Origin of the sequence: Klenkia terrae, assembly GCF_037083865.1 — a bacterium.
In the GTDB taxonomy this organism is placed as follows: domain Bacteria; phylum Actinomycetota; class Actinomycetes; order Mycobacteriales; family Geodermatophilaceae; genus Klenkia; species Klenkia terrae.
Map to the genome: position 1 here is coordinate 1 of NZ_JBAPLV010000013.1, position 112,696 is coordinate 112,696.

The window sequence follows — 112,696 nt, forward strand, 5'->3', positions numbered from 1 at the left end:
CACAAGATCACTGATCGCCTACGACCACTGATCCAATCGGACTTACTCATCTAGGCCGCCGTCCGCACCGGGGCCCAGGTCGCCCCGCTAGCGTCCTGCGGGTGACCAGCGCACCCACACCGCAGCGTTCCGGGCTCGCCGTCGTCGGCGGCGGCAAGATCGGGGAGGCGCTGGTCTCCGGGCTGGTCCGCCGACCCGGCGCCGCCGAGGGCATCGTCGTGGTGGAGCGGAGCCCCGAGCGGGCCGCCCAGCTGGTCCAGCGGTACGGCGTCCGGTCCCTGGACCTGGCGGGCGCCGCGGCGGCTTGCCGGGTCCTGCTGGTGGCGGTCAAGCCGCAGGACGTCGACGCGCTGCTGGCGCTGCTGGCCCCGCACGTCGACCCGGGTCACCTGGTCGTGTCGGTCGCCGCGGGCGTGCCCACCGCCCGCATCGAGGCCGCGCTGCCCACCGGGACGGCCGTCGTCCGGGTCATGCCCAACACCCCGGCGTTGGTCGACGAGGGGATGAGCGTGCTGTCCGCGGGCGCACACGCCACCCCCGAGCACCTGGACGAGGCCGAGGCCCTGCTGTCGGCCGTGGGGCAGGTGCGGCGGGTGCCGGAGTCCCAGCAGGACGCCGTCACCGCGCTGTCGGGCAGCGGGCCGGCCTACTTCTTCTTCCTGGTCGAGGCCATGATCGACGCGGGGATCCTGCTCGGCCTGCCGCGCACGCTGGCCGCCGACCTGATCGTGCAGACCGCCTTGGGCGCGGCCACGATGCTGCGGGACTCCGGGGAGCACCCCGTGCAGCTGCGCGAGGCGGTCACCAGCCCCGGGGGGACGACGATCGCCGCCATCCGCGAGCTCGAGCGGCACGGCGTCCGGGCCGCCCTGATCGCCGCGATCGAGGCCGCGCACGACCGTTCGGTGGAGCTCGGCCGCTGATCGGCGGAAATTTCTTCCGGTGCTCACGCTGCGTGAGTGCACAACGCCGAACGGTTCGTGTTGGGAACATGTGCCGGGGCTGAGGGGCCGTGTCGCCGTGTCGACATGTCATAGACGCCCCGTGAACAACCGAGCACTGTCAGTCGTGTCGACAAGTGACCAGGACGGACCGGTCCGCCTGTTCGATTCACCCATCGCTTCTGCCCCACCAGGCCCCTAACGTTTCTCCCAGCACGTACGTGACCCGACCGCCGGTGGGGAAGCCGACGGACCGATACGTGCAGTAGCGGAGGAGAAACACCATGACCATGCCCCAGCGCGCCTACCAGGTCCGCCCCTCGCAGCCCGGCCCCCGTCCGGTCGGCCGCCCGGTCTCGGCCGCCTCGGTCGCCCGCCCGGTGCCCGCCGCCCATCCGGCCGCCGCCCCGGTGAACCGTCAGCTGCCGGCCCAGCCGCAGCGCTCGGCCGTCACCTTCCTGACCGTCGCCGAGGTCGCCGCGATGATGCGGGTCTCCAAGATGACCGTCTACCGCCTCGTGCACGGCGGTGAGCTCTCCGCCGTCCGCGTCGGCCGCTCCTTCCGGGTGCCCGAGCGCGCCGTGCAGGACTACCTGCGCGACGCGTACACCGACATCGCCTAAGAGGGCTGCTCCACCGCGTCACCTGTACCACCAGCGTCGCCTCCGTACGGGGTCGCCGTCGTCGGGATCCGACGGCGGCTCCCCGCGGGCGGTCGCGCCCGCTCCACCCGCACGGCAGCACGGCAGCACCGCTCCACCGCGGCCCGGAGGGACCTCGACGTCCCCGGCCGCTCCCGGCGCCCGCCGCCCGCAGTGACCCGGCCGCGGCCCGGCCACGCGACGGGGCCGCCCCGCCGGGGCACCAGGTAGTCTCGACCGTCGAGCGTCGTCCACCTCGCCGCAGGTGGCCGCCGCACACGAGCTGAACACCCTCGCGCGGTGCCCGGCATGACCTCCGGTCATCGCTCCGGGCCCCGCGCGACCTCGACGTCGGGAGCATCACCATGGGTTCGGTCATCAAGAAGCGCCGCAAGCGGATGGCGAAGAAGAAGCACCGCAAGCTCCTCAAGAAGACGCGCATCCAGCGTCGCAACAAGAAGTGAGCTGAGGCTCGTGCCGCCCGCGGTCGTCCTCGTCACCGGTGTGAGCCGGTGGCTGGGCGGGGCGCTGGCGGCCGAGCTCGCCGCAGACCCCTCCGTGGAGCGGGTCCTCGGGGTGGACACCGTGACCCCCGGCCCCGAGGCGCTGCGCCGCCTCGGTCGCACCGAGTTCGTGCGGGCCGACATCCGGAACCCGCTGATCGGCAAGGTCATCGCCGCCGCCGGCGTCGACACCGTCGTGCACATGAACATCAGCTCCACCCCCGGGGGGAGCGGCGGCCGCACGTCGATGAAGGAGCTCAACGTCATCGGCACGATGCAGCTGCTGGCCGCCTGCCAGCGGGTGCCCTCGGTCCGCCGCCTGGTCCTCAAGTCGACCAGCGCCGTCTACGGGGCCAGCCCCCGCGACCCCGCCGTCTTCACCGAGACGATGCAGGCCCGTCGGGTGCCCGGCGGCGGCTTCGCCAAGGACAGCCTGGACATCGAGGGCTACGTCCGGTCCTTCGCCCGCCGGCGCCCCGAGGTCGGGGTGGCCGTGCTGCGGTTCACCAACTTCATCGGCCCGCGGATCGACTCGCTGCTGACCGGCTTCCTGCGGATGCCCGTCGTCCCCACCGCGCTGGGCTTTGACGCCCGGGTCCAGCTGCTGCACGAGGACGACGCCGTCGCGGTCCTGGTGAAGGCGACCACCGGCGACTTCGCCGGCACCGTCAACGTCGGCGCCGGGGGCACCGTGCTGCTGTCCCAGGCGATCCGTCGGCTGGGCCGGGTGCCGCTGCCCCTGCCCGAGCAGGCCATGGCGCCGCTGGGTCGGCTGACCCGGCAGGCGCGGATCACCGACTACTCGCCCGAGCAGCTCCGGTTCCTCAACTTCGGCCGGGTGGTCGACACCCGCGTGCTGCGCGAGGAGTTCGGCTACACCCCGCGGTACACCACGGCGCAGGCGCTGGCCGACTACGGCCGCACCGTCGTCCCGGTGGTCGACCGGGACGTGGTGGGCTCCGTGGTGCAGACCGCGGAGGCCACCGTGGGCCGCCTGGCCTCGGTGTGGAGCTCGCTGAGCCAGCGGTCGGCGCCGACCCCGGTCGGCGGCCTCCGGGCGGTGCGCGATGCCTGAGGCCCGCGTCATCCGGCTGCACCCCGACGGCCCCGACGATCCGGTCGAGCCCCCCGCCGCCGAGCCCGGCTGGGACGACCAGGTCGCCGGCGGGCTGGAGTTCCTCCGCCGCCGCCTGACCGGGGAGTACGAGACCGACGAGTTCGGCTTCGACCCCGACCTGGCCGACCACCTGCTCATGCCGGTGCTCCGCCCGCTGTTCCAGAAGTGGTTCCGGGTCGAGACCCAGGGCCTGTCCAACATCCCCGACGTCGGCGGCGCCCTCGTGGTGGCCAACCACTCCGGCACGATCCCGCTCGACGCGCTGATGACCACCGTCGCGCTGCACGACGAGCACCCGGCGTCCCGGCGGTTCCGGCTGCTCGGCGCGGACCTGGTGTTCCAGTTCCCGTTCATCGGCGCGATGGCCCGCAAGCTCGGCGCCACCCTGGCCTGCAACGAGGACGCCGAGCGCCTGCTCACCGACGGCGAGCTGGTCGGCGTCTTCCCGGAGGGCTTCAAGGGCATCGGCAAGTCCTTCAGTGAGCGGTACACGCTGCAGCGGTTCGGCCGGGGCGGGTTCGTGACCGCGGCGCTGCGCACCGGGGCGCCGATCGTGCCGTGCGCCATCGTCGGGGCCGAGGAGATCTACCCGATGATCGGCAACGCCAAGACCGCGGCGCGGATCCTGGGGCTGCCCTACCTGCCGGTGACCCCGACGTTCCCGCTGCTCGGGCCGCTGGGCCTGGTGCCGCTGCCGTCCAAGTGGTTCATCGCCTTCGGCACGCCCATCGAGACCGCCCACTACGGCCCCGGTGCCGCCGACGACCCGATGCTGGTGTTCAACCTGACCGACCAGGTCCGCGAGACCATCCAGCAGTCGCTCTACCAGCTGCTGCTGCAGCGCCGCTCCGTCTTCAGCTGAGCGGGTCACCACCAGCGCGCCGGGTCACCGCCCCACGGGGCACCGAGCCGGGCGTAGTCGTGCGGCGCCCCCTCGTGCGCGAGCACCGGGGCGGCGCACCGCACCCGCCCGGCGCCGACCACGGGGAGCTCGGCCGGCGTGCCCGCCGACCGCGGCCCCGTCCCCGGCTGCTGCAGGGCCAGCGCGGTCCGGGCCAGCGCGACCGACACCGCGTGCGACCCACCCCCGCGGGCCCGGTCCCGCAGGGCGGCGGCGACCCCGGCGGCCAGCAGGTGGCCCGAGGCGTGGTCCAGCGCCTGCACCGGGAGCGCACCCGGCACGACGCCGTCCGGGCTCTCGACGACGGCGATCCCGGTGGTGGCCTGCACCAAGCTGTCGAAGCCGCGGCGGTGCGTCCACGGCCCGGAGGTGCCCCAGGCGCTGACGCTGCCCACCACGACGCCGGGGTGCCGCTCCGCCAGGGCCGCCGGGGTCAACCCGAACCGGTCCAGCGACCCGGGCCGGTACCCGGTGAGGACGACGTCGGCGCCGCGCAGCAGCTCGTCGAGCACCTCGGGCTCGCGGGCCAGGTCGAGCAGCGCCGAGTGCTTGTCCTGCCCGGTGTCCAGGTGCTGCCACTCGATCTCGCGCGGCTCGGGCGGGTCGACCCGCAGCACCCGGGCGCCCAGCAGGGCCAGGTCCCGGCCGGCCACCGGCCCGGCGATCACCCGGGTGAGGTCCAGCACCCGGACGCCGTCCAGCGGCGCCGTGCCCACGCCGGCCCAGGGCCGGGGTGCGGCCGGCCCCAGGAGCTCGCGCAGCACCAGCGGCCGCCGGGCGACGGCGTGCTGCTGGGGGTGCGCAGACCACTCCTCGGGCCTCCGGACGGCGACCACCAGCGCACCGGCCCCGGCGGCCGCGTCCTCCAGCTCCTGCGCCGGACGGCGGGCCAGCGCGGCGCGGACCTGGTCGGGTCCGGCCGCGTCGTCCAGGCCCAGCAGCGACCGCAACCGGGCCGCGTGGTGCGGGTAGTTGCCGTGGGTGCGGACCCACCCGTCGGCAGCGGGCCAGAACCCAGACAGCGGCGCGAACGCCGTCGGGGCGGCGCCGTCCAGCCGGAACAGGCGGTCGCTGCCGAACGAGGCGGCCACCGCGAGCCCGTCGACCTGCAGCGGCCGGGCATCCCGGCCCACCCGGTCGGCGGCGCACAGCTGCCCGGCCAGCGAGACGACGCCGACGGCGTCCACGGCCAGGGCGCCGGCCTGCAGGCGGGAGGGCAGCGGGGCCGGCGTGGCCCGCACCAGGTCCAGCTCCGCGGCGTCCCCGCCGAGGTCCGCCCAGGCCTGCGCGGCCACCGCCCCCAGCGGGCCGACCGGTCCGGTCACCGGGTCAGAACGGCCACTGGTTGCGGCGTCGGAGGGCCAGCACACCGGAGACCGCACCGCCGCCGAGCGCGGCCGCGCCCAGGGTGGGGACGCCGATCCGGGCGGCCTTGCGGCCGGTGCGGAAGTCCTTGACCGCCCAGCCGCGGGACCGGGCGACCGCCTTGAGCTCGGTGTCCGGGTTGACCGCGACCGCGGTGCCGACCAGGGAGAGCATCGGCAGGTCGTTGGACGAGTCGCTGTAGGCCGTGCACCGGGTGAGGTCCAGCCCCTCCCGCTCCGCCAGCGCCCGGACCGCCTGCGCCTTGGCCTCGTGGTGCATCAGCTCGCCGACCAGCCGACCGGTGTACTTGCCGTCGACGATCTCCGAGACGGTGCCCAGCGCGCCGGTCAGCCCGAGGCGGCGGGCGATGACCGAGGCCAGCTCGATCGGGGTGGCGGTCACCAGCCAGACGCGCTGCCCGGCGTCCAGGTGGGCCTGGGCCAGCACCCGGGTGCCGGCCCAGATCCGGTCGGCCATCAGCTCGTCGTAGATCTCCTCGCCGGCCGCGGAGATCTCCTCGACCGACCGGCCGGCGATGAAGGCCAGCGCGTTGTCCCGGACGGTGTGCATGTCCACGGCGGACTCGGACCCGGCGACCCGGAACTTGGCCTGCTGCCAGATGAAGGAGGCCACGTCGCGGCCGGTGAAGTACTTGCGGGCGGCCAGCCCGCGGGCGAACCAGAACAGCGAGGCGCCCATCATCATCGTGTTGTCGCAGTCGAAGAACGCGGCACCGGTGCGGTCGGGCTCGACCACGGGTGCGGCCTCGACCTGGGCGGCTGCGGCGGCCGCGGCGCCGGCGACGAGGGCGCGGGTCTCCTCGTCGGCCAGGTCACCCGGCAGGCGGGCGCGTCGACCGCGGAACGGCACTCGGACCACGCGTCCGCCCCCCTCCTCGAGACCGCGGGGCACGACCCCGCACGCTGGTCCCGACCCTAGCCGCCCCCGCCGACACCCCGGCCCCGGCGGTGGGGGTGGCCGATGTGGTCGAGGGGCGGTCAGTCGCCGATGCAGATGAGGCCGCCGACGCAGATCGTCGTCGAGGGCAGCAGGGGCACGTCGATCAGCGGCGGGACGGTGGTGGTCACCGCGGGCGTGGGCAGGGCGGGGACGGTGGTGCCCGCCGGGGCCGGCGCCGGCGCCGGGGCCTGGGTCGACGTCCGGGCCGGTGTCGAGGCCCCCGCACCGCCGCCGGACTGGCCGGGCACCGTGGTCGTCGGCTGCGCCGGAGCGCCGGGGGCCGGGGCCTGGGCGGTCGGCGCACCCGGCGCGACGGTGGTGCCCGCGCCCGTCGACGGCGTCGCCGAGGACGTCGGCACCGGGACGTCGGCCAGGCACGGCCCGGGGACGACGCCCAGCCGGTCGCTGCCGGCGTCCGCCGCGCCGGCGGGGCAGGCCAGCACGGCCTGCAGCGCCGCGCCGCGGGCGGCCACCTCGTCGACCAGGCCCACCGATGCGGCCACCGCCTCCTCGGCGCCGACGGGGACGTCGAGTGCGTCCAGCCCCGCCCGCTGACCGGTCGTCCACTCCGCCAGCGTGTCCAGCGCAGCCTCGTCGCCGGCCTGGACCGCGGTGGTGGTCAGCGCGGCGGTGCCCTCGATGGTCTGGTCGTCCATCGTGGTCAGCACGTCGACCACGGTCCCGGCGTCCGCCCCGGAGGCGGCCACGCCGGTGCCCGGCAGGTCACCGCCCACCGAGGCCGGTGCGGCGCCGGCCTCGGAGCCGGTGAGGTCGGCCAGCTCGGCCAGCCGGGTGCTGGCGAAGGTCAGCAGGGTGAGCCCGCGGTCCTCGTCGGAGGCCAGCGCGAGCTGGGTCTCCTCGCCGCCGCGCTTGAGGCCGTAGAGCAGGTCGCCGGGTTCGGCGTCCTGGGCCAGCGCCAGCAGACCGGACAGCGCGCCCACCGACATCGCGGCCCCGACCAGCCCGGCCGTCAGCCGGGTGCGCCAGCGGCTGACCGGCGCGTCGTCGGCCCGCCCGGCGAGCAGCCGCTGCCAGCGGCTGGCCCCGGCGTCCGGGGTCCGGACGGCGGTCGCCCCCACCGATCGCACGGCGGCCATCGCCACCAGCCGCGCACGCTGCGCGGCCCGCACGTCGGCGGTGAGGTCGGGTTCGTCCCGGGACAGCGACCGCAGGCGCGCGGCCAGGGCCGTCTGCAGCTCCGCGTCGTTCACCGTGCTCCCCGATCCCCGCGCACACCCGTCGACCCGGTGGACCGGGTCAGTGCGCTCAACGACCGGGTGCGCCACCCGGTACGGGGTACCCGAGGGTAACTTGCGACCACACCCGCCCGGGTCATCGCAGTCCCTCCGGCAGCAGGCCGGCCAGCCGCTTCACGGCCCGGTGCTGCAGGGCCTTGATCGCGCCGTCCTTCTTGCCCATCGCGGCCGCCGTCTCGGCCACCGACAGCCCCTGCAGGAAACGCAGCGCGATGCACTCGCGCTGCTCGTCGCCGAGCTGCGCGACGCAGGCCAGCAGCTCCGCGTTAGTCAGCCCCTGCAGGACCGCGTCCTCCGGGCCGGCGGTCACCCGGTCGGCGTCGCGCATGTCGGCGGTGGTGACCTCCAGGCGGAACCGACTGCTCTTCACGTGGTCGCGGACGATGTTGCGGGCGATGGTGACCAGCCAGGCACCGACGTCGCGGCCCTGGAAGGACAGCGAGTCGATCCGGCGCAGCGCCCGCACGAAGGTCTCGCTGGTGAAGTCCTCGGCGGTCTGCCGGTCGGACACCCGGTGGTAGAGGTACCGGAACACCATGTCGGCGTACCGGTCGTAGAGCTGGCCGAACGCCTCGGCCTCCCCGGCCTGGGCCCGCTCCACCAGCGCCCAGACGGCGACCTGCTCCTCGCCCTCCGGCTCGGCCGGGACCTCCTCCTCGACCTCGATGACCTCGTCGACCTCGAGGACCTCCGGCACCTCGGGCTCGACCGGCGCCGGGGGACGGACCACCGGCGGGGGAGCGGGCGCCCGGTGGGCGCCGGTCGGCTGCTCGTCCACCGGGCGGCGGGGGACCGGTGTCGTCGTGCGGGGGCGCGGGGTCGGCCGGGGACGCGCGGGGTCGCGGCCCGACACGTCGGCGGCCGCACCGCCGGCTCGACCCTGGAGGGGCAATGCGGTCCCTCCGTCGTGGTCGGCGGCGCAGGACCCGGCGGCCGCACCCGGGCCCTGACCTGCGCAGGTCGGCCCCATGGTGACAACATCGGGCGTCCGCGTCCACGCGAGAAGGAGACCGGCCAGCGGCCACCCGGCCGCCCCGGTGGAGGAGGGTGTGCCCCGGTGGCCCCAGCAGCCCGCACGTTCCACGGTCTGGTCCGCGCCGCGGCGCAGGCCCACGGGTCGGCACCGGCCCTCGTGGAGGGGGACCGCCGGCTGACCTGGGCGGAGCTCTCGGCGCAGGTCGACCGCACCGCCGCGGGGTGGGCCGGGCTCGGGATGGCCGCCGGCGACCGGGTCGCCGTCCAGCTGCCCAACGGCATCGACTGGGTGCTCGCCGTGGTGGGCGCGCTGCGCGCCGGCCTGGTCGTCGTCCCGGTCAACACCGCCTACACCGACCCCGAGCTGACGCACCTGCTCACCGACTCCGGCGCACGGGCGCTGGTCACCGCGCAGCCCCGCGAGGAGCTGGCCGGGGCGGCCGTCGTGGTCGGCCCGCCGGCCGCCGACGGGGAACCGCCGGTCGACCCCGACGACCCGCAGGCACTCGCGCTGCTGGGCTACACCAGCGGCACCACCGGCAGCCCGCGCGGGGCGATGCTCACGCACGCCGCGCTGCTGGCCAACCAGCAGCAGGTGCTCGCGGTGCAGCCGGCCCCGGTCCGCCCCGGCGACGTCGTGCTGCTGGCCCTGCCGCTGTTCCACGTCTACGGCCTCAACGGCGGCCTCGGCCTGGTCGCGGCCACCGGTTCCTGCGGGGTGGTCGTGCCCGCCTTCGACCCCACCGGCACGCTCGCGCTGATGGCCGCCGAGGGCGTCACCGCGGTGCCCGCCGCCCCGCCGATGTACCAGGCCTGGCTGGCCGCGGCCGACGCCGCCGGGTCCGACACCGCCCTGCGCCGGGCGTTCGCCGCCGTCCACACGGCGAGCTCGGGGTCCGCGCCGTTGGCCCCCCGGGTCTGGACGGCGATGCGGGACCGGGCCGCGGTCACGGTGTGGGAGGGCTACGGGCTCACCGAGGCCGCGCCCGTGCTGGCCACGACCCTGGTCACCGGCCGGGCGAAGCCGGCCTGCATCGGGGCGCCGGTCCCCGGGGTGGAGCTTGTGCTGCGGGACAGCGCCGGTGGCCCCGGTGCCGGCCCGGACCCAGGCAGCAAGGTCCGCGAGGACGTCTTCGGCGACCCGTTCGGCGACGACCCGCCCGACAGCGCCGGCGAGGTGTGCGTGCGCGGGGCGAACCTGTTCGCCGGCTACTGGCCCGACGGCGCCGACGGTCCCGACGACGAGGGCTGGCTGCTCACCGGGGACATCGCCTACCGCGACGCCCAGGGCGACCTGCACCTGGTCGACCGCCGCCGCGACCTGGTGCTGGTCAGCGGGTTCAACGTGTACCCGCTGGAGGTCGAGCGGGTGCTGGAGACCCACCCCGAGGTCGCCGAGGCCGCGGTCATCGGGCTGCCCGACGAGCGCACCGGGGAGTCGGTGCGCGCGGTCGTCGTCCGGACCGAGGGGTCCGCGCTGGACGCCGCGGACCTACGCACGTTCGCCGCGCGCTCGCTGGCCCGGTTCAAGATCCCCAGCAGCATCCACTTCGTGGACCAGCTGCCGCACTCGCTGACCGGCAAGGTCAGCCGGGCCCGGCTGCGCGAGCTCGGGCTGCACCTGGTCGCCGAGGAGACCCAGCACGCGGAGGGCGTCGATGGCTGAGCTGCAGCTGCTCACCCGGGCCGGGTGCCACCTGTGCGAGGTCGCCGCGGAGACCCTGGACCGGGTGGCGGCCGAGCACGGGCTGACCGTGACCCCCGTCGACGTCGACGCCGACCCCGAGCTGCAGGCCGAGTACGGGGACCGCGTGCCCGTCGTCCTGCTCGACGGACGGGAGCACAGCTACTTCACCGTCGACGTCGACCGGCTGCGCCGGGACCTCGCGGCGGGCTGAGCTGGCCGCCGCACGGGTGGCGTCGGACACACCGGACGGCGGTGACCTGCAGGGATGCGCCCGCGAACTTTGTTCCGACGTTCACAAGCGGTTACCGTGGGCAGCGCCGGAGCCAGCAGAGGGCCGGTAGACACCCCCCGATGTCCGCGACACCGCCCCGTGTGCGCGGCTCGCCGTGGAGACGCCCGGACCCTGCCCGTCCGCCGTCCCCGGGGGTGCCCCGAGCGGGCCGATCGAGGAGAGCGCATGAGCGAGCCGCGGGCCCGGGTCATCCCCGAGGCCACCGTCGCCCGCCTCGCGGTGTACCTGCGGGTGCTCACCGGGCTGGCCGAGGGTGGCCGCAGCTCGGTCTCCAGCGGCGAGCTGGCCTCGGCCGCCGGGGTCAACCCGGCCGGGTTGCGCAAGGACCTGTCCTACCTCGGCCCGTGCGGGGTGCGCGGCGTGGGCTACGCCGTCCCGGCGCTGCGCGAGCGGCTGGCCCGCGCCCTGGGCGTCGAGGAGGCCCGGTCCTGCGTGCTGGTCGGCATGGGCAACCTGGGCTCGGCGCTGGCCGGCTACGCCGGCTTCGGCAGCCGCGGCTTCTCCTTCGTGGGGCTGCTGGACGCCGACCCGGCGCGGGTCGGCGAGGTCGTCGGCGGCACCGCGGTGCGCCCGGTCGACGACCTCGAGGACGTCGTCGCCGAGCACGGCGTGACCATCGCGGTGGTGACCACCCCCGCCGTGGTGGCCCAGCAGGTGTGCGACCGCCTGGTCGCCGCCGGCGTCCGCAGCATCGTGAACTTCGCGCCGGTGGCGCTGGTCGTCCCCGCCGGGGTCGACGTCCGGCAGGTGGACCTGTCGGTGGAGCTGCAGGTGCTGGCGTTCCTGGACCAGCAGAAGGGTGTGCACCTCGTGGCGGACCGGGAGACCGAGCAGGTGGCTCTCCCGTGAGCCTCCTCGCCGTGGGCATCAGCCACCAGACCGCGCCGGTGACCCTGCTCGAGCAGGTCGCCATGAACGGCGACGACACCGTGAAGACCCTGCACGAGCTGCTGGACTGCGAGCACGTGTCAGAGGCGCTGGTGCTGGCCACCTGCAACCGGGTCGAGATCTTCGCCGAGGTCGACCGGTTCCACGGCGGCGTCACCGACGTCAGCCGGGTGCTGGCCCGGCACGCCGGCGCCGGGGTCGAGGACCTCTCGCCCTACGTGACCGTGCACTACGAGGACCAGGCCATCGGCCACCTGTGCACCGTGGCCGCCGGGCTGGACTCCATGGTGGTCGGGGAGACCCAGGTGCTGGGCCAGCTGCGCGCGGCCTACGCCCTGGCCCAGGCCGAGGGCACCATCGGCCGCGAGCTGCACCCGATCGCCCAGCGGGCGCTGCGGGTCGGCAAGCGGGTGCACAGCGAGACCGGCATCGACCGGGCCGGCGCATCGCTGGTCTCGGTGGCCCTGGACCGGGTCACCGACCGGATCGGCGACCTGGCCGGTCGGCCGGTGCTCGTCGTCGGCGCCGGGTCGATGGGCGCGCTGGCGGCCACCACCCTGGCCCGGCGCGGCGCCGCCGTGACGATCACGAGCCGGACGCCGGGCACGGCGCTGCGGCTGGCCGACTCCCTGGGCGGCCGCGCCGTCGACCTCGAGGACCTCGGCTCCGAGCTCGCCGACGCCGACGTCCTGGTCACCTGCACCGGCGCGACCGGCACGGTCATCGGCACCGACCTGGTGACCTCGGCCATGGTCGGCCGCGACCGGCCGCTGGTCGTGGTCGACCTGGCCCTGCCCCGCGACGTCGACGCCGCCGTGGGCACCCTGCCCGGCGTGCACGTCGTGGACCTGGCGATGCTGCAGGGCGAGCGGGCCGCGCGCCCCGGCGAGCCGGTGGCCGGCTCGGTGGCCGCCGACGACATCGCCGCCGCGCACGCCCTGGTCGAGCTGGAGACCTCCCTGCTGCGGGCCGAGCGGCTGGCCGCCGCGGTGGCCCCGACCGTGTCGGCCCTGCGCAGCCAGGCCGCCGTGGTCGTCGACGCCGAGCTGCTCCGGTTGTCCACCCGGCTGCCCGACCTCGACGCCCGGTCCCGGGCCGAGGTCGCCCGCACCGTGCGCCGGGTGGTCGACAAGCTGCTGCACGAGCCCACCGTCCGGGTGAAGGAGCTGGCCAGCTCGCCGGGCGGCACCGACTACGCCGACGCCCTCCGGGCGCTGTTCGGCCTGGGGCTGGACGCCGACACCACGGTGCTGGCCGACGCGGTGACCGTCGACCCGGCCGGGACCGGCGCGCGCGACCAGCTCGCGGCCGACCGGGACCTGCCGTGAGCGCGCCGATCCGGCTGGGCACCCGGCGCAGCGAGCTGGCCCTCACCCAGTCCGGGCACGTGGCCGACGCGATCACCGCGGCCAGCGGGCGCCCGGTCGAGCTGGTGCACATCACGACCGCCGGTGACCGGTCGGCCGCGGCGATCAGCCAGCTGGGCGGCACCGGGGTGTTCGTCAGCGCGCTGCGCGACGCGCTGCACGCCGGCACCGTGGACGTGGCCGTGCACAGCTACAAGGACCTGCCCACCGCCGAGGACCCCGGCCTGGTCATCGCCGCGATCCCGCCGCGCCAGGACCCCCGCGACGCCCTGGTGGCCCGGGACGGCCTGACCCTCGGCGAGCTGCCCGCCGGCGCCACCGTCGGCACCGGCGCCCCCCGCCGGGTCGCCCAGCTGCGCGCGCTGGGCCTGGGCCTGGAGGTGGTGCCGATCCGGGGGAACGTGGACACCCGGATGGGCAAGGTGACCTCCGGCGAATTGGACGCCGTGGTCCTCGCCCGGGCAGGATTGGCCCGTCTCGGCCGGCTGGACGCGGTCACCGAGGTGCTCGACCCGCTCCAGGTTCTCCCCGCCCCCGCGCAGGGAGCCCTGGCCGTGGAGTGCCGGAGCGACGACGAGGTCACCCGGGCGCTGCTCGCGGGCCTCGACGACCTCGGGACCCGGGCCTGCGTCGTCGCCGAGCGCTCCGTCCTGGCCACCCTGGAGGCCGGGTGCAGTGCTCCGGTCGCGGCCCACGCCGAGATCGGCGAGGCCGAGGACGGCGGCGACGAGATCTACCTGCGGGCCTCGGTCACCGCGATCGACGGCAGCGACGCCGTCCGCGGCTCGACGTCCGGGCCGGCGACCGACGCGGCCCGGCTGGGCCGCGAGCTCGCCGCCGAGCTGCTCGACCGCGGTGCGGCCGCCCTCGTGGCGGCCAGCCGGTGAACCACCGCACGCCCCGCACCCCAGCCACACCCCATTCCCCCTGTTCGACCGCAAGCGACCCCACCCCGGGGTCGGAGATGGAGAGCACGCGATGACGCGCTCACGCAAGCAGACCGGCCGAGTCGTCTTCGTCGGCGGTGGCCCCGGCGACCCCGGGTTGCTCACGACCCGCGCCGCCGACGCGCTGGCCGCCGCCGACCTGGTGCTGGCCGACGCCGACGTCCCGACGCCGCTGACCGACGCGATCCGCGAGGTGCACCCCGACCTCGAGCTGACCGTCGCCACCGGCGAGCCGGCCGAGGTGGCCAAGGCCGCCGTCGCGGCCGCCAAGAACGGCTCGGTCGTCGTCCGGCTGGTCGCCGGTGACCCGTTCACCACCGACGCCGTGGTCAAGGAGACCCTCGCGGTCACCCGGACGAGCGTGCCCTTCGACGTCGTCCCGGGCGTGGCCGTGGGCACCGCGGTGCCGGCCTACGCCGGGGTCGCCATCGGCGCCGGGTCGGTCCAGGCCGACCTGCGCGGCGAGGAGCCGGTCGACCTGGGCGCCCTGGCCGCGGCCAGCGCCGGCACCGGCAGCCCGCTGGTGCTGCAGGTGCACGCCGAGTCGCTGCCCGGGATCGCCGCCGGCCTGGTCGAGGGCGGCCTGCCCGGCTCGACCCCGGTCGTGGTCACCGCCGACGGCACCGGCACCTCGCAGAAGAGCGTCGTGGCCAAGCTGGCCGCGATCGCCGAGAAGGACGCCGGGACCGAGTCGATGACCGGTTCGGTCGTGGTCACCGTCGGCTCGGTCGTGGACAAGCGCGGCAAGCTCGGCTGGTGGGAGTCCCGCCCGCTGTTCGGCTGGCGCGTGCTGGTGCCCCGCACCAAGGAGCAGGCCGGCGACATGAGCGAGCGGCTGCGGGCCTACGGCGCCGTGCCGGTCGAGGTGCCCACCATCGCCGTGGAGCCCCCGCGCAGCCCGGCCCAGATGGACCGTGCCGTCAAGGGCCTGGTCACCGGCCGCTACGGCTGGATCATCTTCACCTCGACCAACGCCGTCCGCGCGGTCCGGGAGAAGTTCACCGAGCTCGGCCTGGACGCCCGCGCGTTCGCCGGGGTCAAGGTGGCCTGCGTCGGCGAGCAGACCGCCCAGGCGGTCCGCGAGTTCGGCATCGTGCCCGAGCTGGTCCCCTCCGGCGACCAGTCCTCCGAGGGCCTGCTGGTGGACTTCCCGCCCTACGACGACGTGTTCGACCCGATCGACCGGGTGCTGCTGCCCCGCGCCGACATCGCCACCGAGACCCTGACCGCGGGCCTGAAGGACCGCGGCTGGGAGGTCGACGACGTCACCGCCTACCGGACCGTGCGGGCCGCCCCGCCGGCGGCCGCGGTGCGCGAGGCGATCAAGGGCGGCGGCTTCGACGCCGTCTGCTTCACCTCGTCCTCGACCGTGCGCAACCTGGTCGGCATCGCGGGCAAGCCGCACGCCCGCACCGTCGTCGCGGTGATCGGCCCGGCCACCGCGGCCAGCGCCACGGAGTTCGGCCTGCGGGTCGACGTCCAGCCCGAGACCGCCGCGGTCGGCCCGCTGGTGGACGCGCTCGCCGCGCACGCCGAGGCCCGCCGGGCCGAGGCCGAGGGCGGGGCAGCGGAGTGACCGGCGGGGGTTCGCCGGGCTTCGCGCGGGGACGGCGGCTGCGCTCGACGCCGGCGCTGCGCCGGATGACCGCGCAGACCCGGCGGGCCCCCGCCGACTTCGCCCTGCCGGTGTTCGTCAAGCAGGACATCACCGAGCCGGTGCCGATCTCCTCGATGCCCGGCGTCGTCCAGCACACGCTGGACTCGGTGCGGCGGGCCGCGCAGGAGGCGGCCGAGGTCGGGATCAGCGGGCTCATGCTCTTCGGCATCCCGTCGGAGAAGGACCCGGTCGGCTCCCAGGCCGACGCCGCCGACGGCATCGTCAACGTGGCGCTGCAGCAGCTGCGGGCCGACCTGGGCGACGAGCTCGTGCTCATGGCCGACCTGTGCCTGTGCGAGTACACCGACCACGGGCACTGCGGCGTGGTCACCCCCGCCGGGGTCGTGGACAACGACCCCACCCTCGACCGGTACGCCGCGATCGCGATCGCCCAGGCCCAGGCCGGGGCGCACCTGGTGGCCCCCAGCGGGATGATGGACGGCCAGGTCGCCGCGATCCGGGCCGGCCTGGACTCCGCGGCCTTCACCGAGGTGCCGATCCTGGCCTACGCGGCCAAGTACGCCTCGGGCTTCTACGGCCCGTTCCGCGAGGCCGCCGAGGGCGCCCCCCAGTTCGGGGACCGGTCGACCTACCAGATGGACCCGCCGAACGCGGCCGAGGCGCTGCGCGAGGTGGCCCAGGACCTCGCCGAGGGCGCCGACGCCGTCATGGTGAAGCCCGCGCTGCCCTACCTGGACATCGTCCGGCAGGTCGCCGATGCGGTGGACGTCCCGGTCAGCGCCTACCAGGTGAGCGGGGAGTACGCGATGGTCGAGGCGGCCGCCGCGCACGGCATGATCGACCGCCGCCGCGCAGTCCTGGAGACCCTCACCTCGATCCGCCGTGCCGGTGCGGGCACCGTGCTGACCTACTGGGCGGTCGAGGCAGCGCGCTGGCTCCGATGAGCACCGAGCCGGCCTACACCGAGCCCGGCGGCTCCTGGCGCACGTTCGCCGGTCTAGCCGCGATCTTCGTGGTGCTGGCCGTGGCCGACGTCGTGCTGCCCGGCGGCGACGTCCCGCTGCTGCTGTGGGTGCTCGCCGTCGTGGTGGTGCTCGGCATCGTGGCGACCGGCGCGGTGTCGGCCAACCGGGTGTGGACGGTCACCGTCGTCGACCGCGGGCCCGAGGCCGGGCTCACCGTCGGCCGGGAGCGGCTGCCGCTGACCGAGCTCGACCCGGCGTCCGTGGACGGCGTGGCGGGCGTGGACGTCGGCGCCCCGGTGCTGGGCGGCGGGGCCGACGTGCCCAAGGGCCGGGTCGGCCTGCCGCTGCGCCGCACCGACGGGACGACGGTGCTGGTGCCCACCCGGCGCCCCGCACAGCTGACCGCTGCCCTGCGCACAGCTCTGACGGGGGCCGCCGGCCCGGATGCGCAGCCTGGGACAGTGGAGCCGTGACCTACCCGTACGACGCCCCCGCCTCGGCCGACCTGTTCGAGCGCGCCGCCGCGGTGACCCCCGGCGGGGTCAACTCCCCGGTGCGCGCGTTCCGCGCCGTCGGCGGCACCCCGCGCTTCATGGCCTCGGGCTCCGGTCCCTGGATCACCGACGTCGACGGGCGCCGCTACGTCGACCTGGTGAGCTCCTGGGGCCCGATGATCCTGGGCCACGCGCACCCCGAGGTGGTCGCCGCGGTCACCGACGCGGCGTCCCGCGGGTTCTCCTTCGGCACCCCGACCGCCGGCGAGGTCGAGCTGGCGACCGAGATCGTGCAGCGGGCCGGCGTCGAGCAGGTCCGGCTGGTCAACTCCGGCACCGAGGCCGTGCTGTCGGCGATCCGGCTGGCCCGCGGCGCCACCGGCCGGGCCGTCGTGGTCAAGTTCGCCGGCTGCTACCACGGCCACGTCGACGCGCTGCTCGCCTCGGCCGGCTCCGGCGTCGCCACCCTCGGTCTGCCGGACACCCCGGGCGTGACCACCGGCGCCGCCGCCGACACCGTCGTGCTGCCCTACAACGACGTCGCCGCGGTCGAGGCCGTGTTCGCCGAGCGGGGCGCCGAGATCGCCTGCGTCATCACCGAGGCCGCCGCCGGCAACATGGGCGTCGTCCCCCCGGCGGACGGCTTCAACGCCGCGCTCCGCCGGATCACCGCCGCGCACGGGGCCCTGCTGGTCGTCGACGAGGTGATGACCGGCTTCCGGGTCAGCCGCTCGGGCTGGCGCGGCGCCGAGCACTACGACGCCGACCTCGTCACCTTCGGCAAGGTCATGGGCGGCGGGCTGCCCGCCGCGGCCTTCGGCGGCCGGCGCGAGCTCATGCAGCAGCTGGCCCCGGTCGGGCCGGTCTACCAGGCGGGCACCCTGGCCGGGAACCCCGTCGCGGTCGCCGCCGGGCTCACCACGCTCCGGCTGTGCACCGACGAGGTCTACGCCCGCTGCGACGCCGTCGCCGGCACCCTGCGCGAGGCCGTGGCCGCCGAGCTGACCGCGGCCGGGGTGGCGCACCGCATGCAGTCCGCGGGCTCCATGTTCTCCGTCTTCTTCGTGCCCGACGGCCGCGAGGTGCGCGACTACGACGACGCCCGCACGCAGGAGACCGCCCGGCACACCGCGTTCTTCCACTCGATGCTGGCTGCCGGGGTCTACCTGCCGCCGTCGGCGTTCGAGTCCTGGTTCGTCAACGCCGCGATGGACGACGAGGCCGTGCAGCACGTGCTGGACGCGCTGCCGGCCGCCGCCCGGGCCGCCGCGGCCGCCGCCCCCGGGACCGCCCCGGCGGTCTCGCACGACGCCCAGGCGCTGCAGCCGTGACCGCCGAGCTGACCACCGTGCACGTGATGCGGCACGGCGAGGTGTTCAACCCCACCGGCGTGCTCTACGGCCGGCTGCCCGGGTTCCACCTCTCCGTGGCCGGGCACGGCATGGCCCGCACCGCCGCGGAGTGGTTCGGCGGGCACCGGCCGATCACCCACCTGGTGGCCTCCCCGCTGCAGCGCGCGCAGGAGACCGCCGCGCCGATCGGCGAGCTGCTGGACCTGCCGATCGCCACCGACGACCGGCTGATCGAGGCCGGCAACGACTTCGAGGGCCAGACCTTCGGCGTCGGCGACGGCGCGCTCAAGCACCCGGGCAACTGGTGGCGGCTGCGCAACCCGTCCACGCCGTCCTGGGGCGAGCCGTACCGCGAGATCGCCGCGCGCATGCTCGGTGCGGTGCACACCGCCCGGGACGCCGCCCGCGGCTCGGCCGCGGTGTGCGTCAGCCACCAGCTGCCGATCTGGACCCTCCGGCTCACCGTCGAGGGCCGCAGCTACCTGCACGACCCCCGCAAGCGGCAGTGCGGGCTGGCCAGCGTCACCTCGCTGACCTACGCCGGCGACGAGCTGGTCCGCGTCGACTACGCCGAGCCCGCGGGGCCCGCCGGCACGGGCACGGTGGGTGGGGCATGAGGAAGCTGCTCGTCGCCCTGGCCGCCGTCCTGGCCGTCGCGGGCTGCTCGACCGGGGCCGACCAGGTGGACGTGAACAACGGCGGGGAGTTCCGGTTCGTCGCCGGCACCCCGGCCGGCGAGGTGATCGCCGAGGGCGAGCGGGCCTCGGCGCCGCAGTTCTCCGGCACCCTGCTCGACGGCGGGGACTGGGACTCCGCAGAGCTGGACGGTGACGTCGCGGTGCTCAACTTCTGGGGTTCCTGGTGCGCCCCCTGCCGGGTCGAGACCCCGCAGTTCCAGGAGGTCTACGACGACGTCGCCGACCAGGGCGTGCAGTTCCTGGGGCTCAACGTGAAGGACCAGCAGCAGCTCGCGGAGGCGTTCGTGGACAACCAGGGCATCACCTTCCCCTCGCTCTTCGACCCCGCCGGGGAGGTCGCGCTGGCCTTCCGGGACTACCCGGCCTCGGCTATCCCGTCGACGATCGTGCTGGACCGCTACGGGCGGGTGGCCGCGGTCTACACCGGCGAGGTCAGCCAGGACGACCTGCGGACCACCCTCGACGCGCTCGTCGCGGAGGGCTGACCGGTGGGGGAGACCTTCCAGCAGGTCGTGCTCGACGGGCCGTTCCTCGTGGCTGCCGCGGTCGCCGCGCTGGTCGGGCTGATCAGCTTCGCCTCGCCGTGCGTGCTGCCGCTGGTGCCCGGCTACCTCTCCTACGTGACCGGCCTGGTCGGCACCGGCGCCCACGCGCCGCAGCCGGCCGGCGAGGGCGCCGTGGCGACCGCCGTCCGGACCGACGAGCGGCCCCCGCGCGGTCGGATGGTCGCCGGGGCGCTGCTGTTCGTGCTGGGGTTCACCGCCGTCTTCGTGGCCTTCGGTGCCCTGTTCGGTGGGCTCGGGCGCTGGTTGCTGGTCTACAACGACGAGATCACCCGGGTGATGGGCGGCGTGACGGTCCTCGTCGGGTTGGGCTTCCTGGGGTGGCTGCCGTTCCTGCAGCGCACCAAGAAGCTGTCGATCCGGCCCGCCACCGGGCTGGCCGGAGCGCCGCTCCTGGGCGTCGTCTTCGGGCTGGGCTGGACGCCGTGCCTGGGCCCCACGCTGTCGGCGGTCAACTCGTTGGCCTTCGCCGAGGCGACCGCCGGGCGCGGGGCGCTGCTGGGCGTCGCCTACTGCCTCGGCCTCGGGCTGCCCTTCGTCGTGGTCGCACTGGGGGCTCGGTGGGCCGTCGGGGCCACCGGGTTCCTCCGCCGGCACGCCGCCGCGGTCAGCCGGTTCGGCGGTGCCGTGCTGGTGGTCGTCGGTCTCCTCCTCCTCAGCGGGCTCTGGACCGAGGGCATGATCTGGTTCCGCTCCTGGCTCGCCGCGACCGGTCTGGGAGGGTTCTTCCTGTGACGACGACGATCGAGAAGGCCGCGGCGGCCCCCGTGCCGCCGTCCGCCCCGTCCCGGTGGGGCGCTGTGCGGTCGACCCTGCTGCGCTGGTGGCGGTCGCTCACGGCCATGCGGACGGCGTTGATCTTGCTGTTCCTGCTCGCCGTCGCGGCCATACCCGGGTCGTTGCTGCCGCAGCGGTCGCTGTCCCAGAGCCAGGTCACCGGCTACTTCGCCGAGCACCCCGACCTCGCGCCGGTGCTGGACAAGCTGTTCCTCTTCGACGTCTTCGGCTCGCCGTGGTTCGCCGCCATCTACCTGCTGCTGTTCATCTCCCTCATCGGCTGCGTGGTCCCGCGGGCGATCGAGCACGCGCGGGCCGTCGTTGCCGCGCCCCCGCCGGCCCCGCGGCACCTGCACCGGCTCCCCGACCACCGCACGATCGACTCCGAGCTGGACGCCGCGGCGGCCCTGGACGTCGTGGAGGAGGAGCTGCGCGTCCGCCGGTTCCGGGTGGTCCGCCGGGACGGCAAGAACGGCCCCGAGCTCTCGGCGGAGAAGGGGTTCCTCAAGGAGACCGGCAACGTCGTGTTCCACTTCGCCCTGCTGGCCCTCCTGCTGGGCCTGGCCGGCGGCAAGCTGTGGGGCTACGAGGGCAGCATCCTGGTCACCGAGGGTGACCGGTTCTGCAACACGTTCCAGCAGTACGACAACTACCGGGAGGGAGCCCTGGTGGACGCGGCGGACATGACGCCGCTGTGCGTGACCCTCCAGGACTTCCGGGCCGTCTACGAGGAGAACCTCACCGCGGCCTCCTTCACCGCCGACATCGACTACGGCCTGGCTGGTTCTGCCTCGCGGAACACGACGATCGGGGTCAACAGCCCGCTGCGTGCCGACGGCGGCCGGGTGTACGTCACCGGGCACGGGTTCTCCCCGGTGTTCAGCGTGACGTTCCCGGACGGTGAGTCCTTCACCGACATCTCGGCCCCGTTCCTGCCCTCGGACCTGCAGACCCTGGGCAGCCAGGGTGCGCTCAAGCTGCCCGACGTGCCCGGCACCGACACCCAACTGGCCCTCGAGGGCTTCTTCGCCCCGACCGGTTCCGTGCAGGGCGGCGTGCTGACCTCGATCGACCCGCGCCCGCTGGACCCGCAGGTCGCCCTGATCATCTACGAGGGCTACCTGGGCCTGGACTCCGGCCTGCCGCAGAGCGTCTACTCCATCGACCAGACCCAGATCGACCGCGGCACCCTCGAGCGCGTCGGGCAGGCCAACCTCAAGGTCGGGGAGTCCACCACGCTGGCCGACGGCACGGTGGTCACGTTCTCCGGGGTGAAGGAGTTCGCCGCCATGCAGCTGTCCCACGACCCGGGCCAGGTCTGGGTGCTCGGCGCGGCCGTCGCCATCCTGGTCGGGCTGCTGGGGATGCTCCTGCTGCGCCGGGAGCGGGTGTTCGCCCGCGCGACCGCCGGCCCCGACGGTCCGGGTACCGTCGTGGCGGTCGGGGCCCTCACCCGCGGCAGCGCCGACACCGCACCGCGCTTCACCGCACTCACCGACGACGTCGCGGCGGCACTCGCCCGCCGGACCCGCAGTCAGGAGAACCCCAGCTCGTGACAGACGAATCGCTCGCCGCGCTGTCGGACACGCTCTTCTCGATCGCGGTCGGGTTGTACTCGCTGGCGGTGGTGGCCTTCTGCGCCGAGCTCGCCTTCGGTGGCCGGAAGGCCCCCGCCCGCGAGCTGGTCGCCGCCGGCGGCGGTGCCCCGGTGAACCCCGCCGCGGGCGGGGACGTCGACGACGAGCCCGCGAAGGCCCGGCGTTGGGGCATGGTCGCCATGGGGCTGACCGCGCTCGGTGCACTGGTCCAGGCCGGGGTGCTGGTCACCCGCGGCACGGCCACCGGCCGGCTGCCCTGGGGCAACATGTACGAGTTCGGCACCGCGGTCGTGCTCGTCGCCGTCGTGGTCTACCTGGTGCTTGCCGTCCGGACGCCGTCCCTGCGGCACATCGGGGTCTTCGTGCTCGCCCCGGTCGTGCTCTCGATGGTCGGCATCGGGCTGTTCCTCTATGCCTCGGCGGGCCCGCTGGTGGCCGCGCTGCGCTCGGCCTGGCTGGCCGTGCACGTCACCACCGCGATCCTCGGCTTCGGCATCTTCTTCGTCTCCGGCATCGCCAGCGTGATGTACCTGGTGCGTTCGCGGTACGAGGCCAAGGTCGCCGCCGGCGAGCAGCCGCTGTCCCGGATCGTGCACCGGCTGCCCTCGGCCGCCGCGCTGGACCGCACCGCGCACCGCACGGTCGTCTTCGGCTTCCCGATCTGGACGTTCGCGGTCATCGCCGGCGCCATCTGGGCCGAGAGCGCCTGGGGCCGCTTCTGGGGCTGGGACCCGAAGGAGACGTGGGCCTTCATCGCCTGGGTGGTGTACGCCGCCTACCTGCACGCCCGGACCACCGCCGGCTGGCGCGGTCGTCCGTCGGCCTGGGTGAACGTCGTGGGCCTGGGCGTCATGGTCTTCAACCTGCTGTACGTGAACATGGTGTCGACCGGCCTGCACTCCTACGGCGGGCTGAAGTGACCCGCTCCTGATCACTCTCCGTCATCCTTTCCGGGGTTACGGGAGCGTTTCGGGTGCCGTCCCTGCAGTTCCGTGGGACGCTGCTGGGATGGACGACCGCTCAGGACCCCACCGTGGGTAAGCACTCGGCCCATGACGGGGCCACCGTGCACCCCCTGGTGGCGGATGCGCTGGAGCGCCGGCAGCCCGGCACCGGACCGGGAGGGCACGGCGATGCTCCGCTGCGGGCGACCGAGGTCGGCTGGCCGTCGGCCCCGGGCCGCGGCGAGGGTCTGGGTTGGCCGGGGGACCGACCGGCCGGATCTGTCGATCGCGCTCCCGAGGACGACGGGTCGGTGCTCGCCGTGCTGGACGAGGCAACCGCCCGCGAGGCCGACGAGCAGGCCCACGGTGGGGCGGCCACGGCCGAGGAGCAGCCGGTGCGCCGGCAGGGCTGGCGTCGCCTGTTCGGCGGCGGCGCGTCGGGCCGCTCCACCAGCGTCGCCTAGCCGGCCCCCTCGCAGGGGCCCGTGCCGCGCGGAGCGCGGTACCGGGGGCGAGGGGGTCCTTCCCTAGGCGGAGGTGCTGCCGTCGTCGCGGCGGGTGCGGCGGTCCAGCTCGCGCAGGAAGTCCGGGTCGTCGTCCGGGGCGATGATCCGCGGCGGGGGCTTCGGGCCCCGCGGGGTGCGCGGCCGGCGCTGACCGCCGGGGCCGCCGCCCTGGTCGCCGCCCTGGACGGCCGCAGCACGCATCACCAGCACGACGACCGCGATCGCGATCACCAGCATGACCAAGAAGACCACTGGTCCACCTCTCCCCGCCGTGCACGACCCACCGGAACCCCAGGGTAGGCGCCCCGGCGATACTCGGGGCGGTCAGCCGCCCAGCCCACCCCCACCGACCCCGGAGGACGACATCGACGCCGTCGACGAGCAGCTGCTCGCGCTGCTGCAGGCCAACGGGCGCGCGAGCTACGCCGAGCTGGCCCGGCAGGTCGGTCTGTCCGCCCCCGCGGTGCACGAGCGGGTGGGCAAGCTGGAGTCCGCCGGGGTGATCACCGGTTACACCGCGGTGGTCAACGCGGCGGCCGTCGGGCTGGGCGTCACCGCGCTGGTCGGGATCATCGACAGCGACGAGATCGACGACGTGGGCATGCTGCAGGCGGTCTCCGAGCTGCCCGCCGTGCAGGACTGCTGGCGGACGGCGGGGACCGAGGGCTACGTCCTCAAAGTGCGGGTGACCGACATCCCGGCACTCGAGGACACCATCAATGCGTTGAACAGGATCCGGGGCGTCTCGCGCACCCGGACGACCGTCGTGCTGTCGACCAAGTGGGAGGGCCGTCATGGCCGCGAAGAGTGAGCCGAACCGTCCGGTGAGCCCGACGGGCGGGCCGGCGCAGGCGCCGTCGGTGTGGCCGTTGCTGGCGCTCTACACGCTGGGCCGGCTGGTGCTGGCCGCAGCGCTGGTGGGCATCCTCTGGCTGCTCGGGCTGGGTAGCTTCCCCGGCCTGCTGTTCGGCCTGCTGCTGTCGATGCCGCTGTCGTTCGTGCTGCTCAAGCCGCTGCGCGAGCGGCTGACCGAGGCGATGCTGGCCCGCTCGGTCACCCGCAAGGCGGCCAAGGAGGACCTGCGGTCCCGGCTGGCCGGGACCGACGACACGGTCAGCTGAGCGCGAGGCCCAGGCCGAGCACCACACCGGTCACCAGCGTGACCCGGCCGGTGCCCGACAGCGCCGCGATGAGCGCCGGTCCGGTGCCGCCGGCGAGCACGGTCCGGGCCGGGGGGACGGCCAGCGGTGCGGCCAGCAGGCCGAGCAGCGCCCAGGGGCGGGCCAGGCCGATCAGCGCGACCACCACGAAGGCGGCGACCAGCAGGCCGGTGAAGAACCACCGGGTGGCCCGCTCGCCCAGCAGGACGGCCAGCGTGCGCTTGCCGACCGCGGCGTCGCCGTGCACGTCGCGCAGGTTGTTCACCACCAGGATCGCGGTGATCAGCAGCCCGACGGGGACCGCCGCGGCGAAGGCCAGGCCCTCGACCGTGCGGGTCTGGCCGAAGGTCGTGCCGACCACGGCGACCAGGCCGAAGAACACGAAGACGAACACCTCGCCCAGCGCGCGGTAGCCGTAGGGGATCGGGCCGCCGGTGTAGGTCCACGCCGCCGCGATGCTGACCGCGCCGACCGCGACCAGCCACCAGCTGGAGTACGCGGCCAGTGCCAGCCCGGCGACCCCGGCGACGGCGAAGGCCAGCAGCGCGGCGACGAGCACAGCCTGCGCCGAGGCGGCCCCGGAGCCGACCAGCCGCATCGGGCCGACCCGGTCGGCGTCGGTGCCCCGCTTGCCGTCGGAGTGGTCGTTGGCGTAGTTCACCCCGACCTGCAGGGCCAGTGCGACCACCAGCGCGAGCAGGGCGGGCACCAGCCGGAACCCGTCGAGGGCCTGCGCGACGCCGGTGCCGACGAGCACGGGCGCGACGGCGGCCGGCAGCGTCTTGGGGCGGGCGCCGGCCAGCCACTGGGCGGGGGTGGCCATCAGGCTCCTTCGATCAGGCGGGTGACCGCGCGGCGGTCGGGCTTGCCGGTGTGCAGCAGGGGGACGGCGGCGACGAGGTGCAGCTCCTTGGGCGCCGCGGGCGCCCCGAGCCGCTCGGCCACCCAGGAGCGCAGCGTCACCAGCTCGGGGACGGCGCCGGGTGCCGGCACGACGGCGGCGACCACCCGGGCCCCCCACTCGGGATCCGGCCGGCCGGCCACCACGGCGTCGGCGACGGCGGGGTGCGCGCGCAGCGCGGCCTCGACGGCCTGCGGGGAGACGTTGACCCCGCCGGTGACCACGACGTCGTCCAGCCGGCCGTGCACGGTCAGCCGGACGCCGTCGAGGGTGCCGACGTCCTGGGTGCGGAACCAGCGCCGGCCGTCGGTGTCGGTGTCGTTGCTGAACGCGGCCGCGGTGGCCACCGGGTCCAGCCGGTAGCCCAGCGCCAGCTGCGGCCCGGCCAGCTCCACGCCGTGCCCGGTGACCCGCACGGCCACCCCGTCCAGCGGGACGCCGTCGTACACGCAGCCGCCGGCGGTCTCGCTCATGCCGTAGGTGGTGATCACGGCGACCCCGGCGTCCCGGGCGGCGGTGAGCAGGTCGGGGTCGGTGGCGGCACCGCCGACGAGCACCGCGTCGAGGGCGCGCAGTGCGTCGGGCTCGGCGGTCAGCGCCCGGCGCAGCTGGATGGGCACCAGTGCGGTGTACCGGCGGCCGGCCGGCATGGCGGCCACCGCGTCGGTGAGCCGGTCGCCGGGGCCGAGCACCGTGGGGGTGGTGTCGGCCAGGGCCGACCGGGCCAGCACCTGCAGGCCGGCGACGGCGCTCACCGGGAGGGCGAGCAGCCAGCTGCCGGGGCCCCCGAGCCGGTCCAGCGTCGCGGTGGCGCTGGCCCGCACGGCGCCGGCGGACAGCAGCACGCCCCGCGGGGTGCCGGTGGAGCCGGAGGTGACCACGACGAGGTCGGCGCCGTCCTCGAGCGGTTCGTCGGCGGCCAGCACGGCCCGGGCGGCGGCCTGCGGGCCCTCGCCGGCGGGGAGCACGGCCAGCGGGGCATCGCCGTCCAGGGCGGCCTGCACGGCCGGCCAGACGTCGTCGAGCACCGCGGGGCCCAGGGCCGGCGCGTGCACGAGGGAGAGGTGCCGGGCCACGAGCAGCGAGGGTACGGCGGTCCCCGCCTACGCTGGACCGGTGATCGAGGGCCTGACCGACGTGCGGGTCTTCAGCACCCCGCTGCGCACCCGGTTCCGCCGGATCGACGTCCGGGACGGCGTGCTGGTCCGCGGCCCGGCCGGCTGGGGGGAGTTCTCCCCGTTCTGGGACTACGACGACGCCGAGAGCCGCCGCTGGTGGGCCAGCGCCGTGGAGTCCGCCACGCTCGGCTGGCCGGACCCGGTGCGGTCCTCGGTGCCGGTCAACTGCATCGTGCCCGCGGTCGGCCCCGAGCAGGCGCACGCGGTGGTCACCGCCTCGGGCTGCGCGACGGCCAAGGTCAAGGTCGCCGAGCCCGGCCAGACCGCCGCCGACGACGAGGCGCGGGTGGAGGCCGTCCGCGACGCGCTCGGGCCGGCCGGCGGCCTGCGGGTGGACGCCAACGCCGCGTGGGACCTGGACACCGCGGTCGAGCGGATCCGAGCCCTGGACCGCTTCGACCTGCAGTACGTGGAGCAGCCCGTGGCGACCGTCGAGGAGCTGGTGGCGCTGCGCCGGCGGATCGACGTCCGGGTGGCCGCCGACGAGGTGGTCCGGCGGTCCGCTGACCCGCTGGGGGTGGACCTGCGGGAGGCGTGCGACGTCGTCGTCCTCAAGGTGCAGCCCCTCGGCGGCGTGCGGGCCGCGCTCGAGGTCGCCGCGGCGCACGGTCTGCCGTGCGTGGTGTCCTCGGCGCTGGAGTCCTCGGTCGGGCTGGCCGCCGGCCTGGCGCTGGCCGCGGCGCTGCCCGAGCTGCCCTTCGCCTGCGGGCTGGGCACCCTCGCCCTGCTGACCGGCGACGTGGCCTCCGACCGGCTCGTCCCGGTGGACGGCGCTCTTGCGGTGCGGGCCGTCGAACCCGACCGGCTCGACGACGTCGCCGCCGACCCGGACACCGACCGCCGGTGGCGGGCGCGGCTGGACCGGGTGGCCGCCTCGTGACCGCCCCGCTCAACCCGGCCACCGCGTTCGCCCGGGTGCTCGTCGACGAGCTGGTCCGCGACGGCGTCACCGACGCCGTCGTCTGCCCGGGCTCCCGGTCGGCGCCGGTCGCGCTGGCCCTGCACCAGGCCGAGCTGGCCGGCCGGCTGCGGCTGCACGTGCGCATCGACGAGCGCACCGGCGCCTTCCTCGCCCTCGGGCTGGCCAAGGCGTCCGGCCGGCCGGTGCCGGTGCTGACCACGTCGGGGACGGCGACCGCCCACCTGCACGCCGCGGTGCTCGAGGCCGACCAGTCCGGCATCCCGCTGCTCCTGCTCACCGCCGACCGGCCGCCGGAGCTGCGCGGCACCGGGGCGAACCAGACGATCGACCAGGTGGGCCTCTACGGCGGCGCCGTCCGGTGGGCGGCCGACCTCGGCGTCCCCGAGGAGGGCCGTGAGGCCCCGCAGAACCGGTACTGGCGCTCGGTCGCCGCCCGGGCGGTCCTGGTGGCCATCGGCGCGCTGTCCGGCGACCCAGGGCCGGTGCACCTGAACCTGGCGCTGCGCGAGCCGCTGCTGCCCGAGGGGCACGACCCCCGCCCGGCCCTGCCGTCGGGGGTCTGGGCCGGCCGCGCCGACGACGCCCCGTGGACCGACGCCGCCCCGGGCAGCGGCCCGCGCGCGATGGTGGTCAGCGCCCCCGCACCGACCACCCGCGCGCCCGGCCGGGCCCGGCGCACCCTGGTGGTCGCCGGCGACGCCCCCGTCTCCCTGGGCCGCAGCACCTCGGTGGTCGCCGCGCAGCGCGGCTGGCCCGTGCTGGGCGAGCCCAGCAGCGGCACCTGGGGCGGCACCGGCTCGGTGCGCGGCGCGGTGCTGCTGCTCGGCGCGGCGTCCTGGGCCGCGGCGCACCGGCCCGACCGGGTGGTCGTCGTCGGCCGGCCCACGCTCAGCCGCCCGGTCTCGGCGCTGCTGGCCCACCCCGACGTCGTCGTCGACACCGTGTCCCCGCACCCCGGCTGGCCCGACGCCGGCCGCGGCACCCGGCGGGTGGGCGGCGTGCTGCCCGACCCCGGCGCGGTGCTGGGCGAGCTGGACGTCTCCGGGCACGTGGCCCCCGACGGCTGGGCGCAGGAGTGGACGGCGGCCGCCGAGCGGGTGGGCACCGTCGTCGACGAGCTGATCGACGCCGGCCCCCGGCTGACCGCCGCCCGGCTGGCCCGCGACCTGGTGGCCGCGCTGCCGGCCGGGGCGCTGCTCGTGCTGGGGTCGTCGAACCCGGTCCGCGACGTGGACCGGTACGCGGTGCCGCGGTCCGGGCTGACCGTGCTGGCCAACCGGGGCGTCGCCGGCATCGACGGCACGCTGTCCACGGCGATCGGCGCGGCCTTGGCCCACCAGGGGGCCGGCGGCGGGCCGGCCTTCGCGCTGATGGGCGACCTGACGTTCCTGCACGACCTGCAGGGCCTGCTGGTCGGCGACGGCGAGCCGGTGCCCGACCTGACCGTGGTGGTGCCCGACAACGACGGCGGCGGCATCTTCGCCCAGCTCGAACCGGGCCGCGCCGAGCACGCCGCAGGCTACCGCCGGGTCTTCGGCACCCCGCACGGCCGCGACCTGGTGACGCTGGCCCGGGCCATGGGCTGGGCTGCGACCGCTGTGCACGACCCGGCGCAGCTGGCCGGTGCGCTGGCCCTGGGCGGGCCGCGGGTGGTCGTCGTCCGGGGCGACCAGCAGGCCGAGGCCGACCTGGCCACCCAGCTCCGCGACGCCGCCCACGCCGCCCTCGCCTGAGCCCCTCCCGGGCGCGGATCAGCTGGGTTCAGCAGGCTCCGTCCTGGTTCACCGGCGCCGGTGAACCAGGACGCACGGTCGTGAACCCAGCTGATCCACGCCGGGCAGAGCTAGTCCTGCAGGGCGGCCTGGACGGCGGCGAGCTTGGCCTGGGTCTCGGCCAGCTCGGCCATCGGGTCGGAGTCGCCGACGATGCCGCAGCCGGCGAACAGCCGGGCCTCCGCGCCGCCCGCGCCGCCGGTGAGCTCGGCGCAGCGCAGGGCCAGCCCGAACTCGCCGTCCCCGCGGCCGTCCACCCAGCCCACGGGCCCGGCGTACCGGCCGCGGTCCATGCCCTCGATCTCCCGGATCAGGGCCAGCGCCGCGCCGGTGGGGGCGCCCCCGACGGCCGCGGTGGGGTGCACGGCGTCGACCAGCGCGAGCAGCCCCGGCCCGTCGGCGCGCAGGTGGCCGCGGACGTCGCTGGCCAGGTGCCGCACGTTGGGCAGGGTGAGCACCGAGGGCTCGTCGGGCACCTCGAGGTCGGTGCAGAACGGGCGCAGCGCGTCGGCGAGGGAGTCGATCGCGTAGCGGTGCTCGGCGTGGTCCTTGGCGCTGCCGGCGAAGGCCTCGGCCAGGACGGCGTCCGCGGCGGGGTCGGCGGCCCGTGACCCGGTGCCGGCGAGCACCCGGGACTCCACGACGCCACCGGTGCGGCTGAGCAGCAGCTCGGGGGTGGCGCCGAGCAGGCCGTCCACGGCGAAGGTCCAGCAGGAGGGGAACCGGGCGGCCAGCCGGAGCAGCAGCCGGCGGGGGTCCAGCGGGTGGTCGGCGGTCACCAGGACGTCGCGGGCCAGCACCACCTTGCCCAGCTCGCCGGCGGCGATCCGCTCGACGGCCGCGGCCACCACGCCGCACCAGGTCACCGCGTCGACCGCGCCGTCGGCGTAGCTGAGCCGGCCGATCGAGGTGTCGGCGGCCTGGGCGGGGAACTCGGTCACCTCGTGGTCGGCGCCGTCGGGGCCGTCCGGTGCACCGGTGGTGGTCACCCAGGTCTGCCCGTCGCGCCGGCCGAGCACCACCGCGGGGACGACGAAGACCGAGGTGCCGCGCTCGGGGTCGAAGGCCGCCGAGCCGAAGAGCACCGGACCGGAGCCGGGCAGCTGCACCGGGTCCACCACGTGGGCCTCCGCGCACCACCGGGCGAACCAGCGCTCGGCCTGCGCGAGGGAGTCGGGGCCGGACACCTCCAGGCGGGCGGCCTCGCCCCAGCCGACCAGGCCCTCGCCGCCGCGCACCCAGGCCAGCGCACCCTCGGCGGGCAGCTTGGTGAGCAGGTCGCTGCGCCGCTGCCCGAGCGGGGTGGTCACCACCTCGCGCGTCGTCGTCCCGGCCAGCGTGCTCACGCCGTCCACAGTAGGAGCGTCCGCCGTATCGTCGTCGGGTGTGACCGCAGGAGATCCGCCACACGGCTACCGGGCGACGTTGGACAAGCGGCCCGCCGAGGTCGCCGCGATGTTCGACCAGGTGGCCGGCAAGTACGACGTGACAAACACCGTGCTGTCCGGCGGGCTGGACGCCGGGTGGCGCCGGGCCACCCGGGCGGCGCTGGGTGCGCGCTCCGGGCAGACCGTGCTGGACGTCGCCGCCGGCACCGGGGTCTCCACCGTGGAGCTGGCCTCGGGCGGGGTGCGGGCGATCGCCTGCGACTTCTCCCAGGGCATGCTGCGGGCCGGCCGGCACCGCTCGGTGCCGATGCTGGCCGGCGACGCGATGGCGCTGCCGCTGGCCGACGAGAGCGTCGACGGTGTGGTCATCTCCTTCGGCCTGCGCAACGTGGCCGACACCGACGCCGCGCTCCGGGAGTTCCTCCGGGTGGTCCGCCCGGGCGGCACGCTGGTGGTCTGCGAGTTCTCCACCCCCACCTGGACGCCGTGGCGCACGGTCTACCTGGAGTACCTGATGCGCGCGCTGCCGTCGATCGCCCGCGGCGTCAGCAGCAACCCCGACGCCTACGTCTACCTGGCCGAGTCGATCCGGGCCTGGCCGGCGCAGGGCCCGATGGCGGCCAAGCTGCAGGCGGCGGGCTGGTCCGACGTGGCCTGGCGGAACCTGACCGGCGGCATCGTGGCGCTGCACCGGGGCCGCAAGCCGGCGACGGTTGGGTGAGCCCGGTCACGGGCACTGGTCGGGCATGACCTTCCCGCCCACCCCCGATCCCGGCCCCGTCGGCCCCGACCCCACCCCGGTCGACCCGGTGCCCTCCGAGCCCGCCCCGCCGTCCCCGGTGCCCAGCCCGACCGACCCGATCGCGCCCGGCCCGGCCTGAGCCGGCCGACCTAGACTCCCGGCGTGGCAGAGCAGCGTCGGGACGTCGTGGTCGTGGGCGCCGGACCGGCCGGGTCCAGCGCGGCCTACTGGCTGGCCAGGGCCGGGCTGGACGTGCTGGTGCTGGAGAAGTCGCACTTCCCGCGGGAGAAGGTCTGCGGCGACGGACTGACCCCGCGCGGGGTCGCCGCGCTGGCGGCCATGGGCGTCGACGTCGCCGACGACGGCTGGGTCCGGCACCGCGGGCTGCGCGTGCACGGCGGCGGCCAGGTGGTCGAGGTGGACTGGCCGAAGCTGGCCCGGTGGCCGGCCGGCGGGCTGATCCGCACCCGCGCCGACCTGGACGCCCAGCTGGCCCGGCACGCGGTCGCCGCCGGTGCCGAGGTCCGGTTCGGGGTGACGGTCGCCGAGCCGCTGCTGGACGACGCCGGCCGGGTCTGCGGGGTCCGAGCGGCCGACGGTGAGCAGTTCCGGTCCACGCTGGTCATCTCCGCCGAAGGGCTCAGCGGCCGGCTGGCCAAGACGGTCGGGCTCAACCGCCGCACCGACGTACCGCTGGGCGTCGCCGTCCGGCAGTACCTGCCGACCACCCGCTCGCACGACCCGTACCTGGACATCTCCTTCGACCTCACCGACCACGGCCCGGACGTGGAGTCGATGCCCGGCTACGGCTGGTTCTTCGGCATGGGCGACGGGACGGCGAACGTCGGCTTCGGCCTGCTGGACACCCGGTACGCGGGGGACGACGACACCCGGACCGTCTACCGGCGCTGGCTGCGGTCGCTGCCGGCGTCGTGGGGGATCGACCCGGAGGCGCTGGGCACCCCGCTGCGCGGGGCCGGGTTGCCCACCTCGCTGTCCCGGCGGCCGGCCTACACCCGCGGGCTGCTGCTGGTCGGGGACTCCGCCGGCACGGTGAACCCGTTCAACGGCGAGGGCATCAGCTACGCCATGGAGACCGGCCGCACCGGCGCCGCCGCCGTCCTCGCTGCGCTGGCCGCACCCGAGGGCCCGGCCCGGGAGGCGGTGCTGCGCCGCTACCCGGAGACCCTGCGCCGGGAGTTCGGCGCGCACCACCGCCTCGGCGGGCTGTTCCTCAAGGGCCTGGCCCGGCCCGAGCTGGTCCGCTTCGCCACCGCGCACGGCCTCAAGCGGCCGGCCGCGGTGTCGATCGCGCTGCGGCTGATGGGCAACCTCTCCGACGGCCGGGACGGCGACGGCGTCGACCGCGTCCTCGACGTCCTGCACCGCCTGACGCCCTCCCGCTGACCCCGCGGCCGGCCCGCCCGGCCCGCTGACCTGCGGCTGCACCGGTGAGGGTGCCCTTGGTCACGACGCGCCGGGAGGGGGTCCCTTCCGCGAGGTGTGACCTCGGGCATAGGGTCGAGCCGTGTCCACTTGTGAACTAATTCACAAGCAGATCGGTCGGGGGAGGGTTTGATGCTGGCGACCTACGCGCCGCTGGTCGGTCTGTTCGTGCTGGCCGCGGGTTTCGCCCTGTTCTCGGTGACCGCGGCGCCGTTCATCGGCCCGCGGCGCTACAACTCGGCCAAGCTCGAGGCCTACGAGTGCGGGATCGAGCCGGTCGACCAGCCGCTGACCGGCGGCCGCTTCCCGATCAAGTACTACCTGACCGCGATGTTGTTCATCGTCTTCGACATCGAGATCGTCTTCCTCTACCCCTGGGCGGTCGCCAACGACCAGCTCGGGGTCTTCGGCCTGGTCGAGATGGTCGTCTTCATCGCCACCGTCTTCATCGCCTACGCCTACGTCTGGCGCCGCGGCGGATTGGAATGGGACTGACATGGGCCTCGAGGAGAAGCTGCCGAGCGGCGTGCTGCTCACCAGCGTCGAGAAGCTGGTCAACTGGACCCGCAAGTCCTCGCTGTGGCCGGCCACCTTCGGGCTGGCCTGCTGCGCCATCGAGATGATGGCCTCGGGCGCGGGCCGCTACGACCTGGCCCGCTTCGGCATGGAGGTCTTCCGCGCCTCGCCGCGGCAGGCCGACCTGATGATCGTGGCCGGCCGGGTGAGCCAGAAGATGGCCCCGGTCCTGCGCCAGATCTACGACCAGATGCCCGAGCCGCGCTGGGTGCTGGCGATGGGCGTGTGCTCCAGCTCCGGCGGCATGTTCAACAACTACGCGATCGTCCAGGGCGTCGACCACATCGTCCCGGTCGACATGTACCTGCCGGGCTGCCCGCCGCGCCCGGAGATGCTGATGGACGCGATCCTCAAGCTGCACCACAAGATCCAGCACGAGCCGCTGGGCGAGAAGCGGGCCGCCGCGCTCGCCGCCGCCCGCGCGGACGGGACGGCGAAGGACCTGCACATCGAGATGCCCTCCACCGTGCGGGCCGACAAGGCCGCCCGGAAGGCCTACGAGGACGCCGCCGCCCGCGGCCGCACCGGCCAGTTCGCCATCGAGCAGCGCGGGGGCAACGCCGTCCTGCTGCCGGGGGAGCGCGGGTGAGCGAGAGCCCGTTCCGCACCGGCGCGTTCGGCGTCACCGGCAGCGGTGACACCTCCGGGTTCGGCGGCCTGGTCCGGGTCGAGCCCGGCGGAGCCGTCGCGCTGCACTCCACCGACCGGCCCTACGGCGGCTGGTTCGACGAGGTCGCCGACGCCCTGGCCGACGCGGTCGGCCAGGCGACCTACGACGCCGCCGTCCGCCGGGTGCTGGTCGACCGCGGCGAGATCACCTGGTTCGTGCACCGCGAGCACCTGCTGGTCCTGCTGCAGGCGCTGCGCGACGACGACGCCCTGCGCTTCGAGCTGTGCAGCAGCGTCAGCGGCGTGGACTACCTGGACGCGGGCGGTCCGACGGGGGAGCGGCTGCACGTCGTCCACCACCTGACCTCGATGACCTACCGCCGCCGGATCCGGCTCGAGACCGCGGTCACCGCCGAGGACCCGCACGTGCCGAGCTCGACCCGGGTCTACCCGACCGCGGACTGGCACGAGCGGGAGGTCTGGGACATGTTCGGCGTCGTCTTCGACGGCCACCCCGCGCTCACCCGGATCCTCATGCCCGACGACTGGGACGGGCACCCGCAGCGCAAGGACTACCCGCTCGGCGGCGTCCCCGTGGAGTACCACGACGCGACGATCCCGCCCCCGGACGAGAGGCGGTCCTACCGGTGACCACCACCGATCCCTACGCCGGTTCCCGCGAGACCACCGAGGGCCGCGTCTACACCGTCACCGGTGGCGACTGGGACCTGACCTTCGGGTCCGATCCGCTCGCCGAGGAGCGGCTGGTCGTCAACATGGGCCCGCAGCACCCCTCCACCCACGGGGTGCTCCGGCTGGTGCTCGACCTCGAGGGCGAGACGGTCACCAAGGCCCGCGTGGTCATCGGCTACCTGCACACCGGCATCGAGAAGAACACCGAGTACCGGACCTGGACCCAGGGCACGACCTTCGTGACCCGGATGGACTACCTGGCGCCGCTGTTCAACGAGACCGCCTACTGCCTGGCGGTGGAGAAGCTGCTGGGCATCGAGGTGCCCGAGCGGGCCACCACCATCCGGGTGCTGGTGATGGAGCTCAACCGGATCGCCAGCCACCTGGTCGGCCTGGCCACCTTCGGCATGGAGATGGGCGCGCTCACCGGCATGACCAACGGGTTCCGCGAGCGGGAGCTCGTGCTGGACCTGCTGGAGGAGATCACCGGGCTGCGGATGAACCACGCCTACGTGCGCCCCGGCGGGCTGGCCCAGGACCTGCCCGAGGGCATCGAGGCCAAGATCCGCGAGTTCCTGACGATCATGCCGGAGCGGGCCGCGGGCTTCCACCGGCTGCTCACCGGCCAGCCGATCTGGCAGCGCCGGCTGCGCGACGTCGGCTACCTCGACGTCACCGGCTGCATCGCCCTGGGCGTCACCGGGCCGATCCTGCGCAGCGCCGGCCTCCCGTGGGACCTGCGCAAGGTCGAGCCGTACTGCGGCTACGAGACCTACGACTTCGAGGTGCCCACCGCCGACACCGCCGACGCCTGGGGCCGCTACCTGGTCCGGATGGCCGAGGTCACCGAGTCGCTGAAGATCATCGAGCAGGCGCTGGACCGGCTGCGCCCGGGCCCGGTCATGGTCGAGGACAAGAAGATCGCCTGGCCCGCGAAGCTCTCGCTCGGCGCCGACGGCATGGGCAACTCCCTGGACCACGTCAAGCACATCATGGGCCAGTCGATGGAGGCCCTGATCCACCACTTCAAGCTGGTCACCGAGGGGTTCCGGGTGCCGGCCGGGCAGGTCTACCAGGCCATCGAGTCCCCCCGCGGCGAGCTCGGCTTCCACGTGGTCAGCGACGGTGGCACCCGGCCCTTCCGGGTGCACGTGCGCGACCCCAGCTTCGTCAACCTGCAGGCGACCGCGGCGATGAGCGAGGGCGGCATGATCGCCGACGTCATCGCGGCCATCGCCTCCATCGACCCGGTCATGGGAGGGGTGGACCGATGAGCGCGCTGCCGGGTTCCTCGGAGGGCACCGCCGTCACCGGGCTGGACTCCAGCGCCGTCGAGGTGCACGGCGACCTGCCGCCGCTGACCGAGACCACCCGCGCCGAGTGCCGGGAGATCATGGCCCGCTACCCGGTGCCGCGGTCGGCCCTGCTGCCGATGCTGCACCTGGTCCAGTCGGTGCAGGGCTACGTCTCGCCCGAGGGCGTCGCGCTGTGCGCCCAGGAGCTGGGGCTGACCAAGGCCGAGGTCGGCGCGGTCGCGACGTTCTACACGATGTTCAAGCGCCGCCCGACCGGCCGGCACCTGGTCAGCGTCTGCACCAACACGCTGTGCGCGGTGCTCGGCGGGCAGAAGATCTACGACGAGGTCGCCGCCGAGCTGGGTGTGCACCACGACGAGACCACCGCCGACGGCACGATCACCCTCGAGCACGCCGAGTGCCTGGCCGCCTGCGACTACGCACCGGTCGTCACCGTCGACTACGAGTTCTACGACCAGCAGGACGTCGCCGCAGCCCTCGAGCTGGTCGCCGCCCTGCGCCGCGGCGAGAAGCCCGACCCCACCCGCGGCGCGCCGCTGACCGACTTCCGCGGCGTCTCCCGCCAGCTGGCCGGGTTCTCCCAGCACGCCGACGCCGCGGCCGCCCAGGCAGCCGTCGACGGGCCCTCGGCCGGCGTCCCCACGCTGCGCGGCGTCCGGCTGGCCGCCGAGCGCGGCGAGGCCGCACCCGCCATGCCGGCCGCCGAGACCGCTGCGCCCGCCGAGGCCGGCACCCCGGACCGGACGCCCACCGGCGACGGCGGGACGCCGGGGGCCCAGGCCGCCGACGCCGAGGTCGCCGCCGCCGGCAACCCGGCCGAGCGGTCCGGCGCGGAGCAGAACCACCCCGACCGCCCCGAGCCGGCCGGCCGCGCGGCCGCCGACCGCGACGCACCCGCCCCCGACGCCGACGGCCAGGCCCAGTCGGGCTCGGGCACGTCGGTCCAGCGAGAGGTCTGACCATGCCGCTGACCCCCGTGCTCACCGTCCGCTACGCCGAGGAGCGCAGCTGGACGATCGAGACCTACGAGCGCACCGAGGGCTACTCGGCCTGGCGCACCGCGCTGGGCATGACCCCCGACGAGCTGGTCACCCTGGTCAAGGACTCCGGCCTGCGCGGTCGCGGCGGTGCCGGGTTCCCGACCGGCATGAAGTGGAGCTTCATCCCGCAGCCCAAGCCGGGGGAGACCCCGACCGGTCCGGCGGCCAAGCCCAAGTACCTGGTGGTCAACGCCGACGAGGGCGAGCCGGGCACCTGTAAGGACCTGCCGCTGATGATGGCCGACCCGCACGGGCTCGTGGAGGGCGTGGCCATCGCCTCCTACGCGATCCGCTGCCACTACGCGGTCATCTACGTCCGCGGCGAGGCCGTGCACGCCCACCGCCGGCTGCAGGCCGCGGTCGCGGAGGCCTACGCCGCCGGCCACCTGGGCCGCGACGTGCACGGCTCGGGTTTCGACCTCGACGTCGTCGTGCACGCCGGTGCCGGTGCCTACATCTGCGGCGAGGAGACGGCGCTGCTGGACTCCCTCGAGGGCCGCCGCGGCCAGCCCCGGCTCAAGCCGCCGTTCCCCGCCGTCGCCGGCCTCTACGGCGCCCCGACCGTGGTGAACAACGTGGAGACCCTGGCCAGCGTCCCGTTCGTGGTGCGCGGCGGGTCGGCCTGGTTCAAGGAGTTCGGCCCGGAGAAGTCGCCGGGGCCGAAGATCTACTCGCTGTCGGGCCGGGTCGTGCACCCGGGCCAGTACGAGGCCCCGATGGGGACGACGATGCGCGAGCTGCTGGCGATGGCCGGCGGCGTGCGCCCGGGCCACGAGCTCAAGTTCTGGACGCCGGGCGGGTCGAGCACCCCGTACTTCACCCCCGAGCACCTCGACGTCCCGCTGGACTTCGACTCGGTGGCCGCCGCCGGCTCGATGCTGGGCACGACGGCGCTGATGGTCTTCGACGAGACCGACTCGATCGTCGAGGCCACCCTCCGGTTCACCGAGTTCTACGCGCACGAGAGCTGCGGCAAGTGCACCCCGTGCCGGGAGGGCACCTACTGGTTGGTCCAGATCCTGGAGCGGCTGGTCGCCGGGCACGGCACCGCCCGCGACCTGGACCTGCTCACCGACACCTGCGACAACATCCTGGGCCGGTCGTTCTGCGCCCTGGGCGACGGCGCCACCAGCTGCATCGCGTCGAGCCTGAAGTACTTCCGCGACGACTACGTCGCGCTCCTCCCCGCCGACGAGCAGGGCCGGCTGGGTCGCACCCTGAAGCTCGAGCCCGTGGGAGCCATGGCATGACCACGCCCGAACCCGCCCGCGCGCAGGTGCCCGCGGTGCCCGGCCCGCACACCCCCGAGGACCACGTCCGCTGCACCATCGACGGCTTCGAGGTCGCGGTGCCCAAGGGCACGCTGATCATCCGGGCGGCCGAGCAGATCGGCGTGCAGATCCCGCGGTTCTGCGACCACCCGCTGCTGGAGCCGGTCGGTGCCTGCCGGCAGTGCCTGGTGGAGGTGGAGGGCCAGCGCAAGCCGGTGGCCTCCTGCACCGTGCCGGTCACCCCGGACATGGTGGTGAAGACCCAGCTGACCAGCGAGGTGGCCGAGTCCGCGCAGGCCGGCACGCTGGAGCTGCTGCTGGTCAACCACCCGCTGGACTGCCCGGTCTGCGACAAGGGCGGGGAGTGCCCGCTGCAGAACCAGGCGATGAGCAACGGGCACACCGAGAGCAGGTTCGAGGGCGTCAAGCGGACCTACCCCAAGCCGCTGCCGATCAGCTCCCAGGTGCTGCTGGACCGCGAGCGCTGCGTGCTCTGCGCCCGGTGCACCCGGTTCTCCCAGCAGGTGGCCGGCGACCCGTTCATCGAGCTGTTCGACCGCGGCGCGCTGCAGCAGGTCGCCATCTACGAGGACGAGCCCTTCGAGTCCTACTTCTCCGGCAACACCGTGCAGATCTGCCCGGTCGGGGCGCTCACCAGCTCGGCCTACCGGTTCCGCTCCCGGCCCTTCGACCTGCGCAGCGAGGCCAGCGTCTGCGAGCACTGCGCCTCGGGCTGCGCCCAGCGCACCGACTACCGGCGCGGCACCGTGCTGCGCCGCCTGGCCGGCGACGACCCGGCGGTCAACACGGAGTGGAACTGCGACAAGGGTCGGTTCGCCTTCCGCTACGCCGCGGCGAACGCCCGGCTGACCACCCCGCTGGTCCGCCGGGACGGCGAGCTGCAGCCGGCGTCGTGGCCCGAGGCCTGGGCCGCGGCCGCCGCCGGGCTCGCCGCCGCGCGTGCGGACGGCGGGGTGGGCGTGCTGCCCGGCGGCCGGCTGACCGTCGAGGACGCCTACGCCTACGCCAAGTTCGCCCGGGTCGCCCTCGGCACCCACGACGTCGACGCCCGGGCCCGCGCGCACTCCGCGGAGGAGCTGGCGTTCCTGGCCGCGCACGTCGCCGGCACCGCGCCGGGCGCCGGTGCGGTCACCTACGACGAGCTGGTCGCCGCCCCCGCCGTCCTCATGGTCGGGTTCGAGCCGGAGGAGGAGTCGCCGATCGTCTTCCTCCGGCTGCGCCGCGCCGTCCGGGAGCGGGCGCTGGCGGTCTTCGACGTGGCGCCGTTCGCCACCGGCGCCGACGAGAAGCTCGACGCGACGCTGCTGGCCACCCCGCCCGGCCTGGAGGCCGCGGTGCTCCGCGCCCTGGCCGCCGAGTCCGCCGGCGGGGTCGGGGCGCAGGCCGCCACCGCGCTGCGCCGCGAGGGTGCGGTCGTGCTGGCCGGCGAGCGGCTGGCCGAGGTGCCCGGCGCGCTGTCGGCGCTGTCCGCGCTGGCCGCCGCCTCCGGTGCCCGGGTCGCCTGGGTGCCCCGGCGGGCCGGCGAGCGCGGTGCGGTGGAGGTCGGCGCGCTGCCCTCCCTGCTGCCCGGCGGCCGGGCCGTCGAGCACGCCGAGGACCGCGCCGACGTCGAGGCCGCCTGGGGCGTCGAGCTGCCCCGCAAGGCAGGCCGCGACCTCACCGGCATCCTCACCGCGGCACGCGACGGCCGCCTCGGCGGGCTGGTGGTCGGCGCGGTCGACCCGGCCGACCTGCCCGACCCCGCCCTCGCCGAGGCCGCGCTGGCCACCGCCGGGTTCGTGGTCAGCCTCGAGCTGTTCCCGTCCGCGGTGACCGACCACGCCGACGTCGTCCTGCCGGTGGCCGCCGCCCCGGAGAAGGCCGGCAGCTACCTGGACTGGGAGGGCCGGGTGCGCGCCTTCGACGCCACCCTGCACGGCAGCGGGCAGCTCACCGACTCCCGGGTGCTCACCGGTCTGGCCGACGCGATGGGTGTGCGCCTGGGCCTGGCCGGGGTGGACGACGCCCGCCGCGAGCTGGTCGCCCTCGGCGGGGCCGGCCGGTCCCGCGAGGTGCGCGGGCTGGACGTCGCCCCCGCCGGCAGCCCGCGGGTGGGCGCCGAGCAGGCGGTGCTGGCCTCCTGGCGGCAGCTGCTGGACGAGGGCACCCTGCAGCGCGACGAGCCGGCGCTGGCCGGGACCTCGCGCCCGCCGGTCGTCCGGCTGGGCAAGGACACCGCCGTCCGGCTCGGGGTCACCGACGGCGAGCCGGTCACCGTGACCGGACCGCTCGGCGCGATCACCCTGCCCGCCCGGATCACCGAGATGCCCGACCGGGTGGTCTGGCTGCCGATGCGCTCCCCGGGCAGCCACGTCCGGGCCGGCCTGGGCGTCGGCCCCGGCGGCGTCGTCTCCATCAGCTCCGGAGGTGCCGCATGACCGTCCCCGTGACCGTGCTGGCCGCGACCGACTCGCCGACCCTGGCCGACTTCGGCAACGACGTCTGGTGGCTGGTGCTGGTCAAGATCGTCGGCGTCTTCGGCCTGCTGGTCGTCATGACGCTGTTCGCGATCGTGTTCGAGCGCAAGGTCGTCGCCCGGATGCAGCAGCGGTCCGGGCCGAACCGGGTCGGCCCGCGGGGCTACCTGCAGAGCCTGGCCGACGGGCTGAAGCTCGCGTTCAAGGAAGACATCATGCCGGCGCTGGCGGACAAGCCGGTCTACTTCCTGGCCCCGGTCATCGCCACCATCCCGGCGTTCCTGGCCTTCTCGGTCATCCCGCTGGGGCCGATGGTCTCGATCTTCGGCGAGCGCACCCCGCTGCAGCTCATCGACGCCCCCATCGGCGTGCTGGTGGTGCTGGCCTGCTCGGCGATGGGCGTCTACGGCATCGTGCTCGGCGGCTGGGCGTCCGGCTCCACCTACCCGCTGCTGGGCAGCCTGCGCAGCGCCGCACAGATGGTCAGCTACGAGATCGCGATGGGGCTGTCGATCGTCGCGGTGTTCCTCTACGCCGGCACGATGAGCACCTCGGAGATCGTCGCCGCGCAGGCCGGGCCCAACCGGCTGGACTTCTTCGGGCTCACCTTCGACGGTCCCAGCTGGTACGCCGTCCTGCTGCCGGTCTCCTTCGTCATCTACGTGATCGCCGTGGTGGGGGAGACCAACCGGGCACCCTTCGACCTCCCCGAGGCCGAGAGCGAGCTGGTCGGCGGATTCCACACCGAGTACTCGTCGCTGAAGTTCGCGCTCTTCTTCCTGGCCGAGTACGTCAACATGGTGACCGTCTCGGCGCTGGCCGCGACGCTGTTCCTCGGCGGCTGGCGGGCCCCGTGGCCGATCTCCATCTGGGACGGCGCGAACTCGGGCTGGTGGCCGCTGCTGTGGTTCCTGCTCAAGGTGATCGCCGCGCTGTTCGTCTTCATCTGGCTGCGCGGCACGCTGCCCCGGCTGCGCTACGACCAGTTCATGCGCTTCGGCTGGAAGGTGCTGGTCCCGACCGCGCTGGTCTGGATCCTGGCCGTGGCCACCATGCGCACGGTGTCCCGCGAGGCGAACCTGTCCAGCGGCGAGGTGGCCCTCTACGTGGGGCTGCCGATCGCCGCGGTCGTGCTGGGCGGGTTGCTGATCGCCTCCCGCAAGTCCAACGAGGACACCCGGATCGCCGCGCTCAACGCCGCGGCCGGGTCCACCAACCCCACCGAGCCCGAGGTGCTGCCCGCGGTCCGCACCGGCGGTGCCCGGCGCCGGCCGGCCCAGCGCAGCGGTCCGGCCCGTGCCGAGGGCGGCTTCCCGATCCCGCCGATGGACCTGGTCGTCCCGCCCTCGCCCCGCCTGGGCGCCAAGGAGCCGGTCACCGCCGGCGCCGCCCCGGTGGCCAGCGGACGCCGCCGCCCCAGCCCCACCCCCCGGAAGGACGACAGTGCCTGATCCCCAGCCCGAGACCGCACCGGAGCGGCGACGCGGCGGCGAGGTCGACCAGGTCGGCGGCACCCGCTCGGCGCCGGCCGCGCGCACCAGCCGGCTGCCCGCCCCTGCCCAGGGCTTCGGGGTGACCTTCTCGACGATGTTCAAGAAGGTGACCACCGAGCAGTACCCGGAGGAGCCCAAGGTCACCAAGCCGCGCTACCACGGCCGGCACGTGCTCAACCGGCACCCCGACGGCCTGGAGAAGTGCGTGGGCTGCGAGCTGTGCGCCTGGGCGTGCCCGGCCGACGCGATCTACGTCGAGGGCGGGACCAACACCGACGAGGCCCGGTTCTCCCCGGGCGAGCGGTACGGCGCGGTCTACCAGATCAACTACCTGCGCTGCATCTTCTGCGGGCTGTGCATCGAGGCCTGCCCCACCCGCTCGCTGACCATGAGCAACGACTTCGAGCTGGCCGACGACGACCGGGCCAGCCTGATCTACACCAAGGAGCAGCTGATGGCCCCGCTGCTGCCGGGCATGGAGCAGCCGCCGCACCCCATGCGCCTGGGGGACGACGAGCGCGACTACTACCTGCGGGCCGGCTCCTGATGGGGGCCGGCATCGAGATCGGGACGGCGGAGACCGTCGTCTTCTGGATCCTCGGACCGATCGCCCTGGCCGGTGCACTCGGCATGGTCTTCGCCCGCAACGCCGTCCACTCGGCGCTGTTCCTGGTGAACACGATGCTGGCGCTGGGGGTGTTCTACGTCGTCCAGGAGGCGCCGTTCCTCGGCGCGGTGCAGATCATCGTCTACACCGGCGCCATCATGATCTTGTTCCTCTTCGTGCTGATGCTTGTCGGCCGTGACTCCTCCGACTCGGTCGTGGAGACCCTCCGGGGCCAGCAGGTCGCGGCCACCGTGCTCGGCGTCGGGTTCGCCGGGCTGGTCGGGGCCGGCATCGCCCGGGCCACCGAGGGCATGACCGTGGTGGGCCTGGAGGGTGTGCAGGGCGGGGCCGGCGGCGCGGCCGACGGCAACATCGAGGCCATCGCGCGGCTGCTGTTCACCCGGTACCTGCTGGCCTTCGAGGTCACCAGCGCGCTGCTGATCACCGCCGCGGTCGGCGCCATGGTGCTGGCCCACATCGAGCGCGAGCCGGGCAGCCGGCTCACCCAGAAGGAGCGCTCCCGGGCCCGGTTCCTCACCGCCGACCACCCGCAGACCCTGCCCGGTCCCGGCGTCTACGCCCGGGCCAACTCCATCGCCGCGCCCGGCCGGCTGCCCGACGGCAGCCCGTCGGAGGCCAGCTACGCCACCGGGGTCGAGCCCCAGGTCGTCGACGAGCTGCCCGCCGCCGACCACACCGGGGGCGGACCCGACGCCGCGCTCGGCACGACCCGGGGGGCGTCGTCGTGACCCTGACCAACTACCTGGTGCTGGCCGCGATCCTGTTCACCATCGGCGCGGTCGGCGTGCTCGTCCGCCGCAACGCCATCGTGGTCTTCATGTGCATCGAGCTGATGCTCAACTCGGTGAACCTGACCCTGGTCACCTTCGCGCGGGCCAACGGCAGCGTGGACGGCCAGGTCATCGCCTTCTTCGTCATGGTGGTCGCCGCCGCCGAGGTCGTCATCGGGCTGGCGATCATCATGTCGATCTACCGCACCCGGCGGTCGGCCTCCGTCGACGACGCCAACCTGCTGAAGTACTGAGGCCGCCGACATGGATCCCGTGCCCGCCACCGGGCTGCTCGCCGTCTCCTGGCTGCTGATCGCCCTGCCGCTGGCCGGTGCCGCCGTCCTGCTGCTGGGCGGCCGGCGCACCGACCGCTGGGGCCACCTGCTGGGCATCGCCACCGTGACCGCCTCGTTCGTGCTCGCGGTGCTGTGCACCGTCGAGCTGGCCGGCACGTCGGGCCGCAGCGTCGGGGTGGACCTGTTCACCTTCATCTCCACCGGCCGGCTGGACGTCAGCGCCGGGCTGCTGGTCGACCCGCTGTCGATGACGTTCGCCCTGCTGATCACCGGGGTGGGCGCGCTGATCCACGTCTACTCGGTCGGCTACATGGCGCACGACCCCGCGCGGCGGCGGTTCTTCGCCTACCTCAACCTCTTCGTCGCGGCGATGCTGCTGCTGGTGCTGGGCAACAGCTTCGTGGCCCTCTACGTGGGCTGGGAGGGCGTCGGCCTGGCGTCCTACCTGCTGATCGCGTTCTGGTACACCCGCCCGGCCGCGGCCACCGCGGCCAAGAAGGCCTTCATCATGAACCGGGTCGGCGACGTCGGCCTGGCCCTGGCGATCTTCCTGATGTTCACCCAGCTGGGCACCACGTCCTACGCCGGTGTGCTCGGCTCGGTCGGCCTGCTGGCCGGCGGGACGGTCACCGCGATCGGGCTGCTCCTGCTGCTGGGGGCGTGCGGCAAGTCCGGCCAGTTCCCGCTGCAGGCCTGGCTGCCCGACGCCATGGAGGGCCCCACCCCGGTCTCGGCGCTGATCCACGCGGCGACCATGGTCACCGCCGGGGTGTACCTGATCGCCCGGTCGGCGCCGATCTTCGACGCCGCACCCGTCGCGCAGACCGTGGTGGTGGTCATCGGCGCGATCACGATCATGATCGGCGCGATCGCCGGCTGCGCCTACGACGACATCAAGAAGGTGCTGGCCTGGTCCACGGTCAGCCAGATCGGCTACATGTTCCTGGCCGTCGGCCTGGGCCCGATCGGCTACGCGGCGGGCATCGCGCACCTGCTCACCCACGGCTTCTTCAAGGCCGGGCTCTTCCTCGGGGCCGGGTCGGTCATGCACGGCATGGGCGACCAGACCGACATGCGCCGGTTCGGCGGGCTGGCCACGAAGATGAAGACCACCTTCGTGACGTTCGGGCTGGGCTACCTGGCCCTCATCGGGTTCCCGTTCCTGTCCGGCTACTGGACCAAGGACGCCATCATCGAGGCGGCCTTCGACCGCGGCGGGGTGTCGGGCTACCTCCTCGGCGGGGTCGCGGTCCTCGGTGCCGGGCTGACCGCGTTCTACATGACCCGGCTCATGCTTCTGACGTTCTTCGGCAAGCCCCGCTGGGAGGACGGCGTGCACCCGCACGAGTCCCCGGCGGTCATGACGCTGCCGATGGTCGTGCTCGCCGTCGGCTCGGTCGCGGCCGGGTTCGTCCTGGTGCAGCTGGCCCCGCTGGCCGACTGGCTGGCCCCGGTGTTCGGCGAGCCCGAGGAGGCCGCCGCGCCTGCGATCCCGCCGCTGGTGGTCAGCGTGCTGGTCACCGTGGTGGTGGCCCTCGGCGCGCTCACCGCCTGGGTGTTCGTGGGTCGCCGCGAGGTGCCCACCACGGCGCCGGCCCGGGTGTCGCTGCCGGTCCGCGCGGCCCGCAACGCCCTGTACGCGGACAGGGTCAACGAGGCGGTCTTCATGCGGCCGGGGATGTGGCTCACCCGGGCGCTGCTCTGGGTGGACGACCGCGGGGTGGACGGCGTGGTCAACGGCATCGGCACCGGCCTGGGCGGGTCGTCGTCCCGGCTCGGGCGGGCGCAGACCGGCTTCGTCCGCTCCTACGCCCTCGGCATGCTCGGCGGCGCCGTCCTGGTGGCCGGCGCCCTCCTGGCGGTGACCGCGGGATGACCGCCACCCCGACGTCCCCGACCGAGGAGAACCAGTCGTGAGCGACTTCCCCTGGCTGCTCGCGATGATCGCCGTCCCGGCGGTCGGTGGTGCGGCCGTGGCCGCGCTGCCCCGGGGCCGCGACGCGGCGGCCAAGCAGGTGGCCCTGGCGGTCAGCGGCCTGGTGCTGCTGCTGGCGGTGCTGGCCACCGTCGCGTTCGACACCGGCGGCGAGCGGTTCCAGCTGACCACGTCGGTCTCCTGGATCCCCGCGTTCGGGGTCGACTTCGCCCTCGGCGTCGACGGCATCGCGCTGGTCATGCTGCTGCTGATCGGTGTGCTGGTGCCGGTCGTGGTGATCGCCTCGTGGGCCGACACCGGCCCCGAGGGCCGCTCGATGAAGGCCTACTTCGCCTGGCTGCTGGTGCTCGAGGCGATGATGGTCGGCGTCTTCGCCGCCACCGACGTCTTCCTGTTCTACGTGTTCTTCGAGGCGATGCTCGTCCCGATGTACTTCATCATCGGGAGCTTCGGCGGCCCCCGCCGGCAGTTCGCCGCGACGAAGTTCTTCCTCTACAGCCTGCTCGGCGGGCTGGTCATGCTCGCCTCGGTCATCGGCCTCTACGTCGTCAGCAACACCGAGCTGGGCGAGGGCACGTTCGCCTTCGACGCCCTGCGCCAGCTCGACATCGACCCCGGTGTGCAGAAGCTGCTGTTCCTCGGGTTCTTCGTCGCCTTCGCGATCAAGGCCCCGCTGGTGCCCTTCCACACCTGGCTGCCCGACTCCGGTGCGCAGGCCCCGATCGGCGGCGGCGTGCTGCTGGTCGGCGTGCTGGACAAGGTCGGCACGTTCGGGTTCATCCGGTACTGCCTGCCGCTGTTCCCCGACGCGTCGCGGACGTTCGCGCCCTGGATCCTGGGCCTGGCCGTGGCCGGGATCATCTACGGCGCGATCCTGGCGATGGGGCAGACCGACCTCAAGCGGTTCGTCACCTACACGTCGATCGCGCACTTCGGCTTCATCGCGCTGGGCATCTTCGCCTTCACCGCCGAGGGCGGCACCGGTGCGGTGCTCTACATGGTCAACCACGGCATCTCCACCGGGATCCTCTTCCTGGCCGTGGGCATGCTGATCAGCCGCGGCGGGTCGGCCCGGATCAGCGACTACGGCGGAGTGGCCAAGAAGGCCCCGGTCCTGGCCGGGGTGTTCCTGGTCGCCGGCCTGGCCAGCCTCGCGCTGCCGGGGACCAACAGCTTCGTGTCGGAGTTCCTGGTGCTGCTGGGCTCCTTCCCGACCCGCCCGGTGTTCACCGTCGTCGCCACGGTCGGCATCGTGCTGGCGGCGCTCTACGTCCTGCTGGTCGTGCAGCGGACCATGCACGGCCCGTCCCGCGGGGTCGTCGTCGACAAGCCCTTCCCCGACCTGCGGCGCCGTGAGCTGGCCGTGGTCGTCCCGCTGATCGCCCTGATCATCGGCCTCGGCGTCTACCCGCAGCCGCTGCTGGCCCTGATCGACCCGGCCGTGGCCGCCACCATGACCGACATCGGTTCCGACCCGGCGGGGACGACCCCCGCCACCGCCGAGCAGGGGGCCAACTGATGATCGAGGCACCGGACCTCTCCCTGGCCGCGCTCACCCCGCTGCTGTTCGTCTTCGGCGCCGCACTGGTCGGCGTCCTGGTCGAGTCCTTCGCCCCGCGGCACGTCCGCCAGCCCACCCAGGTCGCCCTCGCCCTGGTCGGCACCGTCGGCGGGTTCGTCTCCACCCTGCTGATCGCCGGGCGCAGCGAGGTGACCGCCGGCGGCGCGCTCGCCGTCGACGGCGCCGGGCTCTTCCTGCAGGCCACGATCGCCGGGTTGGCCGCGCTGTCGATCCTGCTGTTCGCCGAGCGCGGCCTGGACCCGGCGAAGTCGGCGTTCGTCGCCTCGGCGGCGGTGCCGGCCGGCAGCCCCCGGGACCGCGAGCTGCTCACCGACGAGCGGGTGCAGACCGAGGTCTACCCACTGGCCACCTTCGCCGTCGGCGGCATGATGCTCTTCGTCGCGGCGAACGACCTGCTGGTCATGTTCATCGCCCTGGAGGTGCTCAGCCTCCCGCTGTACCTGATCTGCGGTCTGGCCCGACGCCGGCGGCTGCTGTCCCAGGAGGCGGCGGTCAAGTACTTCCTGCTGGGCGCCTTCGCCTCGGCGTTCTTCCTCTACGGCCTGGCGCTGGTCTACGGCGCGACCGGCAGCATCCGGCTGTCGGAGATCCGGGAGTCGGTCAGCACCGACGGCACCGGCACGCTGCTCGTGCTCGGCCTCGGGCTGCTGATCGTCGGGTTGATGTTCAAGGCCTCGGTCGCGCCGTTCCACACCTGGACGCCGGACGTCTACCAGGGCGCGCCCACCCCGGTCACCGCGTTCATGGCCGCCTGCACCAAGGTCGCCGCGTTCGGCGCGATCCTGCGGCTGCTCTACGTGGCCTTCGGGACGGCGGACTGGACCTGGCGGCCGCTGGTCTACGGCATCGCCATCGTGTCGATGGTGGTCGGCGCCGTCCTGGGCCTGACCCAGACCGACGTCAAGCGGATGCTCGCCTACTCCTCGATCGCGCACGCCGGCTTCCTGCTCACCGGGGTCATCGGCCTGGGCGGCGGCACGGGCTCCGGGCTGTCGGCGACGCTGTTCTACCTGCTGGCCTACGGGCTCACCACGATCGGCGCGTTCGCCGTGGTCACCCTGGTCCGGGACGGCGACGGCGAGGCCACCCAGCTGTCCCAGTGGGCCGGCCTGGCCCGGCGGTCCCCGCTGACCGCCGGGGTGATGACCTTCCTGCTGCTGGCCCTGGCCGGCATCCCGCTCACCAGCGGGTTCACCGGCAAGTTCGCGGTCTTCCGGGCGGCGATCGAGGTGGGCGCCTGGCCGCTGGCCGTCGGCGCCCTGGTCACCAGCGCGATCGCGGGCTTCTTCTACCTGCGCCTGGTCGTGCTCATGTACTTCTCCGCGCCCGCCGAGGACGGCCCCTCCGTGGGTGTCCCCGGCCTGCCGACCACCATCGTGCTGGCCGTGACGGTGGCCGCCACGCTGGTGCTGGGCGTCGTCCCCGGGTCGGTGCTGGACCTGGCCGACCGCGCCGCCACGCTGGTCGGGTAGGGCAGCCGTCGGCGCCCGGGCCTGCGGAGACTAGATTCACCGGCGATGAGCGGAGCCAGCGCCCTCACCTCCCCCGGTGACGGCAGCCAGACGCAGACGTGGAACCGGCCGGGCAGGCCGGCGTCCACCGTCGGCTCCTGGCTGCCCGACGGACCGCTGGGCGAGTCGCTCGCGGCGGGCCTGGCGCGGGTGGAGTCCGCGCTGCACACCGCGGTGGCCAGCGACCACGAGTTCGTGGCCGAGGCCGCCGCGCACCTGATGACCGCCGGCGGCAAGCGGTTCCGCCCGGTGCTCGCCCTCCTGGCCGCCCAGCTGGGCGACGCGGAGTCCGCCGAGGTGACCTCCGCCGCGGTGGTCTGCGAGCTCACCCACCTGGCCACGCTGTACCACGACGACGTCATGGACGAGGCCGCGGTGCGCCGCGGGGCGGCCAGCGCGAACAGCCGGTGGAGCAACAGCATCGCCATCCTGACCGGCGACTTCCTCTTCGCCCGGGCGTCGGACCTGCTCGCCGACCTCGGCCCCGAGGCGGTCCGCATCCAGGCGCGAACGTTCGAGCGGCTGGTCACCGGGCAGATCCGGGAGACCGTCGGCCCGGCCGCCGGCGAGGACCCGATCGAGCACCACCTGTCGGTGCTGGCGGACAAGACCGGCTCGCTGGTCGCCACCTCGGCCCGCTTCGGCGCCACGTTCGCCGGCGTCGCCCCGGCCGTCGTCGAGGACCTCACGGCCTACGCCGAGGAGGTCGGGGTCGCCTTCCAGCTGTCCGACGACCTGATCGACATCGTCAGCGAGAGCGGCACGTCCGGGAAGTCGCCGGGCACCGACCTGCGCGAGGGCATCGCCACCCTGCCGGTGCTGCTCGTCCTCGCCGGCGACGACCCGGCCGAGGCCCGGCTGCGCGAGCTGGTGGCCGGACCGATCACCGACGACGCGCTGCACGCCGAGGCGCTGGCCCTGCTGCGGGCGTCGGCGTCGCTGGCCCGGGCGACCGAGGTGCTGGACTCCTACGCCGACCGGGCCCGTGCCCGGCTGGGCAGCGTGCCCGACGGCGAGGTCCGCGAGGCCCTGTCGGCCCTGTGCGACTACGTGGTCACCCGCAGCGCCTGAGCGACCCCTGCGCGGTCGCTGCACTCCGGCGACACTGGGGGTGATGAACACCCGCCGCGCCGCCCGATCGACCGCCCTCCTGACCGGCCTGGTGCTGCTGGCCGGCTGCTCGGCGGGGTCGTCGGCCACCTCGGACGCCGACGAGGCGGCCACCGCGGCGCCGTCGGACGCCCCCGCCCTGCAGGTCGAGGTGCTCGCCGACGGCCTGGACCACCCGTGGGACGTCTCCCAGGCCCCCGACGGCACCCTCCTGCTCGACGAGCGCGGCGGTGGGTTCACCGCGGTGCTCCCCGACGGGACCGTGCAGACCGTGGCGGCCGACCTCGACGACCTGTGGGCCGAGGGCGAGACCGGGCTGATGGGCCTGGTGCTCGACCCGGACTTCGACGCGCAGCGCCGCTTCTACACCTGCATGGGGGTCGCCGACGGCGGCGCGGACGGCGGTCCGGGCATCGAGGTGACCGCGTGGACGGTCGACGAGGGCTGGACGTCGGCCCCCCGGGTGGCCGACCCCCTGGTGGGCGGCATCCCGGTCAACGCGGACTCCGGCCGGCACGGCGGCTGCCGCCTGCGGTTCGACGCCGGCGGCCAGCTGCTGATCGGCACCGGGGACAACGCCCGGGGCACCAACCCGCAGGACCTGTCCACGCTGGCCGGCAAGCTGCTGCGGGTCGACCCGCAGACCGGGCAGCCCTCGGCGGGCAACCCGTTCCTCGAGCTCACCGACCCGACCTCGCACGCGATCGTGGGCTACGGGCACCGCAACGTGCAGGGGATCGCCGTCCAGCCGGGCACCGACGCGGTCTACACCGCCGAGCAGGGCAGCCAGGTCGACGACGAGGTCAACCTGGCCACCGACGGCGGCAACTACGGCTGGGACCCGGTCGGCTCGGGGGAGTACGACGAGTCGGTGCCGATGACCGACACCGAGATCCCCGGTGCCGTCCCGGCGGTGTGGAGCTCGGGCGACCCCACCATCGCCGTCTCCGGCATCACCTTCCTCACCGGTGAGCAGTGGGGGAGCTACGACGGCCTGCTCCTGCTCGGGGTGCAGAAGGACACCGGGGTGCTGGCGCTGCGGCTGGCCGACGACGGGTCGCTGGTCGAGCAGTTCCGCATCCCGGAGCTGGAGGGCGACTACGGCCGGGTGCGCAGCCCGCAGCTGGGCGGCGACGGCGCGCTGTACCTGACCACCGACAACGGCGACGGCACCGACCAGCTGCTGCGGGTCACCCCCGGGAGCTGACCCGCGCGGGCACCGGGGTGCCGGCGGGGAGCAGCGGGCAGGGCTCCGGGTCGCCCCAGACCGTGCGCAGCGGCAGCACGCCGGCCCAGTCGGCCTGCGGGTCGACCAGGTCGCGCTCGTCCTCGCCGGGCGGGCCGGTGCGCACCTTGACGCTGGCCTCGGTGAGGTCCAGCGCCAGCACCGTCGTGGCGGCCAGCTCCTTGCGGTCGGGCTGCCGGCTGGAGTCCCAGGAGCCCGGCGCGAGGTGCTCGGTGAGCACCGCGAGCCCGTGCCAGCGCTCGTCGGGGTCGGTCACCAGCCGGGCGGTGCCCTGGACGACGGCGCTGCGGTGGTTCATCGAGTGGTGGAACGCCGACCGGCTGTAGACGATCCCGTCGACGTGGGTGACCGTGAAGCACACCGGCACCCCCTGGGCGGCGGCCCGCAGCGAAGCCGCGCCGCTGGACCCGTGCAGGTACAGCGTCTCGCCGTCCCGGCCGTACCCGGTGGGCAGCACGACCGGACCCGTCGGCAGGGCGAGGCCCAGGTGCCCGATCAACCCGGCGTCGAGGACTGCGTGCAGGTCGGCGCGGTCGGTGCGGGCCCGGACGGCGTTGCGCCGGACGGTGGAGCGGGCGGTGGGGGACAACGGCGCACTGGTCACACCGGACAGCGTGCCCGACGTCGTGGCATCCTCCGATGGCCAATCCGTCGCAGTTCCAGGAGGCCACCGATGACCGAGCCGCCCCCCGTCGTGCTGGACCGGTCCGCGCGGACCCCGCTGGCCGTCCAGCTCGCCGACGGCCTGCGCTCGGCGCCCGCCCTGCGCGCCGGCGACCGGCTGCCCTCCACCCGGGAGCTGGCGACCCTGCTGGGCGTCAGCCGCACCGTCACCGCCGCGGCCTACGACCAGCTGCTCGCCGAGGGCTGGCTCGCCGGCCGGCGCGGGGTGGGCACCTTCGTGGTGGGCGGCCCGGCGGCGGCCCCGCCCTCACGCACCCCGGTGCCGACGCCGGGCGGGCCGCGGGTCGACCTGCGGCCCGGGTCGCCGTGCACCGAGGTGCTCGACCGCGCCGCCTGGCGCCGGGCCTGGCGGGCGGCCGGGGACCGGGACGCCGACCCCGGCTACGACCCGGTCGGCGACCCCGCGTTCCGGACCGCGGTGGTGGAGCACCTGCTCCGGCACCGCGGCCTGCCCGCCGACCCGGCCGACGTCCTGGCCGCCGGCGGCACCTCGGCCGCGGTCGCCGAGCTGGCGGCCCTGCTGCCGCGCGGGTCCCGGGTCGGGGTCGAGGACCCCGGGTACCGGCGGGCGGTCGGGGCGCTGCGGGCCGCCGGGGTCGAGGTGGTGCCGCTCCCGGTGGACGACGACGGCCTGGTGGTCGACCGGGTCCCGCCCGGCCTGGCGGCGGTGTACTGCACGCCGGCCCACCAGTTCCCGCTCGGCGGCCGGCTCCCGGCGGCCCGCCGCACGGCGCTGCTGGACCGGGCCCGCGCCGAGGGGTTCACGGTGTGGGAGGACGACTACGACGGCGAGCTCCGCTACGACGTCGCCCCGCTGCCGCTGCTGGCCGCGCTGGGCCCCGACGTCGTCGTCCACCTCGGGACGGCGTCCAAGGTGGTCAGCCCGACCCTGGGACTGGGCTGGGTCGTCGCCCCGCCCGCGGTGCGCGACCGGCTGGTGCAGCGGCGCAGCGACACCGGCGTCCGCCCGGGCCGGTCGGGTCAGCGGGTCTTCGCGGCGCTGGCCGGGTCCGGCGACCTGGCCCGGCACCAGCGCCGGCTGCGCCGCGAGCTGGCCGACCGGCGGGAGCTGGTGCGGGCGGCCGTGGCCGTCGCCGGCGGCACGACCACCGGGGACGCGGCCGGCGCGCACCTGGTCGTCCCGCTGCCGACCCGGGCCGACGAGCAGGCGGTCGTGGCCGAGCTGGCCGGCCACGGCGTCGCGGTCGGCAGCCTGGCCGAGCAGCAGGTGCGCGACACCCGGGCCGGGCTGGTCGTCGGGTGGGCCGCCCCGGCCCGGGCCGACCTCCCCGACGCCCTCGCCGTGCTGTCCGCCGCCCTCTCCGACGCCCTCTCCGGGGTCAGGCGGTGACGGGCAGGTGCAGCGGGCCGCGGAGGACCGTGGCCACCCGGGGGACCGGGGCGCCGGCCGGCCGCAGGCGGGGGGCCCGCTCGGCCAGCAGCCGCAGCGCCACCTCGCCCTCCAGCCGGGCCAGCGGGGCGCCCAGGCAGTAGTGGACGCCGCCGGAGAACGCCAGGTGCGCGGCGGCCTGCTCGCGGTGCAGGTCGAAGCGGTCGGGGTCCGGGTGCACCGCCGGGTCGCGGTTGGCACTGGCCAGCAGCACCAGCACCCCGCTGTCCCGGCGCAGCGGACGGCCGTCGACCTCGACGTCGGAGTGGGCGAACCGCGCGGTCAGCTGCACGGGCGGGTCGTACCGCAGCGTCTCCTCGACCGCGGCCGCCGCCAGGCCGGGGTCGGCGACCAGCGCGGACCACTCGTCGGGCGCCCGGTGCATCGCCTGCACGGCGTTGCCGATCAGGTTGGTGGTGGTCTCGAACCCGGCGACCAGCAGCAGCTGCGCCATGGCCAGCACCTCGTCGGCGGTCGCGGTGCCGCCGTCGACGGCCGCGGCCAGGGTCGAGATGACGTCCTCGCCCGGGTGCACCCGGCGCTGCTCGAGCAGTTCGCCGAACAGGGCGCGCATGCCCGCGGTGGCCCGGGTCAGCTCGCGCACGTGGGCGGGGGAGCGGACGCCGTCCAGCGACGACCCCAGCGCGAGCCCCCAGCGGGCGAACCGGCCGGCGTCGACGTCGGGGACGTCCAGCAGCGCGGAGATCACCTTGATCGGCAGCGGCGAGGCGAGCTCGGCGACCAGGTCGAACGGGCCGCCGCGGGCCAGGGCGCCGTCCAGCAGCTCGGCGGTGACCCGCTCGGCGACCTCGCGGTAGTGCGCCAGCCGCCGCGGCGCGAACGCGGGCTGGGCGAGCCGGCGCAACCGGGTGTGGTCGGGCGGGTCGAGGGTGAGCAGCGACAGGTCGACCGGCTCCATCAGCGAGGGCCCGTCGCCGTCCCCGAGCCGGCTGGCCCCGTCGGACAGCCGCACGCCCAGCTGCCGGTCGCGCAGCACCGCCTCGACCGAGGCGTGCGTGGCCACCGCGGTGAGCCCGGTGCGGCTGCGTACCGGGCCACCGGCGAGCTGGGCCGCCCGCAGCTCGGCGTAGACCGGGTAGGGGTCCAGCCGCCACGGCCGGTGCAGCAGCCGGGCCACCCGGTCCCCGCGCAGCGCGAGCGCCATGCCCCCGGCCCGCATCGCCCCGATCCGGAGACCGAGGACGGTGTCCTCGACCAGCCGGCCGGTCGCCGTCCGGGGGCCGGGACCGACCACGCTGTCCGTCCCGGCGGTCATCGGTGCGTGTGTCCGACGACGAAGTACGTGTGTCTGCGAGTCACGCCCCTACTGTCCACGTGTCCGACCCGCGGAGCAAGGCGTCCAGGTCGGCGGGCTGGCCGGACCGGGCGTCCTCGAGCTGGTCGTTCATCATCGCGTCGTAGGTCGGCTTCTGGATCGACCGGAACACGCCCATCGGGGTGTAGCGCAGGTCCTGGCTGGACAGCCGGGACAGCGCGAAGGCGTAGCTCGGGTCGGTGCGGTGCGCGTCGTGCACCACGATGTCGGACTCGTCGACCTGGTTGGTCTCGGCGATCCGCAGCCCGCCGAACCCGTCGGCGACGACGCACGAGGCGCCGTCCGGGCCGAAGACCAGCTTCTCGCCGTGCACCAGCGGGATGGACCACTGGGTGCCGGTCAACGGGTCCTTGAGCAGCTCGAAGGCGCCGTCGTTGAAGATGTTGCAGTTCTGGTAGATCTCCACCAGCGACGTCCCCTGGTGCTCGGCGGCCTGCCGCAGCACGTCGGTGAGCCCCTTGCGGTCGGAGTCCATCGCCCGGCCCACGAAGGTGGCGTCCGCGCCCAGGGCCAGGGACACCGGGTTGAACGGGTGGTCCAGCGACCCCATCGGGGTGCTCTTGGTGACCTTCCCGATCTCCGAGGTGGGGGAGTACTGGCCCTTGGTGAGCCCGTAGATCCGGTTGTTGAACAGCAGGATCGTCAGGTTCACGTTGCGGCGCAGGGTGTGGATCAGGTGGTTGCCGCCGATGGACAGCGCGTCGCCGTCCCCGGTGACCACCCACACAGACAGGTCCGGGCGGGAGGCGGCCAGCCCGGTCGCGATCGCCGGCGCCCGGCCGTGGATGGAGTGCATCCCGTAGGTGTTCATGTAGTACGGGAACCGCGACGAGCAGCCGATCCCGGACACGATGACCATGTCCTCGCGGGCGATGCCGAGGCTGGGCAGGAACGACTGGACGGCGTTGAGGATCACGTAGTCCCCGCAGCCGGGGCACCAGCGGACCTCCTGGTCGGTCTTGAGGTTCTTGGCCTTCAGCGCCGTCTGCTTCTCGCCGCCCAGCTCGACCGACTTCGCGACCGCGTCGGCGATCCGCTGGTCGAACGCGGGCATGCCGAGCTCGTGCACGTGCTCGTCGATGGGTGAGGTGGTCATGCGGTGGCCTCGGTTCCGGTGCTGTCGATGACGTCCTGCAGGACGGCGGCGAGCTCGGCGGCCCGGAAGGGCAGGCCGGTCACCTGGGTGTGGCTCTGCACGTCGACGAGGTACTTGGCGCGCAGCAGCAGGGACAGCTGGCCGAGGTTCATCTCGGGGCACACCACGCGGTCGTAGGACAGCAGGATGTCGCCGAGGTCGGCCGGCAGGGGGTTGAGGTGGCGCAGGTGGACCTGCGCGACGGACCGGCCCGACCGGCGGATCCGCCGGCAGGCGGCCCCGATCGGCCCGTAGGTGGAGCCCCACCCGATGACGGCGACGGTGGCGTCGCCGTCGGGGTCGTCGACCTCGGTCGGCGGCAACGACGCCGCGATCCCGTCGACCTTGGCCTGCCGGGTGCGGGTCATGAAGTCGTGGTTGGCGCCGTCGTAGCTGATGTTGCCGGTGCCGTCGGCCTTCTCCAGGCCGCCGATCCGGTGCTGCAGGCCCTTGGTGCCGGGCACCGCCCACGGCCGGGCCAGGGTCTCGGGGTCGCGCAGGTACGGCAGGAACTCCCCGTTCTCCCCGTTGGGCTCGGTCGCGAACTCCACCCGCAGGTCGGGCAGGGTGTCCGCGGCCGGCACCGACCACGGCTCGGCGCCGTTGGCCAGGTAGCCGTCGGAGAGCAGGAAGACCGGCGTCCGGTAGGTCAGCGCGATCCGCGCGGCCTCGATCGCCGCGTCGAAGCAGTCCGCCGGCGACCGCGGGGCCACCACGGGCACCGGGGCCTCGCCGTTGCGGCCGAACAGGGCCTGCAGCAGGTCCGACTGCTCGGTCTTGGTGGGCAGCCCGGTCGAGGGTCCGCCGCGCTGGACGTCCACGATGACCAGCGGCAGCTCGGTCATCACCGCCAGCCCGATGGTCTCGCCCTTGAGCGCCACACCCGGGCCCGACGTCGTCGTCACCCCGAGGGCACCGCCGAAGCTGGCCCCCAGGGCCGCGCCGATGCCGGCGATCTCGTCCTCGGCCTGGAACGTGCGGACGCCGAAGGACTTGTGCTTGCTCAGCTCGTGCAGCACGTCCGACGCCGGGGTGATCGGGTAGGCGCCGAGGAAGACCGGCAGGCCCGACCGCTGGCCGGCCGCGACCAGGCCGTAGGCCAGCGCCTGGTTGCCGGAGATGTTCCGGTAGGTTCCCGCTGCCATCGGCGCGGGCGCGATCTCGTAGGAGACCGCGAACGCCTCGGTGGTCTCGCCGTAGTTGAAGCCGGCGCGGAAGGCGGCGATGTTGGCCGCGGCGATCTCGGGCTTCTTGCGGAACTGGCGCTCCAGGAAGCGGACCGTGCCCTCGGTGGGCCGGTGGTACATCCAGGACAGCAGGCCGAGGGTGAACATGTTCTTGCTCCGCTCGGCCTCCTTCTTGCCCAGGCCGGAGCCGGCGAGCGCGTCGGTGGTCATCGAGGTCAGCGGCACGCTGACCAGCTGCCAGCCGTCCAGCGACCCGTCCTCCAGCGGGTTCTCGGCGTACCCGACCTTGGCCAGGTTGCGCGCGGTGAACTCGTCGGAGTCGGCGATCAGCAGACCGCCGCCGGGCAGGTCGGCGATGTTGGCCTTGAGCGCCGCCGGGTTCATCACGACCAACACGTCGGGGGCGTCCCCGGGGGTCATGATGTCGTGGTCGGCGAAGTGCAGCTGGAAGCTGGACACCCCCGGCAGGGTCCCCGTGGGCGCCCGGATCTCGGCGGGGAAGTTGGGCAGCGTCGACAGGTCGTTGCCGAAGGCCGCCGTCTCGCTGGTGAACCGGTTGCCGGTCAGCTGCATGCCGTCGCCGGAGTCACCGGCCAGGCGGATGACGACGCGGTCCAGCGCGACGACGCTCTTGACGAGCCCGCCCGGGGCCGACGGCGGTGCCTCGACGGCGGACGTCTCTGGGGTGCTGTGGGTCATCAGGGGTGTACCTCCACCGGCCGAGGTTACGTCCACACGACGACCGGCCGGGCGTCCAGGACCTGCACGTGGTGCACGACACAGGGTGCCCTCACCTGCGCAGGTCAGCCGAGCTGTGCGCCGAACTCCCGGAGGGTGCGGGCGGCGACCTCGCGCAGCTTCACGTTGGTGTCCTGGCTGACCCCGCGCAGCACGGCGAAGGCCTCGTCCGGCGTGACCTGGCGGACCACCGCGATGGCGCCCTTGGCCTGCTCGATCACCGCCCGCGAGGCGATGGCCTCCTCGAGCTGCGAGATCAACGTGGCCGACCGGTGCTGGCGCAGCTGACCGGCCACCAGGCCGCTGGCGATCCGGCCGATCAGGGCGGCGAGGGCCTCGTCGCCGTCGTCGAACCCGTCCCGCGAGCGGCTGTAGAGGTTCAGCGCGCCGAAGCGCGTCCCGTCGACCACCAGCGGGGAGGCCAGGAAGGCCAGGACGCCGTCCGCCTGGGCCGCCCGGGTGAAGTCCGGCCAGGCCTCCATGGCCTCGGCGACGGTGACCCGGACGCAGGTCTCGGTGCGGTAGGCCTCCAGGCAGGGCCCGTCGTCGACGTCGTACTGGTCGCGGTCCACGGCCAGCGTGCGCTCGTCGGTCCACGCCGAGGTGAACGGCGTGCCCTCCTGGACGACGGTGACGCCGGCGGAGTCGCAGTCCCCGATCGTCTCCCGGGCGGTCTGCACGACCAGCTGCAGCAGCTCGGTCACCTCCCGCCCGTGGGCGTCCGGGCCGGTGAGCGCGTCGACGACCAGGCCCACCTCCCGCGGGCGCTCGGCGGCCACGCGGGCCACCAGCGAGCGGGTGTCCAGGCCCGAGGCGCGGTTGAGCGCCGACGGGTCCCGGTGGGCGTGGCCGTGGTCGCGGACGAGGCTCTGCTCACCGGTGTCGGTGTCGGTGCTCATGACCGGATGGTTGCTCACGCATGGCCCACCCAAACCTCCGAGGCCCCCCGGGTCCGGGGAACGGCCTCCCGCCCGGCCGCGTTGAGCGGGCGTGCACCGCTGGGACAACGGCCTCCGGACGGCCCTGCTGCTGGGCCTGATGGCCGGGGTGATCCTGGCCGCCGGCGCGGCCGTGGGCGGGCGCGGCGGCCTGGTCGTGGCCCTGGTGGTCGCGGTGGGGATCAACGGCTACGCCTACCTCAACAGCGACCGGCTGGCGCTGCGGTCCATGCGCGCCTTCCCGGTCACCGAGACGCAGGCGCCGCAGATGTACGCGATCGTGCGGGAGCTGGCCACCGGGGCGCGCCAGCCGATGCCCCGGCTCTACGTGAGCCCGACCAACCAGCCCAACGCCTTCGCCACCGGGCGCAACCCCCGCAACGCCGCGGTCTGCTGCACCCAGGGGATCCTCGAGCTGCTGGACCGCCGCGAGCTGCGCGGGGTCCTCGCCCACGAGCTGTCCCACGTCCACAACCGCGACATCCTGATCAGCTCGGTCGCCGGTGCGATGGCCACCGCGGTGACCTTCCTGGGCCAGATGGCGATGTTCTCCTCGGTGCTCGGCGGCCGCTCCGACGAGCGCGGCGGCGGCAACGCGGTCGGCAGCCTGCTGCTGGTCCTGCTCGGGCCGCTGGCCGCCGGTCTGGTGCAGATGGCGGTCAGCCGCAGCCGGGAGTACCAGGCCGACGCCTCGGGGGCGCAGCTGTCGGGCGACCCGCTGGCGCTGGCCTCGGCGCTGCGCAAGCTGGAGCAGGGCGTGACCGCCCGTCCGCTGCCGCAGGAGCGGAAGCTGGTCAGCCAGAGCCACCTGATGATCGCCAACCCCTTCCGCGGGGCCGGGATGGCGTCGCTGTTCCGCACCCACCCGCCGATGGACCAGCGGATCGCCCGCCTGGAGCAGATGGCCCGCGAGCGCGGCTGAGGGAGGGGCGTCCGGGCCCCTCCCTCACCGGTCAGCGGTAGTTGTCGAACTGCAGGGCGATCTCGAAGTCCTTGCCCTTGAGCAGCTGCTGGACCGCCTGCAGGTCGTCGCGCTTCTTGCCGCTGACCCGGAGCTGGTCGCCCTGGATCTGGGCCTGGACGCCCTTGGGACCCTCGTCGCGGATGGCCTTGGCGATCTGCTTGGCCTTGTCCGAGGCGATGCCCTGCTGGATGGTCGCCGAGATCTTGTAGGTCTTGCCCGACGCCTGGGGCTCGCCGGCGTCCAGGGCCTTCATCGAGATGCCGCGCTTGACGAGCTTCTCCCGGAAGACCTCCAGGGCGGCGGCGACCCGCTCCTCGGTGTCGGCGGTCAGGGTCACCCCCTCCTCGCCGGCCCAGGCGATGGCCGCGTTGGTGCCCCGGAAGTCGAACCGCTGGGACAGCTCCTTCCCGGCCTGGTTCAGGGCGTTGTCGACCTCCTGGCGGTCGACCTTGCTCACGACGTCGAAGGACGCATCTGCCATGTCGGTGTCTCCTCCTGTGCGGCCGGGCCACCCGGTGGGGCGGCCGAACCGGTCTTGTACGCTCGTCGAGCACCACAGCACACGGCGGGTTGCCCGAGTGGCCAATGGGAACGGACTGTAAATCCGTCGGCTTAGCCTACGAAGGTTCGAATCCTTCACCCGCCACGCCTGGTGCGACGGCCCCCGACCCACCCGGTCGGGGGCCGTCGTCGTGCGGTGGGTGCTCAGGCGGTGGGGGCCTGCGCGCTGGCCACCGCGGTGCGCTCCAGCGGCCGCCCGCCCAGGAACAGCCACCCGAACGCGATGGGCACCGAGCGGGTGCAGGTGACCGTGGCCTCGAGGCCGTCGACCGCGACCGACCACGAGTCCAGCCGGCTGCCGCCGTCGGCGAGCTGGTCGGCGACCGCGACCTCGGCCGAGGCCTGGTCCAGCGGCAGGTACCCGTCCACGCCCTGCGCGTAGGCCGCCGCCGCCGCGGTCTGGTTGGCCGCGGCGAGCGCGGCGCCGTCGCAGACCGACTGCACGCGCTGCTGCTCGAGGAAGGCGTCGGAGGCCGCGATCGCCCCGAAGGCCATCAACGCGGCCACCAGCCAGCAGACCAGCACGAAGGGCAGGCTGGAGCCCTGCTCCGACCCCGCCGTCCTGCTGCCCATCCGGCGCACTCTAGGGCCGTAGGCGCAGGTCGGGGCCCGACCACCCCCGACCTGGGGACGGCGGCCGTCGGCCCGGTCCCGGGCGGTGCGGGGTGGCGCGGGGGCCGCGCTCGGTTGCGGAGGGTGACGGCGCGTGGGGTGCCGCCGGGAACCGCGACGAGCGGCCGGTGCCGCGCGTGTCGCGGACGATGCCGTTCCGTCCCGATGGCCTCATCCGGTGCAGGTTGCCCCGCACCGGGGGCCCCACCGGTCGGATGACACCCATCAGGTGACACGAAGTGCTCGAAGGTCACCGTAGAGTGACGACGCTGCAGACCGTCACCCGGTCGTGATGTCAAGCACTTGCTCGAACGGGTGACGGATCGCAGTCTTCCCACAGCGGTCCGTGCCGACCTTGCTCTGCCCCCGCGTGGGCGGCTGCCGCATCCCGAGCAGTCCTGCCATGCCTGAGGAGGCGTCATGTCCAGCACCATCGCCATGTCCACCACCACCACCAGCACCCGCGGCGCCCGCTGGGGCCGCGGCGCTCGGTGGGGCCGCGGCGCTCGCTGGGGCCGCTGACCCGCAGGTCCCGAGCGGGCGGGGACGGCGCGCACCCCGCGGGGCGCGCGCGTCCCCTGCCCCGGGCGGGTGAGACGGCACAGGAGGAATCGTCACTCACTGTTAGCCTCGGCGCGTCTGCCGATAGACAGGACGTGACGTTGGCCGAGCTCCCGGACGCGCGCACCCCGAGGGTGCCGCTCTTCCGGCGACCGTGGGCCCCGGCGGTCCTGGCGACTGCCGTCGCCGTCGCCGTGGGGGTGCCCACCTTCGCGGGCTCGGCCACCCGGCCGGATGTCGTCCTGGTCGTCCTGCTCGCCCTGGCGTTCGTGGTGACCACGTTGAGCACCATGGACGTCGAGTTCCGCCGGCAGACCTATGTCTTCAGCCCGGTCGAGTTCCCGTTGGTGATCGGCCTGGTCGAGGTGGGTGGGCTGTGGACGGCCGTGGCGCGGGTCCTCGCGCTCGCGATCGTCATCCTGCGCCAGCCCTACGCCCGGCCCAAGTCGGCCTTCAATCTCGCCCTCGCCCTCGTCGAGGTGGCGGTGGCCTCGGCCGTCGTCCAGTTCCTGTCCCTGACGTCGGTGGCCGACCCGGTCACGTGGGCGGTCCTGGTCCTCGCCGTCGTGGCCGTCGGCGTCGTCGACGTGCTCATGGTCGGCGCCGCGATCGCCCTCGTGGAGGGGCGGCCCCCGAACAGCTTCTGGCTCGGTGCCCTGGCGCCGAGCCTGGTGGTCGGACCGCTCTGCGTGGCCATCGCGGTCGTGGCGCTGCTGGTCACCGACGAGCACCCGTCGGCCTGGTTCCTGCTGGGCCCGGTGCTCGCCGGTGTGCTGCTGGTCTTCCGGCAGTCCGCGACCGCCGTCCGCGAGCGCCGGAGCGTCCAGTCCGTCCACGACTTCGCCCGGCGGGTGGAGGCGGTCGCTCCCGACGAGGGCGGGACGCGCGAGCTGGTCCGGGCCGTGCGGGAGCTGCTGAACGCCGACCGCGTCGCGCTGTGGTTGCCCCCGTACCTGGACGAGGGACCGCGCCTGGTCGTGGACCGCGCGGGGGACGAGGGGGACTGGTACGCCGGGCCGAGCGACCCCGACGACCTCGTCCGCCGACTGGCGGTCGACCAGGACAACGGTGGCCCCGTCCTGCTGCGTGCGGCCAAGGCGAACGCCGAGGAGCGCGAGGCCCTGCAACGCCGCGCGGCCCAGGAGGTCCTCGGCGCACCGATCGTCACCGCGGCCGGGGAGTACGGCTACCTCGAGGTGTGCGACCGGCAGAGCGACGTCGTGTCCTTCGAGTCCGGCGACCGCGCCGCACTGGACTCGATGCTCACCCACGTCAACGCCGCCATCCGCCAGCAGCAGCTGCTGACCCGGATCCGCTACGACGCCGACCACGACGGGCTCACCGGGCTGCCCAACCGCCATCGCCTGGCCACCGAGATCGAGACCCTGCTCGGGTCCGGCGACGCCGAGCAGCGCGCCGGGCTGGTGTTCGCCTCCCTGGACAACTACTCCGAGGTCACCGACACGCTCGGGCACGCGGCCAGCGACGAGCTGCTGCTGGTCACCGCCGGGCTGCTGCGCGAGCACGCGCCGCCGGCGGCGCTGGTCGCCCGCATGGAGGGGGGCCAGTTCGCCGTCCTGCTGCCCGGGCTCAGCCTGCCGGCCACCGAGCGGGCCGCCCGCCGGCTGCGCGACGCGGCCGCGACCCGCGCCCGGGTGGCCGGGCTGGACCTGGACGTGCTGCTGACCTTCGGCGTCGCCGCGGCCCCGGTGCACGGCGTCGACCCGGGCACCCTCATGCAGCGCGCGGACGTCGCCCTGCTGGCCGGGCACAGCTCGGGTGGGGTGGCCAGCTACCACCCGGTGCTGGACCAGCAGAGCCTGCGCCGGTTGCAGCTGGGCACGGAGCTCGAGTCGGCGATGGCCGAGAAGCAGATCACCGTGGTCTTCCAGCCCATCGTGGACACCCGGACCTCCGACATCGTCTCGGTCGAGACCCTCGTCCGCTGGGCCCACCCCCGCTACGGCAACGTCCCGCCCGACGACTTCATCGGCCTGGCCGAGCAGATCGGCCGGATCGGGGCCGTCACCGACTACGTGCTGGACCTGGCGCTCGAGCGCTGCCGCAAGTGGCTGGACCAGGACATCGCGCTCTCGGTCGCGGTGAACCTGTCGGCCCGCTGCCTGGCCGAGCCCGACCTGGTGGACCGCGTGCGGGGCGCGCTGCGGCACCACGGCGTGCCGGGGTCGCTGCTGACCCTGGAGCTGACCGAGGGGATCGTCGTCGACGACTCGGTCCGCAACTCCACCGTGCTGGCAGACCTGCACTCGCTGGGTCTGCGGCTGTCGATGGACGACTTCGGCACCGGCTACTCCTCGCTGTCGCAGCTGCGCCAGCTGCCGATCGACGAGCTCAAGATCGACAAGTCCTTCGTGCTGGGCATGTCCACCAGTCAGAGCGAGTCGTTCATCGCCCGCTCGATCGTCGAGCTGGCCCACAACCTCGGGCTGCGCGTGGTCGCCGAGGGCGTCGAGGACGAGGTCACCCGCGACCTGCTGGCCGAGATGGGCTGCGACAAGCTGCAGGGATTCCTGGTCAGCCGCCCGTTGCCCGACGACCGGCTGGAGAACTGGCTGCTGGCCCGGACCGGCGTCCGGTCGGCGACACCCGGTGCCCCGCACCGCCGGTTGTTCGTCCGCTCGTGAGGGTTTGCTAGAGTTCCACGGCACGCTCCGCGAGGGTCCGAGAGGGCCCTGGGGGAGCAGGCAGGCCCCTTTAGCTCAGTCGGCAGAGCGTCTCCATGGTAAGGAGAAGGTCTACGGTTCGATTCCGTAAAGGGGCTCCGATCAGCCCGGGTCGGTCCACCGACCGGCCCGAACGATCGCGGCGGCGTAGCTCAGCCTGGTAGAGCAAACGGCTCATAATCGTTGTGTCACCGGTTCAAGTCCGGTCGCCGCTACCCATGACGGACCCCGTACCCGGGGTCCGTCGGCGTGTGGGGACCCCCGCACGCCACCTGACCAGAACAAGGCGAGGAAACGCTCATGGCAGCCACCGATGTCCGTCCGAAGATCACCCTGGCTTGCCAGGAGTGCAAGAACCGCAACTACATCACCCGCAAGAACCGGCGCAACGACCCCGACCGGCTCGAGCTGAAGAAGTACTGCCCCACGGACAAGAAGCACACGGTCCACCGCGAGACCCGCTGACCGCAGGTCGTACGGATCGTCGAGAGGGCGGGGAGCATGGCGCTGGACGCAGGACTGGTCGGGCGCAGCTACCCGCCCTCTGCCGTGTACGAGGTCGGTCGCGAGAAGATCGCCGAGTTCGCCACCGCTCTCGGTGACCCCGACCCGGTCTACCGCGACCCGGTCGCCGCGCGCGCGGCCGGGCACCCCGACGTGATCGCCCCGCCGACGTTCGCCATCGTGCTGAGCCTCGGCGCCGGGGAGGTCGTCCTGGACGACCCCGACGTCTCGATCGACTACAGCCGCGTCGTCCACGGCGAGCAGAAGTTCGTCCACCACCGCCCGATCCGGGCCGGTGACCGGCTGGTCGCCACCGCCTCGATCGAGGCGGTCCGCACCGTGGCCAGCAACGACATGCTCACCACCCGCGTCGACCTGGCCACCGAGGACGGCGAGCCCGTCTGCCGCACCAGCGCGATGCTCGTCGCCCGGGGCGGTGCCTGATGGCCGCCGTGGTGCGCCTGGCCGACGTCGAGGTCGGCACCGAGCTGCCCGTGCAGTCCTCGACCGTGACCCGGGCGGACCTGGTCCGCTACGCCGGCGCGTCGGGGGACTTCAACGTCATCCACTGGAACGAGCGGGTGGCCACCGAGGTCGGCCTGCCCGGCGTCATCGCCCACGGCATGCTCACCGCCGGCCTCGCGGCCCGGGCCGTCACCGCCTGGGCCGGTGACCCCGGTGCGCTGGTCGAGTACTCGGTGCGGTTCAGCCGCCCCGTCGTGGTGCCCGACGACGCCCTCGGTGCCGAGGTCGTGGTCGCCGGGCGCGTCGCCGCGCTGCTGGACGACGACCGGGTACGCGTCGACCTCACCGTCACCAGCGGCGGCGAGAAGGTCCTGAGCCTCGCGCGGGCCGTCGTCCAGCTCTGAGGGCCCCCTCGGTGGGCGAGGGGGCCCTGCGGGTCAGCCGGCGCTGCCCAGCAGCCGCTGCATGCGGCTGATCCCCTCGACCAGGTCGTCGTCGCCCAACGCGTAGGACAGCCGCAGGTAGCCGGGGGTGCCGAAGGCCTCCCCGGGGACGACGGCGACCTCGGCCTCCTCCAGGATGACCTCGGCCAGCTCGACGCTGCTGGTCGGCGTCCGGCCGGCGATCTCCCGGCCGAGCAGCGCCTTCACCGACGGGTACACGTAGAACGCGCCCTGCGGCTCGGGGCAGGCGATGCCCGGGATCTCCCGCAGCATCGAGACGATGGTCTGCCGGCGGCGGTCGAAGGCCGCCCGCATGGTGTCCACCGCGGCGAGGTCGCCGGTGAGCGCGGCGATGGCCGCGGCCTGCGACACGTTGGCCACGTTCGAGGTGGCGTGGGACTGCAGGTTCGTCGCGGCCTTGACCACGTCGGAGGGCCCGAGGATCCAGCCCACCCGCCAGCCGGTCATCGCGTAGGTCTTGGCCACCCCGTTGACGATCACGCAGCGCGACTGCAGCTCCGGCACCACCGCCGGCATCGAGGGCGCGGTCACCCCGCCGTAGGTCAGGTGCTCGTAGATCTCGTCGGTCAGCACCCACAGGCCGGCCTCCAGGGCCCACCGGCCGATCTCCTCGACCTGCTCGGGCGGGTACACCGCACCCGTCGGGTTGGACGGCGAGCAGAACAGCAGGACCTTGGTGCGCGGGGTGCGCGCGGCCTCGAGCTGCCGCACCGACACCAGGTAGCCGGACTGCTCGTCGGCGACCACCGGCACCGGCACGCCGCCGGCGAGGCGGATGGCCTCGGGGTAGGTGGTCCAGTAGGGCGCGGGCAGCAGCACCTCGTCGCCCGGGTCGAGCATCGTGGCCAGCGCCTCGTAGACGGCCTGCTTGCCGCCGTTGGTGACCAGCACGTCGGCCGGGGTGGCCTGCACGCCGGAGTCGCGCAGCGTCTTGGCGACGATGGCCTCCTTGAGCGCGGGCAGCCCGCCGGCCGGGGTGTAGCGGTGGTAGGTGGGGTTGCGGGCCGCCTGGACGGCCGCCTCGACGATGTAGTCCGGGGTCGGGAAGTCCGGCTCGCCGGCGCCGAACCCGATGACCGGCTTGCCGGCCGCCTTGAGCGCCTTGGCCTTGGCGTCGACGGCCAGGGTGGCGGATTCCGCGATCGAGGCGATCCGCCGGGAGACCCGGCGGTCGGCGGGGGAGACGGGCGGCTGCTGGGGCCCCGGCGTGCCGGGCCCCGGGGCGGTCGGGGCGGTCATGGGCACATCGTGTCAGCCCGACCCTCCCCGTGGCCCCCGCAGGCCCCCCGCCGACCACGGTCGGACCGGGCCGTGGCCGCCCCCGCACCGGGTCACGTACACTTCTCGCCTGGGGTTCGTGCACCCTGCCACCGGCGTGCCCCGGTACCACCTGCGCAACGGGTGGTCCGTCTGCGCCACCGGCGGGGGACGACCCCCGGCGCCCGCTCCGCGCGGGTGCCTAGGGGTGTAGCTCAATTGGCAGAGCAGCGGTCTCCAAAACCGCAGGCTGCAGGTTCAAGTCCTGTCACCCCTGCCCGTCCGCCGGTCCGCCGGCGTGCAGGTCAGCGGCCCTCCCGGGCCGGCCGACCGGATCACCCACCAGACGAACACCGACGACGAGGCGAGGCGCAGTGAGCGACGAGCAGCCGGGCACCGAGGACGGGCGCACGCCCCGTCGTCCCCGCTCCGAGCCCGCCGACGGTGTCGCCGAGCCCGCCGACGGCGAGCTCACCGACGAGCAGATCGACGCCGAGACCCCCGGGGTCGACGACGCCGCCGAGCTCGAGGCCGCCGAGGACGAGGTCGCCGAGGAGGCGGTCGAGGACGAGGACAAGGTCGTCGCCACCCCCACCCGTCGCCGGCGCGGTGCCATCACCGCCGGGGACGACGAGGACGACGACGAGGCCGAGGCCCCCCGGGTCCGCCGGCGCGACCGTCCCGGCGGCCGACCCGCCAGCGAGGCACGGACCACCCGCCCCGCCCGCGGTGACACCGCAGGCAAGAGCGCCGTGGGCAAGAAGGACGAGACCCGCACCCGGGCCGACGCCGAGCGGGCTCGCGCCGCGGAGCTGCGCGAGAAGCGCAGCATCGGCCGGTTCCTGCGCGAGGTCGTCGCCGAGCTCCGCAAGGTCATCTGGCCCGGGCGGCGCGAGCTGATCACCTACACCACGGTGGTCATCGTCTTCGTCGCCGTGATGGTGGCGCTGGTGGCCGGGCTGGACATCCTCTTCGCCCAGGGCGTCATCGCCGTCTTCGGCTGACGCCGGGCCGGCCGCACCGGCACACCGACCAGAGCACGCACCACCGACGCACAGAAGAGAGACCCACCCCGTGACCGACCCCCGCGAGACCGACGAGGCCGTCGACGCCGCCACCGAGGAGCCGACGGCCGACGCCGACACGGACGCCACGACCGGTGCCGTCGACGCCGAGACCGGCGTGCGCGAGACCGGGGCGGCCGAGGGCTCGGTCGACACCGCCGACCTGACCGCCGACAACCCGATGGCCGACGCCGTCGCGGGCGGCAGCGGCAACGCCCGGGGTGCGGTGGACGACGCCCTGGTGGGCGACACCACCCTGGAGCCGGCGCCCGACCACGACCCCCTCACCGAGGAGGTCCTCGCGACCGCCGAGGAGGAGGACGAGGACCCGGCCGAGGCCATGCGCAAGGCGCTGGCGACGGCGTTCGGCGACTGGTACGTCATCCATTCCTACGCCGGCTACGAGAACAAGGTGAAGACCAACCTCGAGTCGCGGATCACCAGCCTCGACATGGAGGACTACATCTTCCAGATCGAGGTCCCGACCGAAGAGGTCACCGAGATCAAGAACGGCAAGCGGGTGCAGGTCAACCGCAAGGTGCTGCCCGGCTACCTGCTGGTCCGGATGGACCTCACCGACGACTCGTGGGGCGCGGTCCGCAACACCCCCGGCGTCACCGGGTTCGTCGGCGCCACCTCGCGTCCCTCCCCGCTGAGCCTGGACGAGGTCGTGAAGCTGCTGGTCCCGGCGAACACGGCGAAGGCTGCGACCCCCGACGCCCCGTCGGCCACGCCCGGCAGCCCGAGCACGCCGCTGGTCGACTTCGAGGTCGGCGAGTCGGTCACGGTCATGGACGGGCCGTTCGCGACCCTCCCGGCCACCATCAACGAGATCAACGCCGAGCAGCAGAAGCTGCAGGTGCTGGTCTCCATCTTCGGCCGCGAGACCCCGGTCGAGCTCTCCTTCAGCCAGGTCCAGAAGCTGTAGGACCTCGGTGCCCCCCAGTCCACGCTCCGCGCGGAATGGGACCCTGCACCGAGGCCTTGCAACCAAGGCCATGCAGTCACGTCACCCCAGATAGAAGGAAGTCATGCCCCCCAGGAAGCGGTTGACCGCGGTCATCAAGCTCCAGATCAAGGCCGGCGCGGCCACCCCTGCGCCGCCCGTCGGTCCGGCGCTCGGCCAGCACGGCGTCAACATCATGGAGTTCTGCAAGGCGTACAACGCCGAGACCGAGTCCCAGCGCGGCGACGTCGTCCCCGTCGAGATCTCCGTCTTCGAGGACCGCTCGTTCACCTTTATCACCAAGACCCCGCCGGCCGCGCGCATGCTGCTCAAGGCCGCCGGTGTCGAGAAGGGCTCGGGCGAGCCGCACAAGACCAAGGTCGCCTCGGTCACCCGTGACCAGGTCCGCGAGATCGCCCAGGTCAAGATGGCCGACCTGAACGCCAACGACATCGACCAGGCCGAGAAGATCATCGCCGGCACCGCCCGGTCGATGGGCATCACCGTCAACTAGCAGCACCCGTGGGAGGGCCGGCCAGGCCCGTTCACCACGCGATCGCCCGGACGAACCGGGCGGATGAGGAGTTCCCCATGGCCAAGCACGGAAAGGGCTACCGCAAGGCAGCCGAGCTCGTCGACGCCAACCAGCTGTACAGCCCGCTGCAGGCAGCCGGGCTGGCGAAGCAGACGTCGCCGACCAAGTACGACGCCACCGTCGAGGTCGCGATCCGCCTCGGGGTGGACCCGCGCAAGGCCGACCAGATGGTCCGCGGCACGGTCAACCTGCCCCACGGCACCGGCAAGACCGCCCGCGTCATCGTGTTCGCCACCGGTGACAAGGCCGCCGAGGCCGAGGCCGCCGGCGCCGACGTCGTCGGTTCCGAGGACCTGATCGAGCGCATCCAGGGCGGCTTCCTGGACTTCGACGCCGCGATCGCCACCCCGGACCAGATGGCCAAGGTCGGCCGGATCGCCCGCATCCTCGGCCCCCGTGGCCTGATGCCGAACCCGAAGACCGGCACCGTGACCCCCGACGTCACCAAGGCCGTCAACGACATCAAGGGCGGCAAGATCAACTTCCGGGTGGACAAGCAGTCCAACCTGCACCTGGTGATCGGCAAGGTCTCCTTCGACGAGGCCAAGCTGGTCGAGAACTACGCCGCCGCCCTCGACGAGGTGCTGCGCGCCAAGCCCTCGGCCGCCAAGGGCCGGTACGTCCGCAAGGTCACCGTCTCCACGACGATGGGCCCGGGCATCCAGGTCGACCCGAACCGCACCCGCAACCTGCTGGTCGACGAGGCCTCCCAGGTCTGAGCACAGCCGCACGCCAGGACGCCCCCCGCAGCCCAGCTGCGGGGGGCGTCCTGCGTTCCCGACCCGGGTCGGGGCAGTCGGGCATCCCGTCTGCAGCAGCCTGGGTCCACCCACCGCAGCGCCCCTTCCCCGCGGCCACGACCTGGCCGAAGGGGCGCCGGCGAGGGTTGACCCAGCCTGCAGCAGTCGAGTCCGGTGACGTCCGCCGGTAGGTGCCCCCAGGCGACGTTCCGCGGGACGGGGGTCGGAGACCTCCTCCCGCGGAACGCGCAGCGGCTCAGCCCGACCGGGGTGCGTCCCGTGGCCGCGGTGCGATCCGGAGGATCGCGATCAACTCAGCCCTTGGGGAACCACGGCACGAAGCCGCTGGTGCGCTCCACGTACTCGGCGAAGCCCTTGCGGGAGCTCTTCATCCGCTTGTCGGTCATGGCCGCGCCGGAGCCCTTGACCAGGTTGGCGGTCATGAGCACCGGGCAGATGACGAAGACCAGGCCCGACCAGTGGCCGGCGGTGAGCAGCCAGAGCCCCCACATGACGCAGGCGTCGCCGAAGTAGTTGGGGTGCCGGGTGTACCGCCACAGCCCGCGGTCGTTGACCACGCCCTTGTTGGCGGGGTCGGCCTTGAACCGCTCGAGCTGCCAGTCGCCGACGGTCTCGAAGGTGAACCCGACCGACCAGACGACGACGCCCAGCAGCGCGAGCACCAGCGGCCACCCGGACGTCGCCGGGCCCTCCTGGTAGGCGGCCACCTGCAGCGGCAGGGACACCACGAACAGCACCGCGACCTGGCTGAGGTAGACCCGCCGGTAGATGTGCGCCGCCGGTGAGCCCTTCGCGCGGGCGAGGATGTCCTCGTAGCGCGGGTCCTCCTTGGTGCCGTTGCGCCGGCCGATGTGCACGGCGAGCCGCACGCCCCACGCGGTCGTCAGCGCCAGCGCGAGCAGCTGGCGACCCAGGTCCCCGTGGTCACCGGCCTGCGCGACCAGGAGACCGACCAGGGACACCACGACGAAGCCCATGCCCCAGACCACGTCGATCACCGAGTGCCGGCCCAGCCGCAGCGCCAGCAGCCAGGTGCCGGTGAAGACCACCAGCAGCACGGCCAGCGTGATCAGCGCGTTGACGCCCAGCGCGCCCCAGTCGACCCCGACGTCCATCACGAGCTCCTCGTCCCGGGCCGGTTGCTCGACCCTGCCGCCCGGCGAGGTGCCCGCCGGGGTCTGAGCTTATGGAACGGCCTGACCGCAGGGGCCCGCGGCGTGCGGAGCGCGCCGTGGGGGGCGGTCAGGTCCTTCTACCAGCGGCGGCGGGTCGCCGGCATGTCGCTGCGGCCGTCCGGCCGCGGCTTGACGAACAGCAGCTGGTCCACGCCCATCCGGTTCTCGGCGAAGGTCAGGCCGCCCCCGGCCAGGTAGAGCCGCCAGATCCGGGCGCCGGCCTCGCCGATGATGGCCGTGACGTCGTCCCACCGGTCCTCCAGGCGCTGGGCCCAGGCCCGGACCGTCCAGTCGTAGTGCTCGCGGATGCTCTCCACGTCGCGCAGCTCCAGGCCCGGGCGGGCCAGCATCTCCGCGGTCTGCCAGGTCGGGCGCATGTGCATGTCGGGGGCGACGTAGCGCTCGATGAAGGCACCGCCGCCGGGGGCGCTGGGGTGGCTCATGGCCTGCACCAGCACCCGGCCGCCGGGGCGGACCAGGCGGTGCAGGGTGTCGGCGTAGACCGGGTACTGCTCCTGGCCGACGTGCTCGCTCATCTCGATCGAGCTGATCGCGTCGTAGGGGCCCTCGGCCGGCAGCGGGACGTCGCGGTAGTCCTGCAGCCGCACGGTCACGCGGTCGGCCAGGCCGCGCTCGGCGACGACCTTCTCGATGTGGTCGCGCTGCTGGGCGGAGATGGTCACCCCGGTGGCGTGCACGCCGTGGTGCTGGGCGGCGTACAGGATCATCGAGCCCCAGCCGCAGCCGACGTCCAGCAGTCGCATGCCGGGCTCCAGGCCCAGCTTCCGGCAGACCAGCTCGAGCTTGTCCCGCTGCGCGTCGGTGACGGTGTAGCTGCCGTCGGCGGCGCCCGGGTCGGTCGCCGGGTCCTCGCGGAAGTAGGCGCAGGAGTAGGCCATGTGCTCGTCGAGCAGCGCCTGGTAGACGTCGTTGCTCTGGTCGTAGTGGTAGCTGATCGCGTCGCTGTCCCGGTCGGTGGAGTGCTTCTCGCCCGAGAGCACGGCCTCCTCCGGCGGCGCCGCCGGCCGGCGCCCGACGATGCCCAGGCGGACCGCCGTCCGGGCCCAGCGGACCTGGTCGCGGACGGTGGGCAGGGCTGGCGGGCGCTCGCGGACCAGCGACCAGACCCGGGACAGGCCCTCGGCCAGGTCGCCCTCGACGTCGATCTCCCCGGCCACGTAGGCCCGGGCCAGGCCGAGCTCGTTCGGGTCCCACAGCAGTCGGCGCAGGGCGGTGCGGCTGCGCAGCACGACGACGGGGGCGTCGACCGGGCCGGCCTCGCTGCCGTCCCAGGCGCGGATGCGGACCGGCAGGCGGCCGCCGAAGACCTCGCCGACCAGGCCGGCCAACCGGCCGGCGACCGAGCGGTCGGTGCTGGGCCGGTTCTGGGGGGTGCTGCTCATGCGGGGTGTGCTCCTGTCGTGCGGCGGGGCGTCCGGGTAGATCCTCCGGTGTTCGGACGACGGGGGTGCGCCGGATGCCGGTACCGGGTGGTCGTGTCGATGGCGTACTCTTGCGCGAGTTCCCCCCAGACCGCTGGTCGTCGCACGTCCGCGTGCGATCGAAGGTCCCGGATCCGTCCGGGCGACCCGCGCAGGTGAACGGATCGTCTGCCGGTGCCCTGCACCGGCACACGCCCCGTGCGCCTCGCGCCGGGGCGTCCGTCGTCTCCGGCCCTCTCGATCGTGTGCGCGCCGTGCCTCCTCCGGTGGTCGCCCCGACTGAGAGAGGAGGCCCATGCCCACGCAGGCCAAGGATGCGGCGATCGCGGAGATCACCAGCCGGTTCCAGGACTCGAGTGCGGCGGTGCTCACCGAGTACCGCGGGCTGACCGTGGCGCAGCTGAGCCAGCTGCGTCGTTCCCTCGGTGCGGGCAGCAGCTACGCCGTCGTCAAGAACACCTTGACGAAGCGGGCCGCGGACTCGGTCGGCCACGCCGACCTGGCACCGCTGCTCACCGGCCCCACCGCCATCGCGTTCATCGCCGGTGACCCGGTAGAGGCCGCCAAGGCGATCCGTGACTTCGCGAAGGCCAACCCGGCCCTCGTCGTCAAGGGCGGGGTCGTCGAGGGCCGCACGGTCGATGCCGCCGAGGTCACCCGCCTCGCCGACGTCGAGTCCCGTGAGGTCCTGCTGGCCAAGCTGGCCGGCGCGATGAAGGGCAACCTCACCAAGGCTGCCGGGCTGTTCCAGGCCCCGCTGTCGCAGGTCGCCCGTCTCGCCGCCGCCCTGCAGGAGAAGAAGGAGGCGGCCGGGGAGACCCTGCCCGCCGCCGACGCTCCGGCCGAGGACGCCGCTGCTGCACCCACCACCCCCGACACCGACGCTGACGCCGCGCCCGCGGCCAGCGACGACTGACCAGTAGGAGAAGACATGGCCAAGCTGTCCACCGACGAGCTGCTCGACGCCTTCAAGGAGATGACGCTCCTGGAGCTGTCGGACTTCGTCAAGGAGTTCGAGACCACCTTCGACGTCACCGCTGCCGCCCCCGTGGCCGTGGCTGCCGCCGGCCCGGCCGGCGGCGGCGCCGCCCCCGAGGCCGCTGCCGAGCAGGATGAGTTCGACGTCATCCTCGAGGCCGCCGGCGACAAGAAGATCCAGGTCATCAAGGAGGTGCGCGGTCTCACCTCCCTGGGCCTCAAGGAGGCCAAGGACCTGGTCGACGGCGCGCCCAAGCCCGTCTTGGAGAAGGTCGCCAAGGACGCCGCGGAGAAGGCCAAGGCTGCCCTCGAGGGCGCCGGCGCCACCGTCACCGTCAAGTGACACCCCGCCCGGCGCTCGCCGGGCCGGTCGCCCGCGGGTGACCACCAGCACCACCGCACACCAGCAGGGGCCGTCCTCCACCTCGGGGGGGCGGCCCCTGCTGCGTGCCCTGGTAACGATCGGGGTGAGACGGGGGCCACCCGATTGCCGTGACGCGCGTAACCACTAACCTCGTCCTTCGTTACTCCCCGGTAGACATGCGCCGCCGTCCCGGTGGCCGCATGATGCCGGGGCCCGTGCAGCTGTGCGGGTGGCGAGGATCCGGCACCGGAGCCGGTGGAGGAGGTCGACCGTGGGTGTCGCCGTGCACGTCGAGGGTCTGACCAAGTCCTTCGGCAGCCAGAACATCTGGAGCGACGTCACCCTCACGCTCCCGCCGGGCGAGATCTCGGTGATGCTCGGCCCGTCGGGCACCGGAAAGTCGGTGTTCCTGAAGTCCCTCGTCGGCCTGCTCAAGCCCGAGCGCGGCTCGATCGTCATGAGCGACACCGACATCGTCAGCTGCTCCGAGCGCGACCTGTACGACGTCCGGCGGCTGTTCGGCGTCCTGTTCCAGGACGGCGCCCTCTTCGGCTCGATGAACCTGTACGACAACATCGCCTTCCCGCTGCGCGAGCACACCAAGAAGAGCGAGTCCGAGGTCCGCTCCATCGTGATGGAGAAGATGGACATGGTCGGGCTGGCCGGCACGGAGGGGAAGCTCCCCGGCGAGATCTCCGGCGGGATGCGCAAGCGCGCCGGCATCGCCCGCGCCCTGGTGCTGGACCCCGAGGTCATCCTCTTCGACGAGCCGGACTCCGGCCTGGACCCGGTCCGGGTGGCCTACCTCAACCAGCTGATCGTCGACCTCAACGCCCAGATCGACGCCACCTTCCTGATCGTCACCCACGACATCGGCACCGCCCGCACGGTGCCGGACAACCTGGGTCTGCTCTTCCGCCGGCACCTGGCGATGTTCGGCCCGCGCGAGCAGCTGCTCACCAGCCAGGAGCCCGTCGTCCGCCAGTTCCTCAACGGCCGCCGCGAGGGGCCGATCGGGATGAGCGAGGAGAAGGACGTCGCCCAGGTCGAGGCCGAGATGGCCGCCCTGGAGGCGCGTGGCGGGGACCAGCACAACGGCGTGGGCCCCAAGGGCGCCTCCGGCGGCGAGGCCGTGCCGCCGCAGCTGGAGCCCTCCCCGGGCCTGCCCGAGCGCAAGGCCGTGCGCCGCCGCCAGGAGCGGGTGGCCCGGATGCTGCACACCTACGACCCGGCCACCGCCGACGCCATCCGCGCCAGCCTGCCCGCGGACCTGCTCGCCCTCGCCGACTCCGGCAGCTACGCCCCGACCGCGGCCGGCGGTCGCGAGTGGCGCACCGAGGACGGCGCCGAGCTCGTCGTCCCCGACCCGCGGGGCCGTCCGTGACGGCAACCCCGGGCGAGAAGCCCAAGGCACCGGGGCTGCTGGACGGCAAGCTGTCGCCGTTGCGCCCGCTGCGGGCCAGCGGCAACCTGTTCGCCTTCGCCCTGGACGTCATCCGGGCGGTGTTCCGCCGCCCGTTCCAGCTGCGCGAGTTCATCCAGCAGACCTGGTTCGTCGCCTCGGTGACGATCCTGCCCACCGCGCTGGTCGCCATCCCCTTCGGCGCGGTCATCGCCCTGCAGCTGGGCTCGCTGACCCGCCAGCTCGGGGCCCAGTCGTTCACCGGGTCGGCGTCGGTGCTGGCCGTGCTGCGCGAGGCGAGCCCGATCGTCACCGCGCTGCTGATCGCCGGCGCCGGTGGGTCGGCCATCTGCGCCGACCTCGGCGCCCGCAAGATCCGCGACGAGATCGACGCGATGGAGGTGCTGGGCATCTCGCCGATCCAGCGCCTGGTGGTGCCCCGCGTGCTGGCCTCGATGCTGGTCGCGGTGCTGCTCAACGGGCTGGTCTCGGTGGTCGGCGTGACCGGCGGCTACTTCTTCAACGTCATCCTGCAGGGCGGGACGCCGGGGGCCTACCTGGCCTCGTTCAGCGCGCTGGCCCAGGTGCAGGACTTCTGGTCGGGGGAGATCAAGGCCCTGATCTTCGGGTTGATCGCCGGCATCGTCGCCTCCTACAAGGGCCTGCGGGCCGGTGGCGGACCCAAGGGGGTCGGCGACGCGGTCAACCAGTCCGTCGTCATCACCTTCCTGCTGCTGTTCGCGGTGAACTTCGTCATCACCGCGATCTACTTCCAGCTCGTGCCGCCGAAGGGGCAGTGACGATGGCCCTGCTCTCACCCGTCGACCGGGTCAAGGTGCGCACCCGCCGCATCGTGCGCACCGTCTACCGGCGCCCGATGTCCACCCTGGAGGACCTCGGCGACCAGGTCAGCTTCTACGGCCGTGCGCTGGGCTGGACCCCGCGCACGCTCAAGCGCTACAAGCGCGAGACGTTCCGGCTGCTGGCCGAGGTCAGCTTCGGCACCGGCGCGCTGGCCGTGGTCGGCGGCACGGTCGGGGTCATCGCGTTCCTGTCCTTCTTCACCGGCACCGAGGTCGGCCTGCAGGGCTACCAGGCGCTGGACCAGCTGGGCACCTCGGCGTTCACCGGGTTCCTCTCGGCCTACTTCAACACCCGCGAGATCGCGCCCCTGGTGGCCGGGCTCGCGCTGTCGGCGACGGTCGGGTGCGGGTTCACCGCGCAGATCGGCGCCATGCGGATCAACGAGGAGATCGACGCCCTCGAGGTCATGGGCGTGCCGTCGCTGCCCTTCCTGGTCACCACCCGGATCGTGGCCGGCTTCGTCGCCGTCATCCCGCTGTACGTGATCGGCCTGCTGACCAGCTACTTCGCCACCCGCACCATCACGACCACGGTGTACGGGCAGTCGGCGGGCACCTACGACCACTACTTCAACCTGTTCCTGCCACCGCAGGACGTGCTCTGGTCCTTCGTCAAGGTGCTCGTCTTCAGCGTCGTGATCATCCTGTCGCACTGCTACTACGGCTACCGGGCCGGCGGCGGCCCGGCCGGCGTGGGTCTGGCCGTGGGCCGCGCGGTGCGGTTCTCCATCGTGGCCGTGATGGTCATCGACCTGTTCCTGTCCCTGGCCATCTGGGGCTCCACGACGACGGTGAGGATCGCAGGATGAGCCGGGGGAGAGGTGCGATCGTCACGCAGCGCCTGCAGGGGCTGGCCTTCCTGGTCGTCATCCTGCTGCTGCTCGGGCTGGCCGTGGCGACCTACCAGAAGGCGTTCAGCGGGGCGGTCCGGGTCGACCTGGAGACCGACACGATCGGCAACCAGCTGCAGAGCGCCAGCGACGTCAAGATCCGCGGGGTCATCGTCGGCGAGGTCCGGTCGGTCGACGCCGGCGCCGACGGCGCGACCATCGAGCTGGCCATCCAGCCGGAGTACCTGGACCAGATCCCGGCCAACGTGGGCGCCCGGCTGCTGCCCAAGACGCTGTTCGGCGAGCGCTTCGTCTCCCTGGTGCTGCCCGACGACCCGAGCCCGGAGCGGCTGGCCGCCGGCGACGTCATCAGCCAGGACCGCAGCGAGAACGCCATCGAGCTCGAGCGGGTGATCGACGACCTGCTGCCGCTGCTGCAGGCCGTCGACCCCGGCGACCTGTCCTACACCCTGGGCGCGGTGGCCGACGCCCTGCGCGGCCGGGGTGACCGGTTGGGGGAGAACCTCGCCGACACCGGCACCTACGTCGGCCAGCTCAACACCGTGCTGCCCGAGCTGCAGTCCGACGTCTCCCTGCTGGCCGACGTCGCCGACACCTACCAGGCGGCCGCACCCGACGTGCTGGCCGTGCTGGACAACCTGTCGGTGACCGCGAGCACGGTGGTCGACCAGGCCGAGCAGCTGCGGCGCACCTTCACCGTCGTCGGGTCCTCGGCGCAGACCGCCGCGGGCTTCCTGCAGCAGAACGAGGGGTCCCTCATCCAGCTGGCCCAGGGGTCGCGCCCGGTGCTCTCCCTGTTCGCCCGGTACTCCCCGGAGTACCCGTGCCTGCTCAACGGGCTGACCCGGTTCAACCCGATGATCAGCGAGGCCTTCGGCGCCGACGGCGACCCTGCGCTGAACCTGAACCTGACCGTGACGCTCCCGCCGCGCAACCCCTACGCCCCCGGTGACCAGCCCTCCTACGACGACGTGTCCGGTCCGGACTGCCGCGGGCTCGGCGACATCGACGGGGTCATGGCAGCGGCAGCCCAGGGCGAGTACTACTGCCCGGTCCCGCCGCTGGACGGCGTGGACTCCACCGACAACCCGGTCTCGGGCAACCCCCGCTGCCTGGGCGGGAGCGGGCCGACGGACCTGCCCTTCACCGACACCCGCACCGGGCGGGACGGCTCCGCGGTGGGCACCGACCTCTCCCTGGCCTCGGCGTTCCCCACCGGGCTCACCGACGGGGGGACCAGCGGCGACAGCCTGGCCGGTTCCACGGCCGAGCTGGACTTCGTCCGCAGCCTGCTGGGCTACCAGACCGGGGTGGACCCCAGCGCGGTGTCCGACCTCGCGGCCTCCAGCCTGGCGCCGCTGCTGCGCGGGACGCAGGTGATGGTGCCGTGAGAGGGCTGACCGCACCAATTGTCAAGCTCGTCGTCTTCGCGATGGTCACCATCCTGGCCAGCTACGTGCTGCTGGCGACCATCACCAACGCCGGCTACGGCGAGCAGACGACCTACCGGGCGCAGTTCACCGACGTCGCGGGCCTGGTGGCCGGCGACGAGGTGCGCATCGCCGGGGTCCGGGTCGGCCAGGTGACCGACATCGGGCTCACCGACGACCGCGAGACGCCGATGGCCGAGATCGGCCTGGAGGTCGCCTCCGACGTCCGGCTGCCCACCTCGGTGCAGGCGACCATCCGCTACCGCAACCTGGTCGGGCAGCGGTACGTGGCGCTGACCGAGGGGGACGGCGCCGGCGGGCAGACGCTGTCGGCCGACGACGTCATCCCGGTCGCGCAGACCAAGCCCGCGCTGGACCTGACCGTGCTGTTCGGCGGGTTCCAGCCGCTGTTCCAGGCGCTGAGCCCGGACGACGTCAACCGGCTGTCCTACGAGCTGATCCAGGTCTTCCAGGGCGAGGGCGGGACCGTGCAGAGCCTGCTGGCCCACGTCGGCTCGCTGACCAACTCCCTGGCCGACAAGGACCAGGTCATCGGCAGCGTCATCGACAACCTGACCACGGTGGTGGGCACGGTGGCCGCCCGCGACCAGCAGCTGTCGGACCTGGTCGTCTCCCTGCAGCAGTTCGTCTCCGGCCTCACCGCCGACCGGGAGTCGATCTTCGACTCGCTGCAGACCATCGACGGGCTGGCCGCCACGACGTCCCAGTTCCTCACCGATGCCCGGCCGCCGCTGGCCGCCGACATCACCGCCCTCGGTGACCTGTCGACCAACCTCGCCGACACCGGCGACGTCCTGGAGAGCTTCCTGCAGCTGGCCCCGACCAAGGTGGACCTGCTCACCCGGACCGCGGTCAACGGCAGCTGGTTCAACTTCTACCTCTGCTCGGCGTCGGGCCTGGTCACCCTGCCCGTGGTCGGGCAGACCCAGCTGCCCCCCGGCGGGGCGGCCAACGGCGCGGCGGGGTGCAGCTGATGGCCCGGCAGTCCAAGCCCTTCCGCGACCGCAACCCGGTCACCATCGGCGCGATCAGCCTCACCGTCATCGCGGTGCTGGTGCTGCTGGCCTTCAACGCCCAGTCGCTGCCCCTGATCGGCGGCGGCACCGTCTACTCGGCCCAGTTCAGCGAGGCCGCGGGCCTGCGCGCCGACGACCCGGTGCGGGTGGCCGGGGTCAAGGTCGGCCAGGTGGAGAGCCTGTCCCTGGAGGACGGCGCCGTCACCGTCGAGTTCCGGGTGCGGGACGCCTTCGTGGGTGACCAGAGCGAGGCCGCGATCAAGATCGAGACGGTGCTGGGCGCCAAGTACCTGGCGCTGGTGCCGCGCGGTGAGGCCGCGCTGGACCCCGACGACCGGATCCCGCTGGAGCGCACCGCGTCGCCCTACGACGTCGTGCAGGCCTTCAACGGGCTGGCCCAGACCATCGACGACGTGGACACCGGCCAGCTGGCGCAGTCCTTCGAGGTGCTCAGCGAGACCTTCGCCGACACCCCCGACGAGGTGCGCACCTCGCTGGACGGGTTGTCCCGGCTGTCGGACACCATCGCCAGCCGCGACGCCCAGCTGCAGCAGCTGCTGACCGCCACCCGGGACGTGACCCAGGTGCTCGCCGACCGCAACGGCGAGTTCACCCAGCTGATCCTGGACTCCAACACCCTGCTCACCGAGGTGCAGGAACGGCGCCAGCTGATCGACTCGATCCTCACCACGACCCAGACGCTGTCCACCCAGCTGTCCGGGCTGGTGCAGGACAACACGGCCGCGCTGACCCCGGCGCTGGCGCAGCTGTCCACCGTGACCGACATCCTCGAGCGCAACCGGCAGAACCTGGGGGACACGGTGGCCAACCTGGCGCCCTTCGTCACCGTCTTCACCAACACCCTCGGCAACGGCCGCTGGTTCGACAGCTTCGTGGACAACCTGATCCCCGGGGTCGTCGGCGGCGTGCTCTGCGGGACGGTGGCCGGCGGCTCCGGCGGCCTGCTGGGGTGCTCGCCGTGACCGCCCGCCTCCAGCGCTTCGTCGCGCTGGCCGCCGCGGTCGTGCTGGTCGGCGCGCTGGGCTGGGCCGTGCTGCGGCCGGCCGGCCAGATCCGGGTCACCGCGTGGTTCGGCCAGACGGTCGGGCTCTACACCGGCTCCGACGTCCGGGTGCTGGGCATCGACGTCGGCGAGATCACCGACGTCGTCCCGATGGGCGACCGGGTGCGGGTGGACATGCTGGTCGACGAGCAGTACGCCATCCCGGCCGACGCCGACGCCGTCATCCTCGCGCCGTCCCTGGTGGCCGACCGGTACGTGCAGTTCGCCCCGGTCTACTCCGGCGGCGAGCGGATGGCCGACGGCGCCGAGGTCCCGCTCGAGCGCACCGCCACCCCCGTGGAGCTCGACCAGGTCTACGGCGCGCTGGACGACCTGTCGGTCGCGCTGGGCCCGACCGGGGCCAATGCCGACGGTGCGCTGTCGGACCTCGTGGACGTCGGCGCGGCGAACCTGGACGGCAACGGGCAGGCGCTGAACACCACGCTGACCGGCTTCTCCCAGGCCGTCCGCACGCTGGCCGAGAACCGGGACGACCTGTTCGGGTCGCTGGACAACCTGCAGACCTTCACCACCGCGCTGGCCACGATCGACAGCCAGGTCGGCCAGTTCAACACCAACCTGGCCGCGGTGGCCGAGCAGCTCGCCGGCGAGCGGGAGGACCTCGCGTCGGCGATCTCGCTGCTGTCCTCCGCGCTGGGCCAGGTGGCCACCTTCGTGCAGCAGAACACGGCGCTGCTGACCACCAACGTCGACCGGCTCTCGGCGGTCACGCTCACGCTGGTCCAGCAGCGGCAGGCCCTCGCCCAGGTGCTCGACGTCGCCCCGGCGGCGATCGGCAACCTCGCGCACGCCTACAACCCCGACTACGGGACGCTGGACACCCGGGACAACTCCCTGGGCAGCCAGAACGCCGACGTGGTGGTCTGCCAGCTGTTGGGCCAGGCCGGCCGCCTGCAGCTGGCCGGGGTCAACCTCAACGACGTGGCGACCCTGCTCGGCCTGCCGCCGATCGACCAGGTCTGCGCGCGGCTGCTGTCCGGCGACGCGAACGCCGACGCCACGCTGGACGACCTCAACGGCAACGGCATCCCGGACCTGCAGGAGCTGCTGACCGCGATCTTCTCGCCCTCGACCGGCCTGCCCGGCGGCGGTTCGCTGCCCGGCCTGCCGCAGATCCCGATCCCGGGAGCGACCTCGTGACCTCCTCCACCCGGCGCGCCGCCGCCCTGGTGTCGGCCGCCGTCCTGCTGTCGGGCTGCGGCTTCCGCGGTGCCTACTCCTTCGACCTCCCCGGCGGCGCCGACACCGGCGACGACCCGTACAGCGTGCAGATCCAGTTCGCCGACGTGCTCGACCTGGTGCCGCAGTCCGCCGTCCGGGTGTCCGACGTGCCGGTGGGCAAGGTGACCGACGTCGAGCTCGGCGACGACTGGACCGCGGTGGTCACCGTCGAGGTGGACGGGGACGTCGACCTCCCGGCCAACGCCGTGGCGATGATCCAGCAGAGCTCGCTGCTGGGGGAGAAGTACGTGGAGCTCGCCGCCCCCGGCGGGGACGAGGCGCCCACCGGCGAGCTCGGCGACGGCTCGCTGATCACCCTGGACCGGACGAACCGCAACGTCGAGGTCGAGGAGGTCCTGGGCGCCCTGTCGCTGGTGCTCAACGGCGGCGGCCTGACCCAGCTGCAGACCATCACCTCCGAGCTGGGCCAGGCGCTGGAGGGCCGCGAGGACGCCGTCCGCAACACCCTGGACCAGCTCGACACCTTCGTGGCCGGGCTCGACGTCCAGCGCGAGGAGATCAACCGGGCCCTGGACAGCGTGAACGCCCTGGCCGCCACCCTGGCGGCGAACACCGGCACGCTCACCACCGCGCTGGACACCATCGGGCCCGGGCTCAGCGTGCTGGAGGACCAGCGCGGGCTGCTGGTCTCCATGCTGCAGTCCCTCGCCCAGCTCGGTGACGTGGGCACCCGCGTGATCAACGAGACCGGGGCCGACACGGTGGCCAACCTGCAGGACCTGCAGCCCATCCTCAGCCAGCTCGCCGCGGCCGGTCCCGACCTCGCCGGGTCGTTGGACCTGCTGCTCACCTACCCGTTCCCGGCCAGCTCGCTGAGCTCGCTGCAGTACCGGACCGACCAGCGCACCGGGGGCTACGCCCTGTTCACCAACCTCACGGCCGACCTGAACCTCGACCTCCGCGAGCTGTTCTGCCGCTACGTGGTGGACCAGACCACCGGCGCCCTGGTGCTCCTGGACCCGGCCCAGCTGGCCGGCGGGGCGTGCGGTGCGGCCGGGAGCCCCGGCGGCGCCCAGCCCGCCCCCACGGGCACCTCCGGCGGCACCTCGTCGGGCTCCTCGGCCTTCACCCTGCCCACGCTGCCCGACCTGACCGCCCTGACGGACCTGGTGCCCAGCACCACGAGCGGCAGCAGCCTGCTCGGCCTCCCGGCCATCCCGGGCCTGACGACGGGGGCGACGCAGTGATCACCCGGACCACCCGACTCCAGCTGCTGGCGTTCGCGCTGGTGGCGCTGCTGGGCATGAGCTTCGTCGGCTTCCGCTACGTCGGCCTGGACCGCCTGCTGTTCGGCGGCGGCTACCAGGTCGCCGCGGAGTTCACCGACTCCGGCGGCATCTTCGTCAACGCCGAGGTGACCTACCGGGGCGTGGCCGTCGGCCGGGTCAGCGACATGCGGCTCACCGACGACGGGGTCGAGGTCGAGCTGACCATCGACCGCGACGCCCCGGAGATCCCGGCCGACGCGGCGGTCGCGGTGGCCAACCGCAGCGCGGTGGGGGAGCAGTACGTCGACCTGCGACCGGCCAGCGACGACGCCCCGTACCTGGGCGACGGCTCGGTCATCCCGGTGGACCGCACGTCGATCCCGATCCCGGTCGAGCAGCTGCTGCAGGACGTGGACAGCCTGGTCGGGTCGATCGACCTGGACAACCTGCGCACGGTGGTCGACGAGCTGGGCGTGGCCTTCGACGGCTCCGGCGACGACCTGTCCCGGCTGATCGACAACGGCAACCTGCTGCTGACCCGGGCCGAGCAGTCCCTGCCGCAGACGCTGCAGCTGATCACCGACGGGCAGACGGTCCTGCAGACCCAGGCCGACTCGCGCAGCGCGATCGCCGACTGGGCGGCGAACCTGCGGCTGCTGTCGGACACCCTGGTCAGCAGCGACGCCGACCTGCGCAGCCTGGTGGTCAACGCCCCCGACGCCGGTGCTGCCCTGCAGCAGCTGGTCACCGACGCCGGCCCCGGCCTCAGCTCGCTCATCCGCAACGTCGACGTGCTCAACGACGTCACCACCCCGCGGCTGGACGGCGTCGAGCAGCTCCTGGTCACCTACCCCGAGGTCGTCACCGGCGGGTTCAGCGTCGTCCGCCGCGACGCCGACGGCATGATGCGCGCCCACTTCGGCTTCGTGCTGAACTCCGGCGACCCGCAGCCGTGCACCACCGGGTACGTCTCCACCGGCTCCACCACCTCGCCCGAGGCGGTGGCCGGCCTGGACACCTCCGCGGTGCGCTGCGACGTCGTGGGCGGGGTCGACCCCGACCCGTCCGACGGGGTCGACGAGAGCGGGTCCAGCATCCGCGGCGAGCAGAACATCGGCGGGTCCGGCGGCGTCGGGTCCCCGGGCCCGCAGAGCGGGGCGACCGGCGGGGGCACGGCGGTGTCCGGTCTGCTGGACAGCCTGCTCGGCGGGCTGCTCAGCGCGTCCCCGTTCGCCACCACCGCCGGCTGACCCCTCCGGGGCAGCCGCCCCGCGGCCGGGCGGCCCTGCCAGCCCGGCCCGCTACCGTGACCTGCCCCCGACCGGCCCCACCACCCCAGCACCGACCGAGAGGAGCGCCCCGTGACCGACGACACCCGGGTGGGCGCCCGCGCGCCCGAACCGGCCGAGCCGGGGACGACCGACACCGAGGCGACCGACCCGAGCACGACCGCCCCGAGCACGACCGACGCGAGCACGACCGACGCCGTCGAGGAGCCCGAGGCGTCCGGGGACGCCGCGGACACCCCGGCCCCCGGTGGCCGCCGCGCACGGCGGGACGCCCGCCGTGCGGCGTCCGAGGACACCGAGGACACCGCCGCCGGGGACACCGCCGCCGCCGACGACGAGCAGCCGGCGCGCGGACGGCGGGGGGCGACCCTCCCGCTGGTGCCCGTGCTGGCCGCCCTGCTCGTCCTGCTGCTGGCCGGGACCGGCTTCCTGTGGTTCACCCGGCCGGGCACGTCGGCGGTGGCCACCGCCGACTACGTCGACGCCCTGCAGGCCGCCCGCGCCGGCATCGTGGACGTGGCCTCCTTCGACTACCTGACCCTGGACGACGACATCTCCCAGATCCAGGCGGTGACCACCGGCGACCTGGCGACCGACTCCGTCGACCAGCTCAACAGCCGCCGGCAGGACATCACCGACTCCCAGGCCGTGGTGAACACCGAGGTCGTCGGCGCCGCGGTCGGCGCGGCCGACGACGCCAGCGCGACGGTGTTCATGGTCATCCAGTCCACCCAGACCACGGGTGCCTCCCAGCAGGCCCAGGTGCAGCGCTACCGCATCGAGGTCGACCTGACCAAGGACGGCGACCGCTGGTTGCTGTCCGGGATCTCCGGACGGTGACCCCGCGATGACCGACACCCCCGACGTGGACCCGGCCGGCGACGGCGCCCGCCCGCGCCCCCGGCCCACCCCGCGTCCCCGCACCGGTGCCGCCCGGCCGTCCCCCCGTCCGCGGGTGGCCGGCAGCCGGCGCGCCGACGACGACGTCGACCAGCCCGCGTCCCCGGCCGAGGAGGCCCCGCGCCGGCCCGCCCCCGCCCCGCGCACCCGGACGGCGACCCCCGCGCCGCTGCCCAGGAACAAGCCGCGGCCGGCCGCGACCGTCCCGGCCAAGGCCAGGACCGAGGACTCTCGGAAGCCCGGCCGCGCCGCCCCCCGCCGCGGTCGCACCCTCGCCCTGGTCCTCGCCCTGCTGTGCGTGCTCACCGCCGCGGGTGGGGGCTGGCTGCTGTACCAGCGCCAGCACCCGACGTCGGTGGACCCGGCGATCTTCGCCGCGGCCCGCAGCGGGGTCGAGGACGTCTACGCCTACGACTACCAGGACTCCGACGGCAGCGTGCAGCGCAAGCTCGACGCCCTCACCGGCGACCTGCGCGACCAGTACGAGTCCGACCTGTCCTCGGGCGGGATCATCGACACCTACGAGCAGGTGTCGGCGACCACGAGCTACGACGTCCTCGAGGTCGGCCTGCAGCAGGTGAACGAGTCCCAGGACCAGGCGACCCTGGTGGTCTTCGGCCAGTACGTCGTGCAGTCGGTGAACTCCGGCACCCAGGCCGCGCCGGCCGGGTCGGAGTGCACGGTCACCGACGACGGCGCCCAGTCCTGCACGCAGACCGTCCGGGTGACGATGCTGCAGGTCGACGGCGACTGGAAGATCAGCGAGCTCACCCTGCTGACCTCGAGCTGAAGCGCGCGCCGGGTCGTCGTCGGCGTGGCCGGTTCCGCCGGGCGCGCGCCGCTGGCATCATCCCCGGGGACCACCCACCCCCGGGGATGACATCGGCCCGGATGAGGGGTAGGGTCTCCTGTTGCGCTGCCCTCTGACTGCCAACCCGCCGAGCCGGGTCACCAGAGGTGCTCCGGAACACGACGGGGACACCTCGCGCTGACCAGGTCGAACGGGTGCTCCGTGGCCGTCGGGTGCCAGCGCCGACACCGCCGACGACGACCCGCACCGACCGCCCGCACGTCGTGAGGTCCTTGGAAGGACGCATCTTGGCAGGCTCCAGCCCCACCAGCACGGACACCACCAGCACCGATCAGATCATCCCGGACGACCCCCAGAACAGCGCGCACACCGCCGGCACCGCCGCGCAGAAGATCCCGGGCGCGCCGCTGCGCGTCTCCTTCGCGAAGATCCACGAGCCCCTCGAGGTCCCCGACCTCCTGGCGCTGCAGACGGCCTCCTTCGACTGGCTGGTCGGCAGCCCGGAGTGGAAGGCGACGCTTACCCCCGAGGAGCAGGAGACCGCCGTCGGCGGTCTGGCCGACATCCTCGAGGAGATCTCCCCGATCGAGGACTTCAGCGGTTCGATGTCGCTGTCCTTCTCCAACCCGCGCTTCGAGGACGTCAAGGCGTCCCTCGAGGAGTGCAAGGACAAGGACATGACGTACGCGGCCCCGCTGTTCGTCACCGCGGAGTTCATGAACAACACCACCGGCGAGATCAAGAGCCAGACGGTGTTCATGGGCGACTTCCCGATCATGACGAACAAGGGCACCTTCGTCATCAACGGGACCGAGCGCGTCGTGGTCTCCCAGCTGGTCCGCTCCCCGGGCGTCTACTTCGACAAGACCCTGGACAAGACCAGCGACAAGGACGTCTTCTCCGCCAAGGTCATCCCCAGCCGGGGTGCGTGGCTGGAGTTCGACGTCGACAAGCGCGACACCGTCGGCGTCCGCATCGACCGCAAGCGCCGCCAGCCGGTCTCCGTGCTGCTCAAGGCGCTGGGCTGGACCGAGGACCGCATCCGCGAGCACTTCCAGTGGTCGCCCACGATGCTGGCCACCCTCGAGAAGGACCACATCGCCGGCCAGGACGAGGCGCTGCTGGACATCTACCGCAAGCTGCGTCCGGGCGAGCCGCCGACGCGCGAGTCGGCCCAGGCGCTGCTGGAGAACCTGTTCTTCAACCCCAAGCGCTACGACCTGGCCCGCGTCGGTCGGTACAAGGTCAACAAGAAGCTCGGCGTGGGCGTGCCCCAGCCGACGCAGACGCTGACCGAGGACGACATCGTCGCCACCATCGAGTACGTGGTGAAGCTGCACGCCGGCGAGCCCGACCACGGCGTCGACGACATCGACCACTTCGGCAACCGGCGCCTGCGCACGGTGGGTGAGCTGATCCAGAACCAGATCCGGGTCGGCCTGTCCCGCATGGAGCGCGTGGTCCGCGAGCGGATGACGACCCAGGACGTCGAGGCGATCACGCCGCAGACCCTGATCAACATCCGGCCGGTCGTCGCCTCCATCAAGGAGTTCTTCGGCACCAGCCAGCTGTCGCAGTTCATGGACCAGACCAACCCGCTCGCGGGCCTGACCCACAAGCGCCGCCTGTCGGCGCTGGGCCCGGGTGGTCTGTCCCGTGAGCGCGCCGGCATGGAGGTGCGCGACGTGCACCCCAGCCACTACGGCCGCATGTGCCCGATCGAGACCCCGGAGGGCCCGAACATCGGCCTGATCGGGTCGCTGTCCTCCTTCGGGCGGGTCAACGCGTTCGGCTTCATCGAGACCCCGTACCGCAAGGTCGAGGGCGGTCTGGTCACCACCAAGATCGACTACCTCACCGCGGACGAGGAGGACCGGTTCGTCGTCGCCCAGGCCAACTCGCTGCTCGACGGCGACCGGCTCACCGAGGAGCGCGTCCTGGTGCGCACCAAGGGCGGCGAGGTCGACTACGTCGCCCCCGAGAACGTCGACTACATGGACGTGTCGCCGCGGCAGATGACCTCGGTCGCCACCGCGATGATCCCGTTCCTGGAGCACGACGACGCCAACCGCGCGCTCATGGGCGCCAACATGCAGCGCCAGGCCGTCCCGCTGCTGCGCAGCGAGGCGCCGCTGGTCGGCACCGGCATGGAGCTGCGTGCCGCCGTCGACGCCGGTGACGTCGTCACCGCGGAGAAGGCCGGTGTGGTCGAGGACTCCACCGCCGACTACGTGACCGTCATGGCCGACGACGGGACCCGGCAGACCTACCGGCTGCTGAAGTTCCGCCGCTCGAACCAGGGGACGTCGATCAACCAGTCCCCGGTCGTCGAGGAGGGCCAGCGGGTCGAGGTCGGCCAGGTCATCGCCGACGGTCCGTGCACCGACCAGGGCGAGATGGCGCTGGGCAAGAACCTGCTCGTCGCCTTCATGCCGTGGGAGGGCCACAACTACGAGGACGCGATCATCCTGTCGCAGCGCCTCGTGCAGGACGACGTCCTGTCCTCGATCCACATCGAGGAGTTCGAGGTCGACGCCCGCGACACCAAGCTGGGCGCCGAGGAGATCACCCGGGACATCCCCAACGTCTCCGAGGAGGTCCTCGCCGACCTCGACGAGCGCGGGATCATCCGGATCGGTGCCGAGGTCGTCCCCGGCGACATCCTCGTCGGCAAGGTCACGCCCAAGGGCGAGACCGAGCTGACCCCCGAGGAGCGCCTGCTGCGGGCCATCTTCGGCGAGAAGGCCCGCGAGGTGCGCGACACCAGCCTCAAGGTCAAGCACGGTGAGTCCGGGAAGGTCATCGGCGTCCGCGTGTTCTCCCGCGAGGACGGCGACGAGCTCCCCGCCGGCGTGAACGAGCTCATCCGGGTCTACGTCGCCCAGATGCGCAAGATCTCCGACGGCGACAAGCTCGCCGGCCGGCACGGGAACAAGGGCGTCATCTCCAAGATCCTCCCGCAGGAGGACATGCCCTTCCTCGAGGACGGCACCCCGGTCGACATCGTGCTCAACCCGCTGGGCGTGCCCGGCCGGATGAACGTCGGCCAGGTCCTGGAGACCCACCTCGGGTGGGTCGCCAAGACGGGCTGGCAGGTCGAGGGCGACCCGGAGTGGGCCAAGAAGCTCCCCGCCGGCGCCCGCGGTGCCGCTCCCGGCACCCGGACCGCGACCCCGGTGTTCGACGGCGCCCGCGAGGAGGAGATCGTCGGCCTGCTGGGCTCGACGACGCTCACCCGCGACGGCGAGCGCCTGGTCAAGGAGACCGGCAAGGCCCGGCTGTTCGACGGTCGTTCCGGGGAGCCCTTCCCCGAGCCGATCTCGGTGGGCTACGTCTACATCCTGAAGCTGCTGCACCTGGTCGACGACAAGATCCACGCCCGCTCGACCGGTCCGTACTCGATGATCACCCAGCAGCCGCTGGGTGGTAAGGCGCAGTTCGGTGGTCAGCGGTTCGGCGAGATGGAGTGCTGGGCCATGCAGGCCTACGGCGCTGCCTACGCGCTGCAGGAGCTGCTGACGATCAAGTCCGACGACATCCTCGGCCGCGTGAAGGTCTACGAGGCCATCGTCAAGGGCGAGAACATCCCCGAGCCGGGCATCCCCGAGTCGTTCAAGGTGCTGCTCAAGGAGCTGCAGTCGCTGTGCCTCAACGTCGAGGTGCTCTCCGGCGACGGGCAGGCCATCGAGCTGCGCGACACCGACGACGAGGTCTTCCGGGCCGCGGAGGAGCTGGGCATCGACCTCAGCCGCCGCGAGCCGTCGTCCGTCGAGGACGTCTGATCGACCGCCGGCCGGCCCGTGACCAGCGGGCCGGCCGGCCACCCCTCGTGACTCAAGAAACGAAGAACTAGCCCCGGAAAGGGGTAATCAGTTGCTCGACGTCAACTTCTTCGACGAACTGCGCATCGGCCTCGCCAGCGGTGACGACATCCGCCAGTGGTCCCACGGCGAGGTGAAGAAGCCCGAGACCATCAACTACCGGACCCTGCGTCCGGAGAAGGATGGCCTCTTCTGCGAGAAGATCTTCGGTCCCACCCGGGACTGGGAGTGCTACTGCGGCAAGTACAAGCGGGTCCGGTTCAAGGGCATCATCTGCGAGCGCTGCGGCGTCGAGGTGACCCGGGCCAAGGTCCGTCGTGAGCGCATGGGGCACATCGAGCTCGCCGCCCCGGTGACCCACATCTGGTTCTTCAAGGGTGTGCCGTCCCGGCTGGGCTACCTGCTCGACCTGGCGCCCAAGGACCTCGAGAAGATCATCTACTTCGCGGCCTACCTGATCACCAACGTCGACGACGAGGCGCGCCACCGCGATCTCCCGACGATCGAGGCCGAGATCAGCGCCGAGAAGCACAACCTGGAGAGCCGCCGGGACGCCGACGTGGAGGGTCGCCAGCAGAAGCTGGAGGCCGACCTCGCCGAGCTCGAGGCCGAGGGCGCCAAGTCCGACGTGCGCCGCAAGGTGCGCGAGGGCGGCGAGCGCGAGATGCGCCAGATGCGCGACCGCTCGCAGCGGGAGATCGACCGTCTCGACGAGGTCATGGACACCTTCCGCAAGCTCGACGTCAAGCAGCTCATCGCCGACGAGGGCCTCTACCGCGAGCTGCGCGACCGCTTCGGGGAGTACTTCGAGGGCGGCATGGGTGCCGCGGCGCTGCAGAAGCTGCTCGCCGAGTTCGACCTCGACGCCGAGTCCGTCTCGCTGCGCGACACCATCCGCAACGGCAAGGGCCAGCGCAAGCTGCGCGCGCTCAAGCGGCTCAAGGTCGTCGCGGCGTTCCAGCAGACCCGCAACTCGCCCATGGGCATGGTCCTGGACGCCGTCCCGGTGATCCCGCCGGACCTGCGCCCGATGGTCCAGCTCGACGGTGGCCGGTTCGCCACGTCGGACATGAACGACCTGTACCGCCGCGTGATCAACCGGAACAACCGGCTCAAGCGCCTGCTCGACCTGGGCGCCCCGGAGATCATCGTCAACAACGAGAAGCGGATGCTCCAGGAGTCCGTGGACGCGCTGTTCGACAACGGTCGCCGTGGCCGTCCGGTCACCGGCCCGGGCAACCGGCCCCTGAAGTCCCTGAGCGACCTGCTCAAGGGCAAGCAGGGCCGGTTCCGCCAGAACCTGCTGGGCAAGCGCGTCGACTACTCCGGCCGTTCGGTCATCGTCGTCGGCCCGCAGCTCAAGCTGCACCAGTGCGGTCTGCCCAAGCAGATGGCCCTGGAGCTGTTCAAGCCCTTCGTGATGAAGCGGCTCGTGGACCTCAACCACGCCCAGAACATCAAGTCCGCCAAGCGGATGGTCGAGCGTGCGCGCCCGGTCGTGTGGGACGTGCTGGAGGAGGTCATCACCGAGCACCCGGTGCTGCTCAACCGGGCACCCACGCTGCACCGCCTGGGCATCCAGGCCTTCGAGCCCCAGCTGGTCGAGGGCAAGGCCATCCAGATCCACCCGCTCGTGTGCACCGCGTTCAACGCGGACTTCGACGGTGACCAGATGGCGGTGCACCTGCCGCTGTCGGCCGAGGCGCAGGCCGAGGCCCGGATCCTGATGCTGAGCTCGAACAACATCCTGAGCCCGGCCGACGGTCGTCCGATCACCGCGCCGACCCAGGACATGGTGCTGGGCATCTACCACCTCACGACGCTCAAGGCCGCGGCCGACGAGCGCGGTGCCGACGAGCTGCCCAAGGCTTACGGGTCCGCCTCGGAGGCCGTCATGGCCTACGACCGGGGTGCCATCGGCATCCAGGAGCGCGTGCTCATCCGCCTCGACGAGGTCTTCGGCGTCGACAACGGCCCGAAGAACGACGCGTGGGAGGCCCCCGAGGGCTGGGAGCCGGGCGGGCCGGCGATCGTCAGCACGTCGCTGGGTCGGGTCCTGTTCAACGAGGCCCTGCCCGAGGACTACCGCTTCGTCAACTACCAGGTGCCGAAGAAGGAGCTCGGGGCGATCGTCAACGACCTCGCCGAGCGCTACGCCAAGGTGCAGGTGGCCGCGACCCTGGACGCCCTGAAGGCGGCCGGGTTCCACTGGGCCACCCGCGCGGGCATCACGATCGCCATCGACGACGTCGTGACCCCGCCGGCCAAGGCCGCGATCCTGGAGCGCCACGAGGACGAGGCCCGCAAGATCGAGAAGCAGTACGAGCGCGGCGTCATCACCGACTCCGAGCGTCGTGCCGAGCTCATCGAGATCTGGACCCGCGCGCGGGCCGAGGTCAGCCAGGCGATGGTGGACAACTTCCCCACCACGAACCCGGTGTGGGTCATGGTCAACTCGGGCGCCCGAGGCAACATGATGCAGATCAGCCAGATCGCCGGCATGCGTGGTCTGGTCGCCAACCCCAAGGGCGAGATCATCCCGCGGCCGATCAAGGCGAACTTCCGCGAGGGTCTGTCCGTGCTGGAGTACTTCATCTCCACGCACGGCGCCCGCAAGGGCCTGGCCGACACCGCGCTGCGCACCGCCGACTCCGGGTACCTCACCCGTCGTCTGGTGGACGTGTCGCAGGACGTCATCATCCGCGAGGAGGACTGCGGCACCGAGCGCGGTGTCCTGATGCCGATCGGCACCGTCCTCGACGGCAAGGTCACCCGCGACGCGCACGTCGAGACCGGCGTGTACGCCCGGGCCCTGGCCGCCGACGTCGAGGCCTCGGACGGGACGGTGCTGGCCACGGCCGGTGCCGACCTGGGCGACGTCCTCATCGCCGAGCTGGTCGACGCCGGCATCAGCGAGGTCAAGGTGCGCTGCGTGCTCACCTGCGAGTCCCTGCTGGGCACCTGCGCCACCTGCTACGGCCGGTCGCTGGCGACCGGCAAGCTCGTGGACGTCGGCGAGGCGGTCGGCATCATCGCCGCCCAGTCGATCGGCGAGCCCGGCACGCAGCTGACGATGCGCACCTTCCACACCGGTGGTGTGGCCGGTGACGACATCACCCACGGCCTGCCGCGCATCGTGGAGCTCTTCGAGGCGCGCGTCCCCAAGGGCAAGGCCCCCATCGCCGAGGTGGCGGGCACCGTGTCGATCGACGACGGCGAGCAGTTCCGCAAGCTCACCATCGCCCCCGACGACGGGTCCGAGGACGTCGTGTACGAGAAGCTGTCGCGCCGGTCGCGGCTGCGCGTCGAGGACGGCGGCCACGTCGACGTCGGCGAGCAGCTCACCGAGGGTGCTGTCGACCCGCACGAGGTGCTGCGGATCATGGGCCCGCGCGAGGTGCAGCTGCACCTCGTCCGCGAGGTCCAGGAGGTCTACCGCAGCCAGGGCGTGTCGATCCACGACAAGCACATCGAGGTGATCATCCGCCAGATGCTGAAGCGGGTGACCATCATCGACTCGGGCGCGACCGACTTCCTGCCCGGTGCGCTGATCGAGCGGACCATCTTCGAGACGGAGAACCGTCGGGTGGTGTCCGAGGGCGGCGAGCCGGCCTCGGCCCGTCCGGTCCTCATGGGGATCACGAAGGCGTCCCTGGCGACGGAGTCGTGGCTGTCCGCGGCCTCGTTCCAGGAGACGACCAAGGTGCTCACCGACGCCGCGATCCAGGGCAAGAGCGACAGCCTGCGCGGTCTGAAGGAGAACGTGATCATCGGCAAGCTGATCCCGGCCGGCACCGGGATCAGCCGCTACCGCAACATCACGGTCGAGCCCACCGAGGAGGCCCGCGCCGCGGTCTACACGATGGCCGGCTACGACGACGGGCAGTACTACAGCCCCGACGTGTTCGGTTCGGGCAGCGGCGAGGCCGTCCGCCTGGAGGAGTACGACTGGCGGAGCTGATCCGCCGACGCAGAGGCCCCGCAGACCTGATGGTCTGCGGGGCCTCTCGCGTTCGCGGGGTGCCTAGCGGGCGATGCGGGCCAACGTCTCGATGGTGCGACGTCGGCCGGCCGGGGTGTCGTCGAGCGGCTGGGCGGTGAGCACGGTGACCCCGGCCTCCGCGAAGGCGGCCACCCGCTCGGCCACCCACGACTCCGGCCCGATCAGCGACGTCTGCCGGACGAGCTCGTCGGGCACCGCGGCGGCCGCCTCCTCCTTGCGGCCGGCGAGGTAGAGGTCCTGGATGGTGGCGGCCTCCTCGGCGAAGCCGTACCGGACGGCGAGGTCGTTGTAGAAGTTCTTCCCCTTCGCGCCCATCCCGCCCACGTACAGGGCGACGCCGTGCTTGACGAACTCCAGCAGTCCCTCGACGTCGTCGCCGATGGCGACCGGGACACCGGCCACGACGCCGAGCTCGCCGAGGGCGGGGTCGCGCTGCGCCTTGCCGGCGTCCAGCGAGGCGCCCCACACGTCATGTGCCTTCTCCGGGTGGAAGAAGATGGGTTCCCAGTACTCGGCCACCTCCGCGGCCAGCTGGACGTTCTTGGGGCCGATGGCGGCCAGCAGCACCGGGATGCGCTCCCGGACCGGGGTGTTGATGAGCTTGAGCGGCTTGCCCAGACCGGTGCCCTGGTCGGCGGGCAGCGGGATCGTGTACTTCGGCCCGGCGTGCTCGAGCCGCTCCCGGCGCCACACCGACCGGCAGATCTCCACCACCTCGCGGGTGCGGGCCAGCGGGGCGTCGTAGGGCACGCCGTGCCAGCCCTCCACGACCTGGGGACCGGACGCGCCCAGGCCGAGGGTGAACCGCCCGTCGGAGACCAAGTCCAGGCCGGCGGCCGTCATGGCGGTGAGCGCCGGGGTGCGGCTGTAGATCGGCAGGATGCCGCTCATCAGCTCGACCCGGTCGGTGACCGCGGCGAGGTAGCCGAGCTGGCTCACCGCGTCGAACGTGTAGACCTCCGCGACCATCGCCACGTCGAGGCCGACCTGCTCGAGGTCGACGATCTCCTGGGCGGTCTGCCGGAAGTCACCGGAGTAGCTGGTCTGGATGCCGATGCGCACGCGGGTCCTCCTCGTCGGCGGGGCGTCCTCGTCGACGCCGTCCGTACCGGCAGCGTGGCACGGAGGTGCCGCTCGGGTCAGGTGGCCGGCAGCGCGCGGACCGTGCCTATCACCCGGGTGACCACGGCGACGCCGTCGACGGTGCCGGGCACCCGGGCACCGGCGGCCGCCTCGGCCAGGTCGACCCGCAGCACGTAGTCGGCGTCCTGCCTGGCCAGCCCGACCCCGGCGATCCCGGGTGCACCGGCGAGCCGGGCGGTCAGCACCGCCTTGGCGGCGCGGGCGGTGGGTCGGTCGGTCATCCACCCATGGTGGACCCGCTCCCGTCCCCGGTCCAGGCCCACCGACCCGTCAGGCCCCGGACACCCAGGTCAACCCGAGCACCCGCAGCACCGTGGCGAGCGGGTTGGCGAACGTGACGCCGCCCCCGTTGCTGCCGCCCTGGGTGGACCCGGCGAACAGCAGGCCCAGCGGCGCACGGTCGCTGCTGCGCCAGATCACCGAGCCCGAGTCGCCCCCGTCGCTGAAGGACCCGTCGACGCCCTCGATCTCGAGCTGGTCGTCGAAGGTGTGCACCACGTCGGCGTCGTACTGCACGCCGACGCCGTCCACCTCGACGGCGGTGATCCGGCCCCGGGTGTGGCCGGTGGTGCGCCCGACCTTCTCCACCGCCTCGTCCGGGTCGACGTCCTCGGCGGCGAGCACGTCGGCCAGGAGGGCCCCGCCCGGGTAGCCGGCCGGGTCGGCGTCCACGCCCTCGTCGAGGGCGGCCACCGCGGCGTCGACCAGGTTGCCGGTGGCCACGAAGCGCTCGAAGGCGGTCAGCGTGCCGACCCGGTCGGCGTCGGTGCCGCCGTCCGCGGGGCCGGGCTGCAGCACCGGGTCGCCCTCGGCGGCCGCGTCGCTCGCGGCCAGCACGTGGTTGTTGGACAGCACCAGCAGCCCGGCGGTGCCCGACCGCCGGACGAAACCGCCCAGCGTCCCGGCGGTGACGGTCGGGTGGGCGACCGACAGGCCGGGCACCAGCGGGCGGGTGCGCCGCTGGAGCTCCTCGGGGGTGGGGGAGCGCTGCGGGCGGACCGGCCCGATGACCCGGACGTCGACCTCGGCGCGGGCGGCGTCGTCCAGGCCGTCGAGGACCAGCCGGACGTCGGCCTCGGCGAGCAGCCGGACCGCCAGGTGCACCTGGTCCGGGCCGACCGGTGCGAGGCCCAGGGCGACCCCGCTCCAGGACCCCGGTGCGTCGCTGGCCACCACCGTCCCGGGCGGCGCCTCCGACAGCCGGCGGGACAGCGCGGCCTTGAGCTCGCGGGCGGTGTCGACGCGCACGGTGGCCTCCGGGGTGGGTGATCTGCCTGTGACGGTTCGGCTCCCGACCGTAGGCGCGGGGTCCGACAACGAGGAAGCTCCGGGTGTCGGCGGCTGACAGGACGGCGGCCGGCGGGTAGCGTCGCCTGCGGTTCGATCCCGGCCGGCCGGAGCCCGGGGGTGCACACCCCCTCGCGACGGCCGGGCCCGCACGCCTCGTCCACCCCGGCCCCGGTCGGCGGACCCGGCAGCGGCGCCCGCACTGGCGTGACGGACCCGGCTTTGACCGGGTTCCACCGCCCGGGTATCGTGGTCAGCCGTGCCCAGGTTCACCTGGGCCTGCTCCCGCTCGCGGCGCACCTGGGTGCCCGGTCGATCCTCGGATCGCCTGGATGCCAGGGGGTCCCGCCCCGGCTCCGGTCGGGGCCAGGGGATCGTGCACCAGGCGCGAGGGGCGAAGGAGTCCGACTCACCAGCAGCCCGGATCCCGGCAAAGGCGACACGCCCGAGCGCGGGGGCCGGACGACGGGTGCGGGTAGGGCCAGGAGCAGGACCGGAGCACCGCTCCGGACCACCCCAGCACGACGAGCAACGCACTCATCCAGAGCACGACCCAGCGCAGGCAGGAGTTCAAGGCCACCCATGCCCACGATCCAGCAGCTGGTCCGCAAGGGCCGCGAGGACAAGGTCGAGAAGACCAAGACCCCGGCGTTGAAGGGTTCCCCCCAGCGTCGCGGCGTGTGCACGCGCGTCTACACGACGACGCCGAAGAAGCCGAACTCGGCGCTGCGCAAGGTCGCTCGCGTCCGGCTCACCAGCGGCGTCGAGGTGACCGCGTACATCCCCGGTGTCGGCCACAACCTGCAGGAGCACTCGATGGTGCTCGTGCGCGGTGGCCGCGTGAAGGACCTCCCGGGCGTCCGTTACAAGATCATCCGTGGCTCCCTGGACACCCAGGCGGTCCGCGGTCGCAAGCAGGCTCGCAGCCGCTACGGCGCGAAGAAGGAGAAGAGCTAATGCCGCGCAAGGGCCCCGCGCCGAAGCGTCCGCTCGTCGTCGACCCGGTGTACCAGTCGCAGCTGGTCACCCAGCTCGTCAACAAGGTGCTCGTCGACGGCAAGCGCTCCATCGCCGAGGCGATCGTCTACGGCGCCCTCGAGGGCGTCCGGGCCAAGAACGACACCGACCCCGTCGTGACCCTCAAGCGCGCGCTGGACAACGTCAAGCCCGCCCTCGAGGTCCGCAGCCGGCGCGTAGGTGGCGCCACCTACCAGGTCCCGATCGAGGTGCGCGCCTCGCGCAGCACCACCCTCGGCCTGCGCTGGCTCATCCAGTACTCCCGGTCGCGTCGCGAGAAGACGATGACCGAGCGCCTGATGAACGAGCTCCTCGACGCCAGCAACGGCCTCGGTGCCGCGGTCAAGCGCCGCGAGGACACGCACAAGATGGCCGAGTCGAACAAGGCCTTCGCGCACTACCGCTGGTGATCACCGGCGGCTGGTGAGACCCACCAGCGCCACCAGCCGCCACCCCGCGGCGAACCCCGGGTGACCCCCGGGCCCCGCGACCAGGACAGAGCAGGAAGGGCAGGCAATGGCCAACCTCACCAAGACCCGGAACATCGGGATCATGGCGCACATCGACGCCGGCAAGACCACCACCACCGAGCGGATCCTCTTCTACACGGGGATCAACTACAAGATCGGTGAGGTCCACGACGGCGCGGCCACCATGGACTGGATGGAGCAGGAGCAGGAGCGCGGCATCACCATCACGTCGGCCGCGACGAAGTGCACCTGGAACGGGTTCGACATCAACATCATCGACACCCCCGGGCACGTCGACTTCACGGTCGAGGTGGAGCGCTCGCTGCGCGTCCTCGACGGTGCCGTCGCGGTCTACGACGGTGTCGCCGGCGTGGAGCCGCAGACCGAGCAGGTCTGGCGGCAGGCCGAGAAGTACGGCGTCCCGCGCATGTGCTTCGTCAACAAGCTCGACCGCACCGGTGCGAACTTCTTCCGCTGCGTCGACATGATGATCGAGCGCCTGGCGGCCAACCCGCTGGTGCTGCAGATCCCGATCGGCGCTGAGGCCGACTTCGTCGGCGTCGTGGACCTGGTCCAGATGAAGGCGCTGACCTGGCGCGGCGAGACCAAGCTGGGCGAGGACTACGCGATCGAGGAGATCCCCGCCGACCTGGCCGAGCAGGCCGCGGAGTACCGCGAGAAGCTGCTCGAGAACATCGCGGACTTCGACGACTCGCTCATGGAGGACTACCTCGGCGGCGAGGAGATCGCCGTGGACCGGCTCAAGGCCGCGATCCGCAAGGCGACCATCGCCGGCGAGGTCAACCCGGTCGTCACCGGTTCGGCGTTCAAGAACAAGGGCGTCCAGCCCATGCTCGACGCCGTCACCGACTACCTGCCCAGCCCGCTGGACGTCGAGGCGATCGTCGGCACGGCACTGGACGGCGAGACCGAGGTCCTGCGGCACGCCGACGAGAACGAGCCGTTCTCCGCGCTGGCGTTCAAGATCCAGACCGACCAGCACCTGGGCAAGCTGACCTACATCCGCGTCTACTCCGGCCGGCTCGACGCCGGGTCCCCGGTGCTCAACAGCACCAAGGACCGCAAGGAGCGGGTCGGCAAGATCTACCAGATGCACGCGAACAAGCGTGAGGAGCGTGCCGGTGTCGGCGCCGGCGAGATCGTCGCCGTCAACGGCATGAAGGGCACCACGACCGGGGACACCCTCTGCGACCCGCAGAAGCCGGTGATCCTGGAGTCGATGACCTTCCCCGCTCCGGTCATCTCGGTGGCCATCGAGCCGAAGACCAAGAGCGACCAGGAGAAGCTGGGCACCGCGATCCAGAAGCTCGCCGAGGAGGACCCGACGTTCCAGGTCCGCCTGGACGAGGAGACCGGCCAGACCGTCATCTCGGGCATGGGCGAGCTCCACCTGGAGATCCTGGTCGACCGGATGCGGCGTGAGTTCAACGTCGAGGCCAACGTCGGCAAGCCGCAGGTGGCCTACCGCGAGACGATCCGCGCGACCGTCGAGCGCTACGACTACACCCACAAGAAGCAGACCGGTGGTTCGGGCCAGTTCGCGAAGGTGCAGATCGCCCTCGCGCCGCTGGTGATGACCGCGGACTCGGCGACCTACGAGTTCGAGAACAAGGTCAGCGGTGGGCGCATCCCCCGGGAGTACATCCCCTCGGTGGACGCGGGCATGCAGGACGCCATGCAGTACGGCATCCTCGCCGGCTACCCCATGGTCGGGGTCAAGGCCACCCTGCTCGACGGCGCGTACCACGAGGTCGACTCCTCGGAGATGGCCTTCAAGATCGCCGGCTCGATCGCCTTCAAGGAGGCCGCCCGCAAGGCCAGCCCGGCCCTGCTGGAGCCCCTGATGGCCGTCGAGGTCGTCACCCCCGAGGACAACATGGGTGACGTGATCGGTGACCTGAACTCCCGTCGTGGCACCATCCAGGCGATGGACGAGCGCTCCGGTGCTCGCGTCGTCAAGGCACTGGTGCCGCTGTCGGAGATGTTCGGCTACGTGGGTGACCTGCGCAGCCGCACCCAGGGACGGGCGAGCTACACCATGGTGTTCGACACCTACGCCGAGGTCCCGTCGAACGTCGCCAAGGAGATCATCGCCAAGGCGACTGGAGAGTGACCGGGCCGGGCCGCTGATCCTCGGCGGCCCGATCCGGCGGGCGCCCGCCCGCACCCCACAGACTCAGCAGCAGCACTGCGACAGACACTTACGGAGAGGAACCCCAGTGGCCAAGGCCAAGTTCGAGCGGACCAAGCCGCACGTCAACATCGGCACCATCGGGCACATCGACCACGGGAAGACGACGCTCACCGCGGCGATCACCAAGGTCCTGCACGACAAGTACCCGAACCTCAACGAGGCGTCCGCGTTCGACCAGATCGACAAGGCGCCCGAGGAGAAGGCGCGTGGGATCACGATCTCCATCGCCCACGTCGAGTACCAGACCGAGAAGCGCCACTACGCGCACGTCGACTGCCCCGGGCACGCCGACTACATCAAGAACATGATCACCGGTGCCGCGCAGATGGACGGTGCGATCCTGGTCGTGGCCGCCACCGACGGCCCGATGCCGCAGACAAAGGAGCACGTGCTCCTGGCCCGCCAGGTCGGCGTCCCCTACATCGTCGTGGCCCTGAACAAGTCCGACATGGTGGACGACGAGGAGATCCTGGAGCTCGTCGAGCTCGAGGTCCGCGAGCTGCTCTCGGAGTACGAGTTCCCGGGTGACGACCTGCCGGTCGTCCGCGTCTCGGCGCTGAAGGCGCTCGAGGGCGACGCCGAGTGGGCCGACAAGCTCATGGAGCTCATGGACGCCGTCGACACCGCGATCCCCGAGCCCGAGCGCGAGATCGACAAGCCGTTCCTCATGCCCGTCGAGGACGTCTTCACGATCACCGGCCGCGGCACCGTGGTGACCGGGCGCGTCGAGCGCGGCATCGTCAAGGTGTCGGAGACCATCGAGATCGTCGGCATCCGCCCGACCTCGACCCAGACGACCGTCACCGGCGTCGAGATGTTCCGCAAGCTGCTCGACCAGGGCCAGGCCGGCGACAACGTGGGCCTGCTGCTGCGCGGCATCAAGCGCGAGGACGTCGAGCGCGGCCAGGTCGTGGTCAAGCCCGGCTCGATCACCCCGCACACCAACTTCGAGGGCTCGGTCTACATCCTCTCGAAGGACGAGGGCGGCCGTCACACGCCGTTCTTCAACAACTACCGTCCCCAGTTCTACTTCCGGACGACGGACGTCACCGGCGTGGTCACGCTGCCCTCGGGCACCGAGATGGTCATGCCCGGCGACAACACCGAGATGTCGGTCGAGCTGATCCAGCCGATCGCCATGGAGGAGGGCCTGCGCTTCGCCATCCGCGAGGGCGGTCGCACCGTCGGCGCCGGCCGGGTCGTCAAGATCAACAAGTAGTCCCCCGGTGGGTGGCGGCCGTGAACGGGCGCCACCCACCACCCGGGTAGTCCCGGGCGCACGATCCCGGGTCACCCGACCCAGCTACGACTTCCAGCAACACCCGATCGGCAGGAGCGAGACAAGGCGATGGCGGGACAGAAGATCCGCATCCGGCTGAAGGCCTACGACCACGAGGCCATCGATGCCTCGGCGCGGCGCATCGTGGACACGGTGACGAAGACCGGAGCGCGCGTCGTCGGCCCGGTGCCGCTGCCGACCGAGAAGAACGTGTACTGCGTCATCCGCTCCCCGCACAAGTACAAGGACTCGCGGGAGCACTTCGAGATGCGTACGCACAAGCGACTCATCGACATCCTCGACCCGACGCCGAAGACGGTCGACGCGCTGATGCGCATCGACCTCCCGGCCTCGGTCGACGTCAACATCCAGTAGGGGCACCGAGACAATGGCGAGCACATTCCGTGGTCTCCTCGGCGAGAAGCTGGGGATGACCCAGGTCTTCGACGAGAACAACCGCATCGTGCCGATCACCGTGGTCAAGGCCGGCCCGTGCGTGGTCACCCAGGTGCGCACCCCCGAGGTGGACGGCTACTCGGCCGTCCAGATCGGGTTCGGCGCGATCGACCCCCGCAAGGTGAACAAGCCCGAGGGCGGGCACTTCGCCAAGGCGGGCGTCACGCCGCGACGGCACCTGGTCGAGCTGCGCACGAAGGACGCCGGCGACTACACGATCGGCCAGGAGCTGACCGCTGACGTGCTCGCCGACGTGGCGACCGTCGACGTGATCGGCAAGAGCAAGGGCAAGGGCACCGCCGGTGTCATGAAGCGCCACGGGTTCAAGGGCCTGGGCGCGGGACACGGCGTGCAGCGCAAGCACCGCTCGCCCGGCTCGATCGGTGGCTGCGCCACCCCGGGTCGCGTGTTCAAGGGCATGCGCATGGCCGGCCGGATGGGCGCGGTCACCACGACCACGCTGTCCCTGAAGATCCACAAGGTCGACACGGAGAAGGGCCTGGTGCTCATCAAGGGCGCCATCCCGGGTCCGAAGGGTGGGTTGGTCCTCGTCCGCTCCGCGGTCAAGGGCGGCCCCGTGGGGAGTGACACCAAGTGACCAGCTCGCAGACGACCGAGCGCGCCGACCGCAGCGTCGACGTGGTCGACGCCACCGGCAAGAAGACGGGCACCGCCACCCTCCCGGGTGCGCTGTTCGACGCCAACGCCAACGTGTCGCTCATGCACCAGGTGGTGGTGGCCCAGCTGGCCGCCGCCCGCCAGGGCACGCACGCCACGAAGACGCGGGCCCAGGTCAGCGGCACCGGCGCCAAGCCGTACCGCCAGAAGGGCACCGGTCGCGCCCGTCAGGGCTCGCTGCGCGCGCCGCAGTTCGAGGGCGGTGGCATCTCGCACGGCCCGCAGCCGCGCAGCTACGACCAGCGGACCCCCAAGAAGATGAAGGCCGCCGCCCTGCGCGGTGCCCTCTCCGACCGGGCCCGCGAGGACCGCGTGCACGTGGTCAGCGCCTTCGTCGCCGGCGATGCGCCCTCGACCAAGTCCGCGCTCGCCGCGCTGGACGCGATCAGCACCGCCAAGCGCGTGCTGGTCGTGCTCGACCGCGACGACGTCCTCAACTGGGTGAGCCTGCGCAACGTGCCGCGGGTGCACCTGATCGAGGCCGGCCAGCTCAACACCTACGACGTGCTGTGTGCCGACGAGGTGGTCTTCACCGAGGCCGCGCTCGCCGAGTACGTGGCCGGTCCGGCGAAGGGTGGACGGGGCAGCGCGAGCAGCTCCGAGCTCCCCGACCTGGAGACCCACGAGATCGACAGCGAGGTGCCGTCGGTCGCCCCGGCCACGGCTCCCGCAGACACCGAGGAGAAGGCATGAGCGTCCGCGACCCCCGGGACGTCCTGCTGTCCCCGGTGATCTCCGAGAAGAGCTACGGGCTCCTGGACGAGAACAAGTACACGTTCATCGTCCGCCCGGACGCGAACAAGACCCAGATCAAGATCGCTGTTCAGCAGGTCTTCAACGTGAAGGTCCTCGCCGTCAACACGATCAACCGTCAGGGCAAGCGGAAGCGCTCCAAGGGCGCCGTGATGGGCAAGCGCAAGGACACCAAGCGCGCCATCGTCTCCGTTGCCCCTGGCGACCGCATCGAGCTGTTCGGCGGCCCCGGCGCCTGAGGGCGCCGAGGACCAGCGACTGCCACGAGACCAGACAGGGATTGAGTAGGAACCATGGCCATCCGTAAGTACAAGCCGACGACGCCGGGCCGCCGCGGCTCGTCCGTCGCCGACTTCGCCGAGGTCACCCGCGACCACCCCGAGAAGTCGCTGGTCCGCCCGCTGCACGGCCGGGGCGGTCGCAACGTCCACGGTCGCGTCACCGCGCGCCACCAGGGTGGTGGGCACAAGCGTGCCTACCGCCTCATCGACTTCCGCCGGGCCGACAAGGACGGTGTGCCGGCCAAGGTCGCGCACATCGAGTACGACCCCAACCGCACCTCGCGCATCGCGCTGCTGCACTTCGCGGACGGCGAGAAGCGCTACATCATCGCCCCGGCGAAGCTCAAGCAGGGCGACACGGTCGAGTGCGGCCCCAACGCCGACATCAAGCCCGGCAACAACCTGCCGCTGCGCAACATCCCGGTCGGCACCGTGGTCCACGCCATCGAGCTGCGGCCCGGTGGCGGGGCCAAGATCGCCCGCTCGGCCGGCACGAGCGTCCAGCTCGTGGCCCGCGAGGGCCGGTTCGCCCAGCTGCGGATGCCCTCGGGCGAGATCCGCAACGTCGACGTGCGCTGCCGCGCGTCGATCGGCGAGGTCGGCAACGCCGAGCAGTCGAACATCAACTGGGGCAAGGCCGGCCGCATGCGGTGGAAGGGCAAGCGCCCGACCGTCCGCGGTGTCGCGATGAACCCGGTCGACCACCCGCACGGTGGTGGTGAGGGGAAGACCTCCGGTGGTCGCCACCCGGTCAACCCGAAGGGCAAGCCGGAGGGCCGCACGCGCAAGCGCAAGGCCTCCGACGCCATGATCGTGCGCCGTCGTCGCACCAACAAGAAGCGCTGAGCGGGTAGGGGAAGACAATGCCAAGGAGCCTGAAGAAGGGCCCGTTCGTCGACGACCACCTGCTGGCCAAGGTGGACGCCCAGAACGAGAAGGGCACGAAGAACGTCATCCGCACCTGGTCGCGGCGTTCGACGATCATCCCGGACATGCTCGGCCACACCATGGCCGTGCACGACGGTCGCAAGCACGTCCCGGTCTTCGTGACCGAGGCCATGGTCGGGCACAAGCTCGGCGAGTTCGCGCCCACGCGCACCTTCCGTGGGCACGTCAAGGACGACCGTCGGTCGCGGCGCGGCTGAGCGGACGAGGAGATTCTGAGATGACTTCCCAGCTGGGGACCGACGCACCGGTCGCCCGGGCCACGGCCCGGTTCGTCCGCGTCACCCCGATGAAGGCACGGCGGGTGGTGGACATGGTCCGCTACCTGCCCACCGACGAGGCGTTGGCGCTGCTGCGCTTCGCCCCGCAGACGGCCAGCGAGCCGGTGGCCAAGGTCCTGGCCTCCGCGGTGGCCAACGCCGAGCACAACCTGCAGCTCGACCCGGCTGCGCTGGTCGTCAGCGCCGCCTACGTCGACGAGGGCCCGACGCTCAAGCGGATCCGTCCGCGCGCCCAGGGGCGTGCGTTCCGGATCAACAAGCGCACGGCGCACATCACCGTCGAGGTCAGCGAGGTCGCCTCGAGCGCCGAGCTCGCCGCACGGTCCCGCAAGGCACGCCGCGACACGGGCCAGCACGGTCCTGCCGCGCAGCAGAAGACCAACTCGAAGGGAGGGACCCGCTAGTGGGTCAGAAGGTCAACCCGCACGGGTTCCGCCTGGGGATCACCACCGACTACAAGTCCCGGTGGTACGCCGACAAGCTGTACGCGGCCTACGTCAAGGAAGACGTGGCGATCCGCAAGCTGATGGGCAAGGGCATGGAGCGCGCCGGCATCTCGAAGGTGGAGATCGAGCGCACCCGTGACCGTGTCCGCGTCGACATCCACACCGCGCGCCCCGGCATCGTCATCGGTCGCCGCGGCGCCGAGGCCGACCGCATCCGCGGCGAGCTGGAGAAGCTCACCGGCAAGCAGGTGCAGCTGAACATCCTCGAGGTCAAGAACCCCGAGTCCGATGCGCAGCTGGTCGCCCAGGGCGTCGCCGAGCAGCTCTCCAGCCGGGTCAGCTTCCGTCGTGCGATGCGCAAGGCCATGCAGTCGGCCCAGCGCAGCCCGCAGGTCAAGGGCATCCGGGTGCAGTGCTCCGGTCGCCTGGGCGGTACCGAGATGAGCCGGTCGGAGTTCTACCGCGAGGGTCGTGTGCCCCTGCACACCCTCCGGGCGAACATCGACTACGGCATCTACGAGGCCCGCACCACCTTCGGCCGCATCGGCGTGAAGGTCTGGATCTACAAGGGCGACGCGAGCGGCTCCCGGGCCGAGCGCGAGGCCCTCCAGGCCCTCGCCCAGCGCCAGGAGCGTCGTGAGCGCGCCCAGCGCCCGCGTCGGTCCGGCTCCACCGGCACCACCGCCGGCGGCACCGAGGCCGGTCGCGCTGCGGCCGAGCCGCAGGACGCCACCGGCGCCGAGGCCCCGGCCGAGGACACCACCGCCACCACGGTCGAGCCCACCGTCGAGGCTGCTCCGGCGCAGAGCGTCGGCGAGGCCGCCGGCGCCGAGGGCACCGCGACCGCCGAGGCTGCGGGTGCCGAGGCAACCGCTACCCAGGAGGGCTGACAGATGCTGATCCCGCGTCGCGTCAAGCACCGCAAGCAGCACCGTCCCGACCGCACCGGTCGGGCCAAGGGCGGCACCGCGATCAACTTCGGCGAGTACGCGATCCAGGCCCTCGAGCCCGCGTACGTGACGAACCGTCAGATCGAGTCCGCCCGTATCGCCATGACCCGCCACATCAAGCGCGGCGGCAAGGTGTGGATCTCGATCTACCCGGACCGCCCGCTGACGAAGAAGCCGGCCGAGACCCGCATGGGTTCCGGCAAGGGCTCGCCCGAGTGGTGGGTCGCCAACGTGAAGCCCGGCCGCATCATGTTCGAGCTGTCCGGCGTCGACGAGCCCATCGCCCGCGAGGCGATGCGTCGTGCCATCCACAAGCTCCCCATGAAGTGCCGCTTCATCACCCGTGAAGGAGAGGTGTGATGGCTGCCGGCCTCACCGCCCCGGAGCTCCGTGAGCTCTCGGTGGACGAGCTCGCCACGCGTCTGCGTGAGTCGAGGGAAGAACTGTTCAACCTGCGGTTCCAGGTGGCCACCGGCCAGCTGGACAACAACCGGCGTCTGCAGACCGTCCGCCGCGACATCGCCCGGATCTACACGATCATGCGCGAGCGCGAGCTGGGTCTGTCGGTCGCCCCGAGCGAGGGTGTGGCATGAGCGAGACCACCGACGAGACCAACGAGGCGATCGCCTCCGGTCCCGGCCTGGCCGGTCGCGGCTTCCGCAAGGTCCGTGAGGGCCTCGTCGTCTCCGACAAGATGGAGAAGACCATCGTCGTCGAGGTCGAGGACCGCGTGAAGCACGGCCTGTACGGCAAGATCCTGCGCCGCACGCGCAAGCTGAAGGCGCACGACGAGGACGGGACCGCCGGCATCGGCGACCGCGTCCAGATCATGGAGACCCGGCCCACCTCGGCCACCAAGCGCTGGCGCCTGGTGACCGTGATCGAGAAGGCCAAGTAGGCCCGAGTCCGCTGCGACGACGCCCCCGCTGGTGGCGGGGGAGTCGTTGCGCGTACGCTGGTCAACTGGCACGCCCACGGGCGTGCCGACATCCGGGACCCGACGGCCGGCGGCGAGAGCCGCCGGCTGTCGCACGTGCGTCCCGACCGCCGCTTCACCGTTCCGGCCCGGCGGTCACCCCAGACACCACAGGAGCTATGCAGTGATCCAGCAGGAGTCGCGACTCCGCGTCGCCGACAACACGGGTGCCAAGGAGATCTTGTGCATCCGCGTTCTCGGCGGCTCCGGTCGTCGCTACGCGGGCATCGGCGACGTCATCGTCGGCACCGTCAAGGACGCCATCCCCGGTGCGGGCGTCAAGAAGGGCGATGTGGTCAAGGCCGTCATCGTCCGGACCGTCAAGGAGCGTCGTCGTCCCGACGGCTCCTACATCCGCTTCGACGAGAACGCCGCGGTCATCATCCGCGACAGCGGTGACCCGCGCGGCACCCGCATCTTCGGGCCCGTCGGCCGCGAGCTGCGCGACAAGCGCTTCATGCGGATCATCTCGCTCGCCCCGGAGGTGTTGTGATCATGGCTGAGAAGACCCCCTCGCTGAAGGTGAAGAAGGGCGACCAGGTCCTGGTCCTGTCCGGCAAGGACAAGGGCGCCAAGGGCCGCGTCATCGCCGCTTTCCCGAAGACCGGCAAGGTGCTCGTCGAGGGCATCGGCCGCGTCAAGAAGCACACCCGCGTGAGCACCAGCCAGCGCGGCTCCCAGTCGGGCGGGATCGTGACCCAGGAGGCCGCCATCCACGTGAGCAACGTGATGGTCGTCGACTCCGAGGGCAACCCGACCCGCATCGGCTACCGCAAGGACGAGGACGGACGCAACATCCGGGTCTCGAAGCGAACCGGCAAGGACCTCTGATCATGAGCGCACCCACCCGAGAGCTGCCCCGGCTGCTCGCCCACTACCGCTCGGACATCGCGCCGGCCCTGATGAGCGAGTTCGGCTACGCCAACGTCATGCAGATCCCCGGTCTGACCAAGATCGTGGTGAACATGGGTGTCGGCGAGGCGACCCGCGACGCCAAGCTGATGGACGGCGCGGTCCGCGACCTCACCGCCATCACCGGCCAGAAGCCCGCCGTCGTCCGCGCCCGCAAGTCCATCGCGCAGTTCAAGCTGCGCGAGGGCATGCCGATCGGCGCCAAGGTCACCCTGCGCGGTGACCGCATGTGGGAGTTCCTGGACCGGCTGCTCAGTCTGGCCCTGCCCCGCATCCGTGACTTCCGCGGTCTGAACTCCAAGCAGTTCGACGGGCACGGCAACTACACGTTCGGCCTCAACGAGCAGTCCATGTTCCGCGAGATCGACGTCGACAAGATCGACCGCCCGCGTGGCATGGACATCACGCTGGTCACCACCGCCACCAACGACGAGGAGGGTCGCGAGCTGCTGAGCCTGCTCGGCTTCCCCTTCGCCGGCCAGACCGTCGTCCAGACGACTCGCTGAGCCGGGAACAGGAGACACCATGGCCAAGAAGGCGCTCGTCAACAAGGCGGCTCGCACGCCGAAGTTCAAGGTCCGCGGCTACACGCGCTGCCAGCGCTGCGGCCGTCCGCACGCGGTCTTCCGCAAGTTCGGGCTGTGCCGCATCTGCGTCCGGGAGATGGCCCACGCGGGCGAGCTCCCCGGCGTGACCAAGTCCTCCTGGTGACCTCCTCCCTGTAGGTCACCACCCACGCACCACCGATCGCCGAGAGGCCCCCGCACCGTGCGGCGGGAACCGCGGCGAGAGAGGCACGACCGACACATGACGATGACCGACCCGATCGCGGACATGCTCACGCGCATCCGCAACGCGAACTCGGCGTACCACGACGCAGCGGCCATGCCCTCGTCGAAGCTCAAGACCAAGGTCGCGGAGATCCTCCAGCAGGAGGGCTACATCGCCGGCTGGAAGGTCAACGACGTCGAGAAGGACGGCCAGACCCGCAAGGAGCTGGTCGTCGACCTCAAGTACGGCCCCAACCGCGAGCGGAGCATCGCCGGCGTCCGGCGCGTGTCCAAGCCCGGCCTGCGGGTCTACGCCAAGTCCACGGCGCTGCCGAAGGTCCTGGGCGGTCTCGGGGTGGCGATCATCTCCACCTCGACCGGTCTGCTGACCGACAAGCAGGCGAACAAGAAGGGCGTGGGTGGGGAAGTCCTCGCCTACGTCTGGTAAGGGAGCGCACCCCATGTCTCGAATCGGACGACTCCCGGTCACCGTCCCCGGCGGTGTCGACGTCGCGATCGACGGTCGCACCGTCAACGTGAAGGGCCCCAAGGGCTCCCTCGCGCACACCGTCGCCTCCCCGATCTTCGTGGAGAAGGACGACTCCGGCGCGCTGCTCGTGCAGCGACCGGACGACGAGCGCGAGAGCCGTGCGCTGCACGGCCTCTCCCGCACCCTGATCGCCAACATGATCACCGGCGTGACCGAGGGCTACGTGAAGACCCTCGAGATCGTCGGCGTCGGCTACCGCGTGCAGGCCCGTGGCTCCGACCTCGAGTTCGCGCTCGGGTTCAGCCACCCGGTGCTGATCAAGGCCCCCGAGGGGATCACCTTCACCGTCGAGGCCCCGACCCGTTTCAAGGTCGCCGGCATCGACAAGCAGCAGGTCGGCGAGGTCGCCGCCAAGATCCGCAAGTTGCGCAAGCCCGACCCGTACAAGGGCAAGGGTGTGCGTTACCAGGGCGAGGTCATCAAGCGCAAGGTCGGGAAGACGGGCAAGTGATGGCACAGACCAAGACCAACGACAAGGTGTCCCGGGCGCACAAGCCCGTGGGCACCGACGCCAGCACCGCGCGGCGCATCTCGCGTGCGCGGCGCCACAACCGGCTCCGCAAGCGGGTCGCCGGCACCCCCGAGCGCCCCCGCATGGTCGTCAAGCGCAGTTCGCGCCACGTCCACGTGCAGGTCGTCGACGACACCCAGGGCATCACCCTGGTCAGCGCCTCCACGATGGACGCCGCCCTGCGCGGCACCGCCGGGGACAAGTCGGCGCTGGCTCGCCAGGTCGGCGCGCTGGTGGCCGACCGGGCCAAGGCGGCCGGCATCTCCGCGGTCGTCTTCGACCGCGGCGGCAACCGCTACCACGGGCGGCTGGCGGCTCTCGCCGACGGCGCCCGCGAGGGCGGGCTGAACTTCTGATGAGCACCCAGCTGCTCGACAACGTGATGATCGAGGGGAACGTCTGATGCCAGGACCACAGCGACGCGGCGGTGGCGCCGGCGGTGCCGGTGGCACCGGCGGTGGCCAGGGCGGTCAGGGCGGCAACGACCGTCGGGACGGCGGGGGCCGCGGCCCCGGCGGTCCGGCCGAGAAGAGCCAGTTCCTCGAGCGGGTCGTGGCCATCAACCGCGTGTCCAAGGTCGTCAAGGGTGGTCGGCGCTTCAGCTTCACCGCCCTGGTGATCGTGGGCGACGGTGACGGCACCGTGGGTGTCGGCTACGGCAAGGCCAAGGAGGTGCCCGCGGCGATCGCCAAGGGCGTCGAGGAGGCCAAGAAGCACTTCTACCGGGTGCCCCGCATCGCCAGCACCATCCCGCACCCCGTGCAGGGTGAGGCGGCTGCCGGTGTCGTGCTGCTCAAGCCGGCCAGCCCGGGTACCGGCGTCATCGCCGGTGGTCCGGTGCGCGCCGTCCTCGAGTGCGCCGGCATCCACGACGTGCTGTCCAAGAGCCTGGGGTCCTCGAACCCGATCAACATCGTGCACGCCACGATGCAGGCCCTCAAGGACCTCGTCCGTCCCGAGGAGATCGCGGCCCGCCGCGGTCTGCCCCTCGAGGACGTCGCCCCCGCGGCCATGCTGCGGGCCCGTGCAGGCCAGGGGGTCTGACAGTGAGCCAGTTCAAGGTCACCCAGGTGAAGTCCGCGATCGGCGCCAAGCCGAACCAGCGCCAGACGCTGCGTTCGCTGGGCCTCAAGCGGATCAACCACACGGTCGTGAAGGAGGACCGTCCCGAGATCCGCGGGATGGTCGCCACGGTGCCGCACCTGGTCACCGTCGAAGAGATCAGCTGAGCAGGGGAATTCGATGACTCTCAAGGTCCACCACCTGCGTCCGGCCCCGGGCGCCCACACCAAGAAGACCCGCGTGGGTCGTGGTGAGGGCTCCAAGGGCAAGACCGCCGGTCGCGGGACGAAGGGCTCGGGCGCACGCGTCCAGGTCTCGGCCCGCTTCGAGGGTGGTCAGACGCCGCTGTTCATGCGTCTGCCCAAGCTCTCCGGCTTCACCCCGCGCAACAAGGTCGTCTTCCAGGTCGTGAACCTGGACAAGATCGCCTCGTTGTTCCCGGACGGCGGGTCCATCAACCCGGACTCGCTGGCCGACGCCGGCGCTGTGCGCCGCGGCCAGCCCGTCAAGGTGCTGGGCACCGGCGAGCTCGGCGGCGTCCAGGTCCAGGTCCACGCGCACGCGTTCTCGTCCTCCGCGGCCGAGAAGATCGCCGCGGCCGGGGGCAGCACCACCCAGATCTGAGGTCGATCCCCCCTGCGTGCACCGCCCGGTGAGTCCGGGCGGTGCGGGCAGGGGGGTCTTCTGCTGTCCCGGCCGCTCTGCAGGGCCCCGCCGCGAGCCCGCGAGCGGTGGGGGGCAGAGTGGTCCCTACACTCGCACGACCGACTCGGGGAGGGCACGTGCTGCAGGCGTTCGCCGCGGCGTTCCGGACGCCAGACCTCCGGCGCAAGCTGTTGTTCTCCCTGGCGATCATCGCCGTGTACCGGCTGGGCGCCAGCGTCCCCGGTCCGGGGGTGTCCATCGAGGCCATCAACAGCTGTCTCGACCAGGCCCAGGCCTCCGACCAGCGGGACGTCTACTCGCTGGTCAACCTGTTCTCCGGCGGTGCACTGCTGCGCCTGTCGATCTTCGCGCTCGGGATCATGCCGTACATCACGGCGAGCATCATCGTGCAGCTGCTGGTCGTGGTCATCCCGCGGTTCGAGCAGCTGAAGAAGGAAGGGCAGTCGGGTCAGGCCAAGCTGACCCAGTACACCCGCTACCTGACGATCGCCCTCGCCGTCCTGCAGAGCACCGGGATCATCGCGCTGGCCCGCAGCGGCCAGCTGTTCCCGAACTGCCAGCAGGAGCTCATCCCCTCGGACTCGATCTGGACCACCGTCGTCCTGGTCGTCGCGCTGACCGCCGGCACGGCCATGATCATGTGGCTAGGCGAGCTGCTGACCGAGAAGGGCATCGGCAACGGCATGTCCGTGCTGATCTTCACCTCGATCGCCGCGCGCATCCCCGCCGAGGGCGGCTCGATCCTGCAGTCCCGCGGCGGCCTGGTCTTCGCCCTGGTCTGCGTGCTGGCCCTGGTGGTCATCGCCTCGGTGGTCTACGTCGAGCAGGCCCAACGCCGGATCCCCGTGCAGTACGCCAAGCGGATGGTCGGCCGGCGGATGTAC

At 73.1% G+C, this 112,696-nt stretch carries 115 protein-coding genes and 4 tRNA genes (1 of these 119 cut by a window edge); 98 read left to right on the forward strand and 21 right to left on the reverse strand.

Going from position 1 to position 112,696, the window contains the following annotated elements; all coding sequences use genetic code 11:
- Positions 1-101: 101 nt before the first annotated feature.
- The 5 genes from proC (at position 102) to UXQ13_RS12640 (ending at position 4,064) form a co-directional block, all read left to right on the forward strand.
- The gene (gene proC, locus UXQ13_RS12620) at positions 102-923 is read left to right on the forward strand and encodes a pyrroline-5-carboxylate reductase (RefSeq protein ID WP_225236141.1); all 822 of its coding nucleotides are present in this window, start codon (positions 102-104) and stop codon (positions 921-923) included.
- A 302-nt stretch (positions 924-1,225) separates the two neighbouring features.
- Positions 1,226-1,564, forward strand: coding sequence for a helix-turn-helix domain-containing protein (locus UXQ13_RS23745; protein WP_336392409.1), 339 nt, complete (start codon positions 1,226-1,228; stop codon positions 1,562-1,564).
- 383 nt (positions 1,565-1,947) lie between these two features.
- Positions 1,948-2,046: a 30S ribosomal protein bS22 gene (locus tag UXQ13_RS12630; RefSeq protein WP_018654693.1), complete on the forward strand. Its 99-nt coding sequence runs from the start codon at positions 1,948-1,950 to the stop codon at positions 2,044-2,046.
- A 10-nt stretch (positions 2,047-2,056) separates the two neighbouring features.
- Complete coding sequence (locus tag UXQ13_RS12635; RefSeq protein WP_225233001.1) at positions 2,057-3,160, forward strand: NAD-dependent epimerase/dehydratase family protein; 1,104 nt, start codon at positions 2,057-2,059, stop codon at positions 3,158-3,160.
- Positions 3,153-4,064, forward strand: a complete 912-nt coding sequence (locus tag UXQ13_RS12640; protein WP_225233000.1) for a lysophospholipid acyltransferase family protein — start codon at positions 3,153-3,155, stop codon at positions 4,062-4,064. The genes UXQ13_RS12635 and UXQ13_RS12640 overlap by 8 nt, the downstream gene beginning before the upstream one ends.
- A 5-nt stretch (positions 4,065-4,069) precedes the next feature.
- On the opposite strand, the gene UXQ13_RS12645 is transcribed toward UXQ13_RS12640, so the two are convergent.
- The 4 genes from UXQ13_RS12645 to UXQ13_RS12660 all read right to left on the reverse strand — a co-directional run bounded on the left by UXQ13_RS12645 (position 4,070) and on the right by UXQ13_RS12660 (position 8,462).
- The gene (locus UXQ13_RS12645) at positions 4,070-5,428 is read right to left on the reverse strand and encodes a CoA transferase (RefSeq protein WP_225232999.1); all 1,359 of its coding nucleotides are present in this window, start codon (positions 5,426-5,428) and stop codon (positions 4,070-4,072) included.
- A gap of 4 nt (positions 5,429-5,432) precedes the next feature.
- Positions 5,433-6,347: an HAD family hydrolase gene (locus UXQ13_RS12650; RefSeq protein WP_225232998.1), complete on the reverse strand. Its 915-nt coding sequence runs from the start codon at positions 6,345-6,347 to the stop codon at positions 5,433-5,435.
- 119 nt (positions 6,348-6,466) lie between these two features.
- Positions 6,467-7,639, reverse strand: a complete 1,173-nt coding sequence (locus tag UXQ13_RS12655; protein ID WP_336392410.1) for a DUF5667 domain-containing protein — start codon at positions 7,637-7,639, stop codon at positions 6,467-6,469.
- Positions 7,640-7,760: 121 nt separating this feature from the next.
- Positions 7,761-8,462, reverse strand: a complete 702-nt coding sequence (locus UXQ13_RS12660) for a sigma-70 family RNA polymerase sigma factor (RefSeq protein WP_336392411.1) — start codon at positions 8,460-8,462, stop codon at positions 7,761-7,763.
- Between the two features lie 279 nt (positions 8,463-8,741).
- Here UXQ13_RS12660 and UXQ13_RS12665 point away from each other — a divergent pair, with 279 nt between their 5' ends.
- The 15 genes from UXQ13_RS12665 to UXQ13_RS12735 all read left to right on the forward strand — a co-directional run bounded on the left by UXQ13_RS12665 (position 8,742) and on the right by UXQ13_RS12735 (position 23,313).
- Positions 8,742-10,325 (forward strand): AMP-binding protein, encoded by a 1,584-nt coding sequence (locus UXQ13_RS12665; protein ID WP_225232997.1) that lies wholly within the window; start codon positions 8,742-8,744, stop codon positions 10,323-10,325.
- Positions 10,318-10,557, forward strand: coding sequence for a glutaredoxin family protein (locus UXQ13_RS12670; protein ID WP_225232996.1), 240 nt, complete (start codon positions 10,318-10,320; stop codon positions 10,555-10,557). The genes UXQ13_RS12665 and UXQ13_RS12670 overlap by 8 nt, the downstream gene beginning before the upstream one ends.
- Before the next feature lie 246 nt (positions 10,558-10,803).
- Positions 10,804-11,487 (forward strand): redox-sensing transcriptional repressor Rex, encoded by a 684-nt coding sequence (locus tag UXQ13_RS12675; RefSeq protein WP_263639361.1) that lies wholly within the window; start codon positions 10,804-10,806, stop codon positions 11,485-11,487.
- A complete protein-coding gene (locus UXQ13_RS12680; RefSeq protein ID WP_336392412.1) occupies positions 11,484-12,854 on the forward strand; it encodes a glutamyl-tRNA reductase in 1,371 nt (456 codons plus the stop codon). The genes UXQ13_RS12675 and UXQ13_RS12680 overlap by 4 nt, the downstream gene beginning before the upstream one ends.
- A complete protein-coding gene (gene hemC, locus UXQ13_RS12685; protein WP_225232993.1) occupies positions 12,851-13,780 on the forward strand; it encodes a hydroxymethylbilane synthase in 930 nt (309 codons plus the stop codon). Before UXQ13_RS12680 ends, hemC begins: the two co-directional genes overlap by 4 nt.
- A gap of 91 nt (positions 13,781-13,871) precedes the next feature.
- Positions 13,872-15,416, forward strand: a complete 1,545-nt coding sequence (locus UXQ13_RS12690) for a uroporphyrinogen-III synthase (RefSeq protein WP_225232992.1) — start codon at positions 13,872-13,874, stop codon at positions 15,414-15,416.
- A complete protein-coding gene (hemB, locus tag UXQ13_RS12695; RefSeq protein WP_336392413.1) occupies positions 15,413-16,402 on the forward strand; it encodes a porphobilinogen synthase in 990 nt (329 codons plus the stop codon). The genes UXQ13_RS12690 and hemB overlap by 4 nt, the downstream gene beginning before the upstream one ends.
- A complete protein-coding gene (locus UXQ13_RS12700) occupies positions 16,399-16,896 on the forward strand; it encodes a hypothetical protein (protein WP_225232990.1) in 498 nt (165 codons plus the stop codon). The genes hemB and UXQ13_RS12700 overlap by 4 nt, the downstream gene beginning before the upstream one ends.
- A complete protein-coding gene (hemL, locus tag UXQ13_RS12705) occupies positions 16,893-18,248 on the forward strand; it encodes a glutamate-1-semialdehyde 2,1-aminomutase (protein ID WP_225232989.1) in 1,356 nt (451 codons plus the stop codon). The genes UXQ13_RS12700 and hemL overlap by 4 nt, the downstream gene beginning before the upstream one ends.
- Entirely contained in the window at positions 18,245-18,886 is a 642-nt protein-coding gene (locus UXQ13_RS12710) for a histidine phosphatase family protein (RefSeq protein ID WP_225232988.1), read from the forward strand. Before hemL ends, UXQ13_RS12710 begins: the two co-directional genes overlap by 4 nt.
- Positions 18,883-19,452: a TlpA family protein disulfide reductase gene (locus UXQ13_RS12715; RefSeq protein WP_225232987.1), complete on the forward strand. Its 570-nt coding sequence runs from the start codon at positions 18,883-18,885 to the stop codon at positions 19,450-19,452. Before UXQ13_RS12710 ends, UXQ13_RS12715 begins: the two co-directional genes overlap by 4 nt.
- Positions 19,453-19,455: 3 nt before the next feature.
- A complete protein-coding gene (locus UXQ13_RS12720; RefSeq protein ID WP_225232986.1) occupies positions 19,456-20,265 on the forward strand; it encodes a cytochrome c biogenesis CcdA family protein in 810 nt (269 codons plus the stop codon).
- On the forward strand, positions 20,262-21,863 hold the full coding sequence (gene resB, locus UXQ13_RS12725; protein WP_225232985.1) for a cytochrome c biogenesis protein ResB: 1,602 nt from the start codon (positions 20,262-20,264) through the stop codon (positions 21,861-21,863). Before UXQ13_RS12720 ends, resB begins: the two co-directional genes overlap by 4 nt.
- Positions 21,860-22,825 (forward strand): c-type cytochrome biogenesis protein CcsB, encoded by a 966-nt coding sequence (gene ccsB, locus UXQ13_RS12730; RefSeq protein WP_225232984.1) that lies wholly within the window; start codon positions 21,860-21,862, stop codon positions 22,823-22,825. The genes resB and ccsB overlap by 4 nt, the downstream gene beginning before the upstream one ends.
- A 335-nt stretch (positions 22,826-23,160) precedes the next feature.
- Positions 23,161-23,313 carry a hypothetical protein gene (locus UXQ13_RS12735; RefSeq protein WP_336392414.1) on the forward strand — a complete coding sequence of 51 codons (153 nt, stop codon included), beginning with the start codon at positions 23,161-23,163 and terminating at the stop codon, positions 23,311-23,313.
- A gap of 63 nt (positions 23,314-23,376) precedes the next feature.
- Here the strand turns inward: UXQ13_RS12735 and UXQ13_RS12740 are convergent, their stop codons facing one another.
- Positions 23,377-23,607, reverse strand: coding sequence for a hypothetical protein (locus tag UXQ13_RS12740; protein ID WP_225232982.1), 231 nt, complete (start codon positions 23,605-23,607; stop codon positions 23,377-23,379).
- Positions 23,608-23,626: 19 nt separating this feature from the next.
- Here UXQ13_RS12740 and UXQ13_RS12745 point away from each other — a divergent pair, with 19 nt between their 5' ends.
- Positions 23,627-24,166, forward strand: a complete 540-nt coding sequence (locus UXQ13_RS12745) for an Lrp/AsnC family transcriptional regulator (RefSeq protein ID WP_225232981.1) — start codon at positions 23,627-23,629, stop codon at positions 24,164-24,166.
- Between the two features lie 13 nt (positions 24,167-24,179).
- Positions 24,180-24,476, forward strand: coding sequence for a DUF4229 domain-containing protein (locus UXQ13_RS12750; protein ID WP_336392415.1), 297 nt, complete (start codon positions 24,180-24,182; stop codon positions 24,474-24,476).
- Here UXQ13_RS12750 and UXQ13_RS12755 read toward each other — a convergent pair.
- Both UXQ13_RS12755 and menE read right to left on the reverse strand, forming a co-directional pair.
- Positions 24,469-25,338, reverse strand: coding sequence for a 1,4-dihydroxy-2-naphthoate polyprenyltransferase (locus tag UXQ13_RS12755; protein WP_225232979.1), 870 nt, complete (start codon positions 25,336-25,338; stop codon positions 24,469-24,471). The two genes, UXQ13_RS12750 and UXQ13_RS12755, sit on opposite strands and share 8 nt — an antisense overlap.
- Positions 25,338-26,492: an o-succinylbenzoate--CoA ligase gene (menE, locus tag UXQ13_RS12760; RefSeq protein ID WP_225232978.1), complete on the reverse strand. Its 1,155-nt coding sequence runs from the start codon at positions 26,490-26,492 to the stop codon at positions 25,338-25,340. Before menE ends, UXQ13_RS12755 begins: the two co-directional genes overlap by 1 nt.
- A 40-nt stretch (positions 26,493-26,532) precedes the next feature.
- Between menE and UXQ13_RS12765 the strand changes: the two genes are divergently transcribed.
- Together UXQ13_RS12765 and menD are read left to right on the forward strand one after the other, a co-directional pair.
- The gene (locus UXQ13_RS12765; protein WP_336392416.1) at positions 26,533-27,474 is read left to right on the forward strand and encodes an o-succinylbenzoate synthase; all 942 of its coding nucleotides are present in this window, start codon (positions 26,533-26,535) and stop codon (positions 27,472-27,474) included.
- Entirely contained in the window at positions 27,471-29,249 is a 1,779-nt protein-coding gene (gene menD, locus UXQ13_RS12770) for a 2-succinyl-5-enolpyruvyl-6-hydroxy-3-cyclohexene-1-carboxylic-acid synthase (RefSeq protein ID WP_336392417.1), read from the forward strand. The genes UXQ13_RS12765 and menD overlap by 4 nt, the downstream gene beginning before the upstream one ends.
- Positions 29,250-29,359: 110 nt before the next feature.
- Here the strand turns inward: menD and UXQ13_RS12775 are convergent, their stop codons facing one another.
- Positions 29,360-30,634, reverse strand: a complete 1,275-nt coding sequence (locus UXQ13_RS12775; RefSeq protein WP_225232975.1) for an isochorismate synthase — start codon at positions 30,632-30,634, stop codon at positions 29,360-29,362.
- A gap of 40 nt (positions 30,635-30,674) precedes the next feature.
- On the opposite strand from UXQ13_RS12775, the gene UXQ13_RS12780 reads away from it, so the two are divergent.
- The 19 genes from UXQ13_RS12780 to UXQ13_RS12870 all read left to right on the forward strand — a co-directional run bounded on the left by UXQ13_RS12780 (position 30,675) and on the right by UXQ13_RS12870 (position 51,379).
- Positions 30,675-31,397, forward strand: coding sequence for a demethylmenaquinone methyltransferase (locus tag UXQ13_RS12780; RefSeq protein ID WP_225232974.1), 723 nt, complete (start codon positions 30,675-30,677; stop codon positions 31,395-31,397).
- Between the two features lie 25 nt (positions 31,398-31,422).
- Positions 31,423-31,557 (forward strand): hypothetical protein, encoded by a 135-nt coding sequence (locus UXQ13_RS12785; protein ID WP_336392418.1) that lies wholly within the window; start codon positions 31,423-31,425, stop codon positions 31,555-31,557.
- A 23-nt stretch (positions 31,558-31,580) separates the two neighbouring features.
- The gene (locus tag UXQ13_RS12790; protein WP_225232973.1) at positions 31,581-32,825 is read left to right on the forward strand and encodes a geranylgeranyl reductase family protein; all 1,245 of its coding nucleotides are present in this window, start codon (positions 31,581-31,583) and stop codon (positions 32,823-32,825) included.
- A 171-nt stretch (positions 32,826-32,996) separates the two neighbouring features.
- A complete protein-coding gene (locus tag UXQ13_RS12795; RefSeq protein ID WP_091238968.1) occupies positions 32,997-33,359 on the forward strand; it encodes an NADH-quinone oxidoreductase subunit A in 363 nt (120 codons plus the stop codon).
- Position 33,360: 1 nt separating this feature from the next.
- Complete coding sequence (locus tag UXQ13_RS12800) at positions 33,361-34,029, forward strand: NuoB/complex I 20 kDa subunit family protein (protein ID WP_455428457.1); 669 nt, start codon at positions 33,361-33,363, stop codon at positions 34,027-34,029.
- Entirely contained in the window at positions 34,026-34,700 is a 675-nt protein-coding gene (locus UXQ13_RS12805; RefSeq protein WP_225232972.1) for an NADH-quinone oxidoreductase subunit C, read from the forward strand. Before UXQ13_RS12800 ends, UXQ13_RS12805 begins: the two co-directional genes overlap by 4 nt.
- Complete coding sequence (locus UXQ13_RS12810) at positions 34,697-36,016, forward strand: NADH-quinone oxidoreductase subunit D (RefSeq protein ID WP_225232971.1); 1,320 nt, start codon at positions 34,697-34,699, stop codon at positions 36,014-36,016. Before UXQ13_RS12805 ends, UXQ13_RS12810 begins: the two co-directional genes overlap by 4 nt.
- Entirely contained in the window at positions 36,013-37,017 is a 1,005-nt protein-coding gene (nuoE, locus tag UXQ13_RS12815) for an NADH-quinone oxidoreductase subunit NuoE (RefSeq protein ID WP_225232970.1), read from the forward strand. The genes UXQ13_RS12810 and nuoE overlap by 4 nt, the downstream gene beginning before the upstream one ends.
- Before the next feature lie 2 nt (positions 37,018-37,019).
- Positions 37,020-38,348, forward strand: coding sequence for an NADH-quinone oxidoreductase subunit NuoF (nuoF, locus tag UXQ13_RS12820; protein WP_336392419.1), 1,329 nt, complete (start codon positions 37,020-37,022; stop codon positions 38,346-38,348).
- A complete protein-coding gene (locus tag UXQ13_RS12825) occupies positions 38,345-40,807 on the forward strand; it encodes an NADH-quinone oxidoreductase subunit G (protein WP_225232968.1) in 2,463 nt (820 codons plus the stop codon). The genes nuoF and UXQ13_RS12825 overlap by 4 nt, the downstream gene beginning before the upstream one ends.
- On the forward strand, positions 40,804-42,297 hold the full coding sequence (nuoH, locus tag UXQ13_RS12830) for an NADH-quinone oxidoreductase subunit NuoH (RefSeq protein ID WP_336392420.1): 1,494 nt from the start codon (positions 40,804-40,806) through the stop codon (positions 42,295-42,297). Before UXQ13_RS12825 ends, nuoH begins: the two co-directional genes overlap by 4 nt.
- Entirely contained in the window at positions 42,290-42,886 is a 597-nt protein-coding gene (nuoI, locus tag UXQ13_RS12835; RefSeq protein WP_336392421.1) for an NADH-quinone oxidoreductase subunit NuoI, read from the forward strand. The genes nuoH and nuoI overlap by 8 nt, the downstream gene beginning before the upstream one ends.
- Positions 42,886-43,695 (forward strand): NADH-quinone oxidoreductase subunit J, encoded by an 810-nt coding sequence (locus tag UXQ13_RS12840; RefSeq protein WP_336392422.1) that lies wholly within the window; start codon positions 42,886-42,888, stop codon positions 43,693-43,695. The genes nuoI and UXQ13_RS12840 overlap by 1 nt, the downstream gene beginning before the upstream one ends.
- The gene (nuoK, locus tag UXQ13_RS12845; RefSeq protein WP_225232965.1) at positions 43,692-43,991 is read left to right on the forward strand and encodes an NADH-quinone oxidoreductase subunit NuoK; all 300 of its coding nucleotides are present in this window, start codon (positions 43,692-43,694) and stop codon (positions 43,989-43,991) included. Before UXQ13_RS12840 ends, nuoK begins: the two co-directional genes overlap by 4 nt.
- 10 nt (positions 43,992-44,001) lie before the next feature.
- On the forward strand, positions 44,002-45,909 hold the full coding sequence (nuoL, locus tag UXQ13_RS12850; RefSeq protein WP_225232964.1) for an NADH-quinone oxidoreductase subunit L: 1,908 nt from the start codon (positions 44,002-44,004) through the stop codon (positions 45,907-45,909).
- Between the two features lie 37 nt (positions 45,910-45,946).
- Positions 45,947-47,488 (forward strand): NADH-quinone oxidoreductase subunit M, encoded by a 1,542-nt coding sequence (locus UXQ13_RS12855; RefSeq protein WP_225232963.1) that lies wholly within the window; start codon positions 45,947-45,949, stop codon positions 47,486-47,488.
- Positions 47,488-49,023: an NADH-quinone oxidoreductase subunit NuoN gene (gene nuoN / locus UXQ13_RS12860; RefSeq protein WP_225232962.1), complete on the forward strand. Its 1,536-nt coding sequence runs from the start codon at positions 47,488-47,490 to the stop codon at positions 49,021-49,023. Before UXQ13_RS12855 ends, nuoN begins: the two co-directional genes overlap by 1 nt.
- Before the next feature lie 45 nt (positions 49,024-49,068).
- The gene (locus UXQ13_RS12865) at positions 49,069-50,133 is read left to right on the forward strand and encodes a polyprenyl synthetase family protein (RefSeq protein ID WP_225232961.1); all 1,065 of its coding nucleotides are present in this window, start codon (positions 49,069-49,071) and stop codon (positions 50,131-50,133) included.
- Between the two features lie 43 nt (positions 50,134-50,176).
- Positions 50,177-51,379, forward strand: a complete 1,203-nt coding sequence (locus UXQ13_RS12870; RefSeq protein WP_336392423.1) for a PQQ-dependent sugar dehydrogenase — start codon at positions 50,177-50,179, stop codon at positions 51,377-51,379.
- On the opposite strand, the gene UXQ13_RS12875 is transcribed toward UXQ13_RS12870, so the two are convergent.
- On the reverse strand, positions 51,363-52,022 hold the full coding sequence (locus UXQ13_RS12875) for a pyridoxamine 5'-phosphate oxidase family protein (RefSeq protein ID WP_225232959.1): 660 nt from the start codon (positions 52,020-52,022) through the stop codon (positions 51,363-51,365). The genes UXQ13_RS12870 and UXQ13_RS12875 overlap by 17 nt on opposite strands.
- Positions 52,023-52,091: 69 nt before the next feature.
- Between UXQ13_RS12875 and UXQ13_RS12880 the strand changes: the two genes are divergently transcribed.
- A complete protein-coding gene (locus UXQ13_RS12880; protein ID WP_336392424.1) occupies positions 52,092-53,453 on the forward strand; it encodes an aminotransferase-like domain-containing protein in 1,362 nt (453 codons plus the stop codon).
- Here the strand turns inward: UXQ13_RS12880 and UXQ13_RS12885 are convergent.
- From UXQ13_RS12885 to UXQ13_RS12900, 4 genes are all read right to left on the reverse strand, one after another.
- Positions 53,443-54,768: a cytochrome P450 gene (locus UXQ13_RS12885; protein WP_225232957.1), complete on the reverse strand. Its 1,326-nt coding sequence runs from the start codon at positions 54,766-54,768 to the stop codon at positions 53,443-53,445. The two genes, UXQ13_RS12880 and UXQ13_RS12885, sit on opposite strands and share 11 nt — an antisense overlap.
- Positions 54,769-54,808: 40 nt before the next feature.
- Positions 54,809-55,924, reverse strand: a complete 1,116-nt coding sequence (locus UXQ13_RS12890) for a 2-oxoacid:ferredoxin oxidoreductase subunit beta (protein WP_225232956.1) — start codon at positions 55,922-55,924, stop codon at positions 54,809-54,811.
- Positions 55,921-57,849: a 2-oxoacid:acceptor oxidoreductase subunit alpha gene (locus UXQ13_RS12895; RefSeq protein WP_225232955.1), complete on the reverse strand. Its 1,929-nt coding sequence runs from the start codon at positions 57,847-57,849 to the stop codon at positions 55,921-55,923. The genes UXQ13_RS12890 and UXQ13_RS12895 overlap by 4 nt, the downstream gene beginning before the upstream one ends.
- Positions 57,850-57,953: 104 nt before the next feature.
- On the reverse strand, positions 57,954-58,787 hold the full coding sequence (locus UXQ13_RS12900) for a GAF and ANTAR domain-containing protein (RefSeq protein ID WP_225232954.1): 834 nt from the start codon (positions 58,785-58,787) through the stop codon (positions 57,954-57,956).
- Positions 58,788-58,878: 91 nt separating this feature from the next.
- Between UXQ13_RS12900 and htpX the strand changes: the two genes are divergently transcribed.
- Positions 58,879-59,748 carry a zinc metalloprotease HtpX gene (gene htpX / locus UXQ13_RS12905; protein ID WP_225232953.1) on the forward strand — a complete coding sequence of 290 codons (870 nt, stop codon included), beginning with the start codon at positions 58,879-58,881 and terminating at the stop codon, positions 59,746-59,748.
- A 31-nt stretch (positions 59,749-59,779) separates the two neighbouring features.
- Here htpX and UXQ13_RS12910 read toward each other — a convergent pair whose 3' ends face one another.
- Positions 59,780-60,271, reverse strand: a complete 492-nt coding sequence (locus tag UXQ13_RS12910; RefSeq protein ID WP_091238902.1) for a YajQ family cyclic di-GMP-binding protein — start codon at positions 60,269-60,271, stop codon at positions 59,780-59,782.
- Positions 60,272-60,354: 83 nt separating this feature from the next.
- On the opposite strand from UXQ13_RS12910, the gene UXQ13_RS12915 reads away from it, so the two are divergent.
- Positions 60,355-60,436 (forward strand) — tRNA-Tyr (locus UXQ13_RS12915).
- 59 nt (positions 60,437-60,495) lie between these two features.
- On the opposite strand, the gene UXQ13_RS12920 is transcribed toward UXQ13_RS12915, so the two are convergent.
- On the reverse strand, positions 60,496-60,924 hold the full coding sequence (locus UXQ13_RS12920; RefSeq protein WP_225232952.1) for a pilus assembly protein TadG-related protein: 429 nt from the start codon (positions 60,922-60,924) through the stop codon (positions 60,496-60,498).
- A 695-nt stretch (positions 60,925-61,619) separates the two neighbouring features.
- Here UXQ13_RS12920 and UXQ13_RS12925 point away from each other — a divergent pair.
- The 6 genes from UXQ13_RS12925 to UXQ13_RS12950 all read left to right on the forward strand — a co-directional run bounded on the left by UXQ13_RS12925 (position 61,620) and on the right by UXQ13_RS12950 (position 65,581).
- Entirely contained in the window at positions 61,620-64,169 is a 2,550-nt protein-coding gene (locus tag UXQ13_RS12925) for a putative bifunctional diguanylate cyclase/phosphodiesterase (RefSeq protein ID WP_336392425.1), read from the forward strand.
- Between the two features lie 64 nt (positions 64,170-64,233).
- Positions 64,234-64,306: transfer RNA gene (locus tag UXQ13_RS12930), tRNA-Thr, on the forward strand.
- Between the two features lie 43 nt (positions 64,307-64,349).
- A tRNA-Met gene (locus UXQ13_RS12935) sits at positions 64,350-64,423 on the forward strand.
- An 85-nt stretch (positions 64,424-64,508) separates the two neighbouring features.
- Complete coding sequence (gene rpmG, locus UXQ13_RS12940) at positions 64,509-64,673, forward strand: 50S ribosomal protein L33 (RefSeq protein WP_055764573.1); 165 nt, start codon at positions 64,509-64,511, stop codon at positions 64,671-64,673.
- A gap of 36 nt (positions 64,674-64,709) precedes the next feature.
- Entirely contained in the window at positions 64,710-65,156 is a 447-nt protein-coding gene (locus tag UXQ13_RS12945; RefSeq protein ID WP_225232950.1) for a MaoC family dehydratase N-terminal domain-containing protein, read from the forward strand.
- Positions 65,156-65,581: a MaoC/PaaZ C-terminal domain-containing protein gene (locus UXQ13_RS12950; RefSeq protein ID WP_225232949.1), complete on the forward strand. Its 426-nt coding sequence runs from the start codon at positions 65,156-65,158 to the stop codon at positions 65,579-65,581. Before UXQ13_RS12945 ends, UXQ13_RS12950 begins: the two co-directional genes overlap by 1 nt.
- A 33-nt stretch (positions 65,582-65,614) precedes the next feature.
- Here the strand turns inward: UXQ13_RS12950 and UXQ13_RS12955 are convergent, their stop codons facing one another.
- The gene (locus UXQ13_RS12955; RefSeq protein WP_225232948.1) at positions 65,615-66,880 is read right to left on the reverse strand and encodes a pyridoxal phosphate-dependent aminotransferase; all 1,266 of its coding nucleotides are present in this window, start codon (positions 66,878-66,880) and stop codon (positions 65,615-65,617) included.
- A 222-nt stretch (positions 66,881-67,102) separates the two neighbouring features.
- On the opposite strand from UXQ13_RS12955, the gene UXQ13_RS12960 reads away from it, so the two are divergent.
- The 5 genes from UXQ13_RS12960 to rplA all read left to right on the forward strand — a co-directional run bounded on the left by UXQ13_RS12960 (position 67,103) and on the right by rplA (position 70,222).
- Positions 67,103-67,175 (forward strand) — tRNA-Trp (locus tag UXQ13_RS12960).
- Between the two features lie 97 nt (positions 67,176-67,272).
- Positions 67,273-67,902 (forward strand): preprotein translocase subunit SecE, encoded by a 630-nt coding sequence (gene secE / locus UXQ13_RS12965; RefSeq protein ID WP_225232947.1) that lies wholly within the window; start codon positions 67,273-67,275, stop codon positions 67,900-67,902.
- Positions 67,903-67,972: 70 nt separating this feature from the next.
- Positions 67,973-68,890, forward strand: a complete 918-nt coding sequence (gene nusG / locus UXQ13_RS23680) for a transcription termination/antitermination protein NusG (RefSeq protein WP_225232946.1) — start codon at positions 67,973-67,975, stop codon at positions 68,888-68,890.
- Positions 68,891-68,993: 103 nt separating this feature from the next.
- Positions 68,994-69,422, forward strand: coding sequence for a 50S ribosomal protein L11 (gene rplK / locus UXQ13_RS12975; protein WP_225232945.1), 429 nt, complete (start codon positions 68,994-68,996; stop codon positions 69,420-69,422).
- A gap of 77 nt (positions 69,423-69,499) precedes the next feature.
- The gene (gene rplA, locus UXQ13_RS12980; RefSeq protein ID WP_225232944.1) at positions 69,500-70,222 is read left to right on the forward strand and encodes a 50S ribosomal protein L1; all 723 of its coding nucleotides are present in this window, start codon (positions 69,500-69,502) and stop codon (positions 70,220-70,222) included.
- 335 nt (positions 70,223-70,557) lie between these two features.
- Here rplA and UXQ13_RS12985 read toward each other — a convergent pair whose 3' ends face one another.
- Positions 70,558-71,379: a DUF1295 domain-containing protein gene (locus tag UXQ13_RS12985; protein ID WP_225232943.1), complete on the reverse strand. Its 822-nt coding sequence runs from the start codon at positions 71,377-71,379 to the stop codon at positions 70,558-70,560.
- A 137-nt stretch (positions 71,380-71,516) separates the two neighbouring features.
- Positions 71,517-72,842, reverse strand: a complete 1,326-nt coding sequence (locus UXQ13_RS12990) for an SAM-dependent methyltransferase (protein ID WP_225232942.1) — start codon at positions 72,840-72,842, stop codon at positions 71,517-71,519.
- 334 nt (positions 72,843-73,176) lie between these two features.
- Between UXQ13_RS12990 and rplJ the strand changes: the two genes are divergently transcribed.
- The 15 genes from rplJ (at position 73,177) to UXQ13_RS13065 (ending at position 94,122) form a co-directional block, all read left to right on the forward strand.
- Complete coding sequence (gene rplJ, locus UXQ13_RS12995) at positions 73,177-73,797, forward strand: 50S ribosomal protein L10 (protein ID WP_263639360.1); 621 nt, start codon at positions 73,177-73,179, stop codon at positions 73,795-73,797.
- 15 nt (positions 73,798-73,812) lie between these two features.
- The gene (rplL, locus tag UXQ13_RS13000) at positions 73,813-74,202 is read left to right on the forward strand and encodes a 50S ribosomal protein L7/L12 (RefSeq protein WP_225232941.1); all 390 of its coding nucleotides are present in this window, start codon (positions 73,813-73,815) and stop codon (positions 74,200-74,202) included.
- Positions 74,203-74,494: 292 nt separating this feature from the next.
- On the forward strand, positions 74,495-75,607 hold the full coding sequence (locus tag UXQ13_RS13005) for an ABC transporter ATP-binding protein (RefSeq protein ID WP_225232940.1): 1,113 nt from the start codon (positions 74,495-74,497) through the stop codon (positions 75,605-75,607).
- Positions 75,604-76,425, forward strand: coding sequence for an MlaE family ABC transporter permease (locus tag UXQ13_RS13010; protein WP_225232939.1), 822 nt, complete (start codon positions 75,604-75,606; stop codon positions 76,423-76,425). The genes UXQ13_RS13005 and UXQ13_RS13010 overlap by 4 nt, the downstream gene beginning before the upstream one ends.
- Before the next feature lie 2 nt (positions 76,426-76,427).
- Complete coding sequence (locus UXQ13_RS13015) at positions 76,428-77,297, forward strand: MlaE family ABC transporter permease (RefSeq protein ID WP_207500176.1); 870 nt, start codon at positions 76,428-76,430, stop codon at positions 77,295-77,297.
- On the forward strand, positions 77,294-78,730 hold the full coding sequence (locus UXQ13_RS13020) for an MCE family protein (protein ID WP_225232938.1): 1,437 nt from the start codon (positions 77,294-77,296) through the stop codon (positions 78,728-78,730). The genes UXQ13_RS13015 and UXQ13_RS13020 overlap by 4 nt, the downstream gene beginning before the upstream one ends.
- Positions 78,727-79,764 (forward strand): MCE family protein, encoded by a 1,038-nt coding sequence (locus tag UXQ13_RS13025; protein WP_225232937.1) that lies wholly within the window; start codon positions 78,727-78,729, stop codon positions 79,762-79,764. Before UXQ13_RS13020 ends, UXQ13_RS13025 begins: the two co-directional genes overlap by 4 nt.
- Positions 79,764-80,789: an MCE family protein gene (locus UXQ13_RS13030; RefSeq protein WP_225232936.1), complete on the forward strand. Its 1,026-nt coding sequence runs from the start codon at positions 79,764-79,766 to the stop codon at positions 80,787-80,789. Before UXQ13_RS13025 ends, UXQ13_RS13030 begins: the two co-directional genes overlap by 1 nt.
- The gene (locus UXQ13_RS13035; RefSeq protein ID WP_225232935.1) at positions 80,786-82,030 is read left to right on the forward strand and encodes an MCE family protein; all 1,245 of its coding nucleotides are present in this window, start codon (positions 80,786-80,788) and stop codon (positions 82,028-82,030) included. Before UXQ13_RS13030 ends, UXQ13_RS13035 begins: the two co-directional genes overlap by 4 nt.
- A complete protein-coding gene (locus tag UXQ13_RS13040; RefSeq protein ID WP_225232934.1) occupies positions 82,027-83,319 on the forward strand; it encodes an MCE family protein in 1,293 nt (430 codons plus the stop codon). Before UXQ13_RS13035 ends, UXQ13_RS13040 begins: the two co-directional genes overlap by 4 nt.
- Complete coding sequence (locus UXQ13_RS13045; protein WP_225232933.1) at positions 83,316-84,590, forward strand: MCE family protein; 1,275 nt, start codon at positions 83,316-83,318, stop codon at positions 84,588-84,590. The genes UXQ13_RS13040 and UXQ13_RS13045 overlap by 4 nt, the downstream gene beginning before the upstream one ends.
- Before the next feature lie 111 nt (positions 84,591-84,701).
- Entirely contained in the window at positions 84,702-85,469 is a 768-nt protein-coding gene (locus tag UXQ13_RS13050) for a hypothetical protein (RefSeq protein WP_225232932.1), read from the forward strand.
- 7 nt (positions 85,470-85,476) lie between these two features.
- Entirely contained in the window at positions 85,477-86,319 is an 843-nt protein-coding gene (locus tag UXQ13_RS13055) for a hypothetical protein (RefSeq protein WP_336392426.1), read from the forward strand.
- A gap of 308 nt (positions 86,320-86,627) precedes the next feature.
- Positions 86,628-90,122 carry a DNA-directed RNA polymerase subunit beta gene (gene rpoB, locus UXQ13_RS13060; RefSeq protein WP_225232930.1) on the forward strand — a complete coding sequence of 1,165 codons (3,495 nt, stop codon included), beginning with the start codon at positions 86,628-86,630 and terminating at the stop codon, positions 90,120-90,122.
- A gap of 91 nt (positions 90,123-90,213) precedes the next feature.
- Positions 90,214-94,122, forward strand: a complete 3,909-nt coding sequence (locus UXQ13_RS13065) for a DNA-directed RNA polymerase subunit beta' (protein WP_225232929.1) — start codon at positions 90,214-90,216, stop codon at positions 94,120-94,122.
- Between the two features lie 63 nt (positions 94,123-94,185).
- Here UXQ13_RS13065 and UXQ13_RS13070 read toward each other — a convergent pair whose 3' ends face one another.
- From UXQ13_RS13070 to UXQ13_RS13080, 3 genes are all read right to left on the reverse strand, one after another.
- Entirely contained in the window at positions 94,186-95,226 is a 1,041-nt protein-coding gene (locus UXQ13_RS13070; RefSeq protein WP_225232928.1) for an LLM class F420-dependent oxidoreductase, read from the reverse strand.
- 77 nt (positions 95,227-95,303) lie between these two features.
- Positions 95,304-95,528 (reverse strand): hypothetical protein, encoded by a 225-nt coding sequence (locus UXQ13_RS13075; RefSeq protein ID WP_225232927.1) that lies wholly within the window; start codon positions 95,526-95,528, stop codon positions 95,304-95,306.
- A gap of 49 nt (positions 95,529-95,577) precedes the next feature.
- A complete protein-coding gene (locus UXQ13_RS13080) occupies positions 95,578-96,555 on the reverse strand; it encodes a S1 family peptidase (protein ID WP_225232926.1) in 978 nt (325 codons plus the stop codon).
- Between the two features lie 621 nt (positions 96,556-97,176).
- On the opposite strand from UXQ13_RS13080, the gene rpsL reads away from it, so the two are divergent.
- The 26 genes from rpsL to secY all read left to right on the forward strand — a co-directional run.
- On the forward strand, positions 97,177-97,551 hold the full coding sequence (gene rpsL / locus UXQ13_RS13085) for a 30S ribosomal protein S12 (protein ID WP_055764615.1): 375 nt from the start codon (positions 97,177-97,179) through the stop codon (positions 97,549-97,551).
- The gene (gene rpsG, locus UXQ13_RS13090) at positions 97,551-98,021 is read left to right on the forward strand and encodes a 30S ribosomal protein S7 (protein ID WP_055764617.1); all 471 of its coding nucleotides are present in this window, start codon (positions 97,551-97,553) and stop codon (positions 98,019-98,021) included. Before rpsL ends, rpsG begins: the two co-directional genes overlap by 1 nt.
- Positions 98,022-98,127: 106 nt before the next feature.
- Positions 98,128-100,215: an elongation factor G gene (gene fusA / locus UXQ13_RS13095; RefSeq protein WP_225232925.1), complete on the forward strand. Its 2,088-nt coding sequence runs from the start codon at positions 98,128-98,130 to the stop codon at positions 100,213-100,215.
- A gap of 106 nt (positions 100,216-100,321) precedes the next feature.
- Positions 100,322-101,515, forward strand: coding sequence for an elongation factor Tu (tuf, locus tag UXQ13_RS13100; protein WP_225232924.1), 1,194 nt, complete (start codon positions 100,322-100,324; stop codon positions 101,513-101,515).
- Between the two features lie 129 nt (positions 101,516-101,644).
- Positions 101,645-101,950, forward strand: coding sequence for a 30S ribosomal protein S10 (rpsJ, locus tag UXQ13_RS13105; protein WP_014742859.1), 306 nt, complete (start codon positions 101,645-101,647; stop codon positions 101,948-101,950).
- 13 nt (positions 101,951-101,963) lie between these two features.
- Positions 101,964-102,629, forward strand: a complete 666-nt coding sequence (gene rplC, locus UXQ13_RS13110) for a 50S ribosomal protein L3 (protein WP_225232923.1) — start codon at positions 101,964-101,966, stop codon at positions 102,627-102,629.
- Positions 102,626-103,402, forward strand: a complete 777-nt coding sequence (rplD, locus tag UXQ13_RS13115; protein WP_225232922.1) for a 50S ribosomal protein L4 — start codon at positions 102,626-102,628, stop codon at positions 103,400-103,402. The genes rplC and rplD overlap by 4 nt, the downstream gene beginning before the upstream one ends.
- On the forward strand, positions 103,399-103,701 hold the full coding sequence (rplW, locus tag UXQ13_RS13120; protein ID WP_014742856.1) for a 50S ribosomal protein L23: 303 nt from the start codon (positions 103,399-103,401) through the stop codon (positions 103,699-103,701). Before rplD ends, rplW begins: the two co-directional genes overlap by 4 nt.
- A gap of 54 nt (positions 103,702-103,755) precedes the next feature.
- Positions 103,756-104,589 (forward strand): 50S ribosomal protein L2, encoded by an 834-nt coding sequence (gene rplB, locus UXQ13_RS13125; RefSeq protein WP_225232921.1) that lies wholly within the window; start codon positions 103,756-103,758, stop codon positions 104,587-104,589.
- 17 nt (positions 104,590-104,606) lie between these two features.
- Complete coding sequence (gene rpsS / locus UXQ13_RS13130; protein ID WP_055764633.1) at positions 104,607-104,888, forward strand: 30S ribosomal protein S19; 282 nt, start codon at positions 104,607-104,609, stop codon at positions 104,886-104,888.
- A gap of 20 nt (positions 104,889-104,908) precedes the next feature.
- Positions 104,909-105,373 carry a 50S ribosomal protein L22 gene (gene rplV, locus UXQ13_RS13135; RefSeq protein ID WP_455428456.1) on the forward strand — a complete coding sequence of 155 codons (465 nt, stop codon included), beginning with the start codon at positions 104,909-104,911 and terminating at the stop codon, positions 105,371-105,373.
- Positions 105,373-106,305 carry a 30S ribosomal protein S3 gene (gene rpsC, locus UXQ13_RS13140; protein WP_225232920.1) on the forward strand — a complete coding sequence of 311 codons (933 nt, stop codon included), beginning with the start codon at positions 105,373-105,375 and terminating at the stop codon, positions 106,303-106,305. The genes rplV and rpsC overlap by 1 nt, the downstream gene beginning before the upstream one ends.
- A 3-nt stretch (positions 106,306-106,308) precedes the next feature.
- Positions 106,309-106,725, forward strand: coding sequence for a 50S ribosomal protein L16 (rplP, locus tag UXQ13_RS13145; RefSeq protein ID WP_056289191.1), 417 nt, complete (start codon positions 106,309-106,311; stop codon positions 106,723-106,725).
- Positions 106,725-106,958: a 50S ribosomal protein L29 gene (rpmC, locus tag UXQ13_RS13150; protein ID WP_055765175.1), complete on the forward strand. Its 234-nt coding sequence runs from the start codon at positions 106,725-106,727 to the stop codon at positions 106,956-106,958. Before rplP ends, rpmC begins: the two co-directional genes overlap by 1 nt.
- Entirely contained in the window at positions 106,955-107,263 is a 309-nt protein-coding gene (gene rpsQ / locus UXQ13_RS13155) for a 30S ribosomal protein S17 (RefSeq protein ID WP_225232919.1), read from the forward strand. Before rpmC ends, rpsQ begins: the two co-directional genes overlap by 4 nt.
- 202 nt (positions 107,264-107,465) lie before the next feature.
- Positions 107,466-107,834 carry a 50S ribosomal protein L14 gene (gene rplN, locus UXQ13_RS13160; protein WP_091061406.1) on the forward strand — a complete coding sequence of 123 codons (369 nt, stop codon included), beginning with the start codon at positions 107,466-107,468 and terminating at the stop codon, positions 107,832-107,834.
- A gap of 2 nt (positions 107,835-107,836) precedes the next feature.
- The gene (gene rplX, locus UXQ13_RS13165; RefSeq protein ID WP_455428455.1) at positions 107,837-108,172 is read left to right on the forward strand and encodes a 50S ribosomal protein L24; all 336 of its coding nucleotides are present in this window, start codon (positions 107,837-107,839) and stop codon (positions 108,170-108,172) included.
- 2 nt (positions 108,173-108,174) lie between these two features.
- On the forward strand, positions 108,175-108,759 hold the full coding sequence (rplE, locus tag UXQ13_RS13170; RefSeq protein ID WP_091238799.1) for a 50S ribosomal protein L5: 585 nt from the start codon (positions 108,175-108,177) through the stop codon (positions 108,757-108,759).
- A 19-nt stretch (positions 108,760-108,778) separates the two neighbouring features.
- A complete protein-coding gene (locus UXQ13_RS13175) occupies positions 108,779-108,964 on the forward strand; it encodes a type Z 30S ribosomal protein S14 (protein WP_014742845.1) in 186 nt (61 codons plus the stop codon).
- 96 nt (positions 108,965-109,060) lie between these two features.
- Positions 109,061-109,471 carry a 30S ribosomal protein S8 gene (gene rpsH, locus UXQ13_RS13180; RefSeq protein ID WP_056289182.1) on the forward strand — a complete coding sequence of 137 codons (411 nt, stop codon included), beginning with the start codon at positions 109,061-109,063 and terminating at the stop codon, positions 109,469-109,471.
- Between the two features lie 13 nt (positions 109,472-109,484).
- Positions 109,485-110,024, forward strand: a complete 540-nt coding sequence (gene rplF / locus UXQ13_RS13185; protein ID WP_225232918.1) for a 50S ribosomal protein L6 — start codon at positions 109,485-109,487, stop codon at positions 110,022-110,024.
- Entirely contained in the window at positions 110,024-110,440 is a 417-nt protein-coding gene (gene rplR / locus UXQ13_RS13190; protein WP_225232917.1) for a 50S ribosomal protein L18, read from the forward strand. The genes rplF and rplR overlap by 1 nt, the downstream gene beginning before the upstream one ends.
- A gap of 46 nt (positions 110,441-110,486) precedes the next feature.
- A complete protein-coding gene (rpsE, locus tag UXQ13_RS13195; protein ID WP_336392427.1) occupies positions 110,487-111,128 on the forward strand; it encodes a 30S ribosomal protein S5 in 642 nt (213 codons plus the stop codon).
- A 2-nt stretch (positions 111,129-111,130) separates the two neighbouring features.
- Positions 111,131-111,313 carry a 50S ribosomal protein L30 gene (gene rpmD, locus UXQ13_RS13200; RefSeq protein ID WP_225232916.1) on the forward strand — a complete coding sequence of 61 codons (183 nt, stop codon included), beginning with the start codon at positions 111,131-111,133 and terminating at the stop codon, positions 111,311-111,313.
- A gap of 13 nt (positions 111,314-111,326) precedes the next feature.
- Positions 111,327-111,770, forward strand: a complete 444-nt coding sequence (gene rplO, locus UXQ13_RS13205; protein WP_225232915.1) for a 50S ribosomal protein L15 — start codon at positions 111,327-111,329, stop codon at positions 111,768-111,770.
- Between the two features lie 158 nt (positions 111,771-111,928).
- Positions 111,929-112,696 carry the 5' portion of a preprotein translocase subunit SecY gene (gene secY, locus UXQ13_RS13210; RefSeq protein WP_336392428.1) on the forward strand. Its footprint extends 543 nt past the window's final position, so the window shows 768 of its 1,311 coding nt (coding positions 1-768); the start codon lies at positions 111,929-111,931; its stop codon lies beyond the right edge, outside the window.

Excerpts from the sequence above, each read along its gene's own strand:
- UXQ13_RS12670 (WP_225232996.1), top strand. The coding sequence starts at position 10,318 with ATGGCTGAGCTGCAGCTGCTCACCCGGGCCGGGTGCCACCTGTGCGAG.
- rplP (WP_056289191.1), top strand. The coding sequence starts at position 106,309 with ATGCTGATCCCGCGTCGCGTCAAGCACCGCAAGCAGCACCGTCCCGAC.
- UXQ13_RS12700 (WP_225232990.1), top strand. The coding sequence starts at position 16,399 with ATGAGCACCGAGCCGGCCTACACCGAGCCCGGCGGCTCCTGGCGCACG.
- rpmG (WP_055764573.1), top strand. The coding sequence starts at position 64,509 with ATGGCAGCCACCGATGTCCGTCCGAAGATCACCCTGGCTTGCCAGGAG.
- UXQ13_RS12910 (WP_091238902.1), bottom strand. The coding sequence starts at position 60,271 with ATGGCAGATGCGTCCTTCGACGTCGTGAGCAAGGTCGACCGCCAGGAG.
- nuoF (WP_336392419.1), top strand. The coding sequence starts at position 37,020 with ATGCCGCTGACCCCCGTGCTCACCGTCCGCTACGCCGAGGAGCGCAGC.
- rplK (WP_225232945.1), top strand. The coding sequence starts at position 68,994 with ATGCCCCCCAGGAAGCGGTTGACCGCGGTCATCAAGCTCCAGATCAAG.
- UXQ13_RS12900 (WP_225232954.1), bottom strand. The coding sequence starts at position 58,787 with ATGAGCACCGACACCGACACCGGTGAGCAGAGCCTCGTCCGCGACCAC.
- fusA (WP_225232925.1), top strand. The coding sequence starts at position 98,128 with ATGGCCAACCTCACCAAGACCCGGAACATCGGGATCATGGCGCACATC.
- rplF (WP_225232918.1), top strand. The coding sequence starts at position 109,485 with ATGTCTCGAATCGGACGACTCCCGGTCACCGTCCCCGGCGGTGTCGAC.
- UXQ13_RS12955 (WP_225232948.1), bottom strand. The coding sequence starts at position 66,880 with ATGACCGCCCCGACCGCCCCGGGGCCCGGCACGCCGGGGCCCCAGCAG.
- UXQ13_RS12800 (WP_455428457.1), top strand. The coding sequence starts at position 33,361 with ATGGGCCTCGAGGAGAAGCTGCCGAGCGGCGTGCTGCTCACCAGCGTC.
- nuoL (WP_225232964.1), top strand. The coding sequence starts at position 44,002 with ATGGATCCCGTGCCCGCCACCGGGCTGCTCGCCGTCTCCTGGCTGCTG.
- rplE (WP_091238799.1), top strand. The coding sequence starts at position 108,175 with ATGAGCGCACCCACCCGAGAGCTGCCCCGGCTGCTCGCCCACTACCGC.
- UXQ13_RS12825 (WP_225232968.1), top strand. The coding sequence starts at position 38,345 with ATGACCACGCCCGAACCCGCCCGCGCGCAGGTGCCCGCGGTGCCCGGC.
- UXQ13_RS12640 (WP_225233000.1), top strand. The coding sequence starts at position 3,153 with ATGCCTGAGGCCCGCGTCATCCGGCTGCACCCCGACGGCCCCGACGAT.
- UXQ13_RS12890 (WP_225232956.1), bottom strand. The coding sequence starts at position 55,924 with ATGACCACCTCACCCATCGACGAGCACGTGCACGAGCTCGGCATGCCC.
- rplX (WP_455428455.1), top strand. The coding sequence starts at position 107,837 with ATGGCTGAGAAGACCCCCTCGCTGAAGGTGAAGAAGGGCGACCAGGTC.
- rplC (WP_225232923.1), top strand. The coding sequence starts at position 101,964 with ATGGCGAGCACATTCCGTGGTCTCCTCGGCGAGAAGCTGGGGATGACC.
- UXQ13_RS12785 (WP_336392418.1), top strand. The coding sequence starts at position 31,423 with ATGACCTTCCCGCCCACCCCCGATCCCGGCCCCGTCGGCCCCGACCCC.
- rpmC (WP_055765175.1), top strand. The coding sequence starts at position 106,725 with ATGGCTGCCGGCCTCACCGCCCCGGAGCTCCGTGAGCTCTCGGTGGAC.
- UXQ13_RS13055 (WP_336392426.1), top strand. The coding sequence starts at position 85,477 with ATGACCGACACCCCCGACGTGGACCCGGCCGGCGACGGCGCCCGCCCG.
- nuoH (WP_336392420.1), top strand. The coding sequence starts at position 40,804 with ATGACCGTCCCCGTGACCGTGCTGGCCGCGACCGACTCGCCGACCCTG.
- rpsQ (WP_225232919.1), top strand. The coding sequence starts at position 106,955 with ATGAGCGAGACCACCGACGAGACCAACGAGGCGATCGCCTCCGGTCCC.
- UXQ13_RS23745 (WP_336392409.1), top strand. The coding sequence starts at position 1,226 with ATGACCATGCCCCAGCGCGCCTACCAGGTCCGCCCCTCGCAGCCCGGC.
- UXQ13_RS13175 (WP_014742845.1), top strand. The coding sequence starts at position 108,779 with ATGGCCAAGAAGGCGCTCGTCAACAAGGCGGCTCGCACGCCGAAGTTC.
- UXQ13_RS12795 (WP_091238968.1), top strand. The coding sequence starts at position 32,997 with ATGCTGGCGACCTACGCGCCGCTGGTCGGTCTGTTCGTGCTGGCCGCG.
- rplW (WP_014742856.1), top strand. The coding sequence starts at position 103,399 with ATGAGCGTCCGCGACCCCCGGGACGTCCTGCTGTCCCCGGTGATCTCC.
- UXQ13_RS13015 (WP_207500176.1), top strand. The coding sequence starts at position 76,428 with ATGGCCCTGCTCTCACCCGTCGACCGGGTCAAGGTGCGCACCCGCCGC.
- rpsE (WP_336392427.1), top strand. The coding sequence starts at position 110,487 with ATGCCAGGACCACAGCGACGCGGCGGTGGCGCCGGCGGTGCCGGTGGC.
- rplB (WP_225232921.1), top strand. The coding sequence starts at position 103,756 with ATGGCCATCCGTAAGTACAAGCCGACGACGCCGGGCCGCCGCGGCTCG.
- UXQ13_RS13020 (WP_225232938.1), top strand. The coding sequence starts at position 77,294 with ATGAGCCGGGGGAGAGGTGCGATCGTCACGCAGCGCCTGCAGGGGCTG.
- UXQ13_RS12675 (WP_263639361.1), top strand. The coding sequence starts at position 10,804 with ATGAGCGAGCCGCGGGCCCGGGTCATCCCCGAGGCCACCGTCGCCCGC.
- UXQ13_RS12630 (WP_018654693.1), top strand. The coding sequence starts at position 1,948 with ATGGGTTCGGTCATCAAGAAGCGCCGCAAGCGGATGGCGAAGAAGAAG.
- rpsG (WP_055764617.1), top strand. The coding sequence starts at position 97,551 with ATGCCGCGCAAGGGCCCCGCGCCGAAGCGTCCGCTCGTCGTCGACCCG.
- nuoE (WP_225232970.1), top strand. The coding sequence starts at position 36,013 with ATGAGCGCGCTGCCGGGTTCCTCGGAGGGCACCGCCGTCACCGGGCTG.
- rplA (WP_225232944.1), top strand. The coding sequence starts at position 69,500 with ATGGCCAAGCACGGAAAGGGCTACCGCAAGGCAGCCGAGCTCGTCGAC.
- UXQ13_RS13030 (WP_225232936.1), top strand. The coding sequence starts at position 79,764 with ATGGCCCGGCAGTCCAAGCCCTTCCGCGACCGCAACCCGGTCACCATC.
- nuoN (WP_225232962.1), top strand. The coding sequence starts at position 47,488 with ATGATCGAGGCACCGGACCTCTCCCTGGCCGCGCTCACCCCGCTGCTG.
- UXQ13_RS12865 (WP_225232961.1), top strand. The coding sequence starts at position 49,069 with ATGAGCGGAGCCAGCGCCCTCACCTCCCCCGGTGACGGCAGCCAGACG.
- UXQ13_RS12755 (WP_225232979.1), bottom strand. The coding sequence starts at position 25,338 with ATGGCCACCCCCGCCCAGTGGCTGGCCGGCGCCCGCCCCAAGACGCTG.
- rpsJ (WP_014742859.1), top strand. The coding sequence starts at position 101,645 with ATGGCGGGACAGAAGATCCGCATCCGGCTGAAGGCCTACGACCACGAG.
- UXQ13_RS12870 (WP_336392423.1), top strand. The coding sequence starts at position 50,177 with ATGAACACCCGCCGCGCCGCCCGATCGACCGCCCTCCTGACCGGCCTG.
- rplJ (WP_263639360.1), top strand. The coding sequence starts at position 73,177 with ATGCCCACGCAGGCCAAGGATGCGGCGATCGCGGAGATCACCAGCCGG.
- rplO (WP_225232915.1), top strand. The coding sequence starts at position 111,327 with ATGACTCTCAAGGTCCACCACCTGCGTCCGGCCCCGGGCGCCCACACC.
- rpsH (WP_056289182.1), top strand. The coding sequence starts at position 109,061 with ATGACGATGACCGACCCGATCGCGGACATGCTCACGCGCATCCGCAAC.
- rpsL (WP_055764615.1), top strand. The coding sequence starts at position 97,177 with ATGCCCACGATCCAGCAGCTGGTCCGCAAGGGCCGCGAGGACAAGGTC.
- UXQ13_RS12945 (WP_225232950.1), top strand. The coding sequence starts at position 64,710 with ATGGCGCTGGACGCAGGACTGGTCGGGCGCAGCTACCCGCCCTCTGCC.
- UXQ13_RS12880 (WP_336392424.1), top strand. The coding sequence starts at position 52,092 with ATGACCGAGCCGCCCCCCGTCGTGCTGGACCGGTCCGCGCGGACCCCG.
- rplV (WP_455428456.1), top strand. The coding sequence starts at position 104,909 with ATGACTTCCCAGCTGGGGACCGACGCACCGGTCGCCCGGGCCACGGCC.
- UXQ13_RS12885 (WP_225232957.1), bottom strand. The coding sequence starts at position 54,768 with ATGACCGCCGGGACGGACAGCGTGGTCGGTCCCGGCCCCCGGACGGCG.
- UXQ13_RS12690 (WP_225232992.1), top strand. The coding sequence starts at position 13,872 with ATGACGCGCTCACGCAAGCAGACCGGCCGAGTCGTCTTCGTCGGCGGT.
- UXQ13_RS12990 (WP_225232942.1), bottom strand. The coding sequence starts at position 72,842 with ATGAGCAGCACCCCCCAGAACCGGCCCAGCACCGACCGCTCGGTCGCC.
- UXQ13_RS13075 (WP_225232927.1), bottom strand. The coding sequence starts at position 95,528 with ATGACCGACCGACCCACCGCCCGCGCCGCCAAGGCGGTGCTGACCGCC.
- rplR (WP_225232917.1), top strand. The coding sequence starts at position 110,024 with ATGGCACAGACCAAGACCAACGACAAGGTGTCCCGGGCGCACAAGCCC.
- UXQ13_RS12985 (WP_225232943.1), bottom strand. The coding sequence starts at position 71,379 with ATGGACGTCGGGGTCGACTGGGGCGCGCTGGGCGTCAACGCGCTGATC.
- rpsS (WP_055764633.1), top strand. The coding sequence starts at position 104,607 with ATGCCAAGGAGCCTGAAGAAGGGCCCGTTCGTCGACGACCACCTGCTG.
- UXQ13_RS12895 (WP_225232955.1), bottom strand. The coding sequence starts at position 57,849 with ATGACCCACAGCACCCCAGAGACGTCCGCCGTCGAGGCACCGCCGTCG.
- UXQ13_RS12840 (WP_336392422.1), top strand. The coding sequence starts at position 42,886 with ATGGGGGCCGGCATCGAGATCGGGACGGCGGAGACCGTCGTCTTCTGG.
- UXQ13_RS12950 (WP_225232949.1), top strand. The coding sequence starts at position 65,156 with ATGGCCGCCGTGGTGCGCCTGGCCGACGTCGAGGTCGGCACCGAGCTG.
- rplL (WP_225232941.1), top strand. The coding sequence starts at position 73,813 with ATGGCCAAGCTGTCCACCGACGAGCTGCTCGACGCCTTCAAGGAGATG.
- UXQ13_RS12715 (WP_225232987.1), top strand. The coding sequence starts at position 18,883 with ATGAGGAAGCTGCTCGTCGCCCTGGCCGCCGTCCTGGCCGTCGCGGGC.
- UXQ13_RS12920 (WP_225232952.1), bottom strand. The coding sequence starts at position 60,924 with ATGGGCAGCAGGACGGCGGGGTCGGAGCAGGGCTCCAGCCTGCCCTTC.